The following is a 115343-nucleotide window of genomic DNA, read 5'->3' on the forward strand; positions in this document are numbered from 1 at the left end:
GTCCCAGGAGATACCCGCATGACTCGACCCGCGAGACGAACCGACGCAAGGGAAACGCTCGGGAAATCGTGAGGCGCATGCGGCCGAGGGCGGGGTTCACGACGATGCCCGCGCCGCCCTTCTCGCGGCGGAAGAGCTGCTCGATGAGCCACACGCACGCCGCACACGACAAACCCTGAACGTCGAGATCGAGGCGATGGAGCCCCTCGGCGCGGGCGAGTTCCGCTTCCAGCGGCTCGAGCCATTTCTGGTCCCGGCCCACGGCCGCCGCCGTGACGGCCTCGCCTTTCTCACCGCGCAGCGTGTAATACCGTTCGAGGTGCTCCTCCCGGAGCAGGTCGTGGACGAAGCGGCAACCGGCGCAACAGAACCCCTCCTCGGCAGCCGCGGGGAGCGGTCCGCCGCAATGAAGGCATGTTCCGTCGCGCGATTCTGGAACCATGACCCGCACCGTCAGCAACTTACGTACCAGGTGCAATACGGGCGGATTCATCTCCAGGCGCGCGGCATTCGGCGCAATGCCTGCGGGTCGGCGCAAAGGCTGCACCTCGTGCCCCTAGACACGAGATGCGCGACGGCTTGGGATGCTATCTTGCGGCGGAACGACCGGAGAATGCCCCGGCCGAGGGGCGCGCGATCACGCCGAGGGCGAGCGCGGCCACGAGGAGGAGGAGCGGCAGCGGGAGCTGCTTGCCGAGCATGAAGAGCCCCATGGCCACGACGAGCCATGCAAAAACGCGGCGCAGGGCGTCCGCGGATACACGCTTGCCCAGAAGCGCGCCCGCCACGCTGCCGAATGCGGCGAACGAGGTGACGACGGCGACGAGGACGAGGTCGAGCTCGGCGTGCGCCACGTGCCCGGCGAATCCGGCGAACGATTGGAGCGTGATGACGAACAGCGAGGTCGCGACGGCCTCGCGCATGGCGAGCCCGCCGAACAGCACGAGCGCAGGGACGATGAGAAAGCCGCCGCCCGCGCCGACGAGGCCCGAAAAACACCCCACGGCGCCGCCGAGCAAGAGGGCGCGCTCCACGCGGACGTCACGACGCTCCGCTGGAGCCTCGCCACGCCCGCGCAGCATGATGACGGCGGTCACCACCATCGTCGCGCCAAACGCGACGAGGAGGATCGCCTCGGGGACGAAATGCGCGAGCCGACCGCCGACGAAAGCGCCGGCCATCGCCGCGACGCCGAACAAGCTGCCGACCCGATAACGAACATGACCGCGCCGCGCGTGGAAGAAGAGGCTCACGAGCGCGGTCACGCCCACCACGAAGAGCGACGTGGCAATGGCAGCCCGCGGCTCGACGTGGAGCAAATACACCAGCATGGGCAGCATGAGAATGGCTCCGCCGCCGCCGAGCATGCCGAGGACGACACCAATCACGAGCGCGAGCGCAGCGCCGAGGGCGAGCATCACCTCTGCCTCAGCGCTCGACGGGCAGGCCCGCCTCGTTCCAGGCGATCATGCCGCCGGTCATGTTCATGATACGGCAATACCCCGCGGCCGAGAGGCCCGCCGCGGCCTGCGCCGAGCGGCGACCGGAGCGGCAGACGAGAATGAGAGGTTCGTCTTTGTGAAAGCCCGCCGCGTCGAGCCGCGGGAGCGGGACGTTCTCGACGCCGACCACATGACCGAGCTCGCCGCGGAGCTCGTCCGGGTCACGGATGTCGATCAATCGCGCGCCGGGGATCGCCGCGGCGACGTCCCTCGGCGCGACGTCACGATAACCGGCAGGGTTCGGGGTGGACCTCTCGAACAACGTGGGCATGGGGCTCTCTCCTCGCGTGCCGCGAGCTGCAAGGGAGGTGCCACACACCGTTTCAGGTGGGTCCCGCGCAAACGCCTCGATTTTTCAGGGTACGAGCGTGCTGCCTGAAACATCCTGAAACACGCCGAGACGCGTGTTGCAACGTCGTTCAGGCCGTCTCCGCGAGGCCGAGCTCGCGCATCCTTCGCCACAAGGTCACGCGGCTCATGCCGAGGATCTGCGCGGCGCGCTGGCGATTGCCCCCGGTGCGATCGAGCACCTCCAGGATCCGGCGCGCCTCGGGGTTCGCGTGCTCGGCGCTCGCGTCGGGCGTCGGGGGCGGCACGACCTGCTCGGCGCCGAAGAGGTTCGGGTCGACGAGCTCGGGCGGCAAATCCGCGGGCACGAGCGTCGAGCCGTCGCCCATCGCATACGCATATGCGAGCACGTTCTTCAGCTCGCGCACGTTGCCCGGCCACGCATATCGCCGGAGAATGGTCATCGCCGCGGGAGCGACCCGCTCGATCCGCCGCCGGCTGGTCTCGTTTCGCTGCGCCATGAATTTCTCGACGAGGAGCGGGATGTCGTCGGGCCTCTCGCGCAGAGAGGGAATGAACACCGGAATGACCCGCAATCGGTACATGAGATCGGCGCGAAAGCGGCCCGCCTCGACCTCTTTGCGCAAAGCGCGGTGCGTGGCCGAGACGAACCGCACGTCGACGGGGATCGGCTCGCGCGCGCCCACGGGAATGACAGTGCGCGTCTCGACCACGCGGAGGAGCTTCGCCTGGAGCTCGAGCGGCATTTCCGCGATCTCGTCGAGGAACAACGTGCCGCGATGCGCGAGCTGCACGTGCCCGGGCGTATCGCGGACCGCGCCGGTGAACGCCCCGCGCGCGTGCCCGAAGAGCTCGCTCTCGAGCAAATGGGAAGGCAATGCCGCGCAATTGATGGCCCGGAACGGCCCCTTGCGCCTCCCCGAGAGCTCGTGAATGGCGCTCGCCACGAGCTCCTTGCCCGCGCCCGTCTCGCCGCGCACGAGCACCGTCACGTCGTCGCCCGCGACGCGCTCGAGCACGCGAAACATCGCTTTCATCGTCGGGTCCTGCGTCCACATGCCGTGAAACAGGACCTCCCCATCTTCGAAGGACTCGCCGGCGTCATCGAGCAAGAGCAGCGTGCCCACCCGCGCGCGCCCCTGGGTCACGGGGAGCGAGCGCACGCGCACGAGGCGCCTGCCGGGCCCGCGCGGCGGGAGAATGGCCTGCACGGGCCGCCCCTCCGCGAGCGCCTCGGCCACGGGGCGCTTCTCGTTCTCACCGCACAGGAGCTTGGGCGCGGACGCGTGGGGCGGGATGTCGACCCCGAGCAGCTCCGCCGCCGCGGGCGTGGAGAGGACGATCCGGAGCTCCTCGTCGAGCACGAGGGCCGCCCCCGAGGCAGCCTCGAGGGCACCGGCAATCACGGCCTCGGTCGATGTGGCGGGAGGTTTGCGGGGCACGCCCGCAACGTATCATGTTGCAACACGTGTTTCAGCTCGCTCGTGCGTCCCTCCGCGTGCCGTCGTCGTCCACGGGCTTGCGCAGGTTCAGCGGGATGCGGAGGTACCGGACGCCGTTTCCGTGCTCGGCGGGCAGGCGCCCGGCGTCGATGTTCACCTGCACGCTCTGCCAGAGGAGCCGCGGCGCCGCGAGCGTCGCGTCCCGCGCATTGCGCATCGCCACGAAATCCGCGCGCGTGGTCTCGGCGCGAAGCTGTACGTTTTCCCGCTTGGACCTGCCGATCGTGGTCTCGACGCGCATCGGACGGCCGCCGGGCTGGTAATCGTGGCCCACGAAGACACGCGTCTCGTCGGGCAGGGCGTAGAGTTTGTCGTGAATGGACGTATAGAGCGCGTCGGCCGAGCCCTTCGGAAAATCGCAGCGGCCCGTGCCGTAGTCCTCGATGAACAGCGCATCGCCGGTGAAGACCGCGTCGCCGATGTGGTAGGACACGCAGCCGGGCGTGTGGCCGGGCGTGGCGATCGTCTCGATGCGCAGGGTCCCGGCTTCGAGGACCTGGCCGTCCTCGAGGAGCGCGTCGAACTGGCTGCCATCCGTGCGGAATGTCGGGGGCATGTCGAACACGGTCTTGAAGACCTTCTGGACCTCCCGGATCCCCTCGCCGATGGCCATTCGCCCGCCGAGGCGCTTCTTGAGCCAGGGCGCGGCCGTCAAGTGGTCGGCGTGGGCGTGCGTCTCGAGGGACCAATGCAGCGTGAGGCCGTTCTTTTCGAGGAACGCCGCGACCTGCTCGACCGACGCCGTGCTCACCGTGGAGGACATCGGCTCGTAATCGAGCACCGAATCAATGACGATGGCGTCCTTTGAATCGGGATCGTAAACCACGTACGTGAGGGTGAAGGTGGCGGGATCGTAGAAGGGCTCGACGTGGAACATGGCACCCGGCCACGTCAGCAAGGAGCGGGCCAAAGCGAAAAGAGGCTTCTGCCCGGCCGGGGAGAGGCGGGCGGGCGGGGGATGTTTCACGCCTTGAAACATCCCCGCGCACGGCGGACCACGCGTAGCACGAAAACTCCTGTCTTTCCGCGTGCTTTCGAGTTAAGATTAGGGGCTTGTCCGGGGCACCTGGCGCCCGGACGAGCCCCCTGGAGGAGCGTTGGATGGCCCCCAATCAACCCGTCCCTCTCGAAGAGGTCCCCATCACGAACGAATACGACCTGCAAAAGATGGCCATGGACGTGTCCATGGAGGGGATGGCCATCCTCGCAGGCGAAACGTATCGATACATGAACCGCGCCCATGGCATGGCGTATGGCTACGAGCCCGAGGAGTTGATCGGCAAGACATGGCGTATGCTCTACGACGACGCTGAATTGGCACGTATCGAACGCGAGGTCTTTCCCGTGCTGGGGGAACACGGGCGATGGTCGGGCGAGGTCCGGGGGCTGCACCGCGCCGGCCATGCCGTCGACGTGGAGATCTCGCTCACGGGTTTGCCCGCGAACCCCCTGATGCCGAATGGGGGCCTGATCTGCACGTGCCGCGACATCGCCGCGCGCAAGCAGGCCGAGCAGATACTTCGCCGCACCCTCGAGGAGCAGATACGCACGAATGAGGAGCGCGAAGGCGCCATTCGAGCGCTGGAGATCACACAACGCGAGCTGATGGAAAAGATCGCGACCATCGAGCGGCAGCGAAGCGCCCTGCGCGAGATGAGCGTGCCCATCATCGAGGTATGGGACGACGTGCTCACGCTGCCCGTCGTGGGGATCATCGACAGCCAGCGCGCGGCGGACATGACGGAGCGGCTGCTCGGTCGTATCGGCGAACGACGCACGCGCGGGGTCATCATCGACCTGACGGGCGTGGACGTCGTCGACACCATGACCGCCGCGCACCTCGTCAAGCTCAGCCAGGCGGCCTCGCTCCTCGGCACATTTTGCGTGCTCACGGGCATCGGGCCCCAGATCGCGCAGACGCTGACGCTCATGGGGGTCGATCTCGGCGGCCTGACCACCGCTCGGAGCCTGCGCGACGGCCTGCGCATCTGCGTCACGCGGCTCGGGCGCGCCTGATCACGCGCCTTTGGAGGCGCGACACCGATAATAAAGCTGCCGCTCGACGTGGTCCCCCGCCGGGAAGCTCACCACCTCCGCTTCGAGGATCTCGAGCCCCGCGTCGCGGAGGACGACCTCGAGATCCGCCTGCGAATACGCGCTCACGCGGATCGAGTGACCGAGGAAGGGCAGCTCGATATAATCGAAATCCCCCTCCACCATCGCGAGCGCGAGATACCCGCCCGGCCGCAGGGCGCGCACGATCTTCCGGAGCGCGGCGGGGATCTCCGACCTCGGGAGCATCAAGAGCGAAAAGAAGGCACAAGCCCCGCCGAACGAGCCGGGCTCCGGCGAGAAGCTCATCACGTCCACCTGCTCGAAGTGCGCGCCGGGGGCATTACGCCGCGCGAGCCGGAGCATCTCTGTCGAGATGTCGATACCGTGCACCGAGAGCCCCGCCTCCGTGAGCAGCTTCGCCGTCGGGATGCCGCTGCCGCACCCCACGTCGAGCACCCGATCGCCTGTCGCGAGGCGCTCGGCGAGCCACCGCGTCGCCTCCACCTGAGCGCGCTTGTCCGCGAAAACCTCGTCGTATTTCTCGCCGATGGCGTCGAAGGCCGCGGCCTGCTCGCTGATTTCGTCGTTGCTCATCGTCTCCTCGGCAGGGTCGCTACCACGAAGGCGCGCGCGTCGGAAGCGTGATGCCCCGCCGGCTCCCATGAAACACGATTTCGACGCGATCCCGAGCATCTGGCGCGTTTACGCAGAGCCCGCGTGCTGATATGTTCTACCTTTGGCGGAGGTGGGGAACGGTGGCGACGGAGCAAGCCGAGCAACCCTTCGAAGCGTTCTTTCGTACATATCCAGGCGCATTCGTCATCTTGGGCCCGGCAGGCCAGGTGATTGCGCTGAACGCGGCCGCCCGCGCCCTCGCCGGCGAGCAACTCGCGCCGGGCACGCGCGTCGAGGAGCACGCGCACCCGGACGACGCGTTCGCCCTCACCCAGGCCCTCGGACATGTCACCGACGACGGTGCGCCTTCACGCTTCACGTGCCGCGCGCGCCAGCCGAACGGCGGCATGCTGACGCTCGCGTGGCAGGTCTGGCGCGCGCCGGGAAAGCCGGAGATCTTCGCCACGCTTTCGCTCGCCGAGGCCCCGCACGCGCACCCGCGCGAGCCGGAGAAGGCCCCGGAAAAACCCGTCTCCGAGCTCGTGCTGCGCGCGATCCTCGACCACCTCGACATCATCGCGTGGGCCACGGACGAGCAAGGCATTTACACGTTCTACGACGGCAAGGCGCTCGCGGCGTTCGGGGCCGCGCCGGGGCAGCTCCTCGGGAAAAGCGTGTTCGACGTGTTCGGCGACCACATCAGCCCGGCGATGCAGGCGGCGCTCGCGGGCACGCAGGGGCGTGAATCCATCCATATCGTCGGATCCCACTGGGACAATGTCTACTTGCCCATTCCCGGCGCCAGCCATGGGCATTCGGGGGTGATCGGCATCTCGCAGAACATGAACGAGGGCCAGCGCATCCGGGAGGAGCTCGAAGCGCGCCTCGCGCTCATCGAGCGGCAGCAGGCCGTCATCCGCGACCTGGAGACGCCGATCATCCAGGTCTGGGAGCACGTGCTCACGTTGCCCATGATCGGCGTCGTGGACAGCCGGCGCGCGGCGCGCGTCATGGACGACCTGCTCAGCGCCGTCACCCGTACCTCCGCCCGCTTCGCCATTCTCGATTTGACCGGCGTGGAGGTCGTGGACACGGCCACGGCCTCCCACCTCGTGCAGATGATCCGCGCCATTCGCTTGCTCGGCGCCGAGGGCATTCTCACGGGCATCCGGCCGACCGTGGCCCAGACCCTCGTCTCGCTCGGCGTCGACCTGTCCGGCATCCCCACGCACGGGACGTTGCGGCACGGCCTCGCCTTCTGCATTCGGCGCCTCGAACGCAAGGTACGAAGCGCCACGGTTTAAGACCTCGCGGCCGTCGAGATCGTGGTAGGCTCGCGCCATGATCGTGAGGATGTGGAGAGCGAAAGCACCGGGGCAAATCGCCGCGGCGCTCGCATGCCTCCTCGGCTCCCCTTCCTTCGCGCGCGCCGACGAGCCCCCGCCCGTGCCCACACAACCGGTGCCCGCACAAGAGGCGGCCCCTCGCGGAGAGCTCTTCGTCGCCGTCTCCTCGGCCCTCGGCACGACCGATTGGCGCACCGACGTCACGGGTTATGGCGGCTTCGCGGTCGGCCTGCGGCTCTTCGGCATGGTGACCCCGTTCGCCGAGGGTCGCCTCGGGTATGGCAGCGTCGATCAGCGCCTGCTCACGTTTTTATCGCTGGGCGTCCGGGCGGGCTGGCAAGCGACGCCGCGCGTGTATCCGCGGGCCCACGTGGGGTTCGTCCACCAGCACGAGGAATCGATGGCCTCGGTCGCCGAGGAGCCGGCCGGCGCGGTGCTCGGCATCGGCCCTGGCATTCGCCACCGGGCCGGCGTGCAATTCGGCCTCGGCTGCGATTTCACCCTGCTCCGCCGATCGAAATTCACGCTGGCCCTCGGCCCCGAGGTCGTGGGCGCTTACCTCGGGTATTCGAGCGGGCCGAACTGGTACGGTTTCGTCGGGGCGAACCTCGGCGCCCATTTCGCCTTGTTTTGAGGATTCGATGCGCCCCCTGCCCCGCCTCGCGCTCGCCATGGCTCCCCTCCTCGTCGCCGCGTGTGGCTTCTTCTACACGGACATGGAGGACTGGGCCTGCCCTCCGGAGGGCACACAGCTCACCTACGAGAACTTCGGCGCGGCGTTCATGAATGCCCATTGCCAGAGCTGCCACGCCTCCACGGCCACGGACCGCGCGGGCGCGCCGGGGGAGTTCATCTTCGACACGAAATCGCAAATTCAGCGGCACAGGGCGCGCATCTTCGCGCGGAGCGCCGCGGAGAACGACTCGATGCCGCCCGGCCCCGACGATCCGACGCTCGACGACCGCATGAAGCTCGCCGACTGGCTCGCCTGCGGCGCGCCCTGATCCGCCTCACCGCGCGGGCTTTTCAGGCTCGCCGCGCTCGAGCTCACGCAATCGCTCTTCGAGGCTCTTCTTCAGCTCGGGCTCGGTGGCGACCGCGATCCGCTTCTGCAAGGCGCGCACCTGCGCGATCCGCAGCGCGTCCTCGGCGGGCACGGCGATGTCGGGCAGGACGCCGATCCCTTCCCAGTTCGTCTTCGTGATCGGATTGATGGCGCGGCCCGAGGGGACGAAGGCGACGAGGTGATCACCGAGGCGCAAGAGCTCCCCGGGGTTCGCCCCACCCCACGTCTTTTCGCCGATGATGACGGCGCGCTTCTGCGTCTGGAGGTCGTACGCGAGCTCCTCGGCGCCGGATCCCGTCCGTTTGCTCGTGAGCACGTAGACGTCCTTGCCCAGATAACGCTTTCCCGGCACCGTCGGGCTCGTCCAGAACTGCCGCGTCTCGTTCTTCGGGCGGTCGTAGATGTCGTTGATGTGCACGGCGCCGTCGAAGAAATAGCTGCACAGCGCGGCCACGAGCTCCGGATCGCCGCCGCCGTTCCGCCGGATGTCGATGATGAGCGCGTCCGTCTCGGCGAGGAAATTCATCGCGGCCGCCGCGGCCTCGACCCCACGCGCGAGGAACGCGAACGAGCGGACCTCGACATAACCGATGTTCCCGGGCAAACGCTCGACCCGCTCGAATCCGCCGTTCAGCCGCTGGCCTTCCGCCGCGAATTGCTCGCGCTCGGCCGCCGTCGGCTCCGCTTGCAGCTCCGATTCGTGGACCTTCCGTTCGAGGTATCGCACGCGGAAATGCGCGTCCTTCAAGATCTCGTTCACGTGCGTCGTGAGCGTGGTCGAAAGCGCCTGCCCCGTGGTCAGCTTGTCGTATTCGCCGCGCTTGCGCCGCGCCTCCACCGCGGCGCGCACCAGCTTGGCTTTCTCCGGGAACACGTACCGCGCATCCAGGTTCCTGAGCAGCGCGTCGATCGCCGCGTTGCGCTCCTCCGGCGTCACCGGTCCGTCCGGGCCCCGACCGGCCTCGGGCACCTGCTCCACGGCCATCTGCGGCGACGGGGTCGCCAGGATCGGCTCGCGCGCCGCCGGCGCGGCCGCGCCCCCGCAGGCGGCGACGAACCAAAGTGAAACGACCCCGAGCCCCGTCATCCTTCGCATGCGCCAAACTCCTTCGCTGTTCGCTTCTACGCTCGTCCGCCGTTCGGGTGACGACAGAGCGAGCGCCCCGTGACGCGAGAGCAGGATTTCGACGCTCTCGCGGAGCCGGCGGGCGGGCGGTCGTCGTGGGCGCGATTCTGATACGTCCCCTCGCGCTGCACGGCCCGCGCGAAAAACGCTGACTTTCCCGGTTTCACCGTTTTCTTTCTGCCCACACCCGACCGCTCTCCGCCTGCACAGCCCGCCCGTCGACGCGAGCGGAAACGTTACGCTCTCACCCGAGCCCGCTGGCCCAGGCTCTGCAGTGGTGTTCGGACGGCCGCCAGTATCGGCAGGACGATGAACACCATGAACAAAACCCGCACTGTCATTCTGACCGCGTCCGTACTCGCGCTCTTCGGCGCGCACCGCGTGACATCGGCGCAAGAGCCGCGGCTCCGGCCAGACTTTGCGTCGAATGGGTATTACCGGACCCACGAGATCCTGATCCCGCGGGCTCCCGGACGAGAGCCCATGAACGACACGAACCGGCCGGCGCGGCTGCACCCCGAGCTCCGGGGCGCGCTCCTGCGCCTGCAACCCGGCCTGGATGCCGGCGAGAGCTCGCGGCCCATCTTCCCGTCGAGCTGGTGGCCGATGACCGAAAACGGCATCGCCGACCGCTGGAATTCGCGGAACAAGGACTACAGCGATATCCGCTCCGATCCGGACAACCTCTCGCCCGTCGAAAAGTACGATCTGCTCATGAATCCGGGCGAGGCGCAGCGCCTCCCGCAGGTCCGCGCGTTCACGAACGAGGAGATGCGCCGGCCGGAGCGCGAGCGCGGCCCGGGCAGGGTCCGCCCCTCGATCGTCGTCGCGGGCCCGGCCACCGCGTGGGAGCTCTTGAACCACGGCACCTACCAGAGCACGGTCCCCGAGGACTGGTGGGGCCATTGCAATGGCTGGTCGTCCTACTCCACGGCCGAGCGTGACGGCGCGCCCATGCGCGACGTGCGCGTCCGGCGCGAGAATGGCCGCCTCGTGGAGTGCAACGGCGAGCGCGACCGATCCTGCGTGCTCTTCCGCATGGCCGACGTCGAGGCGCTCTTCTCGGAGGTCTATTTCCACGACTCCTCGACGATGGCCGGCAACCGCTGCAACGTGCCCGAGGACGACATCACGACGGACAACACCGGGCGGCCGACGAACCCCACGTGCCGCGACGTGAACCCCGGCACGCTGCACATCGCCCTGACGGGCCTCATGGGCCGCGGCGCGCCCGCCCTCGCGAACCTCGGCGGTCCACGCGAAAGACTCCCGTTCGTCATGGATTATGCGTACGGCGACGAGGTCTGGACGTTCCCGATCGTGCGTTATCGTGTCCAGGAGAACGAGGAAATCGACGAGCGCCGCGCCTCGCAGCTCGTCTGCAACGGCAACGGCCCCGCGAACGGCTGCCGTACCTACCGGTGGAACGAAAATGCCGTCCGGTTCGCGCGGATCCGCACGAGCGTCTACCTCGTCAATTACGCGGCGAGCATCGATCAGCTCCTCGTTCCGCCGCTCCAGCGCCGTCGCCCCACGGCCGAGGTCGCGTACCATTACGTGCTCGAGCTCGACGGGCGCGGCACGATCCTCGGCGGCGAGTGGATCGACTCGCCGACGGGCGTCGGTCCGAACAGCAAGGAGATCCACCCCGACTTCCTTTACATGTCTGCATTCCCGGACGCGAGCGACGAGGCGGGGGACGACACCGGCGGGCGTGGCGACAATCCCCACATCTCGTACGTGGTGCTCCAGCAGATCCTGCGCCTCTCGCGCAATGGTCGATAGGACATAAGCAGCCGTGGGTGGAAAACACGTGATCGCCCTCGGGGCGCTCGCCGCGGGTCTCGTGGCGTGCGCCCCCGAGGGCCCCTCGGCGGGCGTCGTGGAGACGACGCCGGCGGTCGAGCAGAGCAGCGCGGAGCTCCGTCGTGGGCCGCCCTCGCTCTGGACCGCGGAATGGACGTGGCTCGTCTTCGCGGCGAACGACGATCACGATCAGAACCTCGTCGCCGCGTTCGATCAGGACGCGCTCGAATGGCAACACGGCCTCGGCGGCAGCGCCCTCTTCCGCATCCTGGTGCAGCGCGATTATGCGCCGTTCCAGGTGGGCGACGACGGCAAACCCCGCCCCTCCGAGCGGTACTCGATTTACCGCGAGGAGATCAGGCCCCCGGGCCGGGAGAACGAAGCGCCGGGCGTCATGGTCCTCGGCGAGACCGATACGAGCGACATGGCGACGCTGCGTGATTTCCTGGTCGAGGGCGTGCGGATGTACCCGGCGCGCCATTACTGGGTCACGTTCACGGGCCACGGCGACGGGTTCACGGGCCTGGCCGACGACACGACGTCGGGCGAGGGAAAACGATTGTCCCTGGAGGGGCTCTCGGCCGCGCTCGGCGAGGCGTCGAAGGTGATCGAAACGGAGATACGCACGAGGCCCGGCATGAGCGGGCTCGGCACCTCGAACCGAATCGACGTCGTCGCCTTCGACACGTGCCGCATGGGCGCCGTCGAGGTGGCCTCGTCGCTCTCGGGCGTGGCCGATTATCTGATCGCCTCACGCGAGACGGTCCCGGATGCCGGCCACCCGTACAGCGCGCTCCGCTACATCGCGCAGGATCGCCCCGCGGCGAGCCCACGCACGCTGGTGGAGGCGGTCGTCACCGATTACGTGCGTGCCTACGTCGAGGGCGTCTCGACCGCGGGGCGCGCGTACGTCGGCACCTCGATCACGAGCGTCGGGCTCGATCTGCGCCGCATCAAAAAGCTCGAAGAGGCGCTCGCCGAGCTCGTCACGGCCGTGCGTCGCGAGCGGCCTCGCGGGTTCACCTGCGCGGACGTCATGTCGATCTTCGCCGACGCGTGCGGCGGGGCGGGCATCGTCGCCTCGGCGGCGTCGGCGCCACATGGGGGACGGTCACGGCGGGCGACGCGGTCACGCACGACGGCGTCCGACGCCTCGGTCGACCTCGTGGCCTTGCTCGAACGGCTCGCGGATCCATCGTTTTGCGGCCCCGGCGGCGGGGGCTCGGTGGTCGTCGGCCCGGACCTGGCGGCGGCGGCGCGCGAGGTATTGACGATCATCGGCCGGCCCCACCTCTGGACGCGAGAAGAGCCCTGGGGCGAGCAATTGCAATACGGCGGCCAGTATCGCCGCCTCTCCGGCTTCCACGCGCTCAGCCCGTTCGTGGTCGAGGCGCAACGCGTGGAGCCGAAAACGGGCGCGCGGCACGGCGGTCTCAGCGTGCTCTGGGGCAATCCGTTCGAGCTTTTGCTCCGCGAGAACGGGCGATCGTTGATGGATACGTACCGCGCGACGGCGTTCGAAAAACGAACGGGCTGGACGAAGGTCCTGCAAGCGTGCATCGACCAGGCCGAGGCGTGCCGGACGGGCGTGCCGGATCCGCATGCGCCGGCGGGCAAGGATCCCTGCGAGGGGCTTTGATCGCCCCCGTCCCGCCTATTTCTTGATCCTGTCCGGATCCCCGAGAAACTCGAAATGCATCGTATCCTCGAGCGCGTCGTGCCCGAGCCAGTCGAACCCGAACCGTTCGAATGCCTTGATCCAGCATTTCGGCATCGCCGCGCGGTCATACGGTGAGCGCGACTTCTGCTTGCATTTCGGGTGGCTCGGCCAGGGGTCGACGCAGCCGCAGCAGGGGTTTCGGTCGGGGTCGACGTCGAGCGCGATGCCGAAGAGGTGGTTCGAGATCTCGATGCCGCGGTAGGTGTTCGCCCCGCGGAACCCTCCGAGGGCGCGCGGGGTGTACTTCGAGGCGCCGGTGCAGGACTTCTTGATCTTCTTCTCGACGCAGGCGAGCGCGGGCGCGACCTTCGTGTGCACCGAGACCGGAAGGCCCATGAACTGCACGGTCACGGCCTGGGCGAGCGCGCCTTTTGGGTTCAGCTTGCGCGTGAGGTCGTCGCCGACGTTGCCGTAATGCGTCGCGAGGTACTGCACCGCCTTCGTGTGTTTCCCGCCGTCGAGCACGCCCTTCGAGACGAACGTGCGGCGTTCGAGGAATTTCTGCGGGCTCTGGACACGGCACTCGTGCTCGAACACACCTTTGCCGGCGGGAGCTTTTTTCTCGGCCTTGGGCTTGGCCTTGCCCTTCGCCTCCTTGGCCTCCGCGATGGGCAGCTCGCCCGTGACGAAGGGCGCGGCGCAGACGAGGCCGAGGGCGGCCGCGAAGAGCAGGCGCGCGGCGCGCTTCAGCCTTCGGTCGTCGGGGCGCGGGGAGCGGGCAGACACGCGGGAGTTCTACACGCAGATCGGGCCGGAGGGAAGGGACGGTCGGGGCTTTTGCTGCCGCTCCTCCCGACCTTGACGGGTACGACGGTTCCGTGATGTACGGTCCGGGTGAGCTCTTCCCTTGTCCTCACCGCTCGACGATGGCTTGGCTTCTTCGCCGGATGCGTCGCAGTCGGCTGCGGCGGCACCACCAGCACCACGCAACCGATCGCGCAGAGCGCTCCCGTGACACCGCCGAGCCCACCGGCCGCGCCTCCGGTGAGCGTCGTATTTCAGCCGTGGAACATAGGGGGAGCACGCCTCCTGGCATTGCCAGGGCGGAAGGTGGTCTGGGGCGGGGAAAACCATCTGACGTTTTTCGACAGGCAGAGCCCCGGCGAGGCCGTCGATCCGGGGCGTTTCGTCGCCGTCGCATCCCTTCCCGTGAACAGCCTCCACCCACGGAGCATCGTTCTCACCGCGAATGGCGCCGACGTCATCGTGCTCGGTTCGGTCACCGCGACCGCCTGGGAGGGACACATCATCCTGCCACCCTCGGTGCGGGTGGTGGAACGGTGGAACCTCGCCAAGCGCACACGGATCTGGTCGCGCACCCTGCCTCCCATGCCGAACGTGAAAACCGGCGCGGGGTCGACCGAAAATGACGACCTCTTGACGCTGGGCCCGCGTGGCCTCTTCGCGACCCGCTGCATGGGTATGCAGGGGTCGCAAACCAACTGCCATGTCGTCGCGCTCGACGAGCGTACGGGAGCGATTGGCGCCGCGGAAGCATGGACGTCCACGGATTATTCTTTCTCGTGGTGGGACCATGATTCTCAGGAGGTGTCGCCGGGACGGCGTCATACGCTCGTCCGTGGACGCTCGTACTCGACGCAGTCCTACTTCCTCGTGTTCGACGAAATGGGGCGCATCGTCGGCAGGGTGCTGGCGGCGTGCGCTCGTTTCGCGGAAGGTGGCTCGGAAGAGACGCCTTCGATCCTGGTCGACGAGCAGAGCAACCTCAGCGCAGACGCCGCCGTCTCCAAGCGCTTTCGCCTGATCAAGGACACGAGCGCCTGCCAGTTGCAGCAGCATCTGACGGACGCGCGCAAGTACCAGAGAACGAACGCCATCTATCCGGTGACGAGCCAATTCAACTGGATCGGCGGGGGCCGTCGGATCGTATGGAGCTCCGTCACCCGGCGTATCAGCACCCCGGACGAGCCGCCCAAGGCTTACTCCATGGAGGTGGGCCGCTCGAGCCTCCCCGCGCCGCTGCCCCCGCCGCCCGGCGTGACGGATACGAACGTGCTCTTCGCCGGCTCGGGCTCCGATCTGTATGCGTACACGAAGGAGAAGATTTTTCATCTGGAGGACACCGGCTTCGTGTTCGATTCGCCGAAGACCGGGCAGGGCGTCATTTTCAGCCGCGGGAGCGAGGCGCTTTTGGCGACGTACGCGGGGGTCGACGCCAGCAAATACGTCCTTTCGCTCGGCAAGCGCCAGCCGGGCAAACCCGGCTTCACGTGGCAAAGGATCTCCGCGGTCTCGACATTCAGGCCCGATTTCGTCCCCTTCGAGAATGCAGGGCGCCCGCAGATGCTGCTCGCCGGCGGGAAACAAGGGCTCCAGTGGGTCGACACGCGGACGGGACAAGTGTTCCTGCAGAGCTGCGCGCCCGGTGCTCCATCGCCGAATCGCTGCAACGACCCGCGCGCCCAGAATGATTATCGCGGATTGGTCGTGTCGAGCACGCGCCGGACGGCCTTCACGATGCACCTGAAGGATGCGAGCATCAGGTACAACAATTTGTTCGAAGAGATCGACCTGTCCACCGGGAAGGTGCTGCGGAGCTTCCCGGCGCCGGATTGGCTCACGTCGAGTCCTCTGGACTTGCCCATGGGCTGGCTCGAGAAAGAGCGCCGGTTCTGGATCGTGGGGGAGGATTCCCGGTCCAAGAGGTCCGGCGCCTCCGTCACGATCGTGACCCTCCCCGCCAAGGACGGCGCCGAGCCGCATTACGAGTCGTTCGGCACCATGTCGCGGCCCGATCATTTCGGCGTAGATCCGGAGGGCCGCTTCTTCGTGTCCGCGCGAGACCTCGATACGATCGACGTTTTTGCCCCCAATGGGGTCCTCGTGCTCACGATGGGCGTTCGCGGCGATGGCGCCTTCGCGCAGGCGGGAGACGGTCGTTTCGCCTGCACGGGCAAAACATGCGACGAGTTTCGGTGCGTCGTCGGGAACGTGGCTCGCCTGGCGAGCGATCCGGCCTGCGCCGCATTGCGCGTGGAAGGATTCACCATCGTCGACGAGCTTGCGCGCGCCGAGGGCATTCGCGAGCCCGGCAAGGCGAGCCGGCCCGAATGACGAGAGCCTCGACCGAGCCCCGTTTCAAGGGTCGTACGAGAGCTTCAGCACGGACTGCTTCGACGAGCTATAGCGAATGTTGACCTGGTGCACGCCGAGCGTTGCCGGCTGATAAAGCGGGTCGTAGGTGTCGAGCACGAGGGCCAGGCGGTGGCCGGCCGGCACGTCGTAACCCGCCGCGACGAGCTCGATGGACATCTTCACGTCCTGCCCGGGCGTCGCGTTGTGCAGGGTCCTCACGCCGTGCGAGATCAGCTTCCCGTTGCCCAGGATATCCTCGTCATAGAGGTAGGCGACGAGCTGGGTCTTCGCGTGCGAGGGAGACACCCAGACGTCGAGCGTCGAGACGCCGCGAAGCTTGAGCGGGGCGCTGAAGGACGAGGTTTCATAGACGATCGAGTTGATGCTGGAGGCCGCGGGCAGCCAGGCCGAGACCTCGAGATCGAGGTGCGCGTCGAGCGTGGCCGAGAGAATCGGAATGCCTGTCGTGGCGATCGAATCGGCGCCCGACCAGATCGAGTTCGTGGACGTCGACGTGTTGGGCGAGCCCCGCAAAGCGCCGTTCCCGATCAAGCCGCGGGGGCCCAGGTAGAGGGTCTTCGTGCTGACGCTGGCGCTCGGCCAATCCTCGAACGCGACGCGCTGGTGCGAGGACTGGAGCTCCATCGTGACCGGCGGCTCATCCATGATGCCGTTGTCGACGCCCTTGAGCCAGTAATCGAACCAGTCGTGGACGTTGTCCCACACGTAATTCGGTAGCCCGAGCAGCCCCGTGGCCTCGGCGCTGATGTGGATGCCCTGGTTGACGTCGATCCGCTTGGGACCGGTGAGCAGCGAATACAGCTCGAGCGAGGAGTTCGGCTTGAACAGCTCGTCGTTGAAATTGTTGCTGATGTAGACGGGGGCGCTCCGGGCGTTGATCTGGTCCACGTACGTGAGGGGGGAGCGGTCGTTGGCCCAGGCGATCGCCTCGGAGACGTCGGTGCCCGCGAGCAGGTCGCCGAAATAAGCCGGGATGTCGCTCGAGATCTCCCCGAGCAGATAACCCGAGCCGACGAGGAGCGTGCCCCACACGAGGCTCGTCGACTCGCCGCCGTAAAGGGCGTCCGGCAGGCTGCCCCACCCGCTCAGCGCTGCCGCGGTCTTGATGCGCGGCTCGTGCGCGATCCCGAGCAGCGAGAGCCCCGCACCATACGACATCCCGGAAATGCCGATGTTCGAGATGTCGGCCTGCGTGTTCGTGTCGAGCCAATCGATGATGGCCGCGAGATCCTCCATGTCCTCGGGCCCGCCCACGGTCGCGAATGCGGTCGACTGCCCCCAGCCGCGGGCGCTGTAGCTCAGCACGAGATAACCGTCCTGCGCGAACTTGCTGGCCTGGGCGAGGTACTCGTGCTCCTCGAGCGCCCAGCTATTGACGAAGATGATGGTCGGGAGCGCCGCGTTCGAGCTCGTCGTGACGGGGGTGAAGAGATTGGCCGCGATTTCGGTTCCGTCCGCCGACGTGATGACGATCCGATCATCGAATCGGATGCTCTCGGCGGCCAGCGCGCTCTGCGAACAAACCAGCCCAGAGATGGCGCCGAGCGCCAACACCGTGAACTTTTTCATGTCCTCGTCCCCTCGCGCGGGCCCTGAAATGGCAGAAAGAATCCGCCTCTGCGCGAGAACCACGCGCGTCGCCCGGCGTCTCGAAATACCTTACGCGAAGCGGCACCGAAATAGCCAGCGAATTCTTGCGTACGCTAAGGACTTTGTAGGACGTACCAGGCGCGTGACCCGCCGCCGAGTGCTGCCATTCAAATTTTGCGATATCGTTCTCCGTGGCCCTTCAGCCTCGTCGTTCGGCCCGTTCACGTACCATTCTTCCAGCCCGTCGCGCTCATAACGAACCCGACGGTGAAAACGATATGCCGGGCGCCTCCTGGCGCCTACACGCAACCACAACGTAAGTTCACCCGGATCCCTCGTCGACGAGACCCCGGAGGAGGTCGGACCTCGTCGGGGGCCTCGTCGACGAGGCGCGCGCGCAGCTCGGGCACGACGCGCGTCGATGTCTGCGCTCGCGTACGGGTACACGGAGGACAAGCCCCGCGACCGCGTCTGTTTCACGCCCGCAACAGCGGAGCATTGCTGTAACGACGGCGTGTCAGTGTCACGCGCGCGTGACACCCTCCGTGCAGGTGTCCTGTCTCGATGCCCAGGATTCCGCGGCGCGAATCGTGGTACGAGGATTGCTCACGTGCAGGCCATCGTCCTGGAAGGCAGGGTCTTCACCCCGTCAGCATTGGAAATCGAATCGTCATGCGCTTGCTCCATGGCCCCCGATGGTTTTCCCCGGCGACGACCTTTTGCCTCGGCCTCTTGGCCGCCTCCTCCGCCTCCGCCGCCGGAAACTCGGTCCTGACCGGGACCGTCCTCGACGCGGCGACGAAAAAGCCCGTCGCGGACGCCGTCATCACCGTGGTTCTACCCGGGATGCAGGGCGAGCAGGTCGTCGTGACGAGCGCGTCCGGCACCTATCGCGTTCCTTCTCTCCCCCCGGGCGAATACACGATCCGGGTCGAGAAGGAGCAGTACAGGCCCCACGTGCGCGGCGGGCTCACGCTCCTGACGAACGGCGCGATCCGCGTCAACATCCAGCTCTTGCCCGACCTGCGCTTGGTGGAGCCGCCCTACGAGCCGTCTCCGCCTCCGTCGATCGACGAATCGGCGACGACAGGCTTGGTCGTCGATGCAGATGTCTGGCATCGCCTCGCGGTGGCGCCGCCGGGAGGTCGAGCCTCGGCCGTGCGATCGTTCGAGAGCCTCGGGGCGCTCGCGCCCGGCGCCCAGCCGACGAGCCTCGGCTTTTCCATCCACGGCTCGTCGGCGCCCGAGAACCGATTCCAGGTCGACGGCGTCTCCGTGGGCAACGCTTCGGACGGCATCAACGACATGCCGCTCTCGCTCGAGTTCGTCCGGGAGGTCCAGGTCGCCACGGGCGGATACATGCCCGAGTTCGGCCGGACCACGGGCGGCGTGTTCAACGTCGTCACGAAGGCGAGCGTCGACGAGTTTCACAGCTCGTGGGTGTATCGCAACAAGTTTCGCGGGTCGATCTTCGGCGGCTACACGCCGGGCGCGTTCGAGGGAGCACGAAAGCCCGTGCGCGCGGAGGGCACGGTGGTCGCTGTCGATCAGAAGCTCGGCGCGATGCGTGATTTCGGGTTCGAGCTCCGCGGCCCCATCAAGGAAAATCGCCTGTGGTTTTACGCGGGATTGAACGTGGCCTTCCAGGACGTCGACATCGTGCGTTCGCTGGGCCGTCTGCGCTACGAGACGAACCCCGACGGATCCTTGAAGCTCGACGCGAGCGGCCATCCCATCAGCCTCCGCGATGAATACGGATCTCAGCTCACCGAGCCCATCGCGGGCGGGACCCGTCGCTACATCGCGTCGAAAGAGACGCTGCAATACATCGGCAAGCTCACGTGGTACATCAACGAGCCGCAAGACGACCCGTCGCATACGTTGACGCTCTCGGTGTTCGGTTCGCCCACGTGGTCCGGGGGGGACGGGCGGCTCTCGCTCAATGGGGTCACGGGCACGACCACGGCGATCGACACGAGCTCGCTGGAGGGGCAATACACGGCCTTCGGGCGGCGGGAAGAGCAGATGAGCAACACCACCTCCCTCACGTTCTCGTCGGCGTTCCTGCACAAGTCGCTCCTCCTCGACGCGACGATCGCATATCATCACGCCTCCTCGAACCGCCTGCCGGTCGACCGGGCGGCGATCGGCAGCGGGAAGGGGCTCGACGCCGTCCCCGGGATCGCCTGGACGCGTGGGGCGCCGCATACCATCGCCGATTTCGAGGATCTTCCGGCAGGGAGCGGCTGCGAGCCGAAGGGGGCGACGAACGTCATCCATTGCCCCGTGCGCGCCTACCTGAGCGGTGGTCCCGGGAACGTGAGCGAGTCCAGCACGAACCGCTTCCAGGGGAAAGCCGTGGTCACGTACCTGCTCTCGGCGCTGGGGTTCCACGTCATCAAGGCGGGGATCGACGTCGAGGTGTCGAACAGCCTGTTCGCCCAGGCGAATACGGGGAACGTATGGCTTTCGGAGACGCGGGATGGCTCGGGGTGGCAAGTCTGGCGCATCGGCAACCTGACGAACCCGGAGGACGTCTACGTCCCGAAATTGCAGTCCTCCACGACGCGCTCCACCCTCGTCGGCGGGTTTGTCCAGGATAGCTTCGACATCCTCGGCCGGGTCAGGCTGGACGCAGGCTTGCGGTACGACGCGCAGATGATGTCGAGCAGCGATGGGATGGGCATGCTGCTCCCGAACCAGTGGTCTCCACGCGTCGGAGCCGTCTACGACCTCACCCGTCTGGGAAGGTCGAAGATCTTCGCCAGCTACGCGCGTTATTACGAGAACGTGCCCCTCGGCCTGGCCGACCGCTCGTTCGTCCAGCGGCCCCTCACCGTGTCGGAGGTGTCGAGCTCCGTGTGCGACCCGCGCGACCCCGCGAAGGTCGAGGCCTGCCTGGACCCGAAGAACAACCTCACGATCGGGCAGCCCTCCTCACCGAACCGGCAATGGGGTTTTCATTCCGGCGAGCGCGCGGCGGTGGATCCGGAGATCGAGGCGCAGTCGATGGACGAGATCTCGGCAGGCGGCGAATACGAGGTCTTCGGCGCCGCGCACGTGGGCGTCAACTACGTGCACCGTTCGCTCCACCGCGCCATCGAGACCATGAGCCGGGACGAAGGGGCGTCGTTTTTCGTGGGGAACCCCGGCCATGGCGCGGGCTCCGACTTCCCCGAAGCCCGGCGCGACTACGATGCCCTGACGCTGTTCTTCCAGAAAACGTTCTTCAAGGGGTGGTTCGCGCTCGCCAGCTACACGGCGTCGTATCTCCGCGGGAACTACCCCGGGCTCGCCTCGGGGCCCTATCCGTCGCCCCACACGCTCTCCGATTTCGACCTCCTGTCGCTCCAGCCGAACCGTGACGGCCCGCTCCCCGGGGATCGGCGTCATTCGGTCAAGGTCTTCGGCGCCAAGGAGTTCGTCCTCTCGAAGAGCGTCCACGTCAACATAGGAATGGGCTACACGGGCGCGTCGGGCGCCCCGCTCGACGTCCTCGGCGCTCACCCCTCCTACGGCAGAGGTGCCGCCTTCATCCTGCCCCGCGGCGCGGGGGGCAACTTGCCCTGGGTCCACAGCGTCGATTCGAACCTCGTCGTCGGCTACAAGGTGGGCGAGGACAGCACGCTCTCGGTGAGCGTGGACGTGTTCAACCTGTTCAACTTCCAGGCCGAGACCGGCCGCGATCAATCGTTCACGTACGCGAACGTCCGGCCCATCGACGGCGGCACGGCCGCGGACCTGCCGAACAAGGGAGAGGCGGCCTGCGCCACCGGCGCGGGTTGTCGCTACAAGCTCGTGAATTTCGAGGACGGCTCGCCCTTCGATCCCGCCGACCGAAACCCGAGCTACGGCAGCCCCACGTCCTACCAGAGCCCGAGGACGATCCGCATGGGCATGCGGTTGACCTTCTGATGGCGGAACGAGGAGACGAGCCATGGCAGTGCCGGGATGCTTTTCCACCGACGGCGATTGGGAGTGAACATGGCAGCGCATTCGGCAACAAGCGCACGGTGGCGGAGACGCCGGAGGATTGATAGGCTGCGCGCTCGCGAAGGAGAGCGCCATGGACCGTCGGCAACTGATCTTGGGAATGGGCGGCGTTGTGGCGCTCGGCGCGTGCCGGGCGGCGGACGGCAAGTCGCGGCAATCGGCGGCGCGCGCCGATCTCTACCGGTGCGAGGGCTGCGAGGGCGTGTTCGAGCGGCAGCCGACCGCTTCGAGCGCGCGGATCGCGCCGCCGGGCGAGCCGGGCGAACCGCTGGTGCTGGCGGGAACGGTGATCGCGCTCGACGGCGGGCTTGCGGCCGGCGTGACGATCTACGCCTATCACACCAATTCGGCGGGCCTTTACGCCAACGGCACGCCCGAGACCGAGTGGAGCCGCCGCCACGGCCGGCTGCGCGGCTGGGCGAAGACCGGAGCCGACGGGCGCTACCGCTTCGAGACGATCAAGCCCGCGCCCTATCCCGACCGAAGCCTGCCCGCGCATGTCCATTTGACCGTGCTCGAGCCCGGGCGGCGGCCCTACTGGATCGACGACATCGTTTTCGACGACGATGCGCTGGTCGATGCTGCCTATCGCCGGCGGATGGAGAATCGCGGGGGCGACGGGATTGTCCGGCTGGACCGCGAGGCCGACGGGCGGCTGCTGGCGGTGCGCGACATCCTGCTCGAGCGGCACCCAGCCTAGCAGCCTGTGGAATTATCGTCGCGAGCGCCCCGAAGCTAGGGCGACGGAGCGAGGAATCCTGAAGGATTTCGAGCGATGTCGACCGACGATTCGGGGCGCGCAGCAGATAAGTCCACAGGCTGCTAGCGGCGGCGGAGCCGCGCGTCCTCGATGCTGACGAAGCAGACGCCGGCGGGAGTGGCCTGCCCAGGGCCCGCTCGCAGACGACGGAGCGCGGTGGCGTTGCTCGCCCCGCGACGGCCAACTTGACGGGCCGAACGCGGATAGGTTTGTAAGTCAAAACGCCAGCCGGGTTTGCGTCGACGGGCCGCGTCGATTTTCTGTTACCTCTCGCTTCCCCGCGCATTGTTTGTAGGCATGGGATCGTCCAAACCCGATTTACGTAGCCGACGCGCCGAGCTCCTCGGCTTGCAGCTCGATGTCCGGCGCATCGTCCGGAGCGACAAGGCGCGCACGCGCGACTCCGCGGACGACAAGGAACAGCAGGTGATCGCCAACGCGCTCGGCGACCTCCCCAACTACACGCCGCACCCTGACGGCATGAAGCCGTGCATCATGGAGCCACCCACGCAGAAGAAGCAGACGCACACGCCGCACACGCCACGGCGTCCCCTGGTCGACAGCGACAAGCAGGGCCGCCCCACGAGCGGTTTGTCCGCGGACTCGAAGGGTTCGTCCGCGGACACGTCCCACTAGGATTCGAGCCTCCGAGTGTGCTAAAGATCTCGGCCCATGCGCGCGATCGTGTGCTGTTCGATCTTGCTTCTCGCGTCGCCCGCGGCGCGGGCGCAGAGCAGTCTCTCCAGCGCCTCCGACGAGAGCCCCGAGGCGGACGTGGAGCTGCGGTTCCAGGCGTTCGCGCAGCTCGCGGACCGCGAGCGCGCCGCGGGGCGGCTGCGGGAAGCTGCCAAGGCGTATCGCCAGGCGCTCAACGTGCGGTCCGATCCGCTCGTCTCGGGGCGTCTCGGGCTCGTGCTGGTCGAGGGCGGCAGGCCCGAGGATGCCGCCGAGCTTCTGCTCTATGCGCTCCATCAGGCCCCGGCGACGACGCCCGCGGAGCGTGCAGAGCGCCGGCGCTTCTTCGAGGCGCACGAGGTGGCGCGCGCTCATGGCTCGTGGGTCGAGATATTCGTCTCTCACGCGGGCGCGCGTGTGACGTGTGGACGGCATCGATCGGAACGATGCGGGGCGTTCGGCCTTCTGGACGTTCGTGGCGGGAGGAGAGCACGAGATCCGGGCGACGCTCGACGGATTCGAAGAGGCGGTCGTGAAGTTCACGGCCGTGAAGGGGAAGGACATGAAGGTTTCCGTTCCCCTGACGGCGCACAAGGTGGAGGAGGAGCCGGCGGTCTATGTGCCGGAGAAGGACCCGACCGCCACCTTATCGGCGGTGGTCTCGGGGCCTAGCTTCACGAAACAGGAAGACCCGTTCGCGTACGAGGAGCAGCCGAAGGATCCGACAACAGCCACCGAAAGAAAGGGCCTGCGGGGCTTCCTGGGAGTGGGGCCGGTCGTCGTGTTTGGTGTCGCTTCATGGATGCCCGCCGTGGGGGCGATGATCGGCGGCGGTTTGCAGGTCAATCAGCACCTTTCGATCGGGATTGAGGCCCGCGGGGCCTGGTTGACAACGGGTGTCGCGGACCAGCCCATCAATGCGATGACGGCGGGCGGGATCGCGAGCCTGTGTGGGCACTACAGGTGGTTCGTCGGCTGCGCGCTCGGGCATCTTGGCGTGATCACCGTCGAGGCCACATCGCAGGGCTACAAACCCGCCAGTTTTGTGAATGTCAAACCCGGAGCCGGTGGGCGCGTTGGCGCAAAGGTTCAGTCACAGAGTCCTTCACGATCCACGCGGCAGCCGACGTCCTCGGATTGTCGAGCGGCGTCCAGGTGGTTGTTGGACCAACGGTCCTCTCCGATCAGCCGCCGGTGATGATCGGCGTGCAGCTCGGCGGAGGTTGGGAGTTTTAGACATGCGTACGGCTCTTTTCTGTTCGCTGTTATTTTGCCTCGGAGTGGTCGGCGCGTCCTGCACGGCGGCTCCCTCTTTCAACGAGTTCGAGTGCGATCCCGACTCGTTTTTCCCGGCGCCCGCGTGCATTCCAGACGGGGGCACGGATGCGGGCACCGACGCCGAGGCGGGGCCCACAGAGCCCGACGCGGGTCCATCCGCGTGCCCCGGCCGGTGCGTCCCGGTACCCAGCGGAAACGCGGGCTACTGGTCGGAGGTCGCGGTATCTCTCCTCGTGTACCCGCCAAACGCGATGGCAGAACCTCCGGAGTGTCCAGAGGGGGCCTCGGCCGAGAAGTGGCGCCTCTTCGCGGACCTCGACGCCCCTGCCGCCGCGTGCGAGCCTTGCGAATGCGGCCCATCGACCGGCGCGTGCAAAGCACTGCCGGAGAAGTTCGAGATCCGCGCGGGGGCGTGCGGGGAAAGCGGGGCCGCCAGCCTCCCTTTTGATGCTCCGGCCGGTTGGGATGGCTCCTGCACGAGCGAAAACGCCCTTCCGGCCGGTGCGCAGTGCGGCGGGGAGCCGTGTGCCCAGTCCGTGTGGGTTTCACCGCTCCCCGGGCCGACAAACGAGCAGGGGTGCAGCCCCAAGAGCGAGACACCTGCGTTCGCCACGACGAGGGAGTGGAAGACCGCGGGCCTCGCGTGCATGAATAACACTGTCGACGACGCCTGCGCCGACGCAGGGACGCAGTATTGCGTGAGCGATCCCGGCCCTGGCTGGCTCCAATGTGTCGTTCGCGAAGGGGCCGACGCCCCCTGCCCGGAAAACTACAACTGGGCCCGTTATGAGATGTACCCCGAGGATGCCGTCATCGACGAGCGCAACTGCGAGGAGTGCGCGTGCGGGCCGCCAGAGGCAAGCGCCTGTACGGCGTCGTTTCGCCTCTACGAGGGGCCGCTCTGTTCTTCTCAATCGGAGCAGTTTGGCCTGCTGTCCCCCGATGACCAGTGTCACGACACGGTTCCCCCGGGGCATGCCATCGCCGGCAAGGCGATCACGGACCTCGAATACGTGCCCGGCACGTGCGCCGCTACCGGCGGAGCGCCGAAGGGCGAGGCCAAGACTTCACCTCTACGAGGGGCTAAGCGCTGCACAGCCACGGAAGCGCGTCGGCCAGTTCAGCCCGCCAAGGTTCGAACGCATGTGCTCCGTGAAACACGTGGTGCCTCACCTCGGCGCCGCTGGCTATGAGCGCATCGACGGCGGATTGCACTCCGGCGACCTGCGTGAACTCCTGGCGCATTCCCGTGGGTGGATGGGTGGCGTTGTCCTCGAGCTCCTGGTCGCCGACGCTGAGCCAGTGGCGGGAGCTGATCTTCGGGAATGCGCGTGCGAGGCTCGCGAACCGTTTGCGTTCCCACCAGAAGGAGCCGGATTGGCTCAGCGCGGACGAAAAGACGTGGGGATGGGTCAGGGTCATGTGGGCGCTGGCGAGGCCGCTCAGGCTGAGACCGCAGACCAGATTTCTCTCGCCGCGGATGGTGCTCGCTCGGTTCCTGGCCCAGTGAACCAGGTCTTCGGAGATGAATCGAGCGAAGCGATCGTTGCAGACGAAGTCTTCGTGTCGTGACTGGGGGCCGTTGCTCGGAACGAAGGCGAAGGACATCTGCGGAATGCGTTGGCTTGCGATCAGCTCCTGGAGAATGGGCAGGGCGCCGACGCGCTCGAGATAGTATTCTCCGTCCAGGAACACGCAGAGCGGGTGCTCGGTCGCCTGGGGGCCGGCGATGAACCAGACGGTACGGGTGTAGTCCTTGCCTTCGACGACGACCTGCTCGGTGTTCATGGGCCGATTCTACAGAGCCTCGCGCTCGAAGAGAAGCGTGGGCTCGTTCAGCGCACCAGCGTTTGCATTGCTCGGCGCGAAGGTCCTGCACACGGCGCCCGAACCGAATCTTGAACCCGCTTGCGCTTTTGGCCTTACGGGTTGCCATGGTCCACCCCTCTCTGCGTCACGGGCCGGACGTAGACCCGCCTCTCGGATACGACACTCTCCCACAAATCGACAGCGCCCGAGTTACCTCGTGCCCGCTCGCGCATTGTTTGTCTCCTGAAGGGGCGAGCATCTCGCTCCCTTTCGACGCAATCGACCCGCAGAAGGAGGCGATGGGCATGCTTCTCTGGGCAAACGCTGCCCCCTTCGCCCTCTCCTGGGGGTCGTTTGTCGCCGATCTCAGGCGGCTGCGAGTCGAGGCGCCCCTTTGAACGCGGTCCCCCTCTGAAGCACAGGAGAGAGCAACATGAGCACCACGAAAACCACGAGCAGCACCAATAAGAGCGACGAACCTGCGGAGTTGGCCACGGCGTTTGCGCTCGCCAGCGATGGCATTCTATATTTTGCACTCGAGAACGCTCCGCCGCCGGGCCGTTCGGTGTTCGTGGGCTATGCGCTGCGTGCCGACGAGGCCCAGAAGTTTGGCGTCGGGGGCTTGCTCCTCTGGGCGATCGTGCATCCGCTCGCGCTCGGGAGCGATGGGTGCATTTACGTCCGAGAGGGGCTCATCGATGCCGAGGGGCGAGACGTCTTCCGGGGCTTCGCCGCGACTCCCGAGGAAGCAACCCGCGCGGCCGAGGAACTACACCGTATCGCGTCCAATGTCGTCGTCGAAGTCTTCGCGCGCAAGCGTGCCGCAGCATAGCCTGGTGCGAATCACGCCGGCTGTCTTTCAAGCTTGGCGGGCGAAACGGAAGGCAGAGGATCCGGTCCGCAGCGGCCCCGGCGACGCGCTGAACCGCCAGGATGGGTGAACGCCAAGCCCTCCGATCCCGGGAGGGTGCGAGATCAGCCGAGATCAGGGGACGTGGCACCCGGGTTCTGCAGAATGCCGGTCACCGATGGTTGCCGCTTGCGCGCCGAAGCGCGGAGCGGGCCCCTGCGGAAGGAAGGCTACACAATGTTCAAGCACGTTCTGGTTGGGCTGATGATCGCTTCCGCGTCCCTCGCGGGCTGTGCCGTGGGGGGCGAGGAGGTCGAGGAGGCCGAGCTCGCGCTCGAAGACCGCGAGGACAGCGACGGGCGCGAGGACGGCGGCGACCAGCTCGCGCTCGAGGGCGCCGGAGAGGCGCCGGACCCGCTCGACCGTGGCCGCGCCTGCACCAAGGCGGAGTGGAACATCGCCGAGCAGCACGCCGACGACAACCACTTCCTGCCGATCCCCGGCTCTGCGAACACGCTCGACCCGCACGTGACCGGCTGCACCGTCAGCAACGGCTGGATCGTCTACACCTACACGTACCCCTGATCGGTACGCCGGCACCAAACGCGGGAGGGCGTCGTCGCGAGCGCGACCCCACCCCCCGCGTCCCGCAATCCGACTCGTAAAGTCTCGGCATTGCGCTAGAAAAGGTCGCGGATGCTCCCCGCGTCACTTCCGCTGACCTTGCGCGCGCCGAACCCGCCCGCGCTCTTCGTGGGTCGAGAGAAGGAGCGCGAACAGCTCCGCGTCGCGTTCGCGAGGGGTCCCGTCACGCTCGTGAGCGGCGAGCACGGCGTCGGCAAGACCGCGACGGTCTTGCAGGTCTTGCGCGAGAGCTTCTCCGAGGTGCCGGTCGTCTTCGCGTCCTTCGGCGGGTTGCCGGACGGTGTCGCGCCGGATCGCGAGCTCGTGCGCATCGTCGCCGCCGCTGCGAGCGTCACCCAGATCGCGTGGGCCTCGGTACTTCGTGTGCGCGAGAGCCTCCCCGAGGTGCTCCTCGACATGGCCGAGCGCGCGCGGCTCTGGCTCGTGCTCGACGGGGTCACCGCCGATCCGCTGCTTCGTGATCTCATGAGCGTCGTCTCCCGCTACGCGCGCGAGTCGCGGTGGATCGTGACCGGTGAAGGCTTCTGCGAGAGCCGCTTCGTCCCCGGACAGAGCCTGCGCCTCGGGCCGATGTCCGACGACGAGCTCGCGACGTTGGCGCACGGGACCGCTGCGAGGCCGCTCGATGTCGGCGGGGCCGTGGAGGCCTCCCGCGGCAACCCCGGCGCGCTCCTACGCGCCATCGCGCCGGGCGCCGCGCCGGATGTCTCGATCGTCGACCCGATGCTCTCGGCGATGCGCGCCCTTTCCGATCGCAACGCCGCGACGGTGCTCGCGTGGCTCGACGAGCACGCAGAGGAAGCGCTGCGCGACGGTTATGCGCGCAACCTGTACGCGGTTCTGTCGCTCCGGCGCCACGAGCCGGAGCTAGGCCGGTGGTGGATGCGCTGCTCCGCGGAAGTGGGCGATCTGGCGGCGCTGCCGCACGGCGCCGCGCAGCACGCCTCGCTGAAGGACGCTCTGGTGCTCCTCGAGGCGTTCTTCTCGGGGGGCGATCTCGACCGCTCGCTCCGCGACGCGGAGGCGCTCATCGCCCGCGCCGAAGCCGAGGGCGCCCCTCGGATCGCCGGCGAGGCGAAGACGATCGCCGCCCGGTGCCTGGTGATGAAGGGTGAGCTCGCGCGCGCTCTCGCCCTGGTCGAGTCGATCGAGACGGAGGACGACGAGCTCGCCTGCTTGCGCGACGGTAGCGCCTCGACCGTCCTGGCGCTGATGCATCGTAGCGACGAGGCGCATGCACGCCTCGAGAGGGTCCGTGCCGGCGCAGTACGCCTTCCCTTCCGCGCGCAGAACCCGATCCTCTTCCGCGCCGCCGACACCCTCTACCAACTCGGCCTGCTCGAGGAGGCGCACGACGTCCTGTCCCAGCTGATGTCCGGCGATCGCGCTCGCTCGCTGCCGTTCCACCACCTCGGGCCGATCCTCCTCTTGCAGCTGCGAATCGCGATCGACCGAGGTGCCCTGCGCGACGTGGCGGCCCTGGAAGAGCGGCTCGCTCCGTTCGCGCGGGAAGGGACGCTGCAGCACCCTTTCGCGGGATCCTGCCGGGTGTTCGCGCGCGTGTGGGCGGGCGACTTCGACGGGATCGGCGAGGAAGTGAGCGATTCGCTCCAGGCTGCGCGCGAGGGAGACCTGCTCGAGGCCCAATCGTCGGCGGCGATGGCTGCGATCGAGGTCGCGCTGGCGCGCGGCACGGACTTGGGCGTCACCCTGCGTGATCCCCTCGTGCTGTCGTTGCGAAACGGGGCGCCCGCGAGCCCGCTGCTCGAAGAGACCCTGCGGCGCGCGCGCCTCCGCCTAGGCGAGCACGTCCCCTCCCCGCCTCCCGCGGTGCGGAGCATCGAGCACGAGATCGTGGCGCGCCTTGCCGATGCCGAGGCGCACGTGCTGAGGGGCGCCTGGCACGAAGCGACCACGGCCAGTCGCGCGGCGGTCCAGCACGCCTCGCGCTGGGGCTACGCCTCACGTGAAGCGCACGCGCGCTCGACGCTGGCCTTCCTCCTGCTCGCCCAGGGTCGCCGCGAGGAGGCCGCGCAACAGGCAGGAAGGCTCCGCGAGTCGGCAGAGCGCATGGGGAGCGCGCGTTTCGTCCGCGAAGCCGAGCTGCTCGTGTACCTCTCGCAGCCCGCCGCCTCGATGCTGCAGCTCGTGGCTTGGGCCCGCGACGAAGCCCCCGCCCCGCTCGTCGCGCGCTGCGCACGACGCCTGCTCGGGGCGCCCGCAGGTCCCGACGCCGTCGAGCGCGCACTGTTCGACGCGCTCGTCGGCCACCTCGGAAAAATCGAGCACCTCGCGCCGGGATCCCTCCCGAGCTGGGGCATCACCGACGTCGATCGATCGGTCGTCCTCGACGACGGATCGCGCATCTCGTTCGAGTCCAAACCGCTGCTCTGGCGCCTCCTCGAGGTCCTCTGGGCTCACGGCGGCGAGGCCAGCAAGGAGGAACTCGTTCGTGAGGTCTGGGCGCAGCCCGACTATCACCCGCTGCGCGACGACAACCGGCTGCACGTCACCATCCGCAAGCTGCGGGGTCTGCTGATGGATGGCCAGCCCCCCGCTCGCATCCTCACGCGCGACGAGGGCTACGCCCTGGGAGGCAGCCCCGTCCGCGTCCGCTAGGTGCGGCAGATCAGTCGAGATCAGTGGCTCGGCGCCGGGGGGCGCCCGCAGAAGGCGCGGCGCTCGCGGAAGCTGCGGGCTGTGTCGTGTACGGGGTGACGAGCAAGCGGCGAGGCTGGATCGAAGGCGGTTCAGGGCACGAGGTTGACATGGACCTGCCAGAGCGTGGCTCCCTCGATCCCAGCTTCGAACGGCCTCAGATAGAGCATCCGGAGCCACTCGGCCACTTGGACGGTCGTGTTCGTCGTGGGAGTGAAGCGAAATTCCTCCACGCCTCCGCAGCCCACCGCGCCGCCGGGGCAAGGCCGCGCGTTATACAGATGTCTGGACACCTTGACGATAGAGCCGGGCGCAAGGACGGTATACCATGAGCTCCCCGTGGTGGGATTCGATTCCACACGCACGATCAGCGTATCTCCCCTCCGCAGGGTCACCTCGTGGCCATTATCGGCGTTGGTCACGACGATCTCGCGTGCCTGCGCTCTCGCCGGCCAAAGGCCGACAAGGACCGAGACAAGAGCAAGGACGACTGAAGACGACCAGATCTTTTTCATGGAGCTCCCCCTTGGCTGTCACAGCGAGCCAGCAAAGGCTCGCCCCGTTTATCTGAGGCGGAGCTCGACCGCTGAAAAGCGCTCGCCGACTGCAAGCCACCTCGGAGCTCGGTTCCACCGTCCCAGAGCTGCCATTCACGTCATTCCGTTCGTCTCGCCTCACCGCCTGGACGTGCTCGCGCAGGTGCCCAACGTTGCAGCTCGATGCATCATGACCGCACCGCTGGCGGGGCCCGCCGGATTGTCCCCCGACGGTTGCTCCCCGACGGAGCCTTCAGTACCTTCATCACGTCCTTCGACGTCCGGCGGGTCCTGAACGATTACGGGCTTGCCGAAAGGGTGCGCGGCACGTCCAGCGGCGACGAAGTGAAGCTGGGGAACCAGCAGATTCCGCTCGGCGTCATCGTCGGGTCGCCGTGGCAGTTCCATTGGGCGTTCCGGCCAGGTTCATGCTCGTACACCACCAATGGGTCGATAGCGTGTTGTCATCCCCAAGGGTGAACAACACGTCTCCCCGCAGGCACGCATTGGGATTGTCCGCCACCGGGCTTCCAAGGGCCGTCCAGCTACCTCGAGCCGTCTTTCCGTCCGCGTCCACGGAACCCTCGAAGGATACGGTGACACCGCTGCCGAGGTCGAGGGTTCCGCTGATCTTGTTGTTCTCCGCCTCCTGGATCGTTATCGGGACCTCCCTGGGGTTCGTGCTCGGGTCCGGAGGAACGACCCAAGTCCCTGCCCACGAGCCGTCCGCCATCGATAGTGCGGATGACGCAGGCTCGGTGTCCCCGTCTCCCGACGGCTCCTTCGACCCGCACGCCGCTCCTCCCACGACGAGCGCGAAACAGAGTCCGGATCGAACAACTTCGATGAAGGTTTTTTTCGTCATTTTGCCCCACCCGCCCAAGACGATTTGTTGGCCTGCCGTCATTATTGCGCTCGAGCTGGCCGACGCAAGCAGGTGATCCGTCTCTCGGCATCTCGAAGCGCAACAAATGGGCGTCCTGCGCCGGCGCGCGTTCGCCGCGCCTCACGCATCGCTGTACGGCTTCCGTCGCTTGCGGCGCAGAGACCCAACACCACGTTCCCGATCAGCGCAACTCCTTTGTGCGCAAGAGCGGCCCGCGCTGCCATTGGATCGAGTTTTGTCGAAACGCGGATCAAATAGGAGAGGCGAACGTGGTGAAGAGCAGAATCAGGATGTTCGTGGTCCTCGGTTTTTGGGGGGCTCCTCTCTTGAGCGCGTGCCATCGGCGCTCATCGGCCGAGGGGGCGGACACTCGGCCTGCCGCGAATGCTGCCCCGATCCAATCTGCCATCCCAGAGCAGCCCGCACCGGCGGCGCCGCAACCCGGTATCGACGCAAAATGGTTGATGGCGGCGGTCAACGCCTATTATGACGCCCGCCGGCACGTCCCGCGTGTGGGTGAGTTCCAGATCGTCACCACCCTTTTGAAGGACGGGAAGCCGGACAAGGTCGTCAAGAGTCGCCAGAAGGTATACATCAAGGACCGCAAGGCGCGCGTGGATACGGTCGAGACCGAGGTGCTCGGGGCGACGCCGCCCGCGCGCGCGGATCTGATCGAGCTGGGGTTCCGGCAGATCTGGATCCACGACGGCAGGGAGACCAAATGGCTCAGCATCCTGCCGGAGCCCGATGAGGGCGGGGGGCCCGCGAAGGTGAAGATCGACGGAGTGGTGGTGCGGCACTACGCGCTGCCCCCAAATCTTCCGAATACGTACATCGACCCCCTCCGCACCGTGGAGATATCGCCGGAGTTTTTCGAAGCGCAACTCACTGCGGAGCCGTTGCGGAAAGACGGTACGGCGTGGTTCGTCCTCCGGACCGGGGCGCCCATGTTCCCGAGCTACGACGTGAGGATCACGCGGAGCGCCCTCTGGGTCGACGCGCGGACGCTCGAGGTGCGGCGCATCGAGATGGATATCGAGGAGGACCTGACACCCGGCGCGCCACCTGCTCGGATGAGCGTGCTGCTCGACTCCGAGCTCCATTGGGGCGTCCCCATCGACGAAGGCATGTTCACGCTCGAGCTGCCCGCCGGCGCGCGTGATGTCACCGCGAGCCTGGCCGAGAGGGCACGGCGGACGCTCCTCGAGAAGGCCAAAAAGGGAATATCCAAAGGCAAACCGGAATGATCCTTTGCTTCCCGTAAAGAAGCGTCCTCGTGTCTCGTAGAAAGGAAGTGAACAATGAGATTCCTACGGCTCATCGGTCTGGGTTTGGCGGCGATTCCGATCGTGGTCGGATGCACTGGGCTCGGGAGGCCTCCCCAAAACCTGGCCCGCGGCACGACCAGCACATCGCCGCTCTTCGCGCAACAGCTCGATAAAAAGCTGAAGGAGATGGACGGCGTTTCCACACCTCCTTCCGCTCCGCCACAGGAGAAGGAGGAGCATGCCTTCTTCTTCCCGAGCGGCGCGATCAGCGGATGCGCAGCGAGCGGCTGCGCGCTCAGCGCGTGCGGCGGCTCGGGGTGCCCGGCAAGCGGGTGCGCCGGCTCGGTCTGCGCCGGCAGCGCGTGCGCCGGCTCGACCTGCGCCGGCAGCGGGTGCGCCGGCTCGGTGTGCGTCGGCAGCGGGTGCGCCTCCTCGACCTGCGCCGGCAGCGCGTGCGCCGGCTCGGTGTGCGTCGGCAGCGCGTGCCCCAGTTGCGCGGCCGCGTCCCCGCGGGCGTGCGGCGAAGGATCCACGAATGAAGTCTTCGGACGCATCGTCGGCCTGAACGTCGAGGCTTCGCGAGAAGGCGCGGCGATCTCGTGGATCGCCTCCGGTTCATCGCTGGGGCGTTACCGCGTCTACCGCATGCCTGCCGACCCGGAGGGGACCTCGGTGCTCATCGAGGAGGGCGAGGCCCGCGCGGATCGCCTCACCCGCGTGGTGGATTCGACCTCCAGCGGATCCACGGGGTACCGCGTCGAGATCTGGGACGAGTTCGGCCACGCGTTCAGCGTGACAACCCAATCCCCTACCTGACCATGAGCCCCCACGAAGGTCACCATTCGCCTCGAGCCCCGCTGCATGCACGAGCGGGGCTCGAGCCCAACAACTCCCCGCTCCGGAGCTGGATTCCTATCGGTTTCGGCTTCTCGGCCCTCCTCGTGGCCGCCGGATGGACGGGGCCTCTGACGCCGAGCGCGGGTCGCTACCTCGCGCTGCTCTGCCTTTTGCCCGCCATGGCCTGGGCGTACGCCCGGAGCCTCGCGCCGACGCGATTGCGCTGGCTCCTCTGGGCGGCTCCGGGCTTGCTGCTGCTCGCCTCCGCGGCCAGCGACAATGGCGAGCGCCTTCAGGTGCTGGGCGTCGTGACCGCCCTCTGCGCCGCGGCGCTCCTGACCCGCACGGCCCCACGCGCGGGCGAGGTGATGGCCCGGGTGGCCCGCTCCGCGGCCCTGGTCAGCCTGCTCCAGGTTTTCCTCCACCACGTACCCGGCGCCTTTTGCGCCTGGGACGCGGCCGCCGACGCGATGTCGCGCCTCGCGGGCCACCTGAGCGGACAGCCCCTGCGGCTCGGCCCCACGTTTTCCGGCGTCTGGGTTGCCTTGCTCTTCGCTTTCCTGGCCCTGCCGCTCTCGCCGCGCGGCGCGGTCGACGCACGCCGCGCCCGCGGGCGAGCGGCGGTGCTGCTGCTGGCGTGCGCCGTCGCGCCCATCGCGTACATGGCGCTCCTCGGGCCCATCGAACGGCTCGGTCAGCTTGCCATCCAGGCCATGATTCTCCCTCCGGTGATCCACCGGCCGCTCGCCTTCCATCCCGGTCAGGTGAGCGCCTTGGCGCCGCTGCTGCTCCTCCTCGCCCTGCTCGTGCCGGCGCAATACGCCCTCGGCCATCTGTCTCACGCCCCGGCGTCCCCGGCGCCCCGGCGCCTCCTGCCGCTGGTGCTCGGCGGGCTCGCGCTCTTCGGGGCCGGCTACGCGCTGACAGCGCCCTTGCTGCCTGCCCCGCCACGGGGCGCCGTCATCGCGATCCACGACCCAGAACCTCCGGATTCGGACCGACCTGCGGTCGACCTATCGAGTCCAGCCATCGGTCGTTATGGGCTCGCCCAGGCAGGGATGTTTGGCGCTTTCCGCAATTACCTGGAGGCGGCTGGCTACACGACGCGTGTGCTGCGGGGCCACATCGATCCCGAGCGGCTCGAGGGCGTCGACGCGCTGGTCGTCATCAACCCGCAACGCGTGTACACGGACGCCGAGCACGACGCGATCTGGCGCTATGTGGACAAGGGTGGCGGCCTGCTCGTCCTCGGGGACCACACCGATCTGTTCGGCCTCCAGGAGCCCGTCAATCGGCTCCTCGAGCCCATCGGCATCCGCTTCGAATTCGACTCGGCATTCTCGCTGCGAAGGCACTGGAGGCACACGCAGGAGTTCTTCCCGCACGCCATCACCGCCGGCCTCGTCGACGCGCTCGACGCGCAGATCGGTACCGGCGCCTCGCTCACGCTGCGCGGGCTCCGGACGCGGCCCATCCTCGTCGGCCGGTATGGGTTCGGCGATCTGGGAAATCGGGCCAACGGCGGGCAGGGCGGGCTTCTGGGCGATTACCGCTATGAGCTCGGGGAGCGGCTGGGCGACATGGTGCTCGCGGCGGATGCAGACCATGGCAAGGGTCGGGTCGTCGTCTTCGGCGACACGTCGTCGTTCCAATCGCTGTCGCTGCCCCACGCCTACGCCTTCGTGGAGCGGACATTCCGCTACGTGGTCACGCCTCAGGGCGCGGCGTGGTGGTCGAAGCCTCTTTTATGGCTGATCCTGGCGGCAGCCATCGCACTCCTCGTCATCGGACGGCCAGCGCTGGGCGTCACGGCGGCTGCGGCCGTGCTGCTCGTCGCGGCCGACGCATGTCACGCGCTCCACGCCCGCCCAGCGCCGGCGCCGCTCGATCCGGGTCGGCTCGCCCTCGTCGACACCACGCACGTCGGGCGGTGGCCGCTCGATTATTTCGAGGAGGGATCCATGGGCGGCATCCCGACGGCACTCATGCGCGCTGGTTACCTGCCCGTGATGTCGGGGAGGATGCCCGAAGCGGCGCTCGATGACGCCGCCCTGGCGATGTTCATCGCGCCGGTCGAAGCCGTAGCGCCCGCGACCAAGGCGCGGCTGCGAAGCCTCCTCGAGCGCGGTGGCACCCTGGTCGTGGCATCTGGCGGCCGCGGCGCATCTGCGGCCAACGATCTCTTGGAGATCTGTGGCATGCGCATCAGCGATTCCCCGCTCGGCCCGGCCAAGGACGAGGGGACGACGGGGGACGACCCCGCCTCGTCGACCCAGCGCGTCGTGCAGTTCGTCGATGCCTGGGCCATCGAATCGAAAGGCAGACCGTTCCATGCGGTGCACGCCCGATATGCCGGCGCAGTCGTCAGCGCCGAGACCAGGGTTTTCCATGGGCGTTGCCTGGCGATCGGCGATGGGCGCTTCTTCGGGGACAAGAACCTGGAGGGCGAATTCGCGTTCCAGCTCGGCAATGTGAAGTTTCTCGAGCGGCTCCTGGAGAAGGGCCGGAGGTAGGCACCGATGATCCGCGCTCGCCTTCTATTGGTCGGGCTATTGCTCTCTGCGTTCGGATGGCAGAGCTTGTATGAGATGCTGGGCGGCCCTTCGTGGGTTGCCGGCGTCCTGCTGCCGGCGGGTCTTCTCGTCGTGGGCCTCGCTCTGCCGTCAGGACGGCAGCACCGGATCGCTGGCGCGCTCGGCGCCGTGCTCGCGCAGGCCGCCGCAGCGCCTGCTGCCATGGCGCTGCTCGCGCGCTGGCAGGAACTCCCCGGGGTGGCAGCGGCGATCGCCGGCGCGGCGCGCCTGTTTGGCGCGGCTGCCGCGTCGAGCGACGACGGCCGCGTGATCTTCCGGAGCGGCGGCGAGGTGGTCGAGTTTCTCCCGAGCCTCAGCCGCCTCGCAGCCTTTCCGCTCCTGCTCGCGCTCGCCGGTATTTGCGGGCTGGCCCTCCTCCTGCCGCTCGAGCGACCAGGCCGGGCCCTCGGCCGGTGCTTCGCTGCCTTCGCGGGTTATGCGCTCGCGCGGCTCCTGCTGCTCCTCTTGCTGCGGGCCGACCTTCCCGAGAACGGATTGGAAACGAGCGTGTGGTTCTGCCTCGCGACCCTTTTGCCGGCCGCGGTTCTCCTACCGCGCCGGCTCACCGTCGTGCCGGTCGCGGCGCGGCGCTCCTGGCGGCGCCTCGCCGTGGCCGCCAGCGCAGGTCTTGCCTGGGCCCTCGCGCTGGGCTTCTCCGATCCTGGCGAGCGCAAGACCGGCCGCGTGCTCTTCGACGACAGCCACGGCGACTGGGAGCCCACGGACACGCCGTTCGACACCGACCATTATGGCCAGCGCATTTCCTACGCTTATAGCTCATTTTATCGAATGCTCGCTTGGTATTATGATGTGAGCCGTCATGATGACGGGCCGATCACGGACACCACGCTCGCGAACACCGACGTGCTCATCCTGAAGACCCCGACGCGCCCCTTCTCCCCGGAGGAGGTCGATGCCGTCGAGCGCTTCGTCCGTGGAGGCGGGGGGCTCTTCCTCATCGGCGACCATACGAATCTCTTCGGGATGACAGATGCCCTGAACGTGGTGGCCGGCCGGTTCGGTCTGGCATTCCGCGACGATGACACGTTCGCGTTGGCGAACGAGGGTCTGTCGCACTGGCGCAGGCCGCGCTTGCTGCCCCATCCGATCGCCGCCCGGGTGCCGGAGTTCGGTTTCGAGACATCCTGCACCCTCGCCGTGCCCCTCGGCGCCCGCGCACCGATCATCGGCAATGGCCTCGGCGCCGAGAAGGCGGAGTACTCGCACCCCGGGTTCTTCGGGGACATCCACCTGGGCATGGGCGACGACTTCGGCTTCTTCGTGCAGCACGCAGTGCTCGATCACGGCCGTGGGCGCGTGGCCGCATTCAGCGACAGCACGCCGCTCTCGAATTTCTCCATTTTCTTCCCGGGGCGCCGGGAGCTGGTGCTGGCCACCGTCGAGTACCTCGACCGCAGGCCGACGGCATGGCGGCATGTTCCGTTGCTCGCCATGGTGGTGCTGGCGCTTTCGCTCGTCGGGCTGGCGAAATTCCAGCGCCGCGCGGCGGCCTTTGCAACCGTGGGCTCCGCGCTCGCGGGCGCCGGACTCGGTTGCTTCATCGCCGCTCTGTCCGTTCGAGGGTTCGAACTGCCCGAGCTCAGGACTCCCGTCCATCAGGTCCATTTCGACCGTGCGATCTCCCGGCTCGTCCTCCCGAACTCGCTGAGCGACGAGTCGTCGCAAGACCCGATGGCGATGGACAGTCTGGTTGTTGCTGCGCAGCGGATGGGCTCTATGCCGGTCGTCTCCGACACCCTCGCCGCCGGCTTGCAGCAGAGGGATCTCGTGGTGATCATCGCCCCGCAATCGATGCCCGAGTCAGAGCAGCTCGACGCCCTCCGGCGTTTCATCGGTCAAGGCGGCAGCCTACTGATCGTGGACGGGCTCGCGCAAGGTGGCGTCGCGACCGAAACGCTTCTACAAGCATTTGGCATGGGGATCCGCATTGATCTGGCACCATCGAGCGTACGGAAAGCCGGAGCGACACGCATGTCGACCTCCACGGAATCCGATCATCCGCCGCTGGCATTTTCGCGGCCGGTGCTCGACCTGGTAGGAGGCACTCCGGTATTCCAGGACGAGCAAGGCAGGACGATTTACAGCGAATCGCAGTTTGGCCGGGGAAAGATAGGGGTCCTGGTCGACGCGACCACGGTGAGCAAGAGCGCCCTGGGCGCGCGTTTTGCAGGCACGCCGACGCCACAGCAGCGCGCACACCTGGAACTCATCTACCAAATACTCGGGCGCCTCGTGGAAGGGGCGCACTGATCGCCCTACGTGACTCTGGTCGACCGATCAGCGGGGCGTGGTCAGCTGCGCTTTCGGAGCGACTGGATTGACTGAAGGATACGGTCAGGACAGCGAGGTGGTCCAGCTCTGCATGGCCGAAGAGCCGCGCCGCGCCGGGTCGCTCCAAGCTCGGCACCGCCTGGTTCTTGCCGCTCGTCTTTGAGCATCGATTTTTCCTCGCTCAGGGAGTGACGAGCACCTTGATCGACTTGCGCTCGTCCATCGCGCGGTAACCGTCCGGCACCCCGTCGAGGTTGACGGTGCGATCGAAGACGCGCCCCGGCTCGATCTTTCCCTCGAGAACCTCGGGCAGGAGCTCGCGGATGTACGCGCGCACGGGCGCCGGACCGCCGCCGACGGTCACGTTCTTGAAAAACGTCGCCCCCGCGCCCGGGATCGCAGGGTAATGCGGGACGCCCACGCGCCCGATTGCGCCGCCAGGACGCGCGACCTCGACGCAAGTATTCGTCGCCTCGCCGGTGCCGACGCATTCGAGGACGGAGTGGGCGCCGTGACCGCCGGTCAGCTCGCGCACGCGCGCGATACCCTCCTCGCCCCGCTCGGGGACGATGTCCGTCGCGCCGAACATTCGGGCGAGCTCGATTCGATCCGGATGCCGGCCCATGAGAATGATCTGCTCGGCGCCGAGTCGCTTGGCGGCGATGACGCCGCAGAGGCCCACGGCGCCGTCACCGACGACGACGACCTTGTGCCCCGGCGCGACGCGCGCGACGACCGCCGCATGATGGCCCGTGCCCATGACATCGGAGAGCGTGAGGAGTCCTGGCATTCGCGCATCATTCTCGGTGACGTCGATGGCGTAGAGCGTCCCGTCCGCGTACGGAATCCGGAGCGCCTCGGCCTGCGCTCCGTTCATCCCGCCGTTGCCGACGAAGCCGACGTGCACGCATGCGGTCGGGAGCCCTTCCTGGCAAAACGCGCACGTCCCATCCGAGATCGCGAACGGCATGATGACGACCTGGCCGGGCTTCAGCGTACGGACGTCCTTGCCGACGGCGTCGACGACGCCAATGGCTTCGTGGCCCATGCTCTGTCCCGTCTCGCTTTTCTGCATGTCGTTGTATGGCCACAGGTCGCTGCCACAAATGCAGGCGCGGACAACGCGGAGGATCGCGTCGGTCGGCTCGAGGATCGACGGGTCGGGTACGTTCTCGACGCGGACATCGCCGGCGCCGTACATGATGGTTGCGCGCATCAGTTCTTCCTCTCGTTGTCGAAACGGCGCGTCGCCGCTGGAATGCTCATGCAGGAACGTACGCGTGCCGCGGAGCACGAACCAGATGGCGTACCCTTGACGGCCTGTTGAGCGCACCTTGACAATTCGCGCGCTGTCGTCCGTCCGTCGGTGAGCCCGCTCGAAGAGCAACCACCCGGGCGCAGCCCTTTCACTCCCAGGCGCATGCTCGAGGCTCGTGCACTGTCTCCGACGTGCGGGCCGACACTCTCGGCCCATACGACCATGCGCTCGGGAGGCCACCTGCCGTAGGGTGCGCGTTCGGCCGGTGCTCGTCGGCGACACCGGGAACCGGGGTTCTGCTAGACCTCCCCGCAATGTCCACCCTCAAGTTGCCGAAAGACGTCGTCGCCGATCCTCGTCACGACGCGGTCGTGCGCCTCCTCGAGGCGCACGCGCGTCCGTTATGGGAGCGTGGTCGTCACCAGGTCGCGACGCTCCCGATGACCGACACGCTGGCCGCGGAGCTCCGCGGCGCGCTCGCCGCTGGGCACGCCTACCAGGGCCTCGAGCTCATCGGCGAGAAGCTGGCCAGCGAGCAGAAGGGCCTCGACGCGCTGAACGAGAAGACCCCCGAAAGCCCGCAGAACGCCCGCGTGTCGCGGATCCTCTTCCTGGCGAACGACGGCAGCGAGCGATTCTATCGAGATTGCGACGCGCTCCTCTCCCGTTACCCGCAGCGCCTCCTCGCGTGCCGCCTCGACATTCCGGGTGAAGCGCTGGGCAAAGCGCTCCTCGGCAGCACGAAGATGGTCCGGAGCGTGCTCGTCGTCGACAAGAAGGTCGGCGCGAAAGCCTTGCTCGCTTTGCTTCCGCCCGGCTGATCGCGCTCACGCCCGGAGCCGTGGCACGAGCCGCCGAGTGATTCGAGGCAACCGGAGCCCGTAGCAAAAGCGGTCGTCGTCATCCCCGGGTGAGCGCCGCTGACCCGCTTCGCTTGAGCGCGCGCGCGATACCGCTGCGGAGCGTGCCCATCGTGACGATGCCCCCGAGGTCGAGGCCCAGGCAGATGAGCGTCTGCGCCACTTCGCGGCTGAGCCCCGTCAGCATTGCCTCGGCGCCCAGCAATTTGAGCGCCGCGGCCGTGCGGAGCAGCGTGCTGGCGACGGCCGTGTCCATCACCTTCACGCCCGTGATGTCGATGATCACGACCTCGGCCCGATGCGTCTGCGCGCCTTCGAGCGCCGTCGTCAGCACCTGCTCGGCCCGCTGCTCGTCGATCGCTCCAATCAGCGGCATGACCATGATCCGGTCCGTGATCGGGATCATGGGCGTGGACAGCTCCACGAGGCGGGCGCTCTGCGCGCGGATGACCTCCTCCTGCAATCGGGCGCGCTCCTCTTCGCCCCGCGCACGCTCGGAGAGCTCACGCGAGAGGCGCTCGTTCGCGTCGTAGAGCTCCGCGGTGCGCCGCGCGACCTCGCTCTCCAGCGCCTCGTTCGAGCGCTTGAGCTCGCCGGTCATCACCTGGAGTTGCTGATAGAGGAGCGCGTTCGCCACGGCGATCGCCGCCTGCGACGCGAGGAGCGTGCAATGCTCGATCTGGCGCGGCGTGAATGCGTCCTTCACGGCGTTGTTTTCCATGTAAAGGATCCCCGCGAGCTCGCCCTTTTGCACCATCGAAAGGCAAAGGACCGATTTCGGGGGGGTCTTCGCGATGTAGGGATCCGCCGAGAACCGGCTCTCCGTGCCCGCATCGCCGAGGACGAGGGGCTCTCTCGTCCGGGCGACGTATTGCACGATGGTCCGGGGCAGGCCGGCGCTCTCCTCGAGCGGCGTCGAAAGGCCGAGCTCCACCCGGTCCGGCTCGACCGTGATCGAGGCCGCGATCCGGAGGTTCGTGTCGCGCCCGAGGAGCAGGACGGCCCTCTGCGCGCCGCCAATCTCGATGACGAGCTTCAAGACCTGCTCGACGACCTTGTCGAGCACGAGCTCCGCCGCGATGGCCTGGGCAGACCGGACGACGGCGGCGGCCTCGAAAAGCTCGGCGGCGAGGGCCCTCGTCGTCGTCGTCGTCGTCGTGAGCGAACGAAGGTCCGCGGCGACTCGGGTCGCGACGTTCGTCGGGGGCAGGGCCGCGGCCGGGGGCAGCAGGTGCGAATATCGATCGGCGAGATCGTCCGCCTTCGCCGTGGCCCCCCAGCGCAGATAGGCGTAATGCGCGTCGGACATGTAGATGTGCGCGACCCGGGTCTTGCCCTTCGAAAGGTAGAGCCGCGCGCAAAGCTCGTTCGCGAGGGCCTCCAGGGAGGTAAAACCATTCTCGCGGGCGGCGACGATCGCCGCGTCGTAGAGATCGATCGCCTCGGCTTCCCTCCCCGCGGCGCGGGCTTCTTCGGCCTGCACGAGCAGGAGCTTTTGCCGGAAGTTCTCGGGACAGCTCTCCGCGAGCCGCGCGAGCTTCTCCCGATGGGGCTCGGCCGCCGCCGCGTACCGCGCCCGCTCCTCGGGCGAGGCGCCCGCGGAGAGCGCATGGCTCGCCATGCAGAGGTAGAACGAGAGCTCGGTCGCGAAATACTGGCCCGCGCTGCTGCCGAGCCTCTCCTCCGCGCGTTTGGCCATTTCGAGCGCGGACCGGGGATCGCCGTGGAGATAAAAGAGCTGGGCCTTCACCGTGTAATACCAGCACGTGATGAAGTGCGCCCCGGCCGCCTCCTGCGAGGCGACGAAAGCAGCCTCGTCGAACGACTCGCCGGCGAGGGAGGTGCGGCTCGCCGTGCGCCCCGTGAGGGCCGCGAGCGTGTGCTTCGCGATCGTCAGGAAGCCGATGGCCATCGCTTCCTTGGTCCGCTGCGTGAGCGCGAGGAACCGGTCGAGCTCCTCGCGCACCGCGGAGAGCTCCTCGCCGAGGCTCAATCGGACGATCATCGTGTAGAAGCAGGCGTGCGACGTGTACACGAAATCGCCCGACACGAGGTCGGACTCGTAGGCGCGCCTGTAATACGCGAGGGCCTCCCGGACGGGCCGGCAGAAATGCAGGAACACGCCGAACACCATGTTCACCTTGGCCGTGAGCTCGGCGCTTCCGAACCTCTCCTGCAAGGCGAGCGCGAGCCGGCCGTAACGATATCCCTCCTCGTATCGATCCATCCCCCCGGAGAGGATGAAGCCAAAAAGGACGTAGCCGTACGCCGAGCCGTCCGAATGACCGTATCGCAGCGAGATGTCGACCTGCTTCAGCGCGACGAGCGCGATGAACGTCGGCCCCTCGTAGTAGGCCGGTGAGGTGAGGAAGATCAAAAGCTTCTGGACCGCCCTGCGCTCCGGATCGGTCATCTCCGGGGCGTTCACGAGATCCTCGATGCGGCGCTCGCCCAGATTCGCGGCCACCGCCTCCATCTCTCGGGCGAGCAGCGCCTTTCGCGCCTCCTCGCTCTCGGGGATCTCGACCCCGAAGAGCGCGAGGCCGCGAAGCCCGGCCTGGATGGCCTCGGGCAGCCGGCCGGCCGTGGTGCAGAGGTTCATGCGCAGGCAATGGACGTGCGCGAGCTCGAGCTTCGTGAGGGAGCGGGCGAGGAGCGCTTCGAAGAGCGCGTCGGAGGCGCCCATGCGACCATTGATGGCCTCGCATTCGGCTTGCTCCACGTGGAGCCAGAATGCGAGATCGCGGTCCTCGTCCCAGCTCGACACGGAAAGGAGCGCGAGACCTGCCCCGAGGTAACCGGCGGCGGCCTGGTGGGCGGCCGCCGCCTTGGCCCTCCTCCCGGCCGCGAGGTTCAATCGGGCGAGCATGGCTCGTTCGGCGGGATCGGTGATCAGCGCGGCGCCGATGTCGAGGTGATTCGTGATATCGAACAGCTCCTCGCCGAGCGCGCTCGGGGCGCGGCCCGCGAGCATGAGCCGGCCGATGCGGAGATGTGTCTCCCGCTCGCGGCCGTCTTCGAGGAGCCCGTAAGCGGCGTGCTGCACGCGATCGTGGAGGAATTTGTAGGAGACGTCGAAGGACTCGGTCGCCGGCAGCTCGGCGGAACCGCTCGGGGCGACGTCGAGAAACCGATAATCAGAGTCGAGCGGCAGGACGAGGCCCTCCTGCAGCGCCTCCCAGAGGGTCGCGGCCGTCTCGGCCATCGATTGCTCGCTCAACGTCGCGAGCGTACGCAGGGCGAACTGGTGCCCGATGCACGCGGCGAGCTTCAAGGCGCGCTGCGTGGAGGGCGCGAGCCCGCGCAGCTTGTGCATCATGAAATCGACGACGTTGTCCGTGATGTTCGCCTGCTGGATACGCTCGAGATCCCATACCCAGGAGCGCGCGCGCGCGTCGAACGCGATGAGCTCTTGCTTGTGGAGGTCGCGCAGGAGCTGATTGATGAAAAACGGGTTTCCGTGGGTCTTCGCGAAGACGACCTCCGCGAGGGGCGCGCAGGCCTCGGCGCCGCACCCGAGCGTATCGCCGATCATGTCCCCCACGGCCCGAGGCGAGAGCGGCGCGAGCGTGATCGACCGGATGGGAGCGCCCTCCTTGCGAAGCTCGTCCAGGGCCGAAAGCAGCGGGTGCCCGGGCTCGACCTCGTTGTCGCGATAGGCGCCGATCACGAGCAGGTAGCGGCTCTGCGGACCTGCGAGGAGAATGTGGAGCAGCCGCAGCGACGCGGAATCGGCCCATTGCAGATCGTCGAGGAAGATGGCGAGCGGGTGCTCTTCGGAGGTGAACACGCGCACGAAGCTCTCGAAAACGAGGGCGAACCGGTTCTGCGCCTCGGCGGGCGCGAGCTCCGAGAGGCTCGGCTGCGGCCCGAGCAGGAGCGAGAGCTCGGGGATGAGGTCGGCAATGAGCTGGCCGCTCTGCCCGAGGGCCCTTCGAAGCTTGCCCTGCCAGCGCGCGAGCGCCTCCGCGGGCTCGGTCAAGATGCGCCGGATGAGCTCCCGGAAGGCGTGGACGAAGGGGGCGTAAGGCACGCTCCGGTTCAGCTTGTCGAACTTGCCCGCGACGAAATACCCTCCGGAGCGGCGCGCGATGGCCTTGTGCATCTCATTGACGAGGACCGATTTGCCCACGCCCGCATAACCCGCGACGAGCAGACACTCGGCCCTGCCCTCGCTCGCGCGGCCCCAGGCGGCGAGGAGGGCCCGCTCGTCGTCTTCCCTGCCGTAGAGCTTCTGGGGCACGCGGAGCTCGCCGCCGAGGTCGAGCCGACCGAGCGCCATGGGCCCGATCCACCCGTTCGCCTCCCATTGCCGCAGGCACTCGTCGAGATCCGCCCGCAGCCCGTAGGCCTGCTGGTAGCGGTCCTCGGCGGCTTTGGCCAGGAGCTTCATGGTGATGTCGGAGACGGCCCTCGGGATCTCCGGCGCGAGCTCGTGCGGGGGCACGGGCATCCGCGCGATGTGGCTGTGCAGGAGCTCCATTGCGTCGGTCGAGCGGAAGGGCCGGACGCCGGTGAGCATCTCGTAGAGGGTCACGCCGAGCGAATAGAAGTCCGTGCGGTGGTCGATGTGCCGGTTCATGCGCCCGGTCTGCTCGGGCGACATGTACGCGTGCGTCCCCTCGATGAGCTCCGGGGCCGTGGGGAGCTGGACCTCCTGCGAGATACGCGTCGCGATGCCGAAATCGATCAGCGTGACCTCGTGCGTTCGGGGATCGTAGAGGATGTTGGAGGGTTTGACATCCTTGTGGATCACGCGGGCGCGGTGCAGCGAATCCAGGATCTTCGCGAGCGCGGAGGCGATGTGGAGCACGGTGCCGACGTCGAGCCGCTGCTCCCCGAGGATTTTATCGAGCGGCTGGCCGCCGCGATCTTCCATGACGAGCGCGAGGCCGTTGCTGAGCCGCTCCAGGGCGTAGGCCGTGAGGATGCCCGGGATACGCAGGCTCTTCATGACGGCGTACTCGTGCCTGAGCTTGGCGATGTCCCGCGGTGTCGGGTGCTCGTGCTTGAGGAGCTTCACCGTGACCGGGGCGTGATCCGCAATTCGGTGCCCTCGATGGATGATGGTGGTGTCGGTCTCGTGAAGGGTATCCGACAGGACGTAGTTGGGAAGACTCGAACGCATGGTATCCTTGACCGAACCCCTGCGATCGTGGCCGTGGTTGCTCGTGCCCACCCGGTCCGCCCCCAAAGTCGACGAACGGGCACCGACGGTAAAGGGATCCTGTCCTCGGATAGACCAACCAATCGAAGTCTGCCTGTCAAGAAGGAAGCGCTCTCGCGATTCTCTTCGGTCGCGGCGGACATCACGGGGAAAGCGCGTTGGCCTGGTTTGCCCGATCGGGCGAAAACGAGGCCCGAATGTGGGGCGGATTCCCCGCGGCGGGAGGAGCGTCAAAACTTCGGCTACTGGCACTTCCCCGCGTGGCATACAGGAGGCGACGGCGGGACACAGGGGGGCACGATATGTTTGCACTCTGCCGCCGCAAAGGCTGGACACTCGCGGCTTTCGGCCTCCGCGATGGCCGCCTTGACGGCATCGACCCCGGTGACGCTCACCGCCGCCGAGCACGCGTCGAAGCAGGCGCCGGCGACGCCCACGAGCGTACAGTCCGTGTCGGTCGTGCAGGCGCGGTTGGCTTCGACGACGGCCTGAACCGATTGAATGGCTCGATTCGAGCGCTCCGCGCAGGTATTCGTGCTCTCGGCGCCGGTCGCGGGGGGGCTGCCGGTCCCGGAGGAACTGCAGGCGCCGAGGAGCGCGGATGTGATGAGGAGGGATCCTGCCAGGAGGGTGGTGACTCGCATGCACGCGAGAACGCAAGCAGGGGCTCCGACCCTACACGTCACAAAGCTGCCCCTTGACCACCTCCCAGCCGCCCGCCTACCGTCCGCCCCGTGACGCCAGGCCCGCGCTTCCTGCTGTTCCTCTTTCCGGCCCTCGCGTTCGTCACCTCTCCGCGCCTCGCCGCCGCCGACGAGACCCCTTCCCTCTCCCTCGAACCCGCGCCCGCCGGCGATCGCGCCTTCCTCACCGAACACGCCGACGTCCGCGGCCACCTTCTCCCCTCGGCTCGCCTCGTCCTCGATTACGCGCGCCGCCCACTCGTCCTCCGCAACGACCACGACGCGCTCGACCCCGTCATCTCCGATCAGACCTACTTCCACGCCCTCGCGTCCCTCTCGCTCTTCTATCGGGCCACCATCTCCCTCGACGTCCCCTTCTCCATCACCCAGGCGGGAAGCCCCCCGCCCTCGGGCGACGCCTTCCCTCGCGCCGGCGTCGGCGCATCATTTGGGGACATACGAATCGGCGCGCGCGTCCGCCTCGCGGGGGGCCTCGACGAAGCCGGACAGGGCGCTGCCCTCGGCCTCTCCGCGTCCCTTTGGCTCCCCACGGCCAGCGATGGATACGCCGGCGACGGCGCCGTCCGCGGGCGCCTCGCCCTCGTCGCGGAGGCCACGGGCAAACGCCTCCACGGCGCATTCTCCGGCGGCCTGCGCACCCGTCCGGCCGTCGCGCTCCCGGGGGTCTTGCCGACGCGTGTCGCCACCTCCCTCACCTTTGGCCTCGCGGGCGGCTTTTTCGTCGACGGCGCCCGCACCCTCACCCTCGGCGGCGAGCTCTCGGCCGATCTGCCTTTCCTCGGCGGCGCGCGCCTCTTCGATCCCCGCGCCACGGTCGCGCATGCGCTCGTCACGGGGCAGTACCGCATCACCGGCGGACCCCTCGAAATCGGCCTCGCCATGGGCCCGGGCCTCGGACGTGGCGCGGGAAGCGCGGACGTCCGGGTGCTCGCGCTCCTCGGCTACGCGCCGGAGAAAGCCAAACCCCCGCCGGATCGTGATAACGACGGCATTCCGGACAAGATCGACGCTTGTATCGATCTCGTCGGCGTGGAATCGGGCGACCCGCTGCTCCACGGCTGCCCCGAGCCTCCGCCCGATTACGACGGCGACGCCATTCCCGATGAGAACGACGCTTGCCCGCGTGCCGCGGGCGAGGCCACCTTCGTGCGCAAGACGCACGGCTGCCCCAAGGACACCGACGAGGACGGCGTGCCCGACAAGAAAGACGCCTGCCCCACGGAGCCGGGCCCGAAGCCACCCGAGGGCAATGGTTGTCCCAAGCCGAAGGAGCCCGAGCCTCCGCCGGTCGCGTCCCTCGCCGAGCAGGAGATCGTGATCTCGCAGCAGGTGCAATTCGAGACGGGCACGGCCGTCCTGCGCCCCGAGAGCGACCGCGTGCTCGGCGAGGTCGCGCGGGTGCTCACGGATCACCCGGAGGTCACGCGGATCGAGGTGCAAGGCCACACCGACGACACGGGCCCGCCCGACGTGAACCGCAAGCTCGGCCAAGACCGCGCCGAGAGCGTGGTGGAATGGCTCGTCCGGCGCGGGGTGAGCCGCGCGCGGCTCGCGCCGAAGGGGTACGGTTCGGACAAGCCGATCGCGGACAACGCCACGGAAGAGGGCCGCAGCAAGAACCGGCGCGTCGAGTTCCGGATCCTCGAAAAGAAGTCGGCCGCGAAGGACGAGGCCAAGCCCGCGTCGGGAGGCGCGAAATGAGCCGCGCGAACTGGCTTTTCGCGATGGGCGCGCTCGCGCTCGCCTCGGTCTCGCATTCGGGCTCGGGCCGGGCCGAGGAGCCGGCCGAGGATCGGGCCTCGATGGGCCCCGAGGTGCTGCACAACCCGACGCTGGAGCGAACGGCCGAACAAGGCATCCTGCGCGCCGTTCCCATTTCGATCGAGCTCCCCATCGACATCGCGCTTCGCGCCCGCCGCGTGCTCGTGCATTATCGGCTCTGGGGGGATCCGGATTGGACCGCGCTCGAAATGCGTCGAACCGGCGCGAAATACGAGGGCGCGATCCCGTGCCTGGAGATCAGCACCGTCACCGGGGATCTCCGCTACTACATCCGCGTCCACGACGCCGAGGGCCGCGTGATCGCGACGGGCGCGTCCCGCGCGCGGCCGTACCTCGTGACCATCAAGCACGACACCATGCTCGAGCCCGGCCAGGGCAGCGGCGCGAAATGCCCCGATCCGGCCGATTGTCCCGCCGGCCTGCTCGGCTGCCCGAGCGAACGCGTCGTGGAGATCGCCTGCCAGTCGGACGCCGATTGCGAGGGCGGCGCGACGTGTGGCTGGCGTGGGTTCTGCGAGCGGATCGACCGGCGCAAGAACTGGTTCTCCGTCGGCGTGCAGCAAGACGTGGGCGCCTTCGCCACCGCGGGCGTGTGCAGCCTCCATTCACAGGAAAACGAGGGGTACGCCTGTTTCCGCGCGGACGACGCGCAATACACGGGCACGCCGGTGCAGACGAACACGCCGCTCACCGGGGGCCTCGGGCCGACGCGGATCGTCCTCGGATACGAGCGGTTGATCCATTACGATACGACGCTCGGCATCCGGCTCGGCTGGGCCTTCCTCGGCGAGGGACCGACGCCGCGCGAGGGCACGGCGTTCGTGCCGTTCTCCCTCGCCGTCCGCGCGACGCATTGGTTCGGCGACGACCTCTTCGCCCGCTCCGGGCTCCGGCCGTATACGTTCCTCACCGGCGGGTATGCGATGGTCGACGTGAAGGGACGCACGGTCGTCCGGGAAAACCCGCTCGCCCCGCCGTACCAGGGCGGCAACGACCTGGAGCAGGAGGTCACGGTCTGGAAACGCGCGGGCGACGGCTTCGTCGGCGCCGGGACCGGCCTCGCATTCGCGTGGGAGAGCCGCCGCGCGGCCTTCGTGGAGATCGCGGCCCATTCCGTGTTCCCGTTCGGCGCGTTCGTGTTCGCGCCGAGCGCGGGGGTGACCCTCGGCTTCTGAAGGGAGGCGCAGATTGTTGCAAGCGTTGCTCCGGAACCTCTGTCTCGCGTGGGCGAGCGCCGCCCTCGTGGCCGGCTGCGCGTCGGACGCATTGACCCCGCCCGAGGCCCGCATCGATACCCCCGGCGCCTTCGTGGCCGTGGAGGGGTATTACGAGCCGGGCGAGCTCACGCTCGTCCGCATCCTCGATCGCCTGCAATTCGAGGAGGGGCGGCTCCTGTTCATGACGATCCACGACGCCCGCCCCGAGACGTACGAGGAGGCGCGCGAGCTCGCCAAGGACCCCGAGCTCCCGATCCGCGATCTCATCCGCATCGAACCGGACACCGTGGTCACGCAATCGCCGCACCAGGTCGTCTGGTTCCGCACGCTCACGAAAAAAGAGCAGGAGCGCGTGCCGTGAAACCGAAAAAGCTCGTCCCCCTCGTGCTCGTCGCCGCTGCCCTCGGCGCCCTCGCCGCGCCGCTCGCCTGCACCCGGCACGCCGACATCCGCGACGAACCCGACGGCTCGATCCTCGACCGTCCCCCCGAGTTCGACGCCGGCGGCATCCCCGAGCTCGACAGCGGCCTCGGCACGGACGCCCATCCGGCCTGCGCCGACCGGCCCACGGGCGAATGCGTCGGCTCGAACGATTTTTTGTGCGGGCTCGAGGACTGGGTCCTCGCGACGGCGAAGGCATGCCAGGAGGCCTCGGGCTGCAAGACGAACGGCTGGCTGGAGGTGAAGATGGGCCACGGCGGGTGCGTCGAGGCCATCGGGATGGAGGAGCCGAACGACGAGGTGGTCGCTTGCCTCGTCGCGGAGATGGGCGCCGTGAAGTGCCCGTGCGGCGAGGGGATCACGACGTATTATTTCGGGGCGGGGAACGTCGGGCCGTGCGGCTCGATGTGAAGCAGAGCGTCACTTCGGAATGGCGCCGTCGCTGGGTTCGAGGCTGTTCATGATGGCCCCGACGTCGCACGCTTGAAGGTACGTCGAGAGGACCTCCGCGCGACGCGGCAAAAACACGTCCGTGAGCGCCTCCGAGAGCGTGCCGTTCTCGTCGATGTGCACCTCGCCGAGCGTGGACGGGAACGTGAGCCCGCAGCCGAGCGACCGGTCCGGACCGAGGAAACGCTGCGGCGCGTGGCAACCGGCGCAGGTGAGCGACGTCGCGCGGTGCAGGACGGCCTCGGGCGTGAGCGGATCGGTCGGGGGGCAATCAAGGCCCACCCCGTAGAGGTCGAGCCCCATCTGGATCTCGGACGCGAAATCGGAGCCCGCGACGCCGATCGCGCGCGACGCATAATCGACGGACGCGTCCCCGGAGACGACGCTCTCGCCCATGTTGAATTGCTTGCCGGTCCGCATGCGGACCTTGGGGAGCTCCTTCTGCCCGAGATCCCAGAGGCTGATATTGACGAACTCGCTCCGGAAGCTCACCGCGGTCTCCGAGTCGTTCGTGCTGTCAAACAGCTCCGGCAGCGGGTTGTTCTTGACCGTGACCGGCTGGAACGTGAGCTTGAACTCCATCGACCCCGGCGGCGTGCGCTTCAGGTGATACTCGCGCATCTCCCAGGGCACCTGCATCTGCTGGCTCACGCGCACCTGGCCGTGCGAGGCGCTGTAAGGGTCCTCCTCGGAGGAGACGGCGCCGTAATTGTCAGGGTGGACGACGGGCAAGAAGCCCTGCAGACCCGTGAAGAAGAGCTCTTCGAGTTTGTCCGCCACGACCTCGACGTCCGTCTCGTTCGCGAGGCTCCCCCAGGCCTCGGCCACGGGGCGGCAGCCCGAGATGACGTCGAAGTTCAACGAATTCGGCAGCGCCGCCTCGAAGATCAAGAAAACGCGATTCGACGGATCCGTGCGGCCCGAGGTCTTCGCATACACGATGCGGTGCTCGCCGCAGGTCGATCCGCTCGTGGGCGTGAGGTCGAAGCGGTTGACGATCGCCACGGGCACGAAGGAGTCGGGGTGGCCCGCCTCGAAGAGGCCCGTGCTCGACGCGAGCGCGCCCTCGGCCCGCGGACAGAAGAGGGCCGCGCCGTTCTTGAACGCGGCGTTGTCCGGATCGTCGCAATGCGGGTTGTCCGCAAAAACCCCCTCGGCCGCGGGGTTCTGCGCGTCGAAGAGGCGCCTCACGAGCTCGTCGGGCGTGGTGTCTTCCCCCGCGAGCGTGATGATCTGCTGGAGGACGCGGTCGAGGCTGAAGCGCGCGAGCACGGCCGGATCCCGCACCATGAGCGCGCGGCTGTCCGCGGCGACGGTGATGTCCGGGTCGCAGGTGGGGACGTCCGGATAATCGACCGGCGGCACGTCCGGAGGATCCGGGATGGGGAAATCAGGTTGCTCGCCCGAGCTGCTCGGTACGATGCCCCCGCCCTCGCTCTGCCCCCCGCAGCCTACGAGGAGCCCGAGGACCGCTGCCACCACCAATGGCCGAACACTGAAGCGAGAAAGCTCGAAAGCCATGAGTCCCTCCACCCTGGAAAGTAACGAGGAATCCTCAGAGGGTATCGGGCCCCACGTCGGGGTCAAGAGGGAGCGAACGTCAGGATTCGGCCGACGAGGCTGCGGTCGAGCTCCCATCCTGCTTGGACGGAGCCTCGGCGACGCGGCCGCCGAGGGAGATGAGCATCTCGGCGACGGCCGCATGCGTGCGGTCGCGCAGGTCGACGACGCGCGCCGCCTCCTTGCCCGTGTCGAGGGGATGGATGGGCTTGCCCACGCGCACGCGCACGAGGCGCATGGAGCCGTCGCCCGTGTCGATGGCGCCCTTCTGCATGAGGTTGCCCGCGCCCTCCAGCGCGACGGGGACGACGGGGACGCCGGCGCGCACGGCGGCGTAGAAGCCGCCCATTTTGAACTCCTTGAGAACGCCGTCCTCGCTGCGCGTGCCCTCGGGGAAGACGAGCAGGGGTTTTCCGTGCCCGAGGACCTCCGTGAACCGCTTGATGACCTCGGCCGCGACCCGCGGCCCGCCCCCACGCTCGACCGGGACGTGCCCCGCGAGCTTGAGGTGCCAGCCGAGGAAAGGAATGTTCATGAGCTCGCGCTTGGCAGCCCACTTGTAATCCCCCGGGAGGACCGCGCCGAGGACGAGGATGTCGAGCAGGCTCTGGTGATTCGAGCAATAGACGTATGCGCCCTCGGTGGGCACGTTCTCGAGCCCCGTGGCCTCGACGTCGATGTGCAGCCCCCGCGCGCTCGACTTGCACCAGCGCTTCATTGCCCAGGTGCTCGCGCTGTGATCCTTCGTGAGCGGGCCGAGCGTGAGCGAGATCGTCCCATACCCTACGGTGCGAGCCGTGAAAGGCCCCCACTGACGCGCGGCGCGAATGGCTTCTCGGAGCTGCATGGATTTGCCTTCCTAACACCACGCGGGAAGCAATTCCAGAGCTGCAACGTGCGCAAAATGCTTCGCAGAGGTGCGAAGGAGGCCGCGTGAGCCGCGCTCGGAAGCGCTCGAACGAGCGGAGCGCCAAGAAACCAGGGCGCGCGCGTGGGGACCTCAGCCCAAGATCACGAACGGCGCTTCCACGAACGATCGGTCTTTCCAGACGAATAACTTGTGCTCGTCGACCACGGGCCCGCTCACGCCCGCGCGCACGCTCGTCACGAGGAACGAGACCGGCCACGGCGGCCCCGCGCCGAGCCGCCCCGATCCCCCTTCCTCTGCCGGCGGATCGCCGCCCGACATGACCGCGGCGTCGGTCGCGCTGAAGTACGCACCCACGTCGAGGTGCGAGTGGTAAATCACCTTCACGGGGCGCCCGGACGCGCGCCCGCGATGCACGGCGTCATTGAACTTCTTCTCGTCGAATGCAAAAAAGGTGCGCGCCGTCCGGAAGAACGTGGCCGGGTCGAGCTGGTGCAGCCGCGCCGCCAGGTTCGGGAGCGGCACGAGCTCGTCGCAGAGCAGCGCGTCATTCGCCGGTCCGACGAGGTATCCACAAGCCTCCTCGTCCTTCAGGTACCGCGCGCACGCGTCGTCCTCGAGGGCCCGCACGACCGCGCGCGTGAAGCGCAGGTCGCCCCACATCCACGGCGCGTCGAAGCTCGTCCCGCTCAACGCCCCCTCCCCGCCTCGACCATTCTCTCGCGTCGTCGCTTTTGCATTCGTGGCTACTCGTGTAGGCTGCGCCCATGGAGATCAGCCAGGAGGCGATCGACCTGATCATCGCCTGGGAAGTGGGCGGGGGCGATCGCGACGCCGCGAGGCCCCAGTACGACGCCATCTATACGCGCCCGCACTGGCCCGGCAACGAGGATTCCGGGCTCACGATCGGAATCGGCTACGATCTTCGCTTCGCGAAGAGCTGGTTCGAAGGCGACTGGAAGATGCGCCTCGCCGCGCTCCCCGTGCGCGACGCGTATGAACGCCTCCTCGCCTACGTCGGCAAGGGCGGCTCGCGCGACGCGGTGAGGGCCACGCGGGATATCTCGATTCCCTGGGACGACGCCATTGCCGTCTTCCGCCTCCGCCGCCTGCCGTCGTTCATCGAGGACGCGCGGCGCGCCTTCCCCGGCGTCGACGCGCTCGGCCCGCACGTCTGGGGCGCGCTCACCTCGCTCGTCTACAACTGCGGCACGGGGACGAGGAACAAGCCGCTCAAGGAGAAGGCGTATAGCGCCATCCGCGCGGCCGTCACAGCCAAGAACATCCAGGGCATCGCCGACAGCCTTCGCATGATGAAGGCGTTCCACACCGCGGCGACGCCGAAGGTCGCCCGCGGCCTGCACAGACGCCGCGACGCCGAGGCCGAGCTCGTGCTGAAGAGCCGGATCCTCGAGGCAGGCGCGATCCCACAACCCAACGTGTCCGTAGCTTGAGCCGGAGGAGCCGATGAGCATGCAGAACCACGTCACCCTCGAGATCGCGAGCGGCGATCCGCTCGACGTCCGCACCTTCGCCGTCAAGCAAGGGATCAATCAGCTCTTCCACGTCGAGGCCCGCGTGGTCTCGCGCTCGCTCGACATCGATTTCGACGAGGTCATCGGCAAACCCGCGACCTTCACGATGCGCACGCTCCTCGCGCAGCCCTCCTGGCAGGGCATCTGCTCGCAGATCGAGCAAGTGCGCGTGGACGCGCAGGGCCTCGCGACCTACACGGTCACGCTGCAGCCGCGCGCGTGGCTCATGACCCAACGCAAGAATTACCGCGTCTTCCAGTTCGACACCGAGATCGACATCGCGAAGAAGCTGCTCGGCGAGTGGGGTGTTCCGTTCGAGGAGCGCGTCGATCCAGGCAACTACAAGCCCCGGAAATACCGCTGCCAGTACGGCGAGACGGACTTCGCCTACTTCAGCCGCGTCCTCGAGGACGCCGGCGTCTCCTACTACTTCGAGCAGCAAGAAGGGAACACCGTCCTCGTCCTCGACGACGCCCCACACTCGCGCGATCTCACGAAGCCCAAGGTCCGCTTCCACGACGCCCCGACGAACACGGACGGGGAGTTCGTCACGCGTGTGGCCGTCCAGCAGCGCGTGCGGCCCGGCAAGGTGACGATCGCGGATCTCGACTACCGCAGGCCGAGCACGAACCAGCCCCGCCTCGCCGCCACGGGCGGCCTGCCGCAAGAGCAAGAGCTCGAGCAGTTCCACTACGAGCCCGGCGCCTTCCTCTACACGCAGGAGGGCGGCGGAGGCTCGACCCCGACCGCAGACGATCGCGGCAGCTCCCGCACCGACGAGCAGCTCGGGAGCGTGAAGACGCAGAACCGCCTGCACGGCAAGCGCGGCTCGGCCAAACGCATCACGTTCGAATCGAACGCCATCGACCTCGTCCCCGGCGTGATCATGAGCGTCTCGGGCCACCCACACCGCGCCCTCGCCGCAGCAAGCTCGCTGCTCGTGAGCGAGGCCCTCATCGAAGGCGACCACGACGACGAGTGGCGTGTCCACGCCGAGGTCGTCCCGACAGACTCGCCGTACAAACCCGACACGAAGACGACGCGGCCCAAGGTGACCGGCCTCGAGAGCGCGACCGTCGTGGGCCCCGAGGGCGAGGAGATCCACACCGACGAATACGGCCGCGTCCGCGTGCAATTCCACTGGGATCGCGAGGGCGCACGCAACGAGACGAGCTCATGCTGGATCCCATGCAGCCAGCCGTGGGCCGGCGCCGGCTTCGGCGGCGTGAACCTGCCACGCATCGGGCAAGAGGTGCTCGTCGAGTTCCTGGGCGGCGATCCAGATCGGCCCGTCGTCGTCGGCCGCGTCTTCACAGAGACGCAGCCGCCGCCCTACAAGCTGCCCGAGTTCAAGAAGGTGAGCGGCCTGCGCTCGGAGTCGAGCCCACGCGTGATCGCCGGCGGCGCCGACGGAGCAAGCAGCGGGATGTCCTCCGCCGGAGGCCTGCTCGGCGGAAACCCGTCGCCACTCGGCAACTCAGGGCTCGTCGACACGCTGAACCACCAGTTCTTCGGGGCCAAATCACCCGACCAGCAGACGCACTCCTGGAAGGGCAACGAGATCAGCTTCTTCGACCAGCCAAGCAAGCAGCAGCTCTACCTGCAGGCCGAGCGCGACATGAACGTCGTCGTGAAGAACACGCAGACGACAGTGATCGGCAACGTACGGAGCACGAAGGTAGGGACCGACGACGTGCTCGGCGTGAACCACAAGCAACTCGTGGTAGTCGGGAACAACCAGACGACGAGCGTAGGCGGCGACCGATACGTCGGCGTGACGAAAACCCAAACGCACGAGATCATCGGCGACATCTCCGTCACGGGACAGGCCAACCAAACCTACGAGATCGCCGAGACATTCAAGTCGACGTCGAAGGTCCACCACTTCGTCAGCCACGAAAAGATCATCCTGCAAGTCGGCAGCTCGACGATCGTGATGCAGCCCAACTTCATCGTGATCCAAGCAGACGACGTATTCATCAACCCCGGCGCCGAAGAGACACAGAAGGCAGTCAACGGCGAGCGCCCAGAAAAACCCGAGGAGAAGGCCGCGCGCGAGCAGAAAGAGAAGGACGCCGCGCTCGAGAAAGAGAGGGCGCGCAAGGCCTGGGAGAGGGCAAACGACGACTACAAGAAGATGGGCGAGACCCAGCGATCCCGCATGAGCGAGGAGCGAACAGCCGAGTACATGAAGCGGCGTTGGCAAACCCACTACCAGTCGCAAGGCGGCGACCTCTCCTACGGCCGCGGCGACCGAATCTACAACGGCATCCAGTCCGGCGATTACAAGCTCGACTGAGAGGAGCGTTGCGCCCGTCGGCACCGGGGTTTCACCCCGGACCCCAGCAGGGGGCTGTCCGCCCCCTGCACCCCGGACCAGCGCAAGCGCTGGACTCGGGGTCGATGAACTGCGCGATGCGCAGTTCATCGAACAGGCCGATTCAAGACCGGCGACGACCCTGCCCATCAAGACGGCTTCCACGGGCAACCCCGTCCGCGGTCTTGCCACCGGCCTGTGGGAAGAACTGCGCATCGCGCAGTTCTTCCCAAAAAGGTCCAGCGCTTGCGCTGGTCCGGGTCCAGGGGTGGACAACCCCTGGTCGGGCCCGGGGTGAAACCCCGGCGCGGCGCTACGCTACGCTGTCAGGGCATGAGGCCTGGCAGATCCTTCACGAAGTGCCAGTCCTGGAAGTGGCCTTCGGGGATTGCGCCTACGTAGTCGGCCACGTCGACTGCGTAGAGGAGTGCCTCGACTTTGTTTGTCGGCGTGCCGGCGACGAGACCTGCGGCGTCGACCGTCTTTTGCACGACTTGGAGTGCGAGGGGGGCTTTTTCCTCGGGGCGCTTGCTTTGATCGGTGGGTTCGCCGCCGTAGAAGATGTGGGGGGCGCCGTCGATGATGAGGCCGTTGCACTTCGTGAAGTCGGTCCTGCGGCTTGCGGGGGCGTTTTCGATGAAGACGCAGTTGCTCCCGGTGGCTGGGGATTCGTCGTGTTGATCGGTGCGCGTCTGGGGGCTGACGTTGGCTGCACGGTTCTTTGCTTCTTCGAGGAAGACGTGCTCCACGCCCTTCACGATTTTCTCGGATGCGTCGCGTGGGTCGACGTACTTGTCGATCAGGTTGCCGATCGACTGGCTCGTGCCTGCGACGGTCGCGGCTGCGGCGAAGACGGCGAGTGATGCTCCTCCCGTGAACACGATGAGGGCCCCGAGGGCGACTCCTCCGAGTGTGTAGACGATCTGGATGTTGAAGCTCTTGTGGTCGACGGAGGACGTGACGCGCGCGGCTTGCTCGACGGACATGATGAATCCTCCTACGACGAACGCCTCACCATCAGTGATCGGCAGAACTCGACGGCGAATGCCTCGATCTGCTCGCGGTACGAGGGCCGCGCGGAGAACGTCGCGACCAGCGTGCGATCCGAGAGCTCGATCAGGAGGTGCACCTGGAAGATGACGTCTTGGTCCTTCTTCCAGCGGATGGCTGCCACGCGATGGGGCACGGCGAGCTCGAGCACGGGCGGCTCGTCCACGTGGAGCATGGGCAGGCGCTTCTGATACTCGGACATCGCCAGCTCGAAGAGCTTGTCGATCGTCGGGCGATCTGGGCTGAGATCCCGCTGCACCACGAGCCCTACGCGGCTGCCGTCCTCCGTCTGCCATTCCAGCGTGTGAATCGTCCTGTCGATGTAGCCCGGCGGAACGGCCACCTCGACGTCGTCCATGTAATACGTGACCGTGTTCATGACGGGGCTCCGAGCCGCACGAGGTTTCGATGGGCGGCCATCGCGACGATGTCCTCGGACGAGGTCGCGACGATCCATTGGTTCGTCGGGGCGAATGCTCGGAGCACCTCGAACTGGCGCCGCGCCTCGGCCCCGCTGAGGTAGAGCTCGGGGGAGTCGTACAGCACGACCGAGTGGTGCACGCCCACGAGCACCATCGTCGCTGCGATCATGAAGGCTTGCTTCTCCGACATCGAGAGCTTCGATACGGGCCTCGGAGGCCCTCCCTCGCGCCCGAACTCGATGTCTCCTGCGGCCGACACGCCGCGCAGCCGGAGGTGCGGGCAGAGCTTCGCGAAAAGCTCCTTCAGCTCGGCGATCTTTGCGTCGTCCGTGCGCCGCAGCATCGTCTGCTCCGCGAGCTTCACGATCCCCGCGTACTTGTCCGGCCCGCGCGAGAGGCGCACGCGGCGCTGCTCGTAGACGGGATCACGCACGGACGTCACGTGCGGCGGCAGCCCGCGGTCGGCGGGGATGTAATCGACTTTCCCGTGCTGCGGCTCGTGATCGTATCGCTCGAGGATCACGCCGATCGCCGGATCGGGTGCGAGCTCGGCCGGGCCTGTGCGCGTGTAGATGGCCTCGGTCCCGAGGAGCGGCCTCGGCGCGCCGACGACCTTGCGCTCGTCCTCCGACAGCCACCACTCGATCGTGATCTTCGCCGACGTCCCGTCCTTGCCGATCACGTCGTCGAGCCGCGGCCCTGGCCCGTACGGGGCGACGCGCTCCTTGCCCGCGATGATCACGTCGAGCAGCCTCGTTTTTCCGCTCCCCGGCGGCCCGGTCACGACCACGAGGTCTGCGGGGAGGGCGCCGTCTCGCGCCAGATCGAGCGAGCCGTCCGCGAGCCCCAGAAACCCTTTCCACGTGACGCTGGCGATCCTCATCGCAGCTTGCCTCTTTCGGCGTATTCGCCGGAAAACCCGGCCCACCCGTCGGCGCCAGCGTATCGGAACGCGACCGGGGGAGGAAGCCCCTGCTCTAGCCCTCGGCGCGACCGTGAAGCACGCGACCGAGTGCCATCGCGACGAGGGCCTCGGGTTGTGTCTCCGCGACGTCCTCGCGGAGCCTCGCCTCGGCGAGCACCACCACCGGATAGGAAGGCAGGAGCGGCAAGGACGTCGCGACCGCGTCGGAGAGATACACGAGCATCGTCTCGCCGCCGCGCGCGAGCGTGAGATCGGCGCGGATCCGCGTCGCGCCGAGCAGCGTGCGGCGCTTGTATTTGCGGCCTTCGAGCAGGATCCGCTCCACCTCCGAGGCCACGTACCGCGGCGGGAGCGAGAGCGACGACGACGCGGCCTCGATCTGCCGACCGAGGGCGAGCACGGTGTCGGGCCGCGGCGGGACGGGCGCGGCGATCGCTTCCTGCGCGACGGCGATGGCCGCGAGCAGGCGCTTGTCGCCTCCTGCGACCGTCTGCGCGACGCTGACCGCCGCGCGCAGCCCCTCGAGCTCGTCGAAGACGGGGCGCAGGTCACCTGCGACGGCGAGGAGCGGCGGGTGCCAGTTGTTCTGGTCCTCGAGGCTCTCGGCGAGCGCGCGCCGGATCTCGGCTGCGTCCGCCGAGCGGGCGCACGAGAGGACCCGGGCCACGTCCGCGCGGTCCTGCTCTTCCTGCGGGAGCTTGCTGCGCGACGCCTCGGCGGGCTGCACGGGGCGCGGGCCCGCGAAGATCGGCGCGAAGCGCTTCTGCATGCGGAGCCGGGGCAAGACCTTCGGATCGAAGTCGAGGACGTCGACGACGGCGAGTCTCTGGACCTGTGTGCTCGCCGAACGCATCACGCGCGCCCCGGCGCCCGGCTCGTCGTTGCGACGCGCCTCGCGCGCGGCGGCGTCGGACGCGGCCTTCGCGCTCACGAACACGAGGGGCCCGGCGCTCGCGACCTCGGCCTGCGCCGCGTCGGCCTTCGGGGCCTCGGGGGCTTCGAGGCTCCGCGCGGCGGGCTTCGCTCCGCTGAAGGCGCTCTCGAAGGTCGTCGGGGCGTTCTTCGGGGGGAGAGGCGGGGGCGAAGGCGACGGCGCGATCGACGACGGCATCGGCGCGATCGACGACGGCATCGGCGCGAGCGACGACGGCATCCCCGGCAGCGGCGGCGACGGCATGCCTGGCAGCGGCGGCGATGGCACCCCCGGCAGCGGCGGCGGCATCGGCGACGGCATCACCGGGAGCGGCGACGGCGCGGGGACAGCGGCGATACGCGAGGGCGGGATGGCCGTGGGCGGGGCTACGGGGGTGAAGGGCAAGGCTTGTGGCATCGCCTCGGGCCGCGACGGGGGCGGCTGGGGCACGCTCGGCGAAAGCGGAGGGTACGAGCCGCGGGAGCTCGGCGCGCCCGAGGTCGCGTCGGCCTCGCGAAAGGGCATCACGCCGTCGAGGTTGCTCGGGCGCCGCGGCGGCTGCGGGTTCGCGGCCTGGTTCGTGCCCTGGAAGGGCAGCCCGTCGTGCCGCCGGGCGGGCACCGTGAACGGCATCGTGTAGTGCTCGTCCTCGTCGATGCGCCTGTCCTCGGGCCCCGGCCGCGCCAGCGGGACGATCTGCGCCTCCTCCAGCGGGACGGGCCCGCCCATCGGCCCGCCGACCACGATCACCTGGACGTCGCTGCCGGCGGGGAGCGGGATCTGCGCGCGGAAGGTGAGCGTGCAGATCCCTCGATCGGTGTCGATGCAGAGCTGGTCCCCCTGCAGCCTGGTCGGCTCGCCGCGGCTGCCCGCGACGATCGCGTAGGGCGTCAGGCCGGACAGGGTCATGCGCAGGCGCGGGTGTTTTCCGTGCAGGTTCTCGGCGATGATCGTCTCGTTCGGCTCGAGGGGGCGTTCGAGCCGCTGATCCTCCGGCGCCACCAGGAAGTATTGCCTCGGCAAGGTCTTCGGCAGCGCGAACGCGTCCGAGCGGCCGAGCCAGGTGCGCTCGCGCTCGCCGAGAAGCCCCGCGCGCACCGGCCACGCGGCCGCGATGGGGCCGAAGCCGGCGCGCGGGATGTGCTCGTGCAGCGAGGTGATCTCGTGGAGGTGAGGCACGAGCTGGGGCACCGGGACGGGGCCGAGGAGCGCGCTGCGCGAGAGGTCGATCCCGGCGGGGTTGTCGGTCCCGGGGCCGCCGGCGGCGTATTCGTAGCGGAGCGAGAAGCGGGTCTGGAGGGGCGCTTCCTCCACGCTGCCGTCGGCGCGGAAGCGGCGCGGGCCCCAGGCTTCGATCGTCTTGTCGACCGATCCCACCACGATACGCGCCGCGATCGAGCGCGCGGGCCGCCCCTCGGGGGCGTAGGCGGAGCCGACGATGATGACCTCGGCCCTCGGCTTGAAGGGGGCGAAGTCGCTCGGCGCGTGGACGCTCCGCGTGGGATCGTCGTCCCAGTGCCCGTCTTCTTCCTGGAGCGGCACGGGGACGTCGAGCGGCGCGGCGTCTCCCGGCGCGAACGTGTAGGTGGCTTTCGCGATGACGGTGACGACGAGCGAGCCTCGCTCGTCGCGCCAAAGACGCGAGCCCACGTCGAACGGGCCCCGCGAGGTCACGCGGACCGTGGCGGCTCGGGCTTGCGTGTTCACGCCGGGCTCTCCGCGCGGGCGTCGTCGTCGGCCCGAGGGAGGATCACTGCGGGGGCGGCGCGCATGAAAAGCGGATCTACCACGAACCGGCGGCGGTTTGCGGCACCGAACGCCCCGCTCTCGATCGTCTCCGGCCGTTACAGAGGATTCATGATCAAGCCGTACCCCACGACTTCGGGCTTGCCGGCTCGCTCGAATTTCACCGTGAAGATGCCCGGCTCACTCTCGCTCTGCATGACGGCGCGGCGCATCGTGCCCGCCCACTCGGCCCATACGACGGCGCCGGCCTTGCCTTTCCACTTGATCGGGATCGGCTGCAAATCGGCCTCGTCGGCGATCAGCGCCGCGCCGCCGAATCCCAGGCAGAACCAGCGCTTCACGCCGCCCGCCTCGAACGGCGAGACGAGCAGCACGTGCCGGTACTCCCCCTCCTGCCGGTGCGCCGCATAGTTGCCGGGCTGGAGCCCGTCGACCTGCTTGACCCAGCGCACGCCCTTGAGGAGCGCTTCCGGCGTCCGCGCCTCCATGTCCGTGTAGCGGACCGCGATCCGATCCTTCACGTACCGGCGCACGACGGCGTGTTTCATCACGCCGTTCCACTCGGTCAGCACGACGTCGTTGAGCTTCGGCTTCACGTTGTCCGGGACCGGGATCACGTAGCCCGCGTGCACCTTGTACGACGGGCCGCCGGACTGGCCTTCGATGACCAGGTCGTCGCCGTCGAAGCCGATCGCCGTGGCCGCGTAGAGCACGAGCGTCGAGCCGATGCGCGCGTTCGCCAGCATGGGCTCGGAGAAGGTGAAGACGCGGCGCCCCGGGTCGAGCTTGATCTTGCGCGGGGGCAGGCCGAGCGGGTTCGGCTGGGGCGACTTCGGCTGCGGGGGCTGCGTGGGGCTCGGCGCGATGAACGAGCCGAGCGGCGGCGGATCGGACGAGCCGCTCGCAGCGGGCGCAGCCTCGGTGGTCGTCGACGACCCGCTGCTGCACGCGGCGAGCAGGGCCGCAGCCAGTGCCAGGAGTCGTTGGAGCCCGAACATCAGCCGCGATCTTTGCCGCGTCGCGGCCGGTCTGGCGAGCAAAAAGCGACCGGAGGGGCGCTTGATCCGGTCGTTATGAGCACAAACGATTTGGGGTACGCGGCTCAGTGAAAGTCGCGTGATCGCGTGGGAACGCCGCGTTTGCCGGGCGCGTCGAGGCGCTCGAGGGCCTCGGCGAGGACGTGAACGACCTCGTAGTTCGACGCCCGGGGGTCCGGGTCGCCTGCGGCGCCCTTCGGCCCGGACCCCTGTCGCTCGACCCGGCCGCGAACGGCCATGATCTTCGCGTACCGCGCGGCCGCGTAGCTCGCCTCGAACAGGTCCTTGCGCACGATGACGTTGACCACGCCGGTCTCGTCTTCGAGCGTGACGAACGTCACGCCGCTCGCCGTGGCCGGGCGCTGTCGGCCCACCACGAGGCCCGCGACACGCACGGACTCGCCCGCGCGCCGCTCCTTGATCGAGGCCGCCGTCACCGTGCCTTCCTGTTCGAGCCGCGGGCGCAGGTGCCGCAAGGGGTGGTCGTGCAGGGACAAACCCACCCGCCCGTAGTCGAGCACGAGCTGCTCGGCGGGGCGCATCTTCGGCAGGCCCACGTCCTTCTCTTCTTCGAGCGGGACCTTCGCGAAGAGCCCGTCCGGGAGGCGCGGCGCGCGCGCCCGCCAGAGCGCCTCGCGCCGGCTCGGGACGAGCGCTTCGAGCGCGCCCGCCTCCGCGAGGGCCTCGATGTCGTTCTTCTGCAGGCCCGCGCGCCGCACGAGATCCGCGACGCCGGTGAACGGCGCCTCCGCGCGCGCCCGGAGCACGCCCTCGGCCCCGCTCCAGCCGAACCCTTTCACGAGGCGCATCCCGAGCCGGATCACGCCGGGGTCTTCGAGGAAGTGGTCCCAGCCGCTCGACACGACACAGACGGGCCGCACGATGACGCCGTGCCGCTGCGCGTCCTGGACGAGGGAGGACGGGCTGTAAAACCCCATCGGCTGGGAGTTCAGGATCGAGCAGGTGAACGCGGCCTGGTGGTGGACCTTGAGCCACGCGGAGGCGTAGACGAGCAGGGCAAAACTCGCCGCGTGGGACTCGGGGAAGCCGTACTCGCCGAAGCCGTGGATCTGCTGGTAGAGCTGCTCGGCGAAGCGGGCGCTGATGCCCTTCTCGGAAAAACCTCGCAAGAGCCGCTCGCGGTGCCGCGCGAGGCGGCCGTGCTTCTTCCACGCGGCCATGTCGCGCCGGAGCTGATCGGCCTCGCCGGGCGTGTAGCCCGCGCCGACCATCGCGATCTGCATGACCTGCTCCTGGAAGAGCGGGACGCCGAGCGTGCGCGCGAGGATCCCGTCGAGGCAAGGGTGCGGCGAGATCGGCGCCTCCTGCCCCGTGCGGCGGCGCAGGTACGGGTGCACCATGCCGCCCTGGATCGGGCCCGGACGCACGATCGCGACCTCGATCACGAGGTCGTAAAACTCCTTCGGCTTGAGGCGCGGCAGCATCGACATCTGCGCGCGGCTCTCGATCTGGAAGACGCCCACGGTGTCGGCGCGCTGGATCGCCTGGTAGACGGCCGGGTCCTCGGCCGGGATGCGGGCGAGCGCGTCGATCGGGTCGAAAGGTTCGTCCGGACGATGTCGCTCGTGGACCATCGCGAGGGTCTTCCGGATCGCGGTGAGCATGCCGAGGGCGAGGATGTCGACCTTGAAGAAGCCGAGCTCGTCGAGGTCGTCCTTGTCCCAGGGGATGACGGATCGGCCGGGCATACGCGCGGGCTCGATGGGGGCGACGTGGTGCAGCGGCTCGGCCGAGAGCACGAAGCCGCCCACGTGGATCGACAGGTGCCGCGGCATGCCTTCGAGCGCGTTCGCCAGGAAAATCACCTGCCGCAGGCGCGCGTCGTTCGGATCGAAGCCGAGCTCGGCGAGCTTCTTCTCGCTCGTGTCGGCCTCGTGGTAGAGCGCGAGCCCGCTCAGCCGATCGAGCTGATCCGTGGTCAAACCGAAGACCTTGCCGACCTCGCGCAGCGAGCTCTTGCCGCGGTAGCAGATGACCTCGGAGACCATGGCCGAGCGGTCGCGGCCGTACATCTCGTAGATGGCCTGGATGACCTCCTCGCGGCGCTCGTGCTCGAAGTCGACGTCGATGTCCGGAGGCTCGCGCCGCTCGGGCGAGAGGAAACGCTCGAAGAGCAGGCTCGATCGCGCCGGATCGACGGCCGTGATGCCGAGGACGAAGCAAACCGCGCTGTTCGCCGCGCTGCCGCGGCCCTGGCACAAGATGCGTTTCTCCCGGGCGATCGAGACGATCTGGTGGACGCTCAGGAAGTACGGGGCGACGTCGAGCAGCTTGATGAGATCGAGCTCCTTCTCGATCTGCGCCGCGACCCTCTGCGGCGTGCCCTCGGGGTAGCGGCTCTTGCAGCCCGCGTAGGTGAGGCGGCGGAGCGCGTCGTCCGGGGTTTCGCCGGGATAGCAGTGGCCCTCGCTCGGGAAGTGGTAGCGGATCTCGGCGAGCGAGAAGCGGCAGCTCTCGGCGACCTCGACGGTGCGGCCGACCCAGGCGGGTTCGTCGCGGAACAGGTTCAGCATCGAGGCGGCGCCGCGCAGGGTGGCCTCGGCGTTCGGGGCGAGGAGGGCGCCGGCCTGATCGAGCGTGGTCTTGTGGCGGATGCAGGTGAGGACGTCGGCGAGGGGCTTGCGGCCGCCGTGGTGGAAGAGCGGGCGCGCGGTGGCGAGGACCGAGAGGCCGTAACGGGCGGAGGCCTTCGTGGCGGCTTCGAGGCGGGCCGCGTCGCCGCGATCGAGGTGGCGCCATGCGGCGAGGAAGGCGCGCTCGGCGAAGGCGTCGCGGAGCGGCCCGAGGAGGGCGCCTTCCGCGAGCGCGGGCGTGGCGAGCGGGACGAGGGCGACGAGGCCGCGGTGCGCCTGCGCGACGTCCTCGACCGCGATGCCGGCCGTGCCCTTCTCGTGGGTCGCGTGGGCGAGGGTGAGCAGGCGGCAGAGGTTCGAGTAGCCCTCGTGATCCTGGGCGAGGAGGACGACGCTTCCATGAGGTCGAAGCGAGTCGCCGGGGGGTGTGGGGGGGTTCTCGGACCCCCCCACCGTCAGCGTCAGCTCTGCGCCCACGATGTATGGCTGCTCGAGCTTCTTCGCCTCCGCGTGCGCCCGCGCCGAGCCGTAGAGGCCGTCCCGATCCGCAATGGCAATCGCGGACAAACCGAGCTCGTGCGCCCGCCGCACCATCTCCTCGGGCTGCGAGGCGCCTTCGAGGAACGAGAAGGCCGAGCGCGCGCAGAGCTCGGCGAACGCGGGTTTTTCCGAGGGTCCTTCGGGCGGAGGCTCGGGCGAGCCCCCGGAGACGACGGAGAGGGCCGGCCTTCGTCGGTTCATTCGCACCAGCCCTGGAGGTACCCTTCCCCGGTCGTCCGGTCCACGAAGACCCACGCGAGGCCGGCCGCCCGCGATGCCCCCTCGCCCTTCGGCCCCGCCGACGCCTTCCCGCTCGTGGCGCCTGGGACGAGCCAGGCGACCCCGTAATCCCGCGAGGCCGCAGAGCTCGTCCACCACTCGACCCCGTCGAGCCGCATCACGAACCGCAAGGACTCGATGGCGTAGAGGCGGCTGTCCACGGCGACGACCGCGCCCTTCGTGATGCGGCCGATCGGGACGGGCGTCGGGAAGAGCCGCGTGGGCAGAGGAACGTCGCGATCCTCGGCGGCTTCGAGGTCGACGGCCTCGGCGGGGGCGCGCTTCTGGTCGAGATCCCGGACGGGGACGAGCTTCGAGCGCGCCTCGGGCTTGTGGGCGTGCATCGCTTCGAGCACGCCCACGCGATCCTGGCCGATCTCGGCGGAGAGCTCGGCGAGCAGGGCGGGAAGCGCGTCGGGACGAACGGCCTTGTCGCGCGAGAGGTCGATCTGGACGCGCCGCGCCTCGACGATCTGCGAGACCTCGAGCTGGACGGAGACGGCCGGCGCGAAGAGCTCGGCGCGTTCGAGCTTGGCCCGGAGCGCGCGGTGGAGATCACCCGCGTCGGAGAGCGGCGAGGGCAGGTCGATCGAGAGCGAGAGGACGGGCTCGCGGCTGGGATCGCGCAGGTTCGCGATGGAGCGGTCGAGCGGGATCGTGAGGGTGAGCGAGAGGCAAGCTTCGCCGCGGGCGCCGAGGCGGGCGGCGAAGCGCGAGGTCATGCCGCGAAGGACGAAGAGAATCGGCTCGACGGTGGCGATCGGGTCTTCAAAGCTCGTCTCTTCGACGATCGTGCGCGGGGGCGCGTACGGGACGAGCGGCAGATCGTCGCGGCCGGAGGCGAGATCGAGCACCTCGGCGGCGCGCAGGCCGAGCCGCGGCGTGAGCTCGCCGCGCGGGAGCTTGGTCAGGGCCTCGACCGTGAAGATGCCGAGCCGGCCGAAGAAGGCTGCCGTGTCGAGATCGAGCGGCAGCGCCGTGAGCGGCAGCGGGCCGAGGACACGCGCGCCGGGCTTGGCGACGACCGTCGGATGCGGGACGTTTCGCACGAGGAGCGCCGAGCCGCTGGAGAGCACCGGGCTCGCGGCGAACCGGGCGAGGGCGCGGGCGATCCGCGGGCCGTCGGCGATGGCGGCCTGGACCTTGTGGCCGAGCGCGTGGATCCGCTCGCAGAGCTCGTCGAGCAGGGCCTCCTCGCCGCCCACGAGGTGCGCCGCGCCCGTGACGTCGAGGAAGACCGTGTCGAAGGGCGCGTCGCCTGCCGGACCGCGGCGTTTGTCTTCGTCGGGGTTCGGGGCGCAGGGCGCCGAAGGCGACCCGGAGCCCCGAGCGTTGAACGAGCGCTCGGGGGCGAGGCGGATCGCGGCCGTGGTCCCGAGATTCAGACAAACCTCGGCCACGCGACCGAGCGCGGCGTCGACCTCCACGAACGAGACGTTCTGGATCGTGAGCTCGGCGAGCGTCGCTTGTGCTTCGGCCACGCGCTGGCCGGGGCGGATTCCGTAACGCCAGGCGGCCTCGTCGACGAGGTCGAGCGTGGCCGTGGCGCGGTCCTCGGCCTCCCCTCCCCCGTCCGGTTTGCCCCGCGAAAACAAGACGGCGAGCGGGCCGTCCGCGCGGCCCTCCTCGTGGGCGCGTTGCCGCACGAGCTCGCAGCCGAGCTGGGGCAAGACCACCGCCACGATTCGCCGGCCCATCACCCGATCCTCATGCGCCCATCATGCGCTCTTTCCAAGCTCGATCGACTGCGCTCCCGTCACGCGGCCGCGCCGATCCTTGGCGACCCGCAGGCCGAGCCGATCCTCGCCGAGGCGCTCGAGCTCGATCCGCATCGCCGCCGGCAGCGGCATCGCGCGGGAGGCGGCCGCGTCCGTGAGCAGGAGGACGGTCGTGTCGCTGCCCTCGACGGCGAGGGCGAGGCGGCGGACGATCGTGACCCACCGGTCGAGCCGGGTCTCGCCGCGGCAGCCGGGCACGCCGGCCGTGTCGACCACGACCACGGAGAAAGCGTGGCAGCCGGCGACGCGGACGGCGACACGGGCGAGGTCGTCGAGGTTCGGCCGGACGACGAGCAGCCGGTCGGGATCAACGCCGGCGCGGCCGAGGGCGGGCGCGAAAAGAGACTGCGTGGGGTCGAGCCAGGCGCACCAGGCGCCGCGCGTGTCGCTCTCGCCGCGGAGGCGGGCCTCGGCTTGGGCGGAGGCGCAGAGGGACAAGGCGAGCGTCGTCGCGCGGGCGAGGCCCTGGGGCGCCGTGAGCTCGACGATGGCGCCTCGCGGCAGGCCTCCCTCGGGCAAGGACGCGTCGACGGTGCGAAGGCCGAGGGGCAAGGCCTTGGCGCGACCGGAAAGTCCTTCGATCGCAGGGCGGACGAGGGCGCTCTGGAAGAGCTCCTTGTGGCGGGCGTCGGCGTCCGGGGCGAGGACCGTGGCAGCGGCGGCGCGGTGCATACTGAACACCCTACCAGGTACCTGAACGCCGGCCAAGAAAGATGACACGAACCGGGCGCCCGTGACGGACATAAGCTGTCCGATCAGCGGTGAACTTGTCCGGTGAAGACCGAAACGGGCAGGCGGGGCCCCGGTTCGTGTTCCGGCCGACGGATCAGCGGAGGACCACTGAACAGACCGGGCGAGGGGGTCGAGGGGAGGTCAGCGGCGCGCCCGCGCCCGGCCCCCTGCTTCCGCGTCCGCCTCCGCCTCTGCTTCCGCCTCCGCTTCCGCCTCCGCCTCTGCTTCCGCCTCCGCTCCCGCGATCCGCTTTCGCTTCCGCTTCCGGGGCGCGGCCTCTTCCTCCGCCACCCGCGCGCCGGGCGACGCCGCGTGCGCCACGTCCGAGAGGCGTGACAGCAGCTCGTGGTGCTTCTTCGACCGGCGCCGCACGATCCAGGGGAAGATCAACCGTGGAATGAGGAACGCGAACAGCAGGACGGCGATTGCGGCCAGCACCGCGAGGGAGCCACTCTTCGTGGCGGCCCCGATCCCCCCTGCGATGGGCAATCCTCCGCCGAGCCCGAAACCGAGCCCGATGCCGAGGAACAAGGCCAGGGCGAAATTCGTGTATCGCTCCTCCACGCGGACGAGGGTCTTTCCATTGCGTGATCGCACCGTGACCGAGAGTTGCCTCGGCTGCGATTGCGGGTTCACCGTCGGCGTCCAGGTCAGGGTTTTTCCCACGATCTGCACCTGCCCCGCGTCGCCCGTCACGCTGCGGATCACGTCGACGAGATCCTCGTGCGAATCGGACGTCAATTCGCCTTCGATCTCCTCCTCGAAGAGCGTCCGCAATGGCGCGCCGAGCCAACCGCCCCGGGCCTCCGGCACGTCGGGCGGCGCATGCTCGGCCGCCGCGCCTCGAATGGCCGTGCGCGGGATTCCGAGCTCGCCCGCGTGGCGCACGAGCTCGGCCTCGGTCATCGAGGTCTCGACGGCCTGCGTCTCGGCGTCATGCTCGGCGAGCTCCAGGGCCCGGCGCAGGATGCGGCGCACCTCGGCCGGGGAGAGCTGTCGTTCACGGAAGGGATCGGCCATGGCCGCGGAAGGATACACCGTCACCCCCGGCGGTTCATGGGGGAACGCCGGCCCATGCTCTCGTGTAGGACTTTGGTCCCATGGTCCTCAACGCCGGAAAGCTCTACGAGGGGGGACATGCAACGTCGTGGAGCCTTCCGAGGCGATCCGCGGCGACGTAGACCCGGGGCGGGTCGCCTTTGCAGTGCGGGGCGACACGCCTCCCATCCCACGAACCATGAGGAGCGTATGTCGTACCTAGATGGCCTGATACCCCCGATCGGACTGGAGATCCCCTGCTCTATGTATGCGGTCGAGGTCCCCTTGAAAGTGAATGTCCTCGGCATCGTCACCCTGGACTTCAAGGGAGGGATCAAGGTCCGGGTCGAGAAGAAGATCGATACCGGATTGGGCGGCGTGCTGTTCAAAATCATCGGCCACGAGGTGTCGGCGGACTCCCCCGTGCTCGGGAGGGTCACCCTCTCCCAGGCCGACATCGACACGACCCCGTTGAGCCCGCTCGAGCTCATCAGCAATCTGCCGCCCAAGTTCCGCAACACGCTCTTCCACGACTTCACGTTCACCATCGAGAAGCCGCCGGGCGGTGGCCCTCCCCTCGTGCTGTCAAACACGAAGACCGCCGCGCTGATCAACGACAACCTCACGGTGTTTCCTCCGCAGGGCTCGGTCTATCACCTCCGGGAGCCGGTCGATCTCGCGCCGGTCGGCGCTCCGAACCACGTCGTCGCCACGATCCAGGCGATGGCGTTCACGGTGTCGCACAACCCGTGATGCCAGCCTGATCCCCCTGGGAGAGCGTGCTGCGGCTCCGCTGCGGCAGCACCCTCTCAGGGCTCGTCGCCTTCGGGATCGGCGCCTTCGCCCGTACCCACATCTTCGCCCTTGGTCGCGTCGGGCTTCCGGAAGAAGGACTCGACCCACGTCTTCGGCAACTTCTTCGCGGTCGCGATCTTGAGCAGCTCCGCGTAGGTCGTCGTCCGCAGGGCGTTGATGCCCTCTTTCCATTCGTCGGTCTCGTTCGAGACGATTTGCCGATTTCCTTTGGCCTTGGTGCGCACGTCGAGCGCGTCGAGCGCGGCTTTGCTGACCTTGTCGATCGGCGCCGCGAACGGGGAAAGCTCGTGATTCCCGCCGAGCTTTCCGGCCTCGGGCAGGAGCACGTCGCGCGTCTTCTCGCATTGCGCGCGCAGCCCCTTGCGCACGAATTGCCCCGGGGCGGTGCCGCCGAAGAACTTCCCGAGCAGCTCCGGCGCGAACGCGCGCACGGCGGCGGCGAAACGCTTCGTGAGCGAATCGAGCCGCTCGTTGCGGACCGCGACCACCGCCTCGGCGCGGGTCACCGCCCGGCGCGCCGCGCGCTCCTGCGCGAAGAGGCCCTCCCATTCGCTGATGGCCTCGGCGAAGGGGACGGCGAGCGTGGCGGCGTCCTCGTCGGCGGCGAGTGCAGATTCGGAGAATTCGAGCTCGTCGAGAAAATAGAGCAAACCATAGGTGATCGGAATCTGGCGCATGCGAGGTGTGCTACCGGACTATGCTCCGCTTCGTCAAGCGAAAGGAGGCGGCGAGCGTCGCCTACCCCCGTGCGCTTCATGGAGGGCCCCGAAACACGCGTCCTTTGGCGGCGTGCACGTCGAGCAGCCGGAGAGGAGATGCGTGATCTGCCGGCGAACAGGCCGTGACCTCGGGAGGATCACGCCTCGTCTTGGCGAGGGCGGGCCGTGCGCGGGGGAGGATCAGGGACGTTGTTGCCGGGTGATTTTCGTGGAGCGGGAGAGGGATGGGTTCGTCTGGCTCCGCTCCGCCGGAGAGTGGAGGAGGATCACGTCTGGGCGACGGGTGCGGGTGCGGGGAGACGCAGACCCGAGGATCAGGCCTCGTCCCCGCCCGCCCCGCGGGCGATTCCGAGTGCGCGGCGGAGCTCCCTCGCTGCCTGGCGGGAGACTTCCACGGTGTGGCCGTTCTTCATGCGCGCGAAATAGCCGCCCGAGGGCGTGGGTTCGAGCAGGATCACGTGCTCGAGGTTCAGTAGCGCGCGGCGGTGGACGCGGATGAATGTGCCTGTGGGCAGGCGCTCCTCCAGCGCGGCCAGCGAGAGATCGGTGAGCACGCGCCGCCCGCTCGCCATGATCGTCACGAGTGCGCCGTCGAGCTCGGCGAACGAGATCTCCGCGGGATCGAGCAGCAGCACGCCTTCGCGGGTCTCGATCGCGAGACGCCGCGCTGCGGGGCGAGGGGCGTCCGTTTTTGTGGCGCCGAGGATGCGGCGGGCGCGCTCGATGGCGATTTGCAGGCGCCCGGCTTCCACGGGTTTGAGCAGGTAATCGACCGCGGCCACCTCGAATGCGGAGACGGCGTATTCGGCGTGCGCGGTGCAGAAGATCACGTAGGGCCGCGGCTCGGGCAACAAGCGAATTGCCTCGATCCCGGTGAGGCCGGGCATTTCGATGTCGAGCAGGATCACGTCGATGCCGCCTCGCCCGAGGGCTGCGCGCACGGCGTCGCCGCGATCGCACTCGCCCACGACCACCACGCCGTCGATTGCGCCGAGCAGCCGAAAGAGGCGCGCCCGCGCGAGCTTTTCGTCGTCGACTACGAGCACACGCAGTGCATTCACGTGATCACCTCCGGCAGGTCGAGATCGACCCGCGTGCGGCCCTCTTCGCCGCGGATCGAGAGGCGAGCGCGCCTCTCGTAGGCGAGCGCGAGCCGGCGCTCCACGGTGGGCAATCCATCGCTGCCCGGCCTCGGGCCCGCGTATGCGCCTGGGTTCGAGAGCGTGATTCGAAGTGCGCCCGAGGCCCGTCGGATCACGAGGCGCACCTCGCCCTCGTGCCCGGCGCCGGGACCGTGCTTCATCGCGTTCTCCGCGAGCGGCAGGAGCACGAGGGGCGGCACGGGCAAAGGCTCGACGCCCGGATCGATCTCCATGACCACCGTGAATCGCGCCGGGTCGCGCAATCGATAAAGTTCGAAGAGCGTACGTACGAGTGCGAGCTCCTGATCGAGGGGCCACCACTCGGCGCGCACGCCGGCGAGGATCACGCGTAGCATCGACGCGAGGCGCAGCACGGCCTCCTCGGCGACCGCGCCGTCGACGCGGCACCATTCGGCGATCGCGTTGAGCGTGTTGAAGAGGAAATGGGGATCGAGGTGCGCGCGGAGGGCGAAGAGCTGCGCGCGCTCCGCCTCGCGCGCGAGTTTCTCGGCCCGCTCCCGCTGGGCGATGAGACGCAGCTCGAGATCGATGTCCCGACCGAGCCCCCAGCCGCCGACCCAGTAGAGCGCGAGTGAGCTGACGAGGTTCGCCGGGACCGTGAGGAAGCTCGGCTCGAGCCGCAACCAGCGGGGGATCACGCCCCCGATGCCGAAGACCACGATCGCGCCGAGCGCCGCATAAGCGAGGACGCGCAGCAGCGTGGGGCGCTCGGCGGCGAGCGCGCGCCAGGAGACCGGCGCGAGCAGCGTGAACGAGGCGCAGAGCGCGACGCCGACCACGAGCGCCGAGCCGCCCGACCGCGCCTGGGCGACGAGGAGCGTGACGGTCACCACGAGGATCGGGATGAGGCGGCGCGGCGCGGCGAGGGCACGGAGCGTGGCGATCGCGAGGGGCTCGCCCGATGGATCTGGTCTTCCGGCTTCGATCGCCGTCATCGGAGAAGGTGATAGCCGATCCCGGGGCAGGGCGGAACGTGAGACCGTTCGAGGCCTCGCCGCGCCCGCTCGCGCCGAAGGACCGACCGCTCACGCACTCTCGCGCGGCGAATCAGGCGGACTGCATTCATCCTGGGCCTTCGAGGAGACGCGATATGAAGGTCAGGATCGTCGTCGATTACGTGCCCCGCTACCGCCGCGGTCATCAATGGCATTTCGTCCCGCCGGTGACGGGGATCCACCTCGCTGCGATCACCCCTTCCGAGCACGAGGTGGAGGTCATTCACGAGCAGGTGCGTCCCGTCCCCGTCGATGGCACGCCGGACGTCGTCGCCCTCTCTTTTTTCTCTGGGTTCGCCCGCCGCGCGTATCAGCTCGCCGATCGTTATCGTGCGCTCGGCGTGCGCGTGGTCGCGGGCGGGCCGCACGTCTCGTACTGGACCGAAGAGGCCCTTTCGCATGTCGACGTCGTGGTCACCGGGGAGGCCGAATCGGTGTGGCCCGAGGTGCTGCGTGATCTCGGGCGGGGAACGGCGCGCCGCGTGTACCGCGGGGAGCCGGTGTCCCTCGCGGGATTGCCGACGCCCCGGTACGATTTGCTCGAAGACCGCTTCCTCGTCCCGCGTGTCCTCCAGGCGACACGCGGCTGCCCGTTCACGTGCAGCTTTTGCACCGTGCCCGACCTGAATCCGGGCTTCCGTGTGCGTCCGGTCGACGATGTCGTGCGCGACATCGCGACCACGCGATTCCCTCATTTCTGGCAGGACAAGGTCGCCTGGTTCTGGGACGACAACCTCCTCGTCCAGCGCCGCTGGGCCAAGGAGCTGCTCCGCGCGATGATCGGCCTCGATCGGTGGTGGCTGACGCAGGCGTCGATCGACATCGTCAAGGATCGGGAGCTGCTCGACCTCATGGAGCGGTCCGGATGTATCGGCATCTTCCTGGGCATCGAGAGCCTCGACGAGGCGGATCTGCGCAGCGTCGACAAGCGTCAGAACCGGGTGCGCGAATACCGCGACGCGATCGATCGCCTGCACGATCGGGGAATCTGCGTGATGGCCGGCTTCATTTCGGGCTTCGACGATCAAACGCCCGAGACCATCGTCGCCACCGCCGATCGCCTCAATGCCGTGGGCGTGGACGTGCCCTTCCTGAGCGTGCTGACGCCGTTCCGCGGCACGCCGCTCTACGACGAGTATCTGCAGAGCGGCCGGATCCTCACGGAGCGCGACTGGCCCCATTACAGCGGCTACGGGGTGGCCTTCCGGCCCGCCAGGATGACCCCCGACGAGCTGCTCGCGGCGCACCGGCGGCTGTGGAACCGCGCGTTCTCGCCGGCGCTGGTGCGGGAGCGGCTCGCGCGCGGGGCCCGGCAATTGAGCCGCGGCGGGATGATGCTGTCGGCGGCGATGAACGGGTTTTACGGGCTGAAGCAGCTCACGGGCAACGAGCCGGCGTCGGCGCCGATCGAGGGCGAGGGGCGGATCGCGCACCCGGATCCGAGGGAGGCGCCGCTCAGGCTGTCGCAGATCGGCGTGCGGCGCGCCGAAAAGAAGCAGGTCGCCAGCGCGGCAGGCATTCGGTGAGAGGAGAGCCGAGGCTCGCCCCACTGCCACCGAAGAACTTCGCCAGGAGCTCCAGCGCGAATGCGCGCACGGCGGCGCCGAAGCGCCTCGTGAGCGAATCGAAGCGCTCGTTGCGGACGGAGACCACCGCCTCGGCGCGGATGACCTCCCGGCGAGCAGCGCGCTCCTCGGTGAAGAGCCCCTCCCATTCGCCGATGGCCTCGGAGAAGGGCAAGGTGAGCCCGGTAGCGTCGTCCTCGGCGAGGAGCGCCGCCTCGGTGAAGTCGAGCTCGTCGAGGAGATAAGAAGCCCGAAGGAGAGCGGAATCTGGCGCATACGAGGCGTCGAACAAGGCCGGGCCTGATCCGGCCAATAAAACGAAGGAGCGCGCCTCGCCTGCCCCCGTGCAATTCATCGCGGCGTCCGGATCACGCCTCACCTGCCCGCGGACAAGTCGAAACAACGAGAGGATCGGGGGTGATCTGCCAGGGAACACGCCGTGACCTGGGGAGGATCACGCCTCGGTTCGGGGGGGACGCGCGCTGCGCGGGGGAGGACCGGGGCGCTCGTACGGGTGGATTTTCGCGGAGGGGGCGAGGAACGGACTCACCTCCTGGTTCGCAGGGAGCGAGTGGAGGGGGATCACGACTGGGGCGACCGGCCGCATCACTTACCCTCGCTTTCCGTGCGCATCAGCCCTCATGTCCGCTTGTTGCATCGTGTGCGAACCAGCGACGTAACACGTCGCGAAGCTTCACGAAGGCGGCGTCCGTGCAGCGCTCGAGGGGCACAAGGGCTCCCAGGCGCCTGTAGATCGACGCTGACCTGGGCTTACGGCGGAATCGCAGGGCAGCCTGCAAGGCCTCCTTCGGCCGCTGCGGTTTGACGCGACCTTCCACCAGCCAATTTTCTCCCACGAGCCAGCAGCGAAGATCTTGGGGGGCGCCCCGGAAGCCGAGGAGATCTTCGACATGTGGCGCATTGCTGAAGACCCAGATCTCGAGTTCAGGATCAATTGCAATGCCAGCAGCCCGATCCGCCCAGCCGTTGCTCGCCAAGCTCGTTTCGACGTCCTGCTCCAAGGCCTTTCGAGACTTCCCATCCCGCCCGCATCCCTCACGATCGAAAACGACGAGCGCCCGCTCGTATTGCTTTATGTGAGCACGGAGGAACGTGGCGCTTTCGCGAAGACAGCCTGGGTCGTGATTAGGGTGCGTAAAGACGTCATAGGAGATAGTCCGAATGCCAAGGCGATCCTTCTGCGTGAGAATTCCATCCAGCGCGTGACGGATGTCATCGTCGGCTGTAAGCACGACGAGGTCCTTGCGTTCCCAGCTCACCCAAGCACCCCGGCGGCAAATACAACCCCCAGACTCGGCTCGCCTTTCCAATCCCGCAGCGCGGGATGGTCCGTGCCCCTCACGATGTCGGTGCCCCGCTCCATCGTTCGCGAGAAGCAAAGCACGTCCTTGGGGTCGACCACGCCCAAGGTCACCGGCGAGTGGGTCGCGAGAAGGATCTGTGCGTCGTAAACGGATGAAAGCGAATGGTACACGGCTTCGATCGCCCGCGGATGGATCCCGTTCTCCGGCTCCTCGATCAAGAAGATGCCTGGCAAATCCAGCAAGTACGCCGGGAGAGTGAGGGCAAGCATGCGCAGGGTTCCATCAGAAGCCGACCAGGAAGGAACCTCGAGCCCCCCCGCATAGCGTAGGACGAGATAGCGATGGCGATCGTCCTCGCGGTCAACCACCTGGATGCCTTCGAGATCGGGGAGCGCCGTCTGCAAATGTTCGAGCCATTGTCGATGCCGCTCCGAATCGCGCTTCTCCAGATCCGCCACGACCCAAGGGAGGTTGCTGCCGTCGGGCTTGAACCGTCTCCTCTGACCTGGCGGACTCGCCAGGCGCAAGGAGTCCCCTCGAAGCGCAATTTCCTGAACATCGTCGAGGAGAAAGCGCTTGAACCATGTCGCCACCGGAAAGAGCGACTCGTCTTCTGGCAAGTTACCAAGCGCGGACCTGCGGCGACTCAGCTTGTAAAGGATGGTCCAGGGAGAGCTCCTTCCTTGATGCGCCTCGCGTGTCTCCGCATAAAAGTTATCGTTTCCGCTCGCGGTTTTGTTGACGACGAGGGCCCGATTTCGCGCAGGCGTTGGCGTTAGAATAGTCACCGGAGGAGTTGGATCGCTGAATAGCAGTTCTTGTCCAGCATCTGGCATCCCGAAGCTCAATCGCTCCGCATCCAGGCCGACCTCGTCCGTCTCGGGGTCCAGCGCAACTCTTACCTCGTACCGAAGCACAACGAGGTCGGGGCGGGCCAACGTGCTGCGCAACGCCTCTGGTACATCGACCTCGATGGCCAGTTCGAACGCTCGCCCGTCACGACGCCAGACAAGATCCTGGAAATTCTTCGTTCGCTCCTCGACGGCCGCCTGGGGGCCGCGCCGCACGAGCGAGCCTAGGAACGCAATGACATCCAGGAAGGTGCTCTTGCCGCTAGCGTTCGGTCCCACGAGGGCATGCAGGGACCCAAGCGGTTGACGGATGTACCGCAGGCACCGATAGCCGAGCGCTTCGACGCGGGTGATCATGAGCAACCTCCAACCTCACCGGCCGCGAGGGCCTATAGCTAGTGCCAGGCGACATTCTGGGGCAAGTTCCTTCTCGCCACGCGCCTGCACCAATTGGCACACGGGCGAGCTTTCGCTCGCCGTGCAGGCAAGTGTACGCCTCGTGCTCTCCTCATTTGGGTGGCATGACCGTGAACCCCAGGTCCTTGCTCCCCAGGAACTTGATCGTGCCGCCCATCTCGTGGGCTACCAGGCTCAGATCGAGCGGGATGTTCGCCAGCGCCAGGACGAGCGCTTGCACGGAATCAGCGCCCCACACGGCTCGGCTCGCCTTGTGGTCGCCAGGGCCGTGGATGTCGAAGTCCACCGACCAGTTGCCGTTCTCCTCGGGTTTGGGCGCATGGATTCGAACGACGACCTTGCGTGCCCCCCGCTTGCCTTGTTGCGTAAAGCGCAGCTCGCGCTCGGCGATGATCGTCATCGTTGCGCTTCCTTCTCACATTCCAAGTAACACCGCGAGCGCTCCTCATTGGCACGGCGCCAGCATCGTTCGCGATTTTTCTTGGGCTTCTCGGGAAGCTTGCGGCATTGACGGTTGTCGTAATCCCACACGAGATCGCACGCGCGCCTGCAGTAGGCCCATTCGCTATCCTCGGAGACGATGACAGGAGCCACTCCGTCGTGTGTAGCAGGGGACGCCGTAGCCTGTCCGGCTGATGAAACGATCATCATCGAGATCAGCAACGACACAAGAGCCATCACCTTGCACGCCGTTTTTCCGCCTGACACGACCGCTCAACCTCCGCTCACTCGCTTGTTGTTACCCTAACCATAGGTAGTTCACAGGCAAAGTTTTCTGGTCGCGAATCGAGGGATAGGCGTCGTTCAAGTGCGCTATCTTTACTTCCCCAAGAAATTTTGCCCTCCCGCTTCATTCAGGATAGGAGCCCCCTCCCCCGGAAAAAACCACCGAGGAGAGGATCGATGAAGACGAAAGGCAAGAAGGCGGCGCAAAAGAAGAGCGAGGCGGGCAAGAAGGGCGCGAAGGCCCAAGCAGCCGCCGTCGCGGAGTCGGTCGCGCCGCCGCCCGTCGTGCTCGCGCCCGCGCCCGCAGCAGAGCCGGCGGCGATCGACGAGGATTTCAAAGCGCCCGCCGCCTCCGAGCGCAGGCCCGTGTCGATCGAGGAGCGCCGCCGGATGATCGCGCGCGCTGCGTATCGCCGCGCCGAGACGATCGGGTTCGGGAAGACCAATCCCGTCGAGGACTGGCTCGTCGCCGAGCGTGAAATCGACGCCATGCTGGTTGGCGGGGTCCACATCTGAGCGAGGAGGCCACGCCTCCCCCGGCGCCACCCGCCGCAGCCGATCCGGGCCGGCTGCGCGAGGTGGTGCTCTTGTTTTTGCGCCTCGGATTCACCTCGTTCGGCGGCCCCGCCGCGCACGTCGCGCTCATGGAGGCCGAGGTCGTCGTCCGCCGGAAATGGGTGACGCGGGAAGAATTTCTGGATCTCTTCGCCGCGACGAACCTGATTCCCGGGCCGAACTCGACCGAAATGGCGATCCATCTCGGGTATCGCCGCGCCGGCACGCCGGGGCTCATTGCTGCCGGAGCCTGCTTCATCCTGCCGGCCGCGTCGATCACGGCCGGGTTTGCGGTCGCCTACGAGCGCCTGCGCACGCTCCCCGCCCTCGAAGGGCTGCTCTACGGCCTCAAGCCCGCGATGCTCTCGATCGTGCTCGCGGCGATGGCGCGGCTCGTCCTGCCTCGAAAGAAAGATTGGTTTTTCCTGGCGCTCGGCCTCGCCGCGGCCGCGGCGAGCGTGCTCGGCGTGAACGAGATCGGCGTGCTCTTTGGAGGCGCGGCCCTCGGCGCGATCGTCCCCGGCTCGAAGAAGCCACCCGAAACGCCGGCCACGGGCACGAAAAAAGCGAAGTCGTCGCCCGCCGTGCTCGCATTTCCCCTCGCCGCGTCCGCCACCGCGGGCGGCGGAAAACTCCTGCCGCTCGGGCTGTTTTTCCTCAAAGTCGGGAGCATCCTTTACGGCAGCGGATACGTGCTGATCGCGCTCCTCCGCACGGGGCTCGTGACCGAGCGGGGCTGGCTCACCGAGGCGGAGCTGCTCGACGCCGTCGCGATCGGCCAGTTCACGCCGGGGCCCGTGCTCTCCACCGCGACGTTCATCGGTTACCTGATCGAAGGCCCCGCCGGCGCCGCCGTCGCCACGCTCGCCATCTTCCTCCCGAGCTTCGTCTTCGTCCGCGCGAGCGCGCCGATCCTGCCGAAAATGCGCGCCTCGCCCCGCCTCGCGGGCCTGCTCGACGGCGCCGCCGCCGCCTCGCTCGGCCTGCTCGTCGCCGCCACGATCGCCCTCGGACGCGGCGCGCTCATCGATTTGCCCGCCTGGCTCATCCTCGCCGCCGCCCTGCCCGTCGCGATGCAGCCAAAGATCAATGCGACGTGGATCGTGGTGGGCGGCGCGCTCGCCGGCCTCGCCGTTCGCGCGGCGCTCGGCTTTGCGCGCTGAGCGGATTACATGAGCGCCGCGTAGATCGGCGCCGAGGCATATCGCGCCGGCCGCTCCTGCCCGGCCGCCACGCAGACGCCCACCGAATACAGATCGGCGGACAGGGAGAGCCTCTCGTCTCGCTGGATCTCGTCCCACGCGGAGAGCATGCCCGACGACCAGCGAATGTCGTCGAACACGTACGTCGCATCGGGCGTCGCGTGCCGATGGATGAGCCCGAAGTAATCGAGCGTCGGCTGATACTGATGGTGCCCGTCGATGAACGCGAAATCGACGGTCCCGAGCTCGCGCAGCGTCGTCTCGAGGGTATCGGTGAAGAGGCCCTGCACGTACGTCACGTTGCCGAGCCCCACGCGCTCGTGCACCCCCTTCGCGCATCGAATCCGGTAGGGGGAGGCCTCGAGCGTCACGAGACGCCCTCGCCCATTCACCTGGAGCGCCGCGGCGAGGTACGAGGACGAGATGCCCACGTTCGTACCAAGCTCGATCACCAGCTCGGGCTTGAACGCGCGGACCAGGAGGTACAGGAAAAGCGCGGACTTCTTCCCTTTGCTCACCGAGCACGCTTGCTGGACCGTGACACGGTCGTCGTAGGGCCCCGAGGGCAGGGTCCCGTCGATGAGCGGCTCCTCGCGAGCCGCGAGCCGACCCCGCTCGGCCTCGATCTTCGCGAGGAGCGCACGCTCGGGCGGCGGCAAGGGCGCGCGCAGCCGGGCGACGGCGCTCACGATGTCCTGCGCCCGCGGGTGCGGCGCCCTCGAGAGCGCGCGAAGCGTCGCCCCATCCCGCGCGACGCCGAGGCCCTGGCGCACGACGCTACGACCGAACTCCGGAAGCCGATCCATCCATGAAAGCTGCTTCATCGTGCACGTACCGCCGATCCAGCGGAGGTGTTAGCCGCCTGGCCAGGGCTCGTCAACGCTCGCGACAGATCCGGTGCGCCGCTCGACGCGTTGCGCTACCGTCCGGCCGCCATGATCGTCATGAAGTTCGGCGGCAGCTCCGTCGCCAACCGCAAGCAGATCGAAAAGGTGCTCGCGATCGTCCGCGGGCGCGCGGCGCGCACGCCGCTCGTCGTAAGCTCGGCCCACAAGGGCATGACCGACGCGCTGCTCACGGGCGCGCGCGAGGCCGCCCGCGGCGTCTACGCCCCCGAGCGCGTGATCGAGCGCCAGACCGCGATCGCCCGCGAGCTCGGCTGCGACGACGCCCTGCTCGCGCCCTTTTTCGAGGAGATCTCGGCCCTCTATCGGGGCCTGTCGCTCGTGCGGGAGCTCAGCTTGCGCAGCCTCGACTACGCCGCGAGCTTCGGCGAGCGCATGGCCGTACGCGTCATCGCCGACTTCTTCACGCGACAAGGGCTTCCGGCGCAAGCCTTCGACGTCTGGGATCTCGGCTTCCTCACGGACGCGGCGTTCGGCTCGGCGCGTCCCCTGCCCGGCTACGAGGCCGCGATGCAGCGCGCGGTGCGCGAGCGCGTGCCGGCCGGCGTCGTGCCGATCGTGACGGGTTTCGTCGGAAAAACCGAGGCGGGCGACATCACGACCGTCGGCAGGAACGGCAGTGATCTCACGGCGACGCTCGTCGGCGCCGCGGTCGCGGCCGAGGAGGTCGAGATCTGGAGCGATACCGACGGCGTCATGACCGCGGATCCGAGCGTCGTGAAGAAGGCCCGCTCGATCCCCGAGATGCGCTTCGACGAGGCCGCGGAGCTCGCCTACTTCGGCAGCCGCGTCCTGCACCCGTCGACGCTCGTGCCGGCGATGCAGAAGAACATCCCGGTCCGCGTGCTCAACACGAACCGGCCCGAGCATCCCGGCACGGTCATCCGCGAGGCGGCGCCCACGAGCGAGCTGCCGGCGACGAGCATCGCCTACAAGGAAGGCCAGCTCGCCGTCACGATCTTCTCGACGCGCATGTTCGGGGCGGCGGGCTTCCTCGGCGATGCGTTCCAGGCGCTCGGGCGGCACGAGGTCGTGGTCGACATGATCGCGACGTCGGAGGTGAGCGTGTCGTTCACGACGGACCGGCGCGAGCCTTTGGAGCGCGCGCTGCCGGACCTCGAGCGGCTCGGCGAGGTGCGGGTCGAGGCCGGAAAGACGCTGATGGTCGTCGTGGGCCGGAGGCTCGCGGAGCAGGCGGGCCTCGGCGCGGCGATCTTGCAGGCCGTCGCGGACGCAGGCGTGAACGTGGAAATGGTGAGTTACGGCATGAAGAGCATCAGCCTGACGATGCTCGTGGCCGACAAGGACGTAGGCGCCGCGTCGGCGGTGCTGCACGAGAGGCTCTTCGAGCGCGCTTGACGCCGGCCTTCGTGTAGTCGATTGCAAGGGCCATGAAGAAGATCGCCCTCTTCTGGCCCGGCGACGCGCGGGCCAAGCCCAACGAGGTCGCCGTCCCCAGCATCACGGCCGCGACGATCCAGATGGAGCGAGCGCTCCAGAAGCTCGGCCATTCGCCCTACCGGGTCGAAGGGTTCCTGTCCAAACCCCACGAGTCGATCGAAAAACTCGGGCCGATCGACGACCCGATGATCGGCGTGTGCGTGCACTGGTTTTACGGGCCACACACGACGGACGGCGTGGTCGGCAAGGAGAACCCCTTGCTCCTGGCCTCGAATTTCTCGGGCCGCTGGCCGGGGCTCGTGGGCCTCCTGAACACGGGCGCCTGCCTGGAGAGCCTGGATCGGCCGTTCTCGCGGATCTGGACGGACGCCGAGGACTGGACCACGGACAAGGCGTTCATGGATCGGCTCGATACGTGGTGTCGGACAGGCCGGCTCGCCTGGCCCGAGGACGCGATCCGCGAGCCCGGCCCGGTCGCGCCGGCGGCGGAGGCGATCGCGCGGAAGGTGGCCGCGGAGATCCACAAGCGGCGCGTGCTCCTGCTCATGCTCGGCGACACCTCGATGGGCATGATCAACGGGTATTTCGGCCCGCGGCTCCTGAACAAGCACGGCTTCACGGAGCACAAGATCGATCAGGCCTGGATCATCGATCGGGGCCGGGGCATCTCGGAGAAGCGGATCGACGACGCGCTCCGGTTCGTGAAGGATCGGGGCCTCACGTTCCACTGGGGCGAGAACGGCGCGGCCGATTTCGACGAGCGCGCGACGCGCGAGCAGCTCCGCGATTACCTCGTGGTGCTCGACATGGTGAACGAATACAAGGCGGATTGCCTGGGCTGGCAATACCAGCTCGGGCTCATCCCGCTGCGGCCGCCCTCGGACCTCGCCGAGGGGCTGTTCAACTCGGCCTGCCGCCCCGAATCGAACGGCACGACGATCGCGTGTGCGACCGAGGCCGATCAGGGCAACGCCATCCCGATGGAGCTGATGAAGCGGCTCCTGCGGGAAAAAGGCCTGCACGAGGCCGTGATGTTCCACGACGTGCGCTGGGGAGCCGAGCACGACGGGCGATTCTTGTGGGTGCTCCTGAACTCGGGGTCGTGCGGCGCGTACGCGTTCAACCACGACAAGGACACGCTGCGCGGCGCGCATAGCTTCCGGCAGCCGGCGATGTATTTCCCGACGCCGGGCGGCACGCTCGCAGGCGAGAGCTTGCCCGGGGCGATGACCTGGGCGCGCACGTACATCAAGGAAGGCGCGCTCTGGATGGATGTCGGCAAGGGCGAAGTGGTGAAGCTTCCGCCGGCGGTGCGTGATGCCTGGTGGGAGGGCACGACGCGGGAATGGCCGTTCATGGCCGCGGACATGGGGATCGGCCGCGATACGCTGATGGCGCATTACCTCTCGAATCACGTGGCCGTGGCATACGGGGACGTGTTCGACGAGATGGTCGCGCTGTCGCGCGAGCTCGGCTTCAAGGTGCGAGTCCTCGCCGATCGGGCGGGCTGAAGCGCCTCGATTCGTGGCGACGAACGCCCCGCTCGGTCGGTGGCCTTTCCAGGAATGTCGACCGGGCGTGGGCGGGCGCCACGAGAATGCAGTCCACGTTGCACACGTGCTGCCCTCTCGTTAGCCTTGTCGAGACGGAAGCGCCTCGGTTCAGCCGTTCCGAGCGAGGGTCGATGCAACCAGCCGACGAATGCCGCGACACGCGGCTCGAGGCCCCCCGGAGTGGTCATGTCGAGCCCGGGAAGGCGTGGCGCGCCTACGGCCTCTCCATTGCGGTCATACTCGTGATCGTCCTCGTCCGGTTCTCCCTGGAACCGTGGCTGGACGGCAATGCTCCGCTCCTCGCCTTGCTCGTGCCCGTGGCCATCGCCGCCGCGTACGGCGGGCTCTGGCCGGGCATCATCGCCACGTGCATCACCGCGTTCCTCGGGCTCCTGCTTTTCTTGAGCCCGCTCGGCCGCCTGACCATCGATTCGCTCGAGGATCAGGTGCGCTTCGCCCTGTTTCTGATCACGGGGCTTGCCATCAGCGTGCTCACCGAGCGGGCGCGACGCGCGCGAGAGGCCGGCCTGGCGCGGGACCTCCAAGCGCGCATTCGAGCCGAGGCCGAGGTTCGTCGTCGCAATGCGGAGCTCCAACGGCGCATCGCCGAACGAGCGGCCGCGCTGGAGGCGAGCGAGCGCGAGGTATTGGTGTCACTCCAGGCCGCGCAGAGGGCCGAGGAGGCGCTGCGGGAGAGCGAGGCCGTCGCGCGCCGGCAGCTCGCCGAGCTCGAAGCGACCTACGCCGCCGCGCCCATCGGGCTCTGTGTGTTCGATCGGGACCTCCGCTGGGTGCGAATCAATCAGCGGCTCGCCGAAATCAACGGGTTTCCCCCCGCCGCGCACATCGGCCGCACGGTGCGCGAGATCCTGCCCGACCTCGCGGACGTGGCCGAGCCCATGTTTCGCAAGATCCTGGAGACGGGTAAACCGCTGAAGGACGTGGAGCTCGTCGGCGAGACGCCCGCCCAGCCCGGCAAGAAGCGGGTCTGGATGGAGAGCTTTTTCCCGCTGCGGGATGCGAGCGGCGCAATCGTGGGCATCAACGTGGTCTGCGAGGAGGTGACCGAGCGAAGGGAAGCCGCCGCGGCCCTCGCCGAGAGCGCGGATCGGCTGCGGATGGCGCTCGACGGGGCAAAGGCCGGGTGGTGGGAGTACGACGTCGCGAGCGACCTCTACACGTGGTCCGACGCCCAGTACGAGCTCTACGGGCACGACCTCAAGAACCGCCCGCTCCGCTCCGCCGACTGGCGCAGCCGGGTACATCCGGCCGACCTGCCCGGGTCCGACGCCGACATGAAAAGGCACATGGCGGAGGGGATTTCCGATTTCACGCAAGAGTTCCGCGTCCTGCACCCGGAGAAAGGCGAGCGCTGGATCCACTCGCTCGGGCGCATCAGTTACGACGAGGAAGGCAAGCCAGTCCGGATCGTGGGAATCAGCCGCGACGTGACCGAGGAGAAGAAAGCCGCAATCGAGCGCATGTTCCTGCTCGAGAGCGAGCGCGCGGCGCGGGCCGAGGCGGAGCGGGCGAGCCGCATGAAGGACGAGTTCCTCGCGACCTTGTCGCACGAGCTGCGCACGCCGCTGAACGCGATCCTCGGCTGGGCGCAGCTCGTGCAACGACCCGGGATCCGGCCGGATCAGCTCGCCAAGGGGCTCGCGGTGATCGAGCGGAACACGCACCTGCAGGCGCAGCTCATCAACGATCTGCTCGACGTGAGCCGCATCGTCGCAGGCAAGATCCACGTGGAGATGCAGCCGACGCAGCTCGCGCCGGTGGTCGAGGCCGCAATCGAGGCCTGTCGCGCCTCGGCGGAGGCCAAAGGCGTCACGCTGCGCGGGCCCCCAGATCCAGCGCGTGTCGCCGTGCGCGGCGATCCGGCGCGTCTGCAGCAGATCGTGTGGAACCTGGTCTCGAACGCCATCAAGTTCACACCGAAGGGCGGGCGCGTCGATGTGTCGATGAGGCAAGAGGGCGAGAGGGCCGTGATCACCGTGCGAGACACGGGTCAGGGCATCGGGCCCGAGTTCCTTCCGTTTCTGTTCGAACGATTCCGCCAGGCCGACTCGTCGATGGCGCGGCGGCACGGCGGCCTCGGCCTCGGGCTGTCGATCGTGAAACGTCTCGTCGAGCTGCACGGGGGCACGGTGTGCGCCGAGAGCGAAGGCATCGGCATGGGCGCGACCTTCAAGGTCGAGCTGCCCTGCGAAGCCAGCGAGCGGAGCCGCATGCCCTCACGGCTGCCCCCGATCGTGCCCGCAAACGATCCGCGGAACCTGCAAGGCGTGGCCGTGCTGGTGGTCGACGACGAGGCCGATTCGCGAGAGCTCGTGAAGCGCGTGCTGGAGGAGCACGAGGCCGTCGTGTGCACGGCAGCATCCGCCGCAGAAGCGCTCGACGTGTCGGCATCACGCACGATCGACCTCATCGTGAGCGACATCGGCATGCCAGGCATGGACGGCTACGCGCTCATGCGGGAAATCCGAGCGCGTCGGAACGGCCACGGGAAAGAAGTCGTCGCCGTCGCCGTGACCGCATTCGCACGGCCCGAGGACCGAGAACGCGCGCTCGCCGCAGGCTACCGGGCGCACCTCGCAAAGCCGTTCGAGCCCTCCGAGCTGGTCTCGCTGCTCGCAGGGCTACGCGAGGCGAGCTAGGGGCGCTGGAGCCGGGGCGCTGCCCCGGACCCCGCGGGGGCTGTTCGCCCCTCGACCCGAACCAGGGCAAGCCCTGGACCTCAGGTGGAAAAACTGCGCTTCGCGCAGTTTTTCCAGCGGGCCGGTGGCAAGACCGCGGCGGTGCGTTTCAAGCCAAACCGTCAGCGCCATCGGCTTGGCTGGCAGGGGCGTGGCCTGTCTTAAACCGGCGCGTTCGATGAACTGCGCATCGCGCAGTGCATCGACCCCGGGTCCAGCGCTTGCGCTGGTCCGGGTCCAGGGGTGGACAACCCCGGGGTTTGGGGCGTAGCTCGGCTTGCCGAGCGTAGCCCCATCGTTGAACAGACGGGGTCCGGGGTGAAACCCCGGCGCTACGCCCTCAGCGGCGCGTTTCGCTCGCGCGACGTGCGCGATCGAGTGCGACCGCGGTCACGACGATCCCGCCCGTGACGATGTCTTGCACCCAGTTTTCGATGCCGAGGTAGGTCGATCCCGTGCGGATCACGGTCATCAGGAGGGCGCCGAAGAGCGCGCCTGCGACGGAGCCTTCGCCGCCTGCGAGCGAGCCGCCGCCGATCACCACGGCTGCGATGACTTCGAGCTCGAGGCCCATCGAGTCCGTTGGATCGCCAACGGTCAGCGTCGAGAACTCCATCACGCCCGCGAGCCCGGCGAAGAGGCCTGCGAGGCCGTAGACGAGCCATTTCACGCGCTCCACGCGCACGCCGCAGAGCCGCGCCGTGGCCTCGTTCGATCCGATGGCCATGATGTGCCGCCCGCCTTTGGTGTACACGAGCATCGCGGCCACGAGCGCGGACGTGGCCAGCATGATCCACACGCCCGGCGGGAACAGGGCCCAGCCGTAGCCGGGCGGGAGTGGCGCGACGAGGGCTTCGATGCCCGAGGATGGTGCGTCGATCTTCTGCTCGTCTGCGAGCCCCTTCGCGAGGCCGCGAAGCGCCCGCATCGTGCCGAGTGTCACGATGAATGGCGTGATCCGCAGCGTCGTGACGAGCGCGCCGTTCAAGAGCCCCGCGGCGAGCCCGCTTGCCATGGCGGCTGCGGCCGCGAGGATCGCGGGCGCGCCCTCTTTCAGGCAGAGCGCGCAGACCACCGTGGAGAGCGCGACGTTCGAGCCGACGGAGAGATCGATTCCGCCGAGCAGGATCACGAGTGTCATGCCGCTCGCGGCGATCCCCACGACCACGGTCTGGCCGGCCATCGTCGTGAGGTTTTCCGCCCGCGTGAACGAGCCGGGCGCGAGGATCGCGAAGATCACGTAGACGACGACGACGGCCACGAGGGGGCCGAGGAACGGGTACTTACGCAAGTACTTCATGAGGCGCCTGCTTGCTCCAGCATCACCGCGCGGACATCGAGCTCACCGACCGGCCGCGCCGGACCGAGCTCGCCCTTGTGCATGACGGCGATGCGGTCCGCGATCCCCACGAGCTCCTCGGCCGAGCTCGACACCACGAGCACGGCCTTGTTCGCTTCCCATGCGAGCTTGTCGATGAGCGCGTAGATCGCGGCGCGGGCGCCCACGTCCACGCCGCGCGTGGGCTCGTCGAGCAAGAGCACGTCGACGTCGTGGTAGAGCAGCCGCGCGAGCGCGACCTTCTGCTGGTTGCCGCCCGAGAGGGATCCCACGGGCGCGTCGGGGCCCGCGCAGACGATGCCGAGCTTCTCGATGAAGCGCGTGGCTGCGGCGCGCATGCGGGAAGGCGCGACGAACCCGAGCGGTCCAAGGCCGAAGAGCCGCGAGAGCGTGAGGTTGTCCGCGATCGTGAGCCCGAGCGCGAGGCCCTCGCCGCCGCGATCCTCGCTGAGCAGGCCCACGCCCTGCGCGAGCCGGGCCGCGGGTGAGGCTGGGCCCACGTACGCGCCCACGCGGACCTCGCCGCGGCGCACGCGATCGAGGCCGAAGATCGCGCGAAGGAGCTCGGTGCGGCCCGAGCCGACGAGGCCGGCGATGCCGAGCACCTCGCCGCGGCGAAGCTCGAAGCTCGCGCGCACGGGCAACGGCGCGCCCGCGAGATCCCGCGCTGCGAGGATGACGTCGCCGGGGACGCGTGGTGATCGGGGGTAGAGATCCTCGATGGATCGACCGGCCATCATGGTCACGATGTCCGCGGGCGTGGCCTCGGCGACGCGCCCGGTCCCGGCCGTGCGGCCGTCGCGGATGACCGTGAAGCGGTCGGCGATGCGGCGGATCTCGTCGAGGTGGTGCGAGATGTACACGATGGCGAGGCCGGCTTCGCGCAGGCGCGCGACGACGGAGAAGAGGGCCTCGACGTCGTCGGCGCCGAGGCTCGACGTGGGCTCGTCGAGCAGGAGCAGGCGGCAACGCGGCTCGGTGATGGCGCGGGCGATCTCCACGAGCTGCCGCTCGCCCGGGCCGAGGTCGCGCACCAGCGCGTCGGGCCGCAGGCGATGTTTCTTCGCGCCCTTAGGATCGATCGCGAGGAGCGCGCGCGCCGCGATCGCCCGCGCTTCTTCGCGCCTGAGCACGCCGAGCCGCGTGGGCTCGCCGCCGAGCAGGACGTTTTCCTCCACGGTCATGTGCGGGCACAGCGCGCGCTCCTGGCTGACGAGGCGCACGCCGGCCGCACGCGCGGCGGCGGGATCTTTTGGCGTGTAGGGCGCGCCGTCGAGCGTGAGGCTCCCGCCGTCCGGCCGCACCGCGCCGGCCAGGATCTTCACGAGGGTGCTCTTGCCCGCGCCGTTCTCGCCGAGCAGCGCGTGCACTTCGCCCGCGTGGACCTCGAAATCCACCCCGGCGAGCGCGATCGTCGCGCCGTAGGCCTTCGCCACGCCGCGCGCGACGAGGCCGCTCACTTGCCGAGCCACGGCGCGAGGTCGGGCGCGACGATCGCCTTCGTCTCCGGCTTGTCGAGGTTCGCCTTGTCGACGACCACGGCGCCCGTGTCGATGCGCGGCTGCACGGGCTTGCCTGCGAGGACCTCGGCCATCGTGCGCACCGCCTCGTAGCCGATTTTGAAGGGATCTTGCACGATGAGCGCGTCCACGTGCCCGTCCCGGAGCGCGCCCACGAGCTTCTCCGACGCGTCGAACCCGACGAACTTGATCTTCCCAGCGAGCCCCGCCTTCCGGAGCGCGAGCAGCATCCCGAACGTGGTCGATTCGTTGGGGCAGAAAACACCGTCCACGCCGCCGCTGCCGGCGTTCTGCGCGGCGAGCAGGCTCTCGGACTTCTCGAAGGCGCTCTCCGTGGTGGCGCCGCCGTACTGGTTGTCGCTCACGACCTTGATGTCCGGCATTTTCCGGACGGCCTCGAGAAAACCTTCCTCGCGCTTCTGCGTGCTCGCCGAGCCTTCCTGGTAGCGGAGCACCGCGATCTTGCCCTTCTGCCCGAGCAGCGCGGCGAGCTTCTCGCCGGCGAGCCGGCCGGCCGCGAGGTTGTCGGTCGCGACGAAGCTCTTGTGCGCGTTGCCCGCGAGATCCGAGTCGAAGATCACCACGGGGATGTTCGCCTTCGCGGCGCCCTCGACGGGTTTTTCGAGCGCCTTGTCGTTGAGCGGCGCGAGCACGATGCCGCTCACGCCCTGGGCGACGAAGCTCTGCACGACGTCGATCTGCCCCTTGAGATCGTCCTCCGCGAGCGGGCCCTTCCACACGACCTCCACGCCGATCTCGCGCGAGGCCTTGACGGCGCCCGCGTGCACGGCCTTCCAGAACTCGTGCGTCGTGCCCTTGGGGATGACGGCGATCTTCTTCGCGCCTCCCTCCTTGCGGTTGCACGAGAGCAGAAGCAGCGTCGCGACGAGCACGAGGGCGAAACGAAGGGTCCGGCCAAACATGGGCGCGGAGTATAATCGGCCGGGATGCAAGACCGTCACTATCTCGGGATCGACGTGGGCACGGGAAGCGTACGCGCCGCCCTCTTCGACGGCCAAGGACGCAAGCTCGGGATCGGCGTGCGTCCGATCTCGCTCCATCGCCCCGCGCCGGACTTCGTCGAGCAGTCGTCCGACGAGATCTGGACGGCCGCCTGCGAGGCCACGCGCGCGGCGCTCCGCGAAGCCGGCGATCACCCCGAGCGTGTGGTCGGCGTGGGGTTCGACGCGACGTGCTCGCTCGTGCTGCTCGACGGCGAAGATCGCCCCGTGACCGTGAGCCCCACGGGCGACGATCGCTGGAACGTGATCGTGTGGATGGACCACCGCGCGATCGAGGAGGCGGCGCGCATCAACGCGGGTGGGCACGAGGTCCTGCGGTACGTGGGCGGCGTGATCTCGCCGGAGATGCAGACGCCGAAGCTCGCCTGGCTCAAGGCGCACCTCGCGGCGAGCTACCGGCGCGCCGCGCGCTTCCTGGATCTGCCGGATTTTTTGGCGTATCGCGCGACGGGGAACGACGTGCGTTCGCTCTGCACCACCGTGTGCAAGTGGACGTACCTCGGCCACGAGCCCGGCGCGGACGGGAGCATCGGGCGCTGGGACGAATCGTATTTCCGGTCGATCGGCCTCGGTGATCTCGTCGACGAGAGATATGCCCGGATCGGCAAGCACGTGCGCCCCATGGGGGAACGCGCAGGGGGTTTGACGGAGCGCGCCGCGGCCGAGCTCGGCTTGCGCCCTGGGACGGCCGTGGCGGTGCCGATCATCGATGCGCACGCCGGCGGGCTCGGGTTGCTTGGCATCCCAACGAACGGCGCAACGCCGGACGAGGCCGCGATGGAGGAGCGGCTCGCGCTCATCGGCGGGACCTCGACGTGCCACATGGCCTCGTCCCGCGAGGCGCGCTTCGTGCCGGGCGTGTGGGGCCCCTACAACTCGGCGATGATCCCGGGCCTCTGGCTCACGGAAGGCGGGCAGAGCGCGACGGGCGCGCTGATCGATCACGTGGTGCATTCCCACGCGCGGGGGCCGGAGCTCGCGGAGGAGGCGCGGCGACGCGGGACGACGGTCTACGCGCTCTTGAACGAGCGGCTCGATGCGCTCGCCGGAAAGCACGCCTTCCCGGCGGAGATCACGCGGGACGTGCACGTGCTGCCGGATCACCACGGAAACCGGTCGCCGCGGGCCGATCCGACGCTCAAGGGCATGGTGAGCGGGCTCGGGCTCGCCGACGACGTGGACGCGCTCGCGGTCCTGTACCTCGCGACGATCCAGGCGCTCGCGCACGGGACGCGGCACATCCTCGCGGCGATGAACCAAGCGGGGTATCGGATCGAGGCGATCTACGCGACGGGCGGCGACACGAAGAACCCGGTCTTCGTGCGGGAACACGCGGACGTGACGGGCTGCCGCGTGATCCTGCCCCGCGAGCCCGAAGCGGTCCTGCTCGGCGCTGCGATCCTCGGCGCCGTGGCCTCGGGCGATCAGCCGACGGTGCTCGCGGCGATGGGCGCGATGAGCGAGGCCGGCGCGGTCGTCACGCCCACGGGCGGCGAGGTCGCGCGCTTCCACGACCGGAAGCACCGGGTGTTTTTGCGAATGTACGAAGATCAGATGGCGTACCGCGCGCTCATGCGCGAAGACGCGTGACGAGATGACAGGGAACCGGATGGATTTTCGCGAGCGGTACGCGGACAAGATCACGACGGCCGAAGGCGCGGTGCGGGCGATCCCGAAGGGACGACGCATCCTCATCGGCTCGGGCGCGGCCGAGCCGTCGCGCCTCGTCGAGGCGATGACCGAACAAGGGACGCACCTCGAAGGCAACGAGATCGTCCACCTGCTCACGCTCGGCCCCGCGCCGTACGTGAAGCCGGGGCTCGAAAAACGCTTCCGCCACACGGCGTTTTTCATCGGCGCGAACGTACGCGACGCGGTGGCCGAGGGGCGCGCCGACTTCATGCCGGTCTTCCTCTCGGAGATTCCGCAGCTCATCTGCTCGGGCCGCGTGAAGATCGACGTGGCGCTCGTGCAGGTCTCGCCGCCGGACGAGCACGGCTACGTGAGCCTCGGCGTCTCGGTGGACATCGTGCGCGCCGCGATCGACACGGCCGATCTCGTGCTCGCCGAGGTGAACCCGCGCATGCCGCGCACCCACGGCGACTCGTTCTTGCACGTGGATCGGATCGCCCACCTCGTGCCCGTCGACGATGAGCTCCCCGAGCGCGAGGCCGAGCCGCTCGACGACGTGGACCGAGCGATCGGCCGCCACGTGGCGAGCCTCGTGCCGGACGGCGCGACGCTGCAGATGGGCATCGGCAAGATCCCGGACGCGGCGCTCGCCGCGCTCGAAGGGCACCACGATCTCGGCATCCACACGGAGATGTTCTCCGACGGCGTGATGCACCTCGTGCAAAAGAGCGTGATCACCTGCCGCAAGAAGACGCTCTTGCCGGGGAAGATCGTGACCTCGTTCGTGATGGGCAGCCGCGCGCTCTACCGCTGGGTGCACGACAATCCCTTCGTCGAGATGCGCTCGTCGAGCTTCACGAACGATCCGTTCACGATCGCGCGGAACGATCAGATGATCGCGATCAACGCGGCGCTCGCGATCGATCTGACGGGCCAGGTCGCGGCCGACACGCTCGCCGGCCGGTTCTTCTCGGGCATCGGCGGCCAGGTGGACTTCATCCGCGGCGCGGCGCGGAGCCGCGGGGGCAAGCCGATCATCGCGATGCGCTCGACGGCGAAAAAAGGCACGGTCAGCCGCATCGCGGCGACGCTGGAGGCCGGCGCGGGCATCGTGACGAGCCGCGGCGACGTCCATTACGTGGTGACCGAGCACGGCATCGCCGATCTTTGGGGTAAAAACATTCGGCAGCGCGCGCTCGCGCTCATCGACATCGCGCACCCCGATCACCGCGCGGATCTGCTCGCGGCCGCGAAGCAGCGTCGCTACGTTTTCCTCGATCCCACCTGATTTTCCCTGCCAAGAGAGGCGTCGAACCCTGGAATTTGGCCGCCCCGAGGCGGTCCGTCTAGGCTCGGCGCACTTCCTGCTCGGCAGGGGATCACATGCGTGGAACAAGGCGAGCCATTCGAATTGCGGTGCTGTTCGCCGCGCTCGGGACGATGTCCGGAACGATCGACGTGGCCTCGGCGGGCCAGGCGGAGCTCCGCGGGCCCATCGATACCGACGGCGACGGCATCTCGGACATCTCCGACAACTGCCCGCGTGTCGCGAATCCGTCCCAATCCGATTGCGACGGAGACGGGAGCGGCGACGCGTGTGACGCGGCGAGCGTGATCTCCGCGCAAAAGGTGAACGTCACGCCCGACATGGAGAGCTGCCTACAATACAAGTTCCACGGCTGCGCCGGGCCGAAACGGGCGATGGTGCAATACCAGTGCCTCGCGCACGGGACGTCCTGGACCGAGAATCGCTGGTGCACGAGCGGGCAGGTGCAGCGGAGCAACACGTCGAGCTTCCAGACGTGGGAGTATTACCTGCGCAATGTGCCGTGGCCGTCGTGCGGGGAGTGAGGAATCGGATCAGAGCCCGGGGACGGTATCCTCGGGCTTGATCGATTGCATGAACCAGCCGCCCATGGCGCCGCCGAATGCGCCGGGCTCGGGGCTCGCTTTTTCCACGTTGTGAAGGCCCTCGAGGGGGCAGCCGAGGCCGGCCGCGCCGAGGTCGTTGCCGAGGCGGAAATCGTAATCGGCAGGCGAGAGGAAGCCCGGATCGACGATCACGTTGCCATCCTCCTCGCCGAGGACGACACGTTCGCCGACCTCGTCGACGTCGAAGAAGACGTTGCAACGAATACGCCCGGTCTGGACGAACTCGTGGTCGACGCCGAAGCTCGACTTGACGACGATGTTGCTCAGGATGTCGAGGAACGCGGCCTGGCTGCCGATCGAGAGCTGGGAATTGTCGTAAAAGACGTTGCTGGCGAGGAGCGCGTAATCCTGCAGGTGATTGCCGGCGAAGGCCACGCGGTTGCCGACGAAGATGTTGTTGTGGATGACGCCGCGGGCGTGGAAATACAGCATCACGCCGACGTCGTTGTCCTCGATGATGTTCTGCGTGATCTGGATGCTCGTCTCGGCGCAAGGCGCAGGCTCCCCGATCGTGTCGGCGGACGAGCCGTGGCCGTCGCCGTAGATCGCGGCGCGATACCAATCGCCGGAGCAGACGAAGGGATCGGTAGGCTGCGCGCAGCCCTGGCCCTGCCCCACGTTGCGTAGGGTGAAGCCGCGGACGACGACGTCCTCGGCGCCCGTGAAATCGATGAGGTTCTGCGGAAGGCCGTCGCCGTCGAGGACCGTCTGAAAAGCGCCCGCCCCGACGAGGCGAACGCCCGAACGCAGGCGAAGGTGCTCGTGGTACGTGCCCGGGTGGACGAAGACGCGGTCGCCAGGCGCGGCAGCGTCGATCGCGGCCTGGATCGTGGCGAACTCGGTCGGGACTTCGAGGACCTCGGGCATCCCCTTGCCGATCGGCGGCACGCAATACGACGTCGCGCCGTGCGACTCGAAGAGGACGCCCTGGGTGCCGACGAGGGAGAACGAAAGGGCACCGGCGCCATCGAGCGGGAAGATGAGCGAGCCCGTATCGGCGGAGACCGGGAGGATCTCTTCGACGGCGGGTTTGTCCGGGAAGTGGCGGACGATATCGAGGACGCCGTCGCGGCCCTGGAGGATGTCGGCGATGGGGAGGGTGATTTCGGTGAGAAGCTCGGGGCTGGGCGGATTCGGACCGGGCCCGGGGCCATCGCCAGGGGACACGCCTCCCCCGGTGCCGCCGCTGTCACAAGCGGCGGAGGCGAGTGAGAGAGAGGTGAGGAGGACGAGGAAGGAGGTACGGGAAGGAATAAGCATGCGGTCAGGATAACATGCCTTACCGACCTGACCGCCTGGTCCGGACAGCTGGTCGTCCCCTACCCCGCCCGCGCCGCCCGGAGCAGTCGCTCGAAGCGGCGCACGAGCCGGCCAGGCCATCGCCAGGCTATCCTGCCCCTCGTGAACGACCTCGCCGCCCTGCTCCGCAACGGCATCGGCGTCGGCATCCCCGTCCTCGTCGCCTTGGCCTATGGCGTCGCCGCCTTCCGTGAATCGGGGCGCGTCCGGCGCGAGAACGTGCGGCGTGCCAGCGTCGGCGACGAGGTCCGGGCGCCCGGCGATCTCAGCCCGGGCCTCGCGCGCCTCCGCGTTCGTGTCGTCGATGCCGGCGCTCCGCTCGTCAACCTCGGCACCTCCGTCGAGTCCGCCGACAACCTTTCGGGCGCGCCCGAGCTCGACACGGTGGACGTCCTCCTCGCCGACGACAGCGGCCGCTCCTTTCGAATGCCCTCCGGCAAGCGCCTCAAGGTCCACTCGTTCGGCGGCGCGCGCCGCAACCTCACCGAGTCCGTGACCCGCGAGGACGGGGGCATCGATCAGCGGTTTTCCTTCGAGGTCGCCTCCACGCAGAGCTTCGTCCTCGCGTGCAAGCTCCCCGAAACCTCGGCTGGCAGCCATCCCTTCCGGAATGCTGAGGACGCGATCGAGCTCCTCCCGGCCGTCGAGCGATTCGAGATCAACCATCCGCCGGAGACCGCGCAGACGAGCGGCGTCGGCTGCATCGTGTATCCGTGCCTCGGATTGGCAGCCGTCGCTGCCACGGTCCCCGAGAGCACCGGGGGGAAGGTCGTCGGGTGGATCGTTTGGCTGGTGTGCGTCCTGCTGGGGCTCGTCGGACGCTCGGTCGCAAACGACACCCTTCCGCAGGCGTAAAAGCGGGGTATCAGCCCCCTGCTATTCCCCACCCGGCGCGGGTGCCGGGTTGGGGTCGGCCGTCGGGGCGTCCTCGTCGTTCGAGCTGCCGAACTTGAACGTATTGCGCACCCAGACCGAGAGGTCGTCGAAGAGCGAATACGCGACCGGCGTGGCGAGCAGGGTCAAGAGGAGCGCGAGCGACTGGCCGCCGATGATGACGAAGCCCGTCGCGCGGTTCGTGCCCGCGCCCGCGCCGCTCGAGATGACGAGCGGGATCATGCCGGCCACGAATGCCGCCGTCGTCATGAGGATCGGGCGGAGACGATCCTTGTTCGCGAGCAGGATCGCTTCGAGACGCGGCAGGCCCGCTTCGCGCAGCTTCAGCGTGTGATCGATCTGCAGAATCGAGTTCTTCTTCACGACGCCGAAGAGCACGAGGATGCCCAGCATCGAGAAGATGTTCAGCGATTGCCGGAAGATGATCACGCTGATGATCGCGAATGGCACCGTCAGCGGCAGGCTGAGCAGGATCGTGATCGGGTGCAGCCACGACTCGAACTGCGCCGCGAGCACGAGGTACATGAAGATGAACGAGAGCAGGAAGGCGAGGCCGAAGTTCTTCGCCGCGCGGCCGAGCTCGCGGGACCGGCCCGTCGCGCTCGCGCTGTAGCCCGGCTCCATCCCGAGATCCTTCGCGGCCTTGTCGAGCGATTCGACGACCGCGCGCTCCGAGAAGCCCTTCTGCATGTTGCACATGATCATGACCTGCCGCTGCCGGTTGTAGCGGTCGATCTTCGACGGGCCCGATCCCTCCGTGAACGACACGAGGTTCTCGAGCGAGACCGTGCCGAGGCGCATCGAGGGCACCGTGAGCCGCTTGAGCCCCTCGACGTTCGAGCGGTAGCTCGGCACCGCGCGGACGTGGACCTCGTATTGCTCGCCCTTCTCGTTGTAGTTCGTCACCTCGTAGCCGCCGACGAGCAGGCGCAGCGAGCTCGCGATGTCGGCCACGCTGACCCCGAGATCCGCAGCCTTCTCGCGATCGATGTGCGCGCGGAGCTCGGGCTTGCCGAGGATGAGCGAGGTGTCCGCGTCGACGACGCCCGGCAGCGTCTTCATCTTCGCGAGCAGCGCCTCGGCGTAGGACGAGATCTTGGTCATGTCCGGGCCGGTGATCTGGTACATGACCGGGTAGTTCGCGCCGCCGCCCATCGAGTTCACGGGGCCGATCGAGATCCGGTAGTCCTTGCCGTACTTGGGCAAGAGCTCTGCGCGCGCCTTGTCGATGAGCTCCTGCTGCGAGAGCTTGCGCTCGTTCGCAGGGACGAGTTTTACGTACAGGCTCGCGAGGTTCGGGGTCTTCTGCGCGTCGTCGCCGACGGTCGTGATCGCGTACGCGACGCCCTCGATCTTCTCGAGATCGCCGACGATACGCGTCGCGATGAGGCGCATCTCGTCGAGGCTCGTGCCCTCGTTCGCGCGGATGCTCGCCTGGAACTGCGACTCGTCCTCGTCGGGGAGGAAGTTCGCGTTCGCCCGGCCCGCGAGGATCGGGATCGAGAAGAGCGCGACGACGCACGAGACCACGATCACCCAGCGGTGCGACATCGACCAGCGGAGGATGCGGACGTAGGCCCGCTCGATCGCCCCGTAGATCCCCTTCGCCTCGCCGTGGCCATGCCCGTGCCCGTGTGCGTGGCCGTGCCCTTGGCTCGGGGCCGCGGCGGCGGCCTGTTGCTTGCCGTCGCTCCCCTTCTTCACGTGCTTGCGCAGCCACCGCGCGCACATCATCGGCGTCAGCGTGAAGCTCACGAGGAGGCTCACCATGATCGAGAACGACATGGTCAAGCCGAACGAGCTCATGAAGCGGCCGACGATGCCGCCCATGAACGCGACCGGGAGGAAGACGGCGACGAGCGAGAGCGTCGTCGCGAGCACGGCGAGGCCGATCTCCTTCGTCCCGTTGATCGCGGCCTGCATGGGCCGCTCGTCGTTCTCCTCGATCCGCTTGAAGATGACCTCGAGGACCACGATCGCGTCGTCGATGACGATGCCGACGGCGAGCGTGAGGGCGAGGAGCGTGATCGAGTTCAGCGTGAAGCCCGCGGCGCGCATGACGCCGAAGGTGCTGATGACGCTCGTCGGGATGGCGATGGCCGCGATGACCGTGGAGCGGGCGTTGCCTAGGAACGCGAATACGATGAGCGCCGCGCAGATGGCGCCGAGCACGAGGTGCTCCTTCACCGAGTGGATCGAGTTCTCGATGAACTCGGACTGATCACGGGCGATGTCGATCGTGTAGCCCTGCGGCAGGCGCTTGCCGAGCTCGCCGAGGCGCTCCTTGACGGTCTGCACGACCTCGACCGTGTTCGTGCCGCTCTGCTTGCGGACGTTGAGCACGACCGTCGCGCGCTGGCCCTTGAAGCCCACGGATTCGGGCTCGGCCGTGCCGTCCTCGACCTCGCCGATGTCGCTCAGGCGCACGCCGTAGCCATCACGCGTGGCCACCACGATCTCGCCCATCTCCCGGACCGACTCCACGCGGCCGCGCGTGCGGAGCGTGAGCTGGCGCGAGCCCTGCTCGACGCGCCCGCTCGGCAGCTCGATGTTCTGCGTCTTCAGCGCGCGCTCGACCTCGGGGCCCGAGATGCTGTACTTCTGCAGCTTCTCCGGGTCGATCCAGACGTTGATCTGCCGCGGGCGACCGCCGATCAAGGTCACCTGGCCGACGCCGTTGATCGACTCGATCTGCCGGCGCACGACCTTGTCCGCGGTCTCCGTGACGTCGCGCACGTTGCCCGGGCCCGAGAGCGCGAGCGTGAGGATCGGCGCGGCGTCCGGATCCATCTTCGCGATCACGGGCTGCTCGATGCCCGGCGGCAGCTCGTTGAGGACCGCGTTCACCTTGTCGCGGACCTCCTGCGAGGCGACGTCGACGTCCTTCTCCAGGACGAACGTCACGATGACCATGCTCACGCCCTCCGAGGAGGAGCTGCGGAGCTCGTCGATGCCGCTGATCGTGTTGACCGCGCTCTCGATCTTGTCGCTGATCTCGGTCTCGACCTCTTCAGGCGCCGAGCCCGGGAGGATCGTGGTGATCACGACGGCCGGGAAGTCGACCTTCGGGAAGCGGTCGAGGCCGAGCTGCACGTAGGAGAACAGCCCGACCACGGTCAGGATGAGCACGATCACCGTCGCGAAGACGGGTCGTCGTACACAAATCGCTGCGAGCCATTGCATGGGTTACTTCGCTCCGGAGGCGCCGGCGACGTTGACGTCGGCGCCGTCCTGCAAGAGGTCGACTCGCTCGATCGCGACCTCGTCGTTCGGGCCGACGTTGCCGCGGATCTCGACCTCGCCGTCGATCTCGCGGCCGAGCGTCACGATGCGCTCGACGACACGGCTGCCCGCACGGACGAAGACGCGGTTCGCGCTGCCGCTCGATCCGATGGCCGCGCGAGGGACGAAGAGCGCGTTCGTGTCGGCCTCGCCGAGCTCGACGTACGCGCGCGCGAAGTAGCCGGGCTTGAGCAGGCCGTCGGCGTTCGGGACCTCGGCCTCGATCGGCAGCGTGCGCGACTGCGCCTTGAGGCTCGCGCCGACACGCTTGACGACGCCCTTGAAGGTCTTGCCCGGGTGGGCGGAGACGGTGAGCGTCACTTCCTTGCCGACCGTGACCTTCGAGGCGTCCGTCTCCGGGACGTCGATACGGAGCCGAAGGGTCTCGTCGCGCACGACGACGGCGACGACCTTGCCCATCGGCGCGAATTCGCCGACCGTGGCGCGGCGCTCGGCGACGGCGCCGTCGAAGGGCGCGCGGATGCTCGTGTCGGCGACCGATTTGCGCGCGAGGTTCGCCTGCGACTGCGCGGCGGCGAGGCCGGCCCAGCCTTGCGCCGCGCCGTTCATCGCGGCCTCGTACTGGGCGCGCGCCTGCTCGGCGCGGGATCGCGCCTGATCCCACTGCGACGCCGAGATCGAGCCGCCCTCGTAGAGCTTCTTCGTCCGGTCGGCCTCGGACACGGCGAGGTCCATGCTCTCCTTCGCGGCGCGGACCTCGGCCACGTTGTTCGGATCGAACTTCTCGCCCTTCTTCACGCCGAGCTTGGCGAGCGCCTGGGCCGCGGACGCGTCGGCGGCTTGCGCGCGGAGGGCGGGATCGCGGCTGTCGAGCTGCACGAGGATGTCGCCCTTCTTCACGCGCGTGCCGACGTCGATCTCGACGTTCGTGACGATGCCGGAGGTCGCGGAGGCGACCTCGCTGGTCTCGTCGGCGGCGAGCGAGCCGGTCAGCTCGAGCGTGGGCGACAGCTTGCGCTCGGTGACCTTCGCGAACTTGACCGCCGGCGTGGGCTCGGCGGTGGCGCTCTCCGCGGGTTTGGCCTTCTGCTCGGCGTTCTTCTTGGCGCACGAGGGCGTGAGCGAAAGAAGCAGCGCGAGCGCGGCGACGTACGCGGATTGATCAAGACGCATCATCGTTCTCCAAGATCGCTTTCATCACGCGGGCGCCCGGGGCGATCGGCCCTGCCCGCGCCGTTCAAATAAAGGTCCACGAGAAGCGAAGCCTCGGCCTCGAGGTCGGGATGGCTCTGCTCCATGAGCATGCCGATGGAGGAAGAGCGGATGAGGCCGCCGAGCATGCGCGCGAGCGGCACGGGATCCATCGGCCGGAGCGCGCCGCACTTGAGCCCTTCGTTCACGAGGGCGAGCGTGGTGGCGCGGAGCTTCTCGAAGTGCGCGACGGCTTTTTCCTTGAGGATGTTCGACGCCGAGGCCGTGCCCTTCGCGAAGAGCCCGCAGTCGAGGGCGACCTGATGGAAGTCGCGGTGCTCCTCGGCGAACCGCAGCGTGCGGAGGATGCAGCAGCGGAGCTTCTGCTCGAAGGGCTCGGGATCGGTGGGCTGCGGCCGGAGGTTGCCGATCATCTCCTCGAGCCGCACCTCGAGCAGCGCGTGGAGCACGTCTTCCTTCTGCTCGAAGTGGTTGTAGACGGTGCCGACGGCGATCCGCGCGTGATCGGCGATGTCCTGGATGCGCGCGCCGTGGAAGCCCTGCTGGGCGAAGACGTGCTCGGCGGCGTCGAGGATCGCGTTACGGAACAGCGCCTTGGCCTCGTCCCGACGACGTGGAAGTGCTGTTCGTCGTTCGGACGAGCTGCTCACGGGATGAACCGTCGCTCATCTTTTGAACGTGTGCAACGACCATTCGCAACAAATGTGGGGAATATGGGCGTTGGCTAACGAGGCGGGGTCAGGACGAGGAGGGGCGACGGCGGCGGTTTCGTGATGCGAGTAACATCAGGCCGAGGAGTCCAAGCCCCGCGATCCCCGAGCGCGCGTCGCCTGGCGCGGAGACCGCGCAGGAGCCGTCGTCGCCGCTGCTGTCGCCGCTGCTGTCGCCGCCGCTGCCACCGCTGCCGTTTCCGCCGTTTCCGCCGGCGCCGCCGCTTCCGCCGCTGCCTCCACCTCCGCCGGCGCCGCCGCTGCCGCTTTCGTCACAGACGCCGCCCGGATGGACGTCGGCCGCGGTCCACATCGGCTCGTTGGGGGGCCACTGCGAGGAGGTGCCCGGCGGGTCGACGCGCACGTGGCAAGGCGACGAGACCACGCTCGATCCGCCCTTGTTTCCCGCGGCGTCGTGCGTCGTGACGCGGAACGTGAAGGCCGTCGCCGGGTCGGCGCCTTCGAGATCCTGCGCGAGCTTCTGGAACCAGAGCGTGCTGCCCGCGAGCACCGATCGCTTGAATGCGAGGTCCTGCATCGCCGCGTCGCGGAATGCCTCGACGCGCCACACCTCGGGCGCCGCATCCATCACCGGCGCGTCCGCGTCGGCGTGCACGAAATACGCGAGATCACTGTCGATCTGGCAATCGCCGACGCTCGCCTTGAAATCGGCGTAGTCGTACACGTTGAAGAGCAGGTTCTTCACCGGAGTGGGCGACGTCGTGTCCGGCGCGCTGGTCGTGAACGCAATTGATTTGAGTTCACACGTCACGTCCGGGGTGCAGAAGTTACCGCTCACCTTCACGACCTGACCGACCGACGGGGTCGGGTCGATACGCACGACGAATCCGCCGAGCTCCGCGAGCGCGACGTCGCCGAACGGCACGAAGGACGCCGGGGTTCCGTCGACCGTGACCGTGACGGCGTCGAGGGAGATCGAATGACCCCAAAAGAAGAGCGCTGCGTTGGCGGGGTACGTTGCCCCGTTCTCGGGGATGTGGTTGGAAAGGCCCGGCTGGGGCGGGACGCAGGCGCGGGCAGGCCGTGAGGCAGCGGAGCAGAGCGCTACGGCCGCCACGAGAGCAAGCGACAAACGGGGGAGCATACGCATGGAGAGCCTCCTCGAAGAAGCAAGGACGACCCATCGTATCGCGGTCGCGGCGGAGGCCCGAGAGGTCTTGACCGGCAAAGGGCATCCCCCCATAGTGACCCACCGGTCAGGAATGCCTCGCATCGCCGATCCACGTGCGCGTATCGACCTTCTCCGCGCTGCCGAAGCCATCTTCGCGGAGAACGGCCTCGCTGCGGCCAAGGTGGAAGACATCACCATCCGAGCAGGGGTGTCGAAAGGCGCCTTCTACCTGCATTTCAAGAGCAAACAGGACTGCTTCCGGCAGATCGTGGAGGGCGTCGTCGCGCGGCTCTCGGCGTGCATCGAGGCCGCGCGTTTCGACGAGTGCGCGCCGCCCGAGAGCATGGAGGCGCTGCTCGAAGGGCGCCTCGCGCACGTCGTCGACCTGCTCGAATTCTGCTGGCAAAATCGCGGGATCCTGGGGATGATCCTGACCGGGGGCGGCGGGACGCCCTACGCGTACCTGATGGACGCGTTCGCCGAGCGAATCGAGCGGGAGGCCGAGGCTTGGCTGCGGCACGGCGTGGAGGTGGGGCTTTATCGCGATGACATCGAGCCGGCGATCGTCGCGCGGCTCATCGCGGGCACGCACGAGCGGCTGGTGCGCGAGATCATCAAGCAGCCGCGGCGCCCGGACATCGAAAGCTGGGCGCGTCAAGCGCAGGATTTGCTGGCGCGCGGGCTCTTCTCCGCTGCGTCGAGCGCGGTAGTTGACCGGACGGTCATGAAGAACCGGGAGCGGGATGATCGCCCGCGAGAACCCAGGTCGAGAGCGAAGGCAGGATGAGCACCGTGGCAACGACGGGTACGACGAAAAAGTTTGGCGCGGGCAAAGTGATCGCCCTCGCGATCGTGCTGGGCACCGGGGGTCTGATCGGCGTCCGGGTGAAGGCCAAGATGGCCCAGAAAAAGGCCATCGAGGCGCAATCGGCCGTCACGGCGGAGCACGCCGCGGGGCCGGGCAATGCAGCCGCGCCGCCGAAGGTGACGGCGCACGGCGGCACGCTGCTCGCGAAGCCCGAGCCGATGCGCTGGCAGCCGAGGGTCGCCGTGACGGGCACGCTGGAGCCGATTCAGCAGGCGGACGTGGGCTTCAAGGCCGGCGGGCGGCTGCTCGCGATCAAGGCGAAGGTCGGCGACGTCGTGAAGACGGGGCAGGTCCTCGGCGTGGTCGACGCGTCGGAAGCCTCGGCGCAGGCGAACGTGGCGCAGACGGGCGTACGCGTGGCGGAGATCTCGCTCGAAATGGCGAAGGACGCGCAAAAACGCTCGGATACGCTCTACCAGCAGAGCGCGGTGCCCGAGGCGGAGAAGACGACGGCGACGCAGCGCGCGCTGCTCGCCTCGGCGCAGCTCGAACAGGCGCGCGCGCAGGCGCGGGCCGCGTCGGTGATGGTCGGCAATGCGACGCTCGCGGCGCCCTTCGGCGGGCTCGTGACGCGCGCGCCGAACGGCATCGGCAAGATCGTCGCGCCGGGCGAGCCGCTGTATCACCTCGAAGATACCTCGGTGCTCAAGCTCTCGGCCTCGGTCTCCGAGAATGACGCGAACGTGTTCGAGGTCGGCGCCGCGGTGTCGATCGACGGCGCGCCGAAGGCCACGGGCAAGGTGACGGCCGTGCTCGGCTCGCTCGATCCGCAGACGCGAAGGGTCCCGGTGATCGCGGAGATCCCGAACGGGCCCGAGGTCGGGCTGCTTTCGGGCTCGTTCGTTCGCGCGCAGATCGTGGCTGCGGAGACGATCGAGGTATTGCGGCTGCCCGCTTCGGCGCTTCGGCCCGGGGCGCAGGACGAGATCGTCGTGGTGCAGGACGGCAAGGCGCACCTCGTGCGGGTCTCGTTCACGATCGCGCCCGACGGCTCGCTGTACGTGCGCAAGGGGCTCGAGGCCGGGGCGTCCGTCGTGGCGAACCCGAGCCCCGAGGTGAAGGAAGGCGAAGCGCTCGATCTCGGCCCCGCGGCGCCGGCGCCCGCGAAGTGATCGGCTCCCATTTCCAGGCGTAACGAGGACCTCTCATGAACCTCTCGGCGATCGCCATCAAGCGCCCCGTTTTCACGGTGATGGTCGCGGTGGCGCTGCTCGTGCTCGGCGTCGTGGGCTACAAGCGCCTCGGCACGGATCTCTTCCCGGACGTCTCGTTCCCCGTCGCCAGCGTCACGATCGTCTATCCGGGCGCGAGCCCGGCGGAGATCGAGACGCAGATCTCGAAGCCCATCGAGGACGCGGTCGTGTCGCTGAACGGCATCGACCGCGTGCGCACGTTCTCGCGGGAAGGCGTCTCGACCACGGTCGTGATCTTCAAGCTCGACGTGGACATCCAGGAGGCCGCGCAGCTCGTGCGCGAACGCGTGGCGCAAGCCCGCTTCAAGCTGCCCAAGGACATCGAGGAGCCCGTGATCTCGCGCCTCGACACGGGCGCGGCGCCGGTGCTCATCTACACGCTCCGCGGCAAACGCTCGCTGAGCCAGATCCGGAATTTTGCCGATGACGTGATCCGGCCGTCCCTCGAGCAGGTCGACGGCGTTGCGGCGGTGAACATCCGCGGCGGCGCCGAGCGCGAGGTGAAGGTTCTCCTGGATCGGGCGCGGATCGACGCGCTCGGCGTGCAACCCGCGCAGATCGTGGCGGCGATCCAGGGCGCGAACCTGACGGTGCCCGCGGGGCGTTACGAGCAGGGGACACGCGAGATCAGCGTGCGCGCCATGGGCGAGCTCGAAGCGGTGGATACGCTGCGTGATCTCGTGGTGTCGATGGCCCGCGACGGCTCGTCGGTGCGCTTGCGGGACGTGGCCGACGTGCAAGACGGCTTCGAGGACATGCGCACGCGCATCCGCGTGAATAACGAGGAAGCCGTCGCTTTCGAGGTCGTCAAGCAGAGCGGGCGCAACACGGTCGAGATCTGCGACGGCGTGCGGAAGAAGCTCGCGGCGATGGAGAAGACGTTCCCCGAGGATCTCAAGACGTCGCTGATCATGGATCAGTCGACGTTCATCGAGGAGAACGCGCACGAGGTGCAGATCGCCATCTGGTTCGGCGGTGCGATGGCGATTCTGATCATCCTCATCTTCATGCTGGATCTGCGCTCGACGTTGATCAGCGCAGTCGCGCTGCCGACGAGCGTCGTGGCGACGTTTTTCCTGATGTACGTGCTCGGCTTCACGCTGAACATGATGACGCTGCTCGGCCTTTCGCTGGCGATCGGGCTGCTCATCGACGACGCGGTCGTGGTGCGCGAGAACATCTTCAAGCACCTGGAGCGCGGCGAACCACCCATGGAAGCCGCGCTGAACGGGACGAAGGAGATCGCGCTCAGCGTGCTCGCGACGACGCTGACGATCGTGGCGGTCTTCGTGCCCGTGGCGTTCATGGGCGGCATCGTGGGCCAGTTCTTCCGGCAATTCGGGCTCACGGTCTCGGGCGCGGTGCTCGTGTCGCTGTTCGTGGCCTTCACGCTCGATCCGATGCTCTCGTCGCGATTCTCGAAATCGCTCGAGCACGGGGCGAAGGATCCATTCGCCTGGCTGAAGCGGCCATTCGAGTGGGTCTTCCGCGCGATGGACGACAGCTACCGCGACGTCCTCGGCTGGGTCGTGAAGCACAAGCTCGTGGTCGGGCTCATCGCGTTCGGCACGCTGATCGGCTCGGGGCAGCTCATGGCGCTCATGGGCTCGGACTTCGTCAACCCGGAGGATCGCGGGGAGATGATGGTCGAGATCGAGCTCCCGGCAGGGACGTCGCTCGACGAGCTCGCCACGCAATCACAAGAAGCGGAAAAGAAGCTGCTCGCGCACCCGCAGCTCAGGACGCTTTACGTGACGCTCGGGCCGAACGGCGAGGTGAACAAGGCGCACTACCGCATCCTGACCACGAAGAAACACGAGCGGACGATTCCGCTCGACGCCATCAAGGACGACGTGCGCGCGATTGTGCAGGCCGTGCCCGGAGCAAACGTGGTCATCACGGAGCCCGAGTTCGTGGAGGGCGCGGGCGTGCAGGCGCCCATCATGATCAACGTGCGGGGCGAGTCGTACGACGAGATCCGCGCGCTGGCCGCTCAGGTCGCGGGCGTCCTGAAGTCCACGGCGGGCGTGACGGACGTGCAGGTGAAGTTCTCGCCCGGCAGGCCCGAAATGCGCGTGAAGGTGGACCGACAGCGCGCGGCCGATCAGGGCATCAGCGTGGCGCAGGTGGCGATGACGCTGCGCACCGCGATCGAGGGCGAGGAGGCGAGCAAGCTCCGCCAGGGTAAGGACGAGGTGCCGATCCGGGTGCAGATGCGCGAGGAGGACCGGGCCTCGCCGGCGGAGCTGTCGCGGCTGACGTTGTGGTCACCGCGGGGCGCCGTGGCGCTCTCGGACGTCGCGCGGCTCGAAATGGGCGAGGGCCCGCAGGTGATCGAGCGCGAGGATCGGCAGCGGCAGATCGCCGTGTGGGCGACGCCGCGGGGCCGCTCGCTCGGCGAGATCGTGGGCGAGATCGTGCCGAAGATCGACGCGCTGCAGAAGCCGAAGGGCACGTCGCTCTCCTACGACGGGCAGATCGAGCAGATGAACGACACGAACTCCTCGATGGGGACGGCGCTCCTGCTCGCGGTGATCTTCATCTACCTCGTGCTCGCGTCGCAGTTCGAGAGCTTCATCCACCCGCTGACGATCATGATGACCCTGCCGCTCGCGCTCGTCGGCGCGATTCTGGGGCTCTTCCTGATGGATACGTCGATGGCCATGGGCGCGATGATCGGCATCATCCTGCTCATGGGCCTGGTCACGAAGAACGCGATCTTGCTCGTCGACCGGGCGATCGTGCGCGTGCGCGAGAACAACGAGACGCCGCTGCAGGCCATCCTGGAGGCCGGTCCGGAGCGGCTCCGCCCGATCCTGATGACGAGCGCGGCGATGGTGCTCGGCATGCTGCCGACCGCGCTCTCGAACGGGGAAGGCAGCGAGTTCCGCGCGCCGATGGCCATCGCGGTCATCGGCGGCGTCGTGAGCTCGACGCTCCTCTCGCTGGTCGTGATCCCTGCCCTGTATCTCGCCATCGAGAACATGAAGGCGTGGCTCAGGGCGCGCGGCATCGTGAAGGGCGACGCCGAGCCCGCCCCGGCCGCGGAGTGAACGAGCGGGGCTTGCCGAGGGTGCCGGAACAGGCGTCGTAGCAGCCTGGGCCGGCGCCCTCGCCGCGCGTTGACGTCCTTGCACCAGAGCCCCAAGGAGCCCGCTGCCCTGCCTGCGAGGGAGGAGGCGCGCACGCTCATGGTCGGCAAGCTCAGCCCAGACGAGATCGAACGGGTCCTCCGGACCGAAATGATCGCCCACCTCGGCTGCCATGCGGGTGGCCGGACATACGTCGTGCCCATCACGTACGCGTACGAAGACGACTACGTCTACGGCCACACGGCGGAGGGGTTGAAGCTCGCGATGATGCGCGAAAACCCGGAGGTCTGCGTCGAGGTCGAGAAGATCGACGGGCCCGCGCACTGGCGCAGCGTGATCGCGTGGGGCACGTTCGAGGAGCTCACGGGGCCGGACGCCGCGCATGCGCTGCAGGTCCTCCTCGAGCGTTATTTCTCGCGCGAGGCGAGCGAGACGGCGCGCGGCCCGCTCGGCCCGCATCGCCAGGGCGCGGTTCACCCCGACGCGCACCTTTATCGCATCCACCTCACCGAAAAAACCGGGCGGTTCGAGGACGGCGCGCGAAAACATCCGCGACCAACCCTCGTCCGTTAAGTTTGTCACACTTTATACCGCCAAAAACCTGGCTCCGAGCAGGTTTCACCGGGGACATGTGGGGGTTCGTCCTTGCCGCGCGACGTTCGGGTGAAGCCGCCCGGGCCATCTCTGGTTTTGCGTTCGTCCCGACCGGCCTCCGTGGTAGACGCGGTACGGAGAGGGACAAACATGCGCAGGACCACGAAGCTGACCTTGATGGCATTCGCCCTCCTTTCGACCGGCACGGGGTGTGAGATCATCGCGTCGGTGGATCGGAGCCAGATCGACCAGTCGCCGGGCGCCGGCACGGGGGGCACCGGCGGCGTTGGCGGGATGGGCCCCGGCTCCGGCGGGATGGGCCCGGGCTCGGGCGGCATGGGCGGTGTCGGGGGTATGGGCGGCACCGGCGGTATGGGCGGTACCGGCGGTATGGGTGGCACCGGCGGTATGGGCGGCACCGGCGGCATGGGTGGTGTCGGGGGTATGGGCGGCACCGGCGGCATGGGCGGTGTCGGGGGTATGGGCGGCACCGGCGGTATGGGTGGTACCGGCGGGATGGGCGGTGTCGGGGGTATGGGTGGTACCGGCGGTATGGGTGGTACCGGCGGTATGGGCGGCATGGGCGGCGCCGGTGGAATGGGCGGCGCCGGCGGAATGGGCGGCGCCGGTGGAATGGGCGGCGCCGGCGGTATGGGCGGCAGCGCCGGATGCACCACGAATGAATCGTGCGACGATTCGAACCCGTGTACGGACGATGTCTGCAATGTGGCGGCGGGCACGTGCCTGAACACGGACCTCGACGGCGTCCCCACCCCGGGCGTCACGCCCGCGATCGGGGATTGCAAGCAGCAGCTCTGCGTCCAGGGCGTGGACACGACCGTCAACGACGACGCCGATCTGCCCGACGACACCAACGAATGCACGAACGATTCCTGCTCGAACGGCGTGCCGACCCACACGAACGTGATGTCCGGCGCGGCGTGCGGCGCCAGCATGAACCTGTTCTGCAACGGAATGGGCGCGTGCGTCGGCTGCGTGACCGCGAACGATTGCCAGGGTCAGGATACGGCCTGCCAGACGCGCACCTGCACGTCGGGCGCTTGCGGCGTCAATAACGCGGCACAAGGGACCGCCGCGGGAGATCCGACGGACGGCGATTGCAAGCATGACGTGTGCGACGGCAATGGCAACATCGTGGCCGCGGACGACGCCACGGATCTGCCGGCCGACGATAACAATGCCTGCACGGTGGCGGCGTGTGATCCGACGAATGGGCCGGTCCAGAACCCGGTCAACATCAACGACAACAACGCCTGCACGACCGACGCGTGCGACCCGGTGACCGGCATTTCGCACGCGCCCGTCACCCTCGACGACAACAACGCTTGCACGGCCGATGCCTGCGATCCGGTGACCGGCGTCTCGCACACGCCCGTCAACACCAATGACAACAACGCTTGCACGACGGACGCCTGCGACCCGGTGACCGGCGTTTCGCACGCACCCGTCAACATCAACGACAACAACGCTTGCACGGCGGACGCCTGCGATCCGGCGACCGGCGTCTCGCACACGCCCGTCACCATCGACGACAACAACGCTTGCACGGCCGACGCCTGCGATCCGGCGACCGGCGTCTCCCACACGAATCTGCCGGCGGGCACGGATTGCGGCAATGGCAACCAGTGCAACGGCATGGGCCAGTGCGTCGGGTGCTCCGTGGCGGCGGATTGCCCCGGCCAGGTCACCGAGTGTGGCGCGCCGGTCTGCAATGCCGGCGTCTGCAGCATGACGTACGCGCCTTCGGGCACGCCGGTCGCGACGCAGGTGCCCGGCGATTGCACGACGTCCGTCTGCAATGGCATGGGCGGCACGACGACCGCGGCCGACAATGCCGACCTGCCGATCGACGGTAACCAGTGCACGCTCGACGTCTGCGACAACGGCATGCCGTCGAACCCGCCTGCGTCCGCGGGCACGGCGTGCAACCAGAATGGCGGCACGCAATGCGACAGCATGGGGATGTGCGTCGCGCCGGTGGCGCCGACGGTCGTCAGCACGACGCCGGCCGACGGGACGTTCGACGTCGCGGTTGGCTCGACGATCGCCGTCACGTTCAGCACCGCCATGAACCCGGCCACGCTGACGGCGACGACCGAGACCGGGGCGTGCACGGGGTCGATCCAGATCTCGACGGACAATTTTGCGTCGTGCCTCGGATTCGCGTCGGCCGCGCCTACGATGAGCATGGGCAACACGGTCGCGACGCTGGTGCCTGCACCGGCGCTCTCGTATTACACGGCGTACAAGATCCGCGTGACGACGGGGGCGAAGAATGCATCGGGCACGCCGCTCGCCACCGCTTACACGTCGGTGGACGGGTTCTTGACGGCGGAGCCGACGGCGACCTCGTGCACGGGTTCGGTCGTGATCAGCCAGATCTACGGTGGAGGTGGATCCGCCAATGCACCGTTCACCCACGATTTCGTAGAGCTCCACAACCGCGGCGCGTCGACCGTGAGCGTCGCGGGCTGGAGCGTGCAGTATGGCGGAGCCACTGGATCGAGCTGGCAGGCCGTGAACCTGACTGGCTCGATCCCCGCGGGTGGGTATTACCTCGTGCAGTTCGGCTCGAACGGCGCGATCGGCAGTCCCCTCCCCACGCCCCAATCATCGAGCGGGACGAACATCGGCCAATCTGCTGGCAAGGTGGCCCTCGTCAACACGACGACTCCGCTCTCGGGCGCCAATCCGGCAGGCGCGCAGATCCAGGACCTCGTGGGTTATGGCACGACCGCGAATTTCTACGAGGGGACGGGCCCGACGCCGGCCCCCTCCGTAGCGAACGCCGTCCATCGCCTCGGCTCCGGATGCACGGACACGAACCAAAATTCCCTAGATTTCACGGCGAACGCGCCGACGCCGCGCAACAACGCTAGCGCAGCGCTCGTTTGTACCTGCCCCCTCGTGGGGACGGTGAACGAGTCGGACGACGCGACGGAAATCGATTATTGCAAGATCCAGTTCCCGGCGAGCACCACCGTGGCCGCCGGTCAAATGAGCGAGACGATCTACGGTCACGTCTACGACGCCGGCCTCACGGAGGCGGCCGGCGCGAATGCCGCCATCGTGGCCCAGCTCGGGTTCGGCCCCGCGAACGTGAACCCGACCACGCAGAGCGGGTACACGTTCGTCCCGGCGACGTTCAACGTCCAGGTGGGCAACGACGACGAATACCAGGCGACGCTCACCGCGCCCGCGACGCCCGGCACCTACCGCTACGTCTATCGCTTCAGCCACAACGCCGGGGCGAGCTGGACCTACTGCGACCTCAATGGCGCCGGCGCGAACGGCGGCCTGTCGTTCGAGTTCACCGAGCTGCCCATCCTCAGCGTCATCCCCTGACGCCCACCCTTCCCGAGGAGGGCCCGCCTGGGCCCTCCTTCTTTCCGGACGAGCCCTTCTCTCCGCGTCGCCGATGGGCTATCCATCGTACTTCGCCGTATGCTTTTGCAGCGCGAGGGATCGATGCGCAGAGACTTGCTCCGCCGTGCCCTGCTCCTCAGCTTCGCCACCCTGCCCGTCGCCGTCGCGGCGAGCCAGTTCGCCGCGGGTTGCGGCTCCCAAGAGCCCCCGGACGTCATTGGACAACCCACCTCGTCCTCTTCCTCCACCGGCTCCGGCGGTAACGGCGGTAACGGGGGCACCGGCGCCGCAAGCTCGGTCACCTCGGGCACGGGCGGCGCGGGCACGGGCGGCGCCGGGAGCGGCGGCATGGGCGGCGCCGGCGGCATGGGCGGCGTGGGAGGCATGGGCGGCGCCGCGAGCTCCAGCAGCAGCGGGATGTTCATCGACGACGCGGGCGCGAAGACGTGCCCCTCGGTCGCGAACACGCCGGCCATGGTCGCGGTGCCGGGCTGGGACGGGAAGTCCTATTGCATCGACGCCACCGAGGTGACGAACACGCATTACGCGACCTGGCTCGAAACGAACCCGAGCGTCGCGGGCCAGAGCTCGGCCTGCGCCTCGAACCTCTCTTTCACGCCTTCCACCGGCGTCCCGGCGAAGGACGATTACCCGGTCGGATCCGTCGATTGGTGTGACGCCTTCGCGTTTTGCAAGGCCGCGGGCAAGCGCCTCTGCGGCCGCATCGGCGGCGGCCCGGCGCCGTATCTCGCGGACGACGACGCCTCGCGGAACCAATGGTACAGCGCGTGCAGCCACGGCGGCACGCGAGCGTATCCGTATGGACAGGCCTACGACGCGAATGCCTGCAACGTGAAAGACGCGGCCTACGGCGCGATTTTGCCCGTGGGCACGCTCCCGGGCTGCGAGGGCGGGTTCGAGGGGCTCGTCGACATGAGCGGCAACGTGTGGGAATGGGAGGATTCGTGCATCCCCGGCGACGCCGGCGTGGACACTTGTCGTCGCCGCGGCGGATCCTTTTCGAGCTCGGCCGACAACGTCGATTGTGATGTCTCGAGCGCGCGGCCGCGGAACGCCGCCGAGGCGAACACGGGCTTCCGATGCTGCGCCGATTGAGCTTCGTGGCCTCCACGCTCGGGCTGGTCGCCGCCGTCGCGGGCTGCGAGGGCGGGACCGAATCGAGCGGCGGGACGACGGGCGTGTTCGTCGACGACGCGGGCGCCTTGACGTGCCCCGACGTCCCCGGGACCTCGCCCATGGTCGCGCTCGGCGGCTGGGACGGCCGGGCGTATTGCATCGACACGATCGAGGTGACGAACGCGCAGTATGCGGCGTGGCTCGAGACGTCCCCGGACACGAGCGGGCAGCGCCCCGATTGCGCCGGGAACACGACGTTCGTCCCTGCACCGGGGCCGCCGCCGAAGAACGACTATCCCGTCGTGAACGTGGATTTCTGCGACGCGGTCGCTTTCTGCGCGGCCTTCGGAAAACACCTCTGCGGGCGCATCACCGGCGGGCCCACGCCTTATTTCGGGCACGACGATCCAGCGCAGAGCCAGTGGTTCAGCGCGTGCACGCACGGCGGTGCGATGCCGTTTCCCTACGGTTCGACGTACGATCCGAACGCGTGCAATGGCGCCGACGCGAAGTACGGGGCGCCGCTCGTGGCGTTCGTGCTGCCGGACTGCGGCGGCGGTTCGCCCGGGATCGTCGACATGAGCGGCAACGTGTGGGAATGGGAAGACGCCTGCATTCCGGGCGACAGCGGCGTCCCCGAGTGCCGGCGGCGCGGCGGATCGTTTTCGAGCTCGGCAAAGTACATGGGCTGCGATGCGAGGAGCGCGCGGCCCATCGATGCCGCCGAGGACAATACGGGCTTCCGTTGTTGCGCGGGTGGCGGATGAACCGGGCCGTCGTTCCGCTCCTCTTCGCCTGTTTCACCGGTTGTGGCGGCAGCAGCGAAGGGCTGCCCCTCTCGCCACGAGCGCCGGCCACGCCGCCCGCGCAATCCCCCGAGACGCCCTCCGAGCCAACGAACGCGGAGGACGACGAAAAATCCGCCTGGCGGCCCGGCCGATTCATGACCCAGGCCGTCGGACGCGTGACGGGCGCCGCGCAACGGTTCGAGCAGCAATCGCGCTTCGGCTTCGACGAAGACGCCTCTTGTGTGCTCGGCGCCTTCCTCGAAAATGGACGCGAGGTATCGGTCACGCGCCCGCTCCGGGCCGGCGTGAGGTACGTCATCCTCGGCGGAGGCTCGGATGGCGTGGAGGATCTCGACCTCGCCGTGGAGAGCCCCGAAGGCAGGGTCGTCGCGGCCGATACGATGGATGACGCGCAGCCAGTCGTCGAGCTCACGCCGCCGAAGGAGGGCAAATACCGCATTCGCCTGGCGAACGCGAAAAAAGGCGAAGGCGGCGGGTTTGGCGTCGTCGCGATCATGCGCGAGGGAGGCCTCTCGATCCCGGTGAACCGTTTCGTCGAGTCCTTCGGCCGCACCCTCTCGAATGCGGCGCAGGCCTCGCACCTCGTCGCGCGGCGGATGAAGGGCTCGCAGGGCCTCGCGTTCCACGCCGACGGCGAGTGGTCGTTCTTCGGAACGATCCTCGCCGAGGAGGAGAACATACGGACGGGCGGACTCGAGCTCGAAGCGCCGCTCAGCGTGATCCTCGCGGGCGCCGATGCAGCGGCCGACGACGTGAATCTAGAGGTCCTCGACGCGACGACGAACGAGATCGCGGGCCGCGACGATGCCGACGACGCGGCGCCCGTCGTCGCGCTCGAACCCACGAAAGGGCACACGTACAAAGTCTCGGTCGCGAACGTGAAGGGCCGCGGGACCTCGCTCGTGACGATGCTCGTGCTCGACCTCGACGTCCCGTGACGAGCGGCGCGGCTCGGGGTATAGCTTGCCCGCCGTGGCTCCCGGGAAGATCTCCGCGCCGCCCACGCGTCCTTCGTGCCGCATGTCGCCCCTCGTCGTGTCCTCGATCCGCCGCGCCGCCCCTGCGCTCCTCGCCTCGGCCCTCGCCGCGTGCTCGTCCGCCGAGAGCAGCGAGAACGAAGCCGCGCCGGCCTCGTCCCTCGCCGCCCCGCCCGCCTCCGTGAGCGCCGCGCCCGCGCCTCCCGCAAAGGAGCCCGCGCCGCCCGCCCCGAAGGTATTCGCGCCCCTGCCGCCGATGCCGGATGAAGAGCTGTATCCGGACACGATCGAGCAGCAACGCGAGGCGCTCTTCCGGCGCATGGTCTCGATGCTCCACGTCACGGACGAGCAAATGGCCGCGGTGCGCGCCATTTTCGATCGATCGCCGGTGCTCGGCCAGGGCAACCCCAAGGTCACGAAATACCCGATGAC

At 68.2% G+C, this 115343-nt stretch carries 88 protein-coding genes (2 of these 88 running past the window's edge); 45 read left to right on the plus strand and 43 right to left on the minus strand.

The genetic code is table 11. The features are described 5' to 3' along the window. The 5 genes from QHF84_RS05040 to QHF84_RS05060 form a co-directional block, all read right to left on the minus strand. Positions 1 to 442: the 5' portion of a heavy metal translocating P-type ATPase metal-binding domain-containing protein gene (locus QHF84_RS05040; RefSeq protein WP_281312017.1), read on the minus strand. It extends 1958 nt beyond the left edge of the window; the window shows 442 of its 2400 coding nt (coding positions 1-442); its start codon is at positions 440 to 442; its stop codon lies beyond the left edge, outside the window. 145 nt (positions 443 to 587) lie between these two features. Next, complete coding sequence (locus tag QHF84_RS05045) at positions 588 to 1418, minus strand: sulfite exporter TauE/SafE family protein (RefSeq protein ID WP_281312018.1); 831 nt, start codon at positions 1416 to 1418, stop codon at positions 588 to 590. A gap of 10 nt (positions 1419 to 1428) precedes the next feature. Beyond that, the gene (locus QHF84_RS05050) at positions 1429 to 1773 is read right to left on the minus strand and encodes a rhodanese-like domain-containing protein (RefSeq protein ID WP_281312019.1); all 345 of its coding nucleotides are present in this window, start codon (positions 1771 to 1773) and stop codon (positions 1429 to 1431) included. 148 nt (positions 1774 to 1921) lie between these two features. Next, entirely contained in the window at positions 1922 to 3253 is a 1332-nt protein-coding gene (locus tag QHF84_RS05055; RefSeq protein WP_281312020.1) for a sigma 54-interacting transcriptional regulator, read from the minus strand. 31 nt (positions 3254 to 3284) lie between these two features. Then, complete coding sequence (locus tag QHF84_RS05060; protein WP_281312021.1) at positions 3285 to 4190, minus strand: MBL fold metallo-hydrolase; 906 nt, start codon at positions 4188 to 4190, stop codon at positions 3285 to 3287. Between the two features lie 224 nt (positions 4191 to 4414). Between QHF84_RS05060 and QHF84_RS05065 the strand changes: the two genes are divergently transcribed. Next, positions 4415 to 5329, plus strand: a complete 915-nt coding sequence (locus QHF84_RS05065) for an STAS domain-containing protein (protein WP_281312022.1) — start codon at positions 4415 to 4417, stop codon at positions 5327 to 5329. Here the strand turns inward: QHF84_RS05065 and QHF84_RS05070 are convergent, their stop codons facing one another. Then, positions 5330 to 5962, minus strand: a complete 633-nt coding sequence (locus QHF84_RS05070) for a class I SAM-dependent methyltransferase (RefSeq protein ID WP_281312023.1) — start codon at positions 5960 to 5962, stop codon at positions 5330 to 5332. It abuts the gene before it with no gap. 161 nt (positions 5963 to 6123) lie between these two features. On the opposite strand from QHF84_RS05070, the gene QHF84_RS05075 reads away from it, so the two are divergent. The 3 genes from QHF84_RS05075 to QHF84_RS05085 are packed head-to-tail and all read left to right on the plus strand — an operon-like array spanning position 6124 to position 8333. Then, positions 6124 to 7287 carry an STAS domain-containing protein gene (locus QHF84_RS05075; protein WP_281312024.1) on the plus strand — a complete coding sequence of 388 codons (1164 nt, stop codon included), beginning with the start codon at positions 6124 to 6126 and terminating at the stop codon, positions 7285 to 7287. Between the two features lie 37 nt (positions 7288 to 7324). Further along, positions 7325 to 7963, plus strand: coding sequence for a hypothetical protein (locus tag QHF84_RS05080; protein ID WP_281312025.1), 639 nt, complete (start codon positions 7325 to 7327; stop codon positions 7961 to 7963). Between the two features lie 7 nt (positions 7964 to 7970). Further along, positions 7971 to 8333: a hypothetical protein gene (locus tag QHF84_RS05085; RefSeq protein WP_281312026.1), complete on the plus strand. Its 363-nt coding sequence runs from the start codon at positions 7971 to 7973 to the stop codon at positions 8331 to 8333. 6 nt (positions 8334 to 8339) lie between these two features. Here QHF84_RS05085 and QHF84_RS05090 read toward each other — a convergent pair whose 3' ends face one another. Next, positions 8340 to 9491: a S41 family peptidase gene (locus QHF84_RS05090; protein ID WP_281312027.1), complete on the minus strand. Its 1152-nt coding sequence runs from the start codon at positions 9489 to 9491 to the stop codon at positions 8340 to 8342. 348 nt (positions 9492 to 9839) lie between these two features. Here QHF84_RS05090 and QHF84_RS05095 point away from each other — a divergent pair, with 348 nt between their 5' ends. Together QHF84_RS05095 and QHF84_RS05100 are read left to right on the plus strand one after the other, a co-directional pair. After that, a complete protein-coding gene (locus QHF84_RS05095; RefSeq protein WP_281312028.1) occupies positions 9840 to 11306 on the plus strand; it encodes a hypothetical protein in 1467 nt (488 codons plus the stop codon). Between the two features lie 13 nt (positions 11307 to 11319). Further along, on the plus strand, positions 11320 to 12966 hold the full coding sequence (locus tag QHF84_RS05100; RefSeq protein WP_281312029.1) for a clostripain-related cysteine peptidase: 1647 nt from the start codon (positions 11320 to 11322) through the stop codon (positions 12964 to 12966). A gap of 15 nt (positions 12967 to 12981) precedes the next feature. Here QHF84_RS05100 and QHF84_RS05105 read toward each other — a convergent pair whose 3' ends face one another. Continuing rightward, entirely contained in the window at positions 12982 to 13773 is a 792-nt protein-coding gene (locus QHF84_RS05105; RefSeq protein ID WP_281312030.1) for a M15 family metallopeptidase, read from the minus strand. Positions 13774 to 14196: 423 nt separating this feature from the next. Between QHF84_RS05105 and QHF84_RS05110 the strand changes: the two genes are divergently transcribed. Beyond that, entirely contained in the window at positions 14197 to 16122 is a 1926-nt protein-coding gene (locus QHF84_RS05110) for a hypothetical protein (RefSeq protein WP_281312031.1), read from the plus strand. Positions 16123 to 16146: 24 nt separating this feature from the next. Here QHF84_RS05110 and QHF84_RS05115 read toward each other — a convergent pair whose 3' ends face one another. Next, entirely contained in the window at positions 16147 to 17733 is a 1587-nt protein-coding gene (locus QHF84_RS05115; protein ID WP_281312032.1) for a CocE/NonD family hydrolase, read from the minus strand. 693 nt (positions 17734 to 18426) lie between these two features. Between QHF84_RS05115 and QHF84_RS05120 the strand changes: the two genes are divergently transcribed. The 4 genes from QHF84_RS05120 (at position 18427) to QHF84_RS05135 (ending at position 24380) form a co-directional block, all read left to right on the plus strand. Continuing rightward, positions 18427 to 21669 (plus strand): TonB-dependent receptor, encoded by a 3243-nt coding sequence (locus QHF84_RS05120; RefSeq protein ID WP_281312033.1) that lies wholly within the window; start codon positions 18427 to 18429, stop codon positions 21667 to 21669. Positions 21670 to 21820: 151 nt separating this feature from the next. After that, on the plus strand, positions 21821 to 22447 hold the full coding sequence (locus QHF84_RS05125; RefSeq protein ID WP_281312034.1) for a hypothetical protein: 627 nt from the start codon (positions 21821 to 21823) through the stop codon (positions 22445 to 22447). Positions 22448 to 22804: 357 nt separating this feature from the next. Next, positions 22805 to 23143, plus strand: a complete 339-nt coding sequence (locus tag QHF84_RS05130) for a hypothetical protein (RefSeq protein ID WP_281312035.1) — start codon at positions 22805 to 22807, stop codon at positions 23141 to 23143. Positions 23144 to 23606: 463 nt separating this feature from the next. Further along, positions 23607 to 24380, plus strand: coding sequence for a hypothetical protein (locus tag QHF84_RS05135; protein WP_281312036.1), 774 nt, complete (start codon positions 23607 to 23609; stop codon positions 24378 to 24380). A 1163-nt stretch (positions 24381 to 25543) separates the two neighbouring features. Here the strand turns inward: QHF84_RS05135 and QHF84_RS05140 are convergent. Beyond that, a complete protein-coding gene (locus QHF84_RS05140; RefSeq protein WP_281312037.1) occupies positions 25544 to 26248 on the minus strand; it encodes an alpha/beta hydrolase-fold protein in 705 nt (234 codons plus the stop codon). A 454-nt stretch (positions 26249 to 26702) separates the two neighbouring features. On the opposite strand from QHF84_RS05140, the gene QHF84_RS05145 reads away from it, so the two are divergent. From QHF84_RS05145 to QHF84_RS05155, 3 genes are all read left to right on the plus strand, one after another. Further along, the gene (locus QHF84_RS05145) at positions 26703 to 27101 is read left to right on the plus strand and encodes a hypothetical protein (RefSeq protein ID WP_281312038.1); all 399 of its coding nucleotides are present in this window, start codon (positions 26703 to 26705) and stop codon (positions 27099 to 27101) included. Positions 27102 to 27356: 255 nt separating this feature from the next. Continuing rightward, a complete protein-coding gene (locus QHF84_RS05150; protein WP_281312039.1) occupies positions 27357 to 27704 on the plus strand; it encodes a hypothetical protein in 348 nt (115 codons plus the stop codon). A 111-nt stretch (positions 27705 to 27815) separates the two neighbouring features. Next, the gene (locus tag QHF84_RS05155; RefSeq protein ID WP_281312040.1) at positions 27816 to 30383 is read left to right on the plus strand and encodes an AAA family ATPase; all 2568 of its coding nucleotides are present in this window, start codon (positions 27816 to 27818) and stop codon (positions 30381 to 30383) included. A gap of 131 nt (positions 30384 to 30514) precedes the next feature. Here the strand turns inward: QHF84_RS05155 and QHF84_RS05160 are convergent, their stop codons facing one another. Together QHF84_RS05160 and QHF84_RS05165 are read right to left on the minus strand one after the other, a co-directional pair. Continuing rightward, positions 30515 to 30937, minus strand: a complete 423-nt coding sequence (locus tag QHF84_RS05160) for a protease inhibitor I42 family protein (protein ID WP_281312041.1) — start codon at positions 30935 to 30937, stop codon at positions 30515 to 30517. Between the two features lie 400 nt (positions 30938 to 31337). Beyond that, positions 31338 to 31823: a hypothetical protein gene (locus tag QHF84_RS05165; RefSeq protein ID WP_281312042.1), complete on the minus strand. Its 486-nt coding sequence runs from the start codon at positions 31821 to 31823 to the stop codon at positions 31338 to 31340. 485 nt (positions 31824 to 32308) lie between these two features. On the opposite strand from QHF84_RS05165, the gene QHF84_RS05170 reads away from it, so the two are divergent. From QHF84_RS05170 to QHF84_RS05185, 4 genes are all read left to right on the plus strand, one after another. Next, positions 32309 to 33091, plus strand: a complete 783-nt coding sequence (locus QHF84_RS05170; protein WP_281312043.1) for a hypothetical protein — start codon at positions 32309 to 32311, stop codon at positions 33089 to 33091. Positions 33092 to 33145: 54 nt separating this feature from the next. Further along, the gene (locus QHF84_RS05175) at positions 33146 to 33928 is read left to right on the plus strand and encodes a hypothetical protein (RefSeq protein WP_281312044.1); all 783 of its coding nucleotides are present in this window, start codon (positions 33146 to 33148) and stop codon (positions 33926 to 33928) included. A gap of 125 nt (positions 33929 to 34053) precedes the next feature. Then, positions 34054 to 36462 (plus strand): DUF4350 domain-containing protein, encoded by a 2409-nt coding sequence (locus QHF84_RS05180; RefSeq protein WP_281312045.1) that lies wholly within the window; start codon positions 34054 to 34056, stop codon positions 36460 to 36462. Between the two features lie 6 nt (positions 36463 to 36468). Beyond that, entirely contained in the window at positions 36469 to 38793 is a 2325-nt protein-coding gene (locus QHF84_RS05185) for a DUF4350 domain-containing protein (protein ID WP_281312046.1), read from the plus strand. Positions 38794 to 38995: 202 nt separating this feature from the next. On the opposite strand, the gene QHF84_RS05190 is transcribed toward QHF84_RS05185, so the two are convergent. Then, on the minus strand, positions 38996 to 40030 hold the full coding sequence (locus QHF84_RS05190) for a zinc-dependent alcohol dehydrogenase family protein (protein WP_281312047.1): 1035 nt from the start codon (positions 40028 to 40030) through the stop codon (positions 38996 to 38998). A gap of 356 nt (positions 40031 to 40386) precedes the next feature. Between QHF84_RS05190 and QHF84_RS05195 the strand changes: the two genes are divergently transcribed. After that, positions 40387 to 40893, plus strand: a complete 507-nt coding sequence (locus tag QHF84_RS05195; RefSeq protein ID WP_281312048.1) for a hypothetical protein — start codon at positions 40387 to 40389, stop codon at positions 40891 to 40893. A gap of 79 nt (positions 40894 to 40972) precedes the next feature. Here QHF84_RS05195 and QHF84_RS05200 read toward each other — a convergent pair whose 3' ends face one another. Together QHF84_RS05200 and QHF84_RS05205 are read right to left on the minus strand one after the other, a co-directional pair. Further along, a complete protein-coding gene (locus QHF84_RS05200; RefSeq protein WP_281312049.1) occupies positions 40973 to 46060 on the minus strand; it encodes an AAA family ATPase in 5088 nt (1695 codons plus the stop codon). A 281-nt stretch (positions 46061 to 46341) separates the two neighbouring features. Then, the gene (locus QHF84_RS05205; RefSeq protein ID WP_281312050.1) at positions 46342 to 46743 is read right to left on the minus strand and encodes a hypothetical protein; all 402 of its coding nucleotides are present in this window, start codon (positions 46741 to 46743) and stop codon (positions 46342 to 46344) included. A 90-nt stretch (positions 46744 to 46833) separates the two neighbouring features. On the opposite strand from QHF84_RS05205, the gene QHF84_RS05210 reads away from it, so the two are divergent. From QHF84_RS05210 to QHF84_RS05225, 4 genes are read left to right on the plus strand one after another with little or no spacing between them, the layout of a single operon-like run. Then, the gene (locus tag QHF84_RS05210) at positions 46834 to 48504 is read left to right on the plus strand and encodes an OmpA family protein (RefSeq protein WP_281312051.1); all 1671 of its coding nucleotides are present in this window, start codon (positions 46834 to 46836) and stop codon (positions 48502 to 48504) included. Beyond that, positions 48501 to 49760, plus strand: a complete 1260-nt coding sequence (locus QHF84_RS05215) for a hypothetical protein (RefSeq protein WP_281312052.1) — start codon at positions 48501 to 48503, stop codon at positions 49758 to 49760. The genes QHF84_RS05210 and QHF84_RS05215 overlap by 4 nt, the downstream gene beginning before the upstream one ends. A gap of 13 nt (positions 49761 to 49773) precedes the next feature. Then, the gene (locus tag QHF84_RS05220; protein ID WP_281312053.1) at positions 49774 to 50163 is read left to right on the plus strand and encodes a hypothetical protein; all 390 of its coding nucleotides are present in this window, start codon (positions 49774 to 49776) and stop codon (positions 50161 to 50163) included. Then, entirely contained in the window at positions 50160 to 50654 is a 495-nt protein-coding gene (locus QHF84_RS05225) for a hypothetical protein (RefSeq protein ID WP_281312054.1), read from the plus strand. Before QHF84_RS05220 ends, QHF84_RS05225 begins: the two co-directional genes overlap by 4 nt. 9 nt (positions 50655 to 50663) lie before the next feature. On the opposite strand, the gene QHF84_RS05230 is transcribed toward QHF84_RS05225, so the two are convergent. The 3 genes from QHF84_RS05230 to QHF84_RS05240 all read right to left on the minus strand — a co-directional run bounded on the left by QHF84_RS05230 (position 50664) and on the right by QHF84_RS05240 (position 53814). Continuing rightward, positions 50664 to 52214, minus strand: a complete 1551-nt coding sequence (locus QHF84_RS05230) for a hypothetical protein (protein WP_281312055.1) — start codon at positions 52212 to 52214, stop codon at positions 50664 to 50666. Positions 52215 to 52293: 79 nt separating this feature from the next. Then, positions 52294 to 53100 carry a lysophospholipid acyltransferase family protein gene (locus tag QHF84_RS05235; RefSeq protein ID WP_281312056.1) on the minus strand — a complete coding sequence of 269 codons (807 nt, stop codon included), beginning with the start codon at positions 53098 to 53100 and terminating at the stop codon, positions 52294 to 52296. A 153-nt stretch (positions 53101 to 53253) separates the two neighbouring features. Beyond that, a complete protein-coding gene (locus QHF84_RS05240) occupies positions 53254 to 53814 on the minus strand; it encodes a Mov34/MPN/PAD-1 family protein (protein ID WP_281312057.1) in 561 nt (186 codons plus the stop codon). A 74-nt stretch (positions 53815 to 53888) separates the two neighbouring features. On the opposite strand from QHF84_RS05240, the gene QHF84_RS05245 reads away from it, so the two are divergent. Continuing rightward, positions 53889 to 54575: a hypothetical protein gene (locus QHF84_RS05245; RefSeq protein ID WP_281312058.1), complete on the plus strand. Its 687-nt coding sequence runs from the start codon at positions 53889 to 53891 to the stop codon at positions 54573 to 54575. A 13-nt stretch (positions 54576 to 54588) separates the two neighbouring features. Continuing rightward, positions 54589 to 56955 carry a type VI secretion system tip protein TssI/VgrG gene (tssI, locus tag QHF84_RS05250; protein ID WP_281312059.1) on the plus strand — a complete coding sequence of 789 codons (2367 nt, stop codon included), beginning with the start codon at positions 54589 to 54591 and terminating at the stop codon, positions 56953 to 56955. 344 nt (positions 56956 to 57299) lie between these two features. Here tssI and QHF84_RS05255 read toward each other — a convergent pair whose 3' ends face one another. From QHF84_RS05255 to QHF84_RS05295, 9 genes are all read right to left on the minus strand, one after another. Further along, the gene (locus QHF84_RS05255) at positions 57300 to 57959 is read right to left on the minus strand and encodes a hypothetical protein (protein ID WP_281312060.1); all 660 of its coding nucleotides are present in this window, start codon (positions 57957 to 57959) and stop codon (positions 57300 to 57302) included. An 11-nt stretch (positions 57960 to 57970) separates the two neighbouring features. Continuing rightward, the gene (locus QHF84_RS05260; protein WP_281312061.1) at positions 57971 to 58402 is read right to left on the minus strand and encodes a DcrB-related protein; all 432 of its coding nucleotides are present in this window, start codon (positions 58400 to 58402) and stop codon (positions 57971 to 57973) included. Continuing rightward, positions 58399 to 59328, minus strand: a complete 930-nt coding sequence (locus tag QHF84_RS05265; RefSeq protein ID WP_281312062.1) for a hypothetical protein — start codon at positions 59326 to 59328, stop codon at positions 58399 to 58401. The genes QHF84_RS05260 and QHF84_RS05265 overlap by 4 nt, the downstream gene beginning before the upstream one ends. Positions 59329 to 59422: 94 nt before the next feature. Further along, on the minus strand, positions 59423 to 61990 hold the full coding sequence (locus tag QHF84_RS05270; protein WP_281312063.1) for a DUF2169 domain-containing protein: 2568 nt from the start codon (positions 61988 to 61990) through the stop codon (positions 59423 to 59425). A 137-nt stretch (positions 61991 to 62127) separates the two neighbouring features. Continuing rightward, complete coding sequence (locus QHF84_RS05275; protein WP_281312064.1) at positions 62128 to 63027, minus strand: hypothetical protein; 900 nt, start codon at positions 63025 to 63027, stop codon at positions 62128 to 62130. A 104-nt stretch (positions 63028 to 63131) separates the two neighbouring features. Then, on the minus strand, positions 63132 to 66401 hold the full coding sequence (locus QHF84_RS05280) for an error-prone DNA polymerase (RefSeq protein ID WP_281312065.1): 3270 nt from the start codon (positions 66399 to 66401) through the stop codon (positions 63132 to 63134). Beyond that, on the minus strand, positions 66398 to 68176 hold the full coding sequence (locus QHF84_RS05285; RefSeq protein ID WP_281312066.1) for a DNA polymerase Y family protein: 1779 nt from the start codon (positions 68174 to 68176) through the stop codon (positions 66398 to 66400). The genes QHF84_RS05280 and QHF84_RS05285 overlap by 4 nt, the downstream gene beginning before the upstream one ends. A 21-nt stretch (positions 68177 to 68197) precedes the next feature. Further along, complete coding sequence (locus QHF84_RS05290) at positions 68198 to 68929, minus strand: recombinase A (RefSeq protein ID WP_281312067.1); 732 nt, start codon at positions 68927 to 68929, stop codon at positions 68198 to 68200. Between the two features lie 201 nt (positions 68930 to 69130). After that, positions 69131 to 70009, minus strand: coding sequence for a hypothetical protein (locus QHF84_RS05295; protein WP_281312068.1), 879 nt, complete (start codon positions 70007 to 70009; stop codon positions 69131 to 69133). Between the two features lie 303 nt (positions 70010 to 70312). On the opposite strand from QHF84_RS05295, the gene QHF84_RS05300 reads away from it, so the two are divergent. Next, complete coding sequence (locus QHF84_RS05300; RefSeq protein WP_281312069.1) at positions 70313 to 70780, plus strand: hypothetical protein; 468 nt, start codon at positions 70313 to 70315, stop codon at positions 70778 to 70780. 56 nt (positions 70781 to 70836) lie between these two features. Here the strand turns inward: QHF84_RS05300 and QHF84_RS05305 are convergent, their stop codons facing one another. The 3 genes from QHF84_RS05305 to QHF84_RS05315 all read right to left on the minus strand — a co-directional run bounded on the left by QHF84_RS05305 (position 70837) and on the right by QHF84_RS05315 (position 73660). Then, positions 70837 to 71520 (minus strand): hypothetical protein, encoded by a 684-nt coding sequence (locus QHF84_RS05305; protein ID WP_281312070.1) that lies wholly within the window; start codon positions 71518 to 71520, stop codon positions 70837 to 70839. Positions 71521 to 71876: 356 nt separating this feature from the next. Continuing rightward, positions 71877 to 72623: a LytTR family DNA-binding domain-containing protein gene (locus QHF84_RS05310; RefSeq protein ID WP_281312071.1), complete on the minus strand. Its 747-nt coding sequence runs from the start codon at positions 72621 to 72623 to the stop codon at positions 71877 to 71879. After that, a complete protein-coding gene (locus QHF84_RS05315) occupies positions 72620 to 73660 on the minus strand; it encodes a histidine kinase (protein ID WP_281312072.1) in 1041 nt (346 codons plus the stop codon). The genes QHF84_RS05310 and QHF84_RS05315 overlap by 4 nt, the downstream gene beginning before the upstream one ends. A 155-nt stretch (positions 73661 to 73815) precedes the next feature. Between QHF84_RS05315 and QHF84_RS05320 the strand changes: the two genes are divergently transcribed. After that, positions 73816 to 75246, plus strand: coding sequence for a radical SAM protein (locus tag QHF84_RS05320; protein WP_281312073.1), 1431 nt, complete (start codon positions 73816 to 73818; stop codon positions 75244 to 75246). Here QHF84_RS05320 and QHF84_RS05325 read toward each other — a convergent pair. The 4 genes from QHF84_RS05325 to QHF84_RS05340 all read right to left on the minus strand — a co-directional run bounded on the left by QHF84_RS05325 (position 75176) and on the right by QHF84_RS05340 (position 78278). After that, the gene (locus QHF84_RS05325) at positions 75176 to 75688 is read right to left on the minus strand and encodes a hypothetical protein (RefSeq protein ID WP_281312074.1); all 513 of its coding nucleotides are present in this window, start codon (positions 75686 to 75688) and stop codon (positions 75176 to 75178) included. The genes QHF84_RS05320 and QHF84_RS05325 overlap by 71 nt on opposite strands. A gap of 229 nt (positions 75689 to 75917) precedes the next feature. After that, positions 75918 to 76565, minus strand: a complete 648-nt coding sequence (locus QHF84_RS05330) for a hypothetical protein (RefSeq protein WP_281312075.1) — start codon at positions 76563 to 76565, stop codon at positions 75918 to 75920. Continuing rightward, positions 76562 to 77818: an ATP-binding protein gene (locus tag QHF84_RS05335; protein ID WP_281312076.1), complete on the minus strand. Its 1257-nt coding sequence runs from the start codon at positions 77816 to 77818 to the stop codon at positions 76562 to 76564. The genes QHF84_RS05330 and QHF84_RS05335 overlap by 4 nt, the downstream gene beginning before the upstream one ends. Positions 77819 to 77969: 151 nt before the next feature. Then, the gene (locus QHF84_RS05340; protein ID WP_281312077.1) at positions 77970 to 78278 is read right to left on the minus strand and encodes a hypothetical protein; all 309 of its coding nucleotides are present in this window, start codon (positions 78276 to 78278) and stop codon (positions 77970 to 77972) included. 503 nt (positions 78279 to 78781) lie between these two features. Here QHF84_RS05340 and QHF84_RS05345 point away from each other — a divergent pair. Together QHF84_RS05345 and chrA are read left to right on the plus strand one after the other, a co-directional pair. Further along, positions 78782 to 79120 carry a DUF2934 domain-containing protein gene (locus tag QHF84_RS05345; protein WP_281312078.1) on the plus strand — a complete coding sequence of 113 codons (339 nt, stop codon included), beginning with the start codon at positions 78782 to 78784 and terminating at the stop codon, positions 79118 to 79120. Positions 79121 to 79185: 65 nt separating this feature from the next. Beyond that, on the plus strand, positions 79186 to 80322 hold the full coding sequence (gene chrA, locus QHF84_RS05350) for a chromate efflux transporter (RefSeq protein WP_281312308.1): 1137 nt from the start codon (positions 79186 to 79188) through the stop codon (positions 80320 to 80322). Between the two features lie 5 nt (positions 80323 to 80327). On the opposite strand, the gene QHF84_RS05355 is transcribed toward chrA, so the two are convergent. Beyond that, entirely contained in the window at positions 80328 to 81185 is an 858-nt protein-coding gene (locus QHF84_RS05355) for a class I SAM-dependent methyltransferase (RefSeq protein ID WP_281312079.1), read from the minus strand. A gap of 111 nt (positions 81186 to 81296) precedes the next feature. Here QHF84_RS05355 and QHF84_RS05360 point away from each other — a divergent pair, with 111 nt between their 5' ends. The 3 genes from QHF84_RS05360 to QHF84_RS05370 all read left to right on the plus strand — a co-directional run bounded on the left by QHF84_RS05360 (position 81297) and on the right by QHF84_RS05370 (position 86880). Further along, a complete protein-coding gene (locus QHF84_RS05360; protein WP_281312080.1) occupies positions 81297 to 82625 on the plus strand; it encodes an aspartate kinase in 1329 nt (442 codons plus the stop codon). A 32-nt stretch (positions 82626 to 82657) separates the two neighbouring features. Beyond that, complete coding sequence (locus tag QHF84_RS05365; protein WP_281312081.1) at positions 82658 to 84178, plus strand: hypothetical protein; 1521 nt, start codon at positions 82658 to 82660, stop codon at positions 84176 to 84178. A 173-nt stretch (positions 84179 to 84351) separates the two neighbouring features. After that, the gene (locus QHF84_RS05370; protein ID WP_281312082.1) at positions 84352 to 86880 is read left to right on the plus strand and encodes an ATP-binding protein; all 2529 of its coding nucleotides are present in this window, start codon (positions 84352 to 84354) and stop codon (positions 86878 to 86880) included. Between the two features lie 379 nt (positions 86881 to 87259). Here the strand turns inward: QHF84_RS05370 and QHF84_RS05375 are convergent, their stop codons facing one another. The 3 genes from QHF84_RS05375 to QHF84_RS05385 are packed head-to-tail and all read right to left on the minus strand — an operon-like array spanning position 87260 to position 90701. Further along, the gene (locus QHF84_RS05375) at positions 87260 to 88219 is read right to left on the minus strand and encodes an ABC transporter permease (RefSeq protein ID WP_281312083.1); all 960 of its coding nucleotides are present in this window, start codon (positions 88217 to 88219) and stop codon (positions 87260 to 87262) included. Further along, complete coding sequence (locus tag QHF84_RS05380) at positions 88216 to 89718, minus strand: sugar ABC transporter ATP-binding protein (RefSeq protein WP_281312084.1); 1503 nt, start codon at positions 89716 to 89718, stop codon at positions 88216 to 88218. The genes QHF84_RS05375 and QHF84_RS05380 overlap by 4 nt, the downstream gene beginning before the upstream one ends. Next, a complete protein-coding gene (locus QHF84_RS05385) occupies positions 89715 to 90701 on the minus strand; it encodes a substrate-binding domain-containing protein (protein ID WP_281312085.1) in 987 nt (328 codons plus the stop codon). The genes QHF84_RS05380 and QHF84_RS05385 overlap by 4 nt, the downstream gene beginning before the upstream one ends. A gap of 24 nt (positions 90702 to 90725) precedes the next feature. On the opposite strand from QHF84_RS05385, the gene QHF84_RS05390 reads away from it, so the two are divergent. The 3 genes from QHF84_RS05390 (at position 90726) to QHF84_RS05400 (ending at position 94283) form a co-directional block, all read left to right on the plus strand. Beyond that, complete coding sequence (locus tag QHF84_RS05390) at positions 90726 to 92390, plus strand: FGGY-family carbohydrate kinase (protein ID WP_281312086.1); 1665 nt, start codon at positions 90726 to 90728, stop codon at positions 92388 to 92390. 19 nt (positions 92391 to 92409) lie between these two features. After that, positions 92410 to 93720: an acetyl-CoA hydrolase/transferase C-terminal domain-containing protein gene (locus QHF84_RS05395; RefSeq protein WP_281312087.1), complete on the plus strand. Its 1311-nt coding sequence runs from the start codon at positions 92410 to 92412 to the stop codon at positions 93718 to 93720. A gap of 95 nt (positions 93721 to 93815) precedes the next feature. Then, positions 93816 to 94283, plus strand: a complete 468-nt coding sequence (locus tag QHF84_RS05400) for a thrombospondin type 3 repeat-containing protein (protein WP_281312088.1) — start codon at positions 93816 to 93818, stop codon at positions 94281 to 94283. 9 nt (positions 94284 to 94292) lie between these two features. Here the strand turns inward: QHF84_RS05400 and QHF84_RS05405 are convergent, their stop codons facing one another. Next, positions 94293 to 95624, minus strand: coding sequence for a hypothetical protein (locus QHF84_RS05405; RefSeq protein WP_281312089.1), 1332 nt, complete (start codon positions 95622 to 95624; stop codon positions 94293 to 94295). 141 nt (positions 95625 to 95765) lie between these two features. Here QHF84_RS05405 and QHF84_RS05410 point away from each other — a divergent pair, with 141 nt between their 5' ends. After that, positions 95766 to 96518: a hypothetical protein gene (locus QHF84_RS05410; RefSeq protein WP_281312090.1), complete on the plus strand. Its 753-nt coding sequence runs from the start codon at positions 95766 to 95768 to the stop codon at positions 96516 to 96518. A 21-nt stretch (positions 96519 to 96539) separates the two neighbouring features. Here the strand turns inward: QHF84_RS05410 and QHF84_RS05415 are convergent, their stop codons facing one another. The 4 genes from QHF84_RS05415 to QHF84_RS05430 all read right to left on the minus strand — a co-directional run bounded on the left by QHF84_RS05415 (position 96540) and on the right by QHF84_RS05430 (position 102833). After that, a complete protein-coding gene (locus tag QHF84_RS05415; RefSeq protein ID WP_281312091.1) occupies positions 96540 to 99740 on the minus strand; it encodes an efflux RND transporter permease subunit in 3201 nt (1066 codons plus the stop codon). 3 nt (positions 99741 to 99743) lie between these two features. Next, complete coding sequence (locus QHF84_RS05420) at positions 99744 to 100976, minus strand: efflux RND transporter periplasmic adaptor subunit (protein ID WP_281312092.1); 1233 nt, start codon at positions 100974 to 100976, stop codon at positions 99744 to 99746. Continuing rightward, positions 100973 to 101662 (minus strand): TetR/AcrR family transcriptional regulator, encoded by a 690-nt coding sequence (locus tag QHF84_RS05425; protein ID WP_281312093.1) that lies wholly within the window; start codon positions 101660 to 101662, stop codon positions 100973 to 100975. The genes QHF84_RS05420 and QHF84_RS05425 overlap by 4 nt, the downstream gene beginning before the upstream one ends. An 88-nt stretch (positions 101663 to 101750) precedes the next feature. Continuing rightward, positions 101751 to 102833 (minus strand): hypothetical protein, encoded by a 1083-nt coding sequence (locus tag QHF84_RS05430; RefSeq protein WP_281312094.1) that lies wholly within the window; start codon positions 102831 to 102833, stop codon positions 101751 to 101753. A 112-nt stretch (positions 102834 to 102945) separates the two neighbouring features. On the opposite strand from QHF84_RS05430, the gene QHF84_RS05435 reads away from it, so the two are divergent. From QHF84_RS05435 to QHF84_RS05475, 9 genes are all read left to right on the plus strand, one after another. After that, positions 102946 to 103641, plus strand: coding sequence for a TetR/AcrR family transcriptional regulator (locus QHF84_RS05435; protein WP_281312095.1), 696 nt, complete (start codon positions 102946 to 102948; stop codon positions 103639 to 103641). Positions 103642 to 103646: 5 nt separating this feature from the next. Further along, positions 103647 to 104834, plus strand: a complete 1188-nt coding sequence (locus QHF84_RS05440; RefSeq protein WP_281312096.1) for an efflux RND transporter periplasmic adaptor subunit — start codon at positions 103647 to 103649, stop codon at positions 104832 to 104834. A gap of 35 nt (positions 104835 to 104869) precedes the next feature. Next, positions 104870 to 107968 (plus strand): efflux RND transporter permease subunit, encoded by a 3099-nt coding sequence (locus QHF84_RS05445; protein WP_281312097.1) that lies wholly within the window; start codon positions 104870 to 104872, stop codon positions 107966 to 107968. A gap of 69 nt (positions 107969 to 108037) precedes the next feature. After that, positions 108038 to 108580, plus strand: a complete 543-nt coding sequence (locus QHF84_RS05450; RefSeq protein ID WP_281312098.1) for a pyridoxamine 5'-phosphate oxidase family protein — start codon at positions 108038 to 108040, stop codon at positions 108578 to 108580. 171 nt (positions 108581 to 108751) lie between these two features. Next, a complete protein-coding gene (locus QHF84_RS05455; RefSeq protein WP_281312099.1) occupies positions 108752 to 111967 on the plus strand; it encodes an Ig-like domain-containing protein in 3216 nt (1071 codons plus the stop codon). Positions 111968 to 112090: 123 nt separating this feature from the next. Then, positions 112091 to 113104 carry an SUMF1/EgtB/PvdO family nonheme iron enzyme gene (locus tag QHF84_RS05460; RefSeq protein ID WP_281312100.1) on the plus strand — a complete coding sequence of 338 codons (1014 nt, stop codon included), beginning with the start codon at positions 112091 to 112093 and terminating at the stop codon, positions 113102 to 113104. Next, positions 113089 to 113892: an SUMF1/EgtB/PvdO family nonheme iron enzyme gene (locus QHF84_RS05465; RefSeq protein ID WP_281312101.1), complete on the plus strand. Its 804-nt coding sequence runs from the start codon at positions 113089 to 113091 to the stop codon at positions 113890 to 113892. Before QHF84_RS05460 ends, QHF84_RS05465 begins: the two co-directional genes overlap by 16 nt. Beyond that, positions 113889 to 114872 carry a hypothetical protein gene (locus QHF84_RS05470; protein ID WP_281312102.1) on the plus strand — a complete coding sequence of 328 codons (984 nt, stop codon included), beginning with the start codon at positions 113889 to 113891 and terminating at the stop codon, positions 114870 to 114872. Before QHF84_RS05465 ends, QHF84_RS05470 begins: the two co-directional genes overlap by 4 nt. A 34-nt stretch (positions 114873 to 114906) precedes the next feature. Beyond that, positions 114907 to 115343, plus strand: the start of a protein-coding gene (locus tag QHF84_RS05475; RefSeq protein ID WP_281312103.1) for an SUMF1/EgtB/PvdO family nonheme iron enzyme. It continues 751 nt past the right edge of the window; the window shows 437 of its 1188 coding nt (coding positions 1-437); it begins with the start codon at positions 114907 to 114909; the stop codon falls past the right edge of the window.

This window comes from Polyangium sp. y55x31, from assembly GCF_029946505.1.
Taxonomy (GTDB): Bacteria; Myxococcota_A; Polyangia; order Polyangiales; family Polyangiaceae; genus Polyangium.

Coding starts and splice junctions, on each gene's coding strand:
- QHF84_RS05045 (WP_281312018.1), bottom strand. CDS start 1,418: ATGCTCGCCCTCGGCGCTGCGCTCGCGCTCGTGATTGGTGTCGTCCTC.
- QHF84_RS05050 (WP_281312019.1), bottom strand. CDS start 1,773: ATGCCCACGTTGTTCGAGAGGTCCACCCCGAACCCTGCCGGTTATCGT.
- QHF84_RS05060 (WP_281312021.1), bottom strand. CDS start 4,190: ATGTTCCACGTCGAGCCCTTCTACGATCCCGCCACCTTCACCCTCACG.
- QHF84_RS05065 (WP_281312022.1), top strand. CDS start 4,415: ATGGCCCCCAATCAACCCGTCCCTCTCGAAGAGGTCCCCATCACGAAC.
- QHF84_RS05070 (WP_281312023.1), bottom strand. CDS start 5,962: ATGAGCAACGACGAAATCAGCGAGCAGGCCGCGGCCTTCGACGCCATC.
- QHF84_RS05080 (WP_281312025.1), top strand. CDS start 7,325: ATGATCGTGAGGATGTGGAGAGCGAAAGCACCGGGGCAAATCGCCGCG.
- QHF84_RS05085 (WP_281312026.1), top strand. CDS start 7,971: ATGCGCCCCCTGCCCCGCCTCGCGCTCGCCATGGCTCCCCTCCTCGTC.
- QHF84_RS05090 (WP_281312027.1), bottom strand. CDS start 9,491: ATGCGAAGGATGACGGGGCTCGGGGTCGTTTCACTTTGGTTCGTCGCC.
- QHF84_RS05095 (WP_281312028.1), top strand. CDS start 9,840: ATGAACAAAACCCGCACTGTCATTCTGACCGCGTCCGTACTCGCGCTC.
- QHF84_RS05115 (WP_281312032.1), bottom strand. CDS start 17,733: ATGAAAAAGTTCACGGTGTTGGCGCTCGGCGCCATCTCTGGGCTGGTT.
- QHF84_RS05120 (WP_281312033.1), top strand. CDS start 18,427: ATGCGCTTGCTCCATGGCCCCCGATGGTTTTCCCCGGCGACGACCTTT.
- QHF84_RS05125 (WP_281312034.1), top strand. CDS start 21,821: ATGGACCGTCGGCAACTGATCTTGGGAATGGGCGGCGTTGTGGCGCTC.
- QHF84_RS05130 (WP_281312035.1), top strand. CDS start 22,805: ATGGGATCGTCCAAACCCGATTTACGTAGCCGACGCGCCGAGCTCCTC.
- QHF84_RS05140 (WP_281312037.1), bottom strand. CDS start 26,248: ATGAACACCGAGCAGGTCGTCGTCGAAGGCAAGGACTACACCCGTACC.
- QHF84_RS05145 (WP_281312038.1), top strand. CDS start 26,703: ATGAGCACCACGAAAACCACGAGCAGCACCAATAAGAGCGACGAACCT.
- QHF84_RS05150 (WP_281312039.1), top strand. CDS start 27,357: ATGTTCAAGCACGTTCTGGTTGGGCTGATGATCGCTTCCGCGTCCCTC.
- QHF84_RS05155 (WP_281312040.1), top strand. CDS start 27,816: ATGCTCCCCGCGTCACTTCCGCTGACCTTGCGCGCGCCGAACCCGCCC.
- QHF84_RS05160 (WP_281312041.1), bottom strand. CDS start 30,937: ATGAAAAAGATCTGGTCGTCTTCAGTCGTCCTTGCTCTTGTCTCGGTC.
- QHF84_RS05165 (WP_281312042.1), bottom strand. CDS start 31,823: ATGACGAAAAAAACCTTCATCGAAGTTGTTCGATCCGGACTCTGTTTC.
- QHF84_RS05170 (WP_281312043.1), top strand. CDS start 32,309: ATGGCGGCGGTCAACGCCTATTATGACGCCCGCCGGCACGTCCCGCGT.
- QHF84_RS05175 (WP_281312044.1), top strand. CDS start 33,146: ATGAGATTCCTACGGCTCATCGGTCTGGGTTTGGCGGCGATTCCGATC.
- QHF84_RS05185 (WP_281312046.1), top strand. CDS start 36,469: ATGATCCGCGCTCGCCTTCTATTGGTCGGGCTATTGCTCTCTGCGTTC.
- QHF84_RS05190 (WP_281312047.1), bottom strand. CDS start 40,030: ATGCGCGCAACCATCATGTACGGCGCCGGCGATGTCCGCGTCGAGAAC.
- QHF84_RS05195 (WP_281312048.1), top strand. CDS start 40,387: ATGTCCACCCTCAAGTTGCCGAAAGACGTCGTCGCCGATCCTCGTCAC.
- QHF84_RS05200 (WP_281312049.1), bottom strand. CDS start 46,060: ATGCGTTCGAGTCTTCCCAACTACGTCCTGTCGGATACCCTTCACGAG.
- QHF84_RS05205 (WP_281312050.1), bottom strand. CDS start 46,743: ATGCGAGTCACCACCCTCCTGGCAGGATCCCTCCTCATCACATCCGCG.
- QHF84_RS05215 (WP_281312052.1), top strand. CDS start 48,501: ATGAGCCGCGCGAACTGGCTTTTCGCGATGGGCGCGCTCGCGCTCGCC.
- QHF84_RS05230 (WP_281312055.1), bottom strand. CDS start 52,214: ATGGCTTTCGAGCTTTCTCGCTTCAGTGTTCGGCCATTGGTGGTGGCA.
- QHF84_RS05235 (WP_281312056.1), bottom strand. CDS start 53,100: ATGCAGCTCCGAGAAGCCATTCGCGCCGCGCGTCAGTGGGGGCCTTTC.
- QHF84_RS05245 (WP_281312058.1), top strand. CDS start 53,889: ATGGAGATCAGCCAGGAGGCGATCGACCTGATCATCGCCTGGGAAGTG.
- tssI (WP_281312059.1), top strand. CDS start 54,589: ATGAGCATGCAGAACCACGTCACCCTCGAGATCGCGAGCGGCGATCCG.
- QHF84_RS05255 (WP_281312060.1), bottom strand. CDS start 57,959: ATGTCCGTCGAGCAAGCCGCGCGCGTCACGTCCTCCGTCGACCACAAG.
- QHF84_RS05260 (WP_281312061.1), bottom strand. CDS start 58,402: ATGAACACGGTCACGTATTACATGGACGACGTCGAGGTGGCCGTTCCG.
- QHF84_RS05265 (WP_281312062.1), bottom strand. CDS start 59,328: ATGAGGATCGCCAGCGTCACGTGGAAAGGGTTTCTGGGGCTCGCGGAC.
- QHF84_RS05275 (WP_281312064.1), bottom strand. CDS start 63,027: ATGTTCGGGCTCCAACGACTCCTGGCACTGGCTGCGGCCCTGCTCGCC.
- QHF84_RS05280 (WP_281312065.1), bottom strand. CDS start 66,401: ATGAACCGACGAAGGCCGGCCCTCTCCGTCGTCTCCGGGGGCTCGCCC.
- QHF84_RS05285 (WP_281312066.1), bottom strand. CDS start 68,176: ATGGGCCGGCGAATCGTGGCGGTGGTCTTGCCCCAGCTCGGCTGCGAG.
- QHF84_RS05290 (WP_281312067.1), bottom strand. CDS start 68,929: ATGCACCGCGCCGCCGCTGCCACGGTCCTCGCCCCGGACGCCGACGCC.
- QHF84_RS05295 (WP_281312068.1), bottom strand. CDS start 70,009: ATGGCCGATCCCTTCCGTGAACGACAGCTCTCCCCGGCCGAGGTGCGC.
- QHF84_RS05305 (WP_281312070.1), bottom strand. CDS start 71,520: ATGCGCCAGATTCCGATCACCTATGGTTTGCTCTATTTTCTCGACGAG.
- QHF84_RS05315 (WP_281312072.1), bottom strand. CDS start 73,660: ATGACGGCGATCGAAGCCGGAAGACCAGATCCATCGGGCGAGCCCCTC.
- QHF84_RS05320 (WP_281312073.1), top strand. CDS start 73,816: ATGAAGGTCAGGATCGTCGTCGATTACGTGCCCCGCTACCGCCGCGGT.
- QHF84_RS05335 (WP_281312076.1), bottom strand. CDS start 77,818: ATGATCACCCGCGTCGAAGCGCTCGGCTATCGGTGCCTGCGGTACATC.
- QHF84_RS05340 (WP_281312077.1), bottom strand. CDS start 78,278: ATGACGATCATCGCCGAGCGCGAGCTGCGCTTTACGCAACAAGGCAAG.
- QHF84_RS05345 (WP_281312078.1), top strand. CDS start 78,782: ATGAAGACGAAAGGCAAGAAGGCGGCGCAAAAGAAGAGCGAGGCGGGC.
- QHF84_RS05355 (WP_281312079.1), bottom strand. CDS start 81,185: ATGAAGCAGCTTTCATGGATGGATCGGCTTCCGGAGTTCGGTCGTAGC.
- QHF84_RS05360 (WP_281312080.1), top strand. CDS start 81,297: ATGATCGTCATGAAGTTCGGCGGCAGCTCCGTCGCCAACCGCAAGCAG.
- QHF84_RS05365 (WP_281312081.1), top strand. CDS start 82,658: ATGAAGAAGATCGCCCTCTTCTGGCCCGGCGACGCGCGGGCCAAGCCC.
- QHF84_RS05370 (WP_281312082.1), top strand. CDS start 84,352: ATGCAACCAGCCGACGAATGCCGCGACACGCGGCTCGAGGCCCCCCGG.
- QHF84_RS05375 (WP_281312083.1), bottom strand. CDS start 88,219: ATGAAGTACTTGCGTAAGTACCCGTTCCTCGGCCCCCTCGTGGCCGTC.
- QHF84_RS05385 (WP_281312085.1), bottom strand. CDS start 90,701: ATGTTTGGCCGGACCCTTCGTTTCGCCCTCGTGCTCGTCGCGACGCTG.
- QHF84_RS05390 (WP_281312086.1), top strand. CDS start 90,726: ATGCAAGACCGTCACTATCTCGGGATCGACGTGGGCACGGGAAGCGTA.
- QHF84_RS05395 (WP_281312087.1), top strand. CDS start 92,410: ATGGATTTTCGCGAGCGGTACGCGGACAAGATCACGACGGCCGAAGGC.
- QHF84_RS05400 (WP_281312088.1), top strand. CDS start 93,816: ATGCGTGGAACAAGGCGAGCCATTCGAATTGCGGTGCTGTTCGCCGCG.
- QHF84_RS05405 (WP_281312089.1), bottom strand. CDS start 95,624: ATGCTTATTCCTTCCCGTACCTCCTTCCTCGTCCTCCTCACCTCTCTC.
- QHF84_RS05415 (WP_281312091.1), bottom strand. CDS start 99,740: ATGCAATGGCTCGCAGCGATTTGTGTACGACGACCCGTCTTCGCGACG.
- QHF84_RS05420 (WP_281312092.1), bottom strand. CDS start 100,976: ATGATGCGTCTTGATCAATCCGCGTACGTCGCCGCGCTCGCGCTGCTT.
- QHF84_RS05430 (WP_281312094.1), bottom strand. CDS start 102,833: ATGCGTATGCTCCCCCGTTTGTCGCTTGCTCTCGTGGCGGCCGTAGCG.
- QHF84_RS05435 (WP_281312095.1), top strand. CDS start 102,946: ATGCCTCGCATCGCCGATCCACGTGCGCGTATCGACCTTCTCCGCGCT.
- QHF84_RS05445 (WP_281312097.1), top strand. CDS start 104,870: ATGAACCTCTCGGCGATCGCCATCAAGCGCCCCGTTTTCACGGTGATG.
- QHF84_RS05455 (WP_281312099.1), top strand. CDS start 108,752: ATGCGCAGGACCACGAAGCTGACCTTGATGGCATTCGCCCTCCTTTCG.
- QHF84_RS05460 (WP_281312100.1), top strand. CDS start 112,091: ATGCGCAGAGACTTGCTCCGCCGTGCCCTGCTCCTCAGCTTCGCCACC.
- QHF84_RS05465 (WP_281312101.1), top strand. CDS start 113,089: ATGCTGCGCCGATTGAGCTTCGTGGCCTCCACGCTCGGGCTGGTCGCC.
- QHF84_RS05470 (WP_281312102.1), top strand. CDS start 113,889: ATGAACCGGGCCGTCGTTCCGCTCCTCTTCGCCTGTTTCACCGGTTGT.